This is a genomic window from Alloprevotella sp. Lung230, from assembly GCF_014385435.1.
Classification (GTDB): domain Bacteria; phylum Bacteroidota; class Bacteroidia; order Bacteroidales; family Bacteroidaceae; genus Alloprevotella.
This window is the reverse complement of sequence record NZ_JACSUD010000006.1, coordinates 1-115,343: the sequence shown is the minus strand read 5'-3', so window position 1 is coordinate 115,343 and position 115,343 is coordinate 1. Positions and strand designations below refer to the sequence as shown.

The window sequence follows — 115,343 nt, the reverse complement described above, 5'->3', positions numbered from 1 at the left end:
ACGTGGTGCATCTGCATTGGATCAACCAAGGATTTCTCTCGCTGCGCGACCTCCGCAAAATCCTCCTTTCGGGCAAGCGCGTGGTGTGGACGCTCCACGATATGTGGCCCGCCACTGCCATCTGCCACCACGCCTATGCCTGCGAAGCCTATCATGTGGCGTGTCACGACTGCCCCTTCCTCGCCGCCCCCGGACGCAACGACCTTTCGGCCCGCGTGTTTCGGCAGAAACAGCGCACCTATGGTGGTCTACACCCCAACCTGAGTGTGGTGGCCGTGAGCCGCTGGTTGGCCGAACGAATGAAAGAGAGTGCACTGCTCGGAGAGAAGCCCCGCGACATCATCCCCAACACCCTCTCGCTCGACAATTTCGACCTACTCGATCGCACCGAAAGCCGGCGCGAACTGGGCCTGGCCGACCGGCGCTATATCCTCCTATTCGGCGCTGCCCGCATCGACGACCCCATCAAGGGATTTGAATTTCTGCGGGCCGCCATCGAATGTCTGCTCCAACGTGGCGAATATCGCCGCGAAGAGTTGCACCTCCTTTTGTTCGGCCAAATCAAAGACGAACATTTGCTCGATGATTTCCCCATTTCCCATACCGAAATGGGCGTTGTGCGCGACACCCACCTCATCTCGCGCCTCTATTCGGCCGCCAATGTCACTGTGTCTACCTCACACTACGAAACATTTGGGCAGACGATGGTCGAAGCTCAAGCCTGCGGTTGCCTGCCCCTCTCGTTTGACGGCAGCGGACAGGCCGACATCATCGACCACAAGGAAAATGGCTATCTCGCTGCCCGGCTGGACATCGAAAACCTCACCGACGGACTGGAGTGGTGCTTGGGCGATGGGCAGTGCATCGACCGCCGCGACCTGCGCGAAGGGGTGTTGCAGCGCTATGCCCCATCGGCGATTGCCCGAAAATACATCGAAGTCTATACCCGCCAGCAATGATTAAAATCACGATTGCCACGGTGTGCTACAACGCTGCCCACCTACTGCCTGCCACCCTTTCGAGTGTGGCCGAGCAAGACTATCCCGCCGTGGAGCACCTCATTGTCGATGGGGCATCGACCGACGGCACAGCGACCTTGCTGGCCGACTATCAAGCCCAAACGGCTTCAACCGCCGCTCAACATCATGAGCGGGTGGTGCTGTCGGAACCGGACAAGGGGATTTACGATGCGATGAACAAAGCCCTGGGGCTTGCCACGGGGCAGTACATCCTCTTTCTCAATGCCGGTGACCGCTTGCACAGCGCCACCACCCTGCGACGCATCGTGGAGTCATTGCCGACCGAGGGGGAAACTTCCCTGCCGGCTGTGCTGTACGGCGATACGCATTTGGTCGATGAGGAAGGACATTTTTTGCGTCGCCGCCGCCTCTCTCCTCCCGAGAGGCTGCATTGGGAGTCGTTTTCCCAAGGTATGCTGGTATGTCATCAAGCCTTCTTTGCCCGCACCGATTTGGCGCAGCAGCACCGCTACGATCTCCGTTATCGCTTTTCGGCCGATTTTGATTGGTGCATCCGCATTCTGCGCGCTGCCGACGAAGCGTCCTTACCTCTGCACAACACCCATTTGGTCGTGGCCGATTACCTTTCGGAGGGCACGACCACCCGCCACCATAAGGCTTCGCTCCGCGAGCGGTTTACCATTATGTGCCGCCACTACGGCTTCTTTTCCACCCTGATGCTCCACGCTTGGTTTGTGGTGCGCGCCCTTGTACTCCGATGAAAATTACCGATAAAACTTCAGCGCTCAACTGGGCGACCACACGTTGCGCCCAGCGGGAATGCTGCCGCTACGATTTGGAGAAGAAACTCCGTGAAACCCCGCTCTCCCGCGAGGAGGTGGATGAGGTGCTCGACACCCTCGAAGACGAGCATTTCATCGATGCCGGCCGCTATGCGCGGGCGTTTGCACACGACAAACTGGAATATGACGGTTGGGGACGCCTCAAAATCAGTCAGGCGCTGCGACAGAAGAAGTTTTCTGCCGGTGTTGTAGAAGCCGCTTTGGCCGAGGTGATTGAAGAAGATCATTATTTGGAGGTTTTGCAACGCATCTTGTCGAGCAAACTCCGCACCCTCTCTTTCGATGCCGACGACCGCCGGGAAGCGCTCAAAGCCACTCAGAAACTGGTACGGTTTGCTGCCTCTCGCGGTTTCGAACCACACCTCATTTTCGACACGCTCCACCAGCTCCAAAGCCTATGAAATCCCTCCTCTTTCTGTTTCTGCTCTTCGGCAGTGTGCTGACGGGTGGTGCTCAGACGGTCATCGACCTCAACAAAGGCACCGTGGAGAGTGCCAAAGTGAGCCCTTCTCTCCATCCGAACCCTTTCAACAAAGCGCGCATCATGGAACGCGACAAAGCGATGGCGCAGGAAGACGCCCGCATCTACCGCGAATGTCTGCAAAGCGCTTTCCACTATCTTGCGCTGGACTCGCTGGGGAAAGCACAACGACAATTTGAAGAAGCGCTGCGCCTCCAACCCAAAGCCGCCGGCAACTACCTCATCCACGACCAACTGGGGCGCATCTTCTTCACGCGCAACCAGCCGAAAGATGCCGTGCGGGCTTTCTCCGAAGCGCTCCGCCTTCATCCCGAAGCCACCGAAACGCGCCGGTTGCGCGCCAACGCTTATAGTGCGATGAACCACTGGGAGCAGGTGGTGGAGGATTGCAGTACGGTGTTGGCACAAACTGCCCCAGCCGACACCGCACAGCGACATGAAATGCTCCTCTTGCGCACCGATGCCTACAAGCACCTGCAAGCCTACGACAAGGCAGAGGCTGACCTGCGCGCCATCCTCGCCTTTGCGCCCTACGATGTGCAAGCCCACCTGCTCACGGCCATCATGGAAGAGGAACAAGGGCGCATGGATGAAGCGATGTTGCGCCTCAGTATGCTCAAAGAGCGCCATCCTCGCCTCGTGCTCGCCCGCCTCCTGCACGCCCAAATGGCCATGGCCCAAAAAGACTACGATGTGGCGCTCAACGACTACAATGAAGCCTTGGAGATTACCCCCGACGATGGTACGCTCTATGTGCAGCGGGCAGCCCTCTACTTCGCCCTCGACCGCCCACATGCCGCCACAGCCGATCTCAACAAAGCCCGACAGCTCGGTTGCTCGGAAAGCGTCATCGCCTCGGCACGCCCTCACAAGAAGTAACCTGTTCGGTTCCTCCCCTCTCCCTCCCTCCCAACACAACACTATGATTCTTCGACTGCTCTACGCCCTGCTTCTGCTGTTCCCCCTCTGTGCGCCTGCACAATCGTTGCCCGAATCGTGGCCGCTGCAACCTGCTCAACGCGAATATCGCGCGGTGTGGTTCTGCACCTTTGGGGGGATGGACTGGCCGGGACGACGCTATGCCCAAACGGAATATAAGGCCGAAGTGCAACGCCAGGAACTCATCCGCACTTTCGACCGCTTGCAAGCCGCCGGCATCAACACCATTCTTTTCCAGACGCGCATCCGCTCCACCGTGGCCTATCCCTCGCAATACGAACCTTGGGATGGCGCTTTCTCCGGCACTCCCGGTGTTGCCCCTCCCTACGATGTGTTGCAGTTTGCCGTGGAGCAAGCCCATCTGCGCGGTATGGAACTCCATGCCTATATCGTGGCCTACCCCATTTGCAGCGTACCTCTTGCCAAGCAGTTGGGACGTCAAGCACTGCCGGTGCGCCGCCCCGACCTCTGCCAGAAGTGCGGCGACAAGTGGATGATGGACCCCGGCATCCCCGGTACCGCCCATTACATCGCAGGGTTGTGCCGAGAGATAGTGGAACGCTATGATGTCGATGGTATCCACCTCGACTACATCCGCTATCCCGAAAAGGAAATCGCCTTCAACGATGCCCGTACCTATGCCCGCTATGGAGGCGGCAAGCCCAAGTCCGAATGGCGACGTGACAACGTGACCCGCACGGTGCGCCTTATCCACGACACCATCAAGGCCGTGCGTCCCTGGGTGCGATTGACCTGCTCCCCCATCGGAAAGTATGCCGACCTGCCGCGTCAGACGTCCCGCGGATGGAATGCGCGCGATGCGGTGTCGCAAGATGCACAGTTGTGGTTGCGTGAGGGATGGATGGACGCCCTTTTCCCGATGATGTATTTCGATGGGGAGCACTTCTATCCTTTTGCACAGGATTGGCAGCAGAATGCCTCCGGCCGCCCCATCGTTCCCGGGCTGGGCATCTATTTCCTTTCGCCCAAAGAAGGCAACTGGAAACTGCCGAAGGTGGTGCGCCAACTCAATGTGTTGCGGCAGCAAGGCATCGGTGGACAGGCCTACTTCCGCAGTCGCTTTCTGCTTGACAACTGCGACGGCGTGTTGGACTTCGTGACCGACTTCTATCGCCAACCGGCACTCACTCCGCCGATGACGTGGCAGGACAGTATTCCGCCCGCTGCGCCGGTCTTCGCCACCCGAATTTACGGCAACACACTGCGCATCTGGTGGGATGCCGTGAAGGACGAAACGCCGGTGGTCTACAACATCTACCGCCTCGCCCCTCAGGGGCCGCAGCTCATCGCCCACCACCTGCGCACCACGCTCTACGACTATTCACCCTCGCTGCCGGCCCTGCTCCACGACCGATACGTCGTGGTGGCAATGGATGCTTATGGCAACGAGTCGCCCTTACCTCCCCTCACCGATGAAATCCGTCCTACTTACCCTCGCTTTGTGCCTCTGCCCGCTGCTTACGCTGCGAAGCCAAACCGCCACGCCCGAAGATAGCGTCGATGCCCCCCGCATCTCATGGCAGGGATTGAGCCACGATGCGACACGCACCACCCTCTTTGTCGGGATGGGGCGCAACCACCTTTACGATAGTTACCTCTCGCCGCTGGACTATTCGGGGCTGACCCTCGGAATCGGCAGCCTGAGCGAGCGCCAAAAACGTTGGGCGAAAGGGCGCATCACCTCCTTCTTCCGCTGGAACCTGAATGGCACACGAGCCAAGAAAGCGACCGGAGAGGGGCTGTTGTGGGATGCCGAGGGCGAACTGACCTACGGCCTCCACTACAACCGCCTGCCGGCGCCTGGTCTGAGGGTGGGCGTGGGTGGAGCGCTCGGGCTGCATGTGGGCGGCACCTACTCCACCCGCAACGGCAACAATCCTGCACAAGGGCGTGCCGCTCTCGAAGGAGCTATCACCGGTGTGGCCGACTATCACTTCCGTGCGCTGAAACAACGTTGGCAGTGGCGCACTCAGGTGGATGTGCCGGTGGCGGGGCTGATGTTCTCGCCGCAATACGGGCAGTCGTACTATGAAATCTTCGGACTCGGGCACTACGACCACAATCTCCGCTTGGCCCATCCTTTCAATGCGCCCTCTGTGCGCATCTTTTCCACCTTGTCGTTGCCCTTTGCCCATCGCCGCTTTGCCATCGGCTTGGACGCCAACATCCGCCAAAGCCACATCAACGGACTGAAACGACACGCCTGGAGCACGATGCTGGTGATTAGTTATACCCGAACGCTCAAATTCCTTGACCGATGAAACGCTTCTCCTCCTTTCTCTTGTGGATCTTCCTGCCTTGGGTGTCACTCACGTCCTGCATCACCTCTGAGGACTACAGCGCCACGCGTCGCGGCGATTTTGAGGCACTTTGGCACATCATCGACGAGCATTATTGCTTCTTCGACTACAAACAAAAAGAATATGGGCTGGACTGGAACGAGGTCTACAATCGCTATTCCGCCCAAATCAACGATACCCTCTCGCGCCGCGCCCTCTTCCAAATTTTGGGCAACATGTGCAACGAACTGCGCGATGGACACGTCAACCTTTGGAGCGCGGCCGACATCGTGCGCTATGCCGACTGGTACGAAGCCTATCCGACCAACTACAGTGACTCTTTGGAACGTATCACCCTCGGCCGCAGCCAGGACCATCGCCTCACCGGCACGATGAAGTACCGCATGCTGCGCAACAACATCGGCTACCTCCGTTGCCCCACCTTCGACACTACCATCGGCGAAGGCAACCTCCACGAAATCGTGGGCTACTTCGCCACGGCCGATGGGCTCATCATTGACATCCGAAGCAATGGCGGCGGCAAACTCACCACCGCGGCCGACCTCGCTTCGATATTTGTCAATAGCCCCACGATGGTGGGCTACATGACCCACAAGACGGGCAAAGGGCACAACGCGTTTGCTACTCCGCAAGCCATCACCCTCCGGCCTTCCAATAGTCTGCGCTGGCAGAAGCCCGTGGTCGTGCTCACCAATCGCCGGACTTACAGCGCTGCCAATACCTTTGCGCTCTACTTGAAAAGCCTGCCCAACGTCACTCTCATCGGCGACCGCACAGGCGGCGGCTCGGGGATGCCGTTCAGCAGCGAACTGCCCGGCGGTTGGGGTGTGCGCTTCTCGGCTGCCCCTCTCCTCGGCCGCAACATGGAGCACACCGAATTTGGCATCGACCCCGATGTGAAAGTCAGTATCACCTCGGCCGACTACCGGCGCGGCGTCGACACCATCCTTGAGCGCGCCATCGACCACTTGGCCGCCAAGGCCGGTCGTCCATAAAGTCACTTCCCCCACGAAATCCTCTTTTTCATCACTCCTTATTTTTACCCTCATCAGCTCATGAGAACGCTCAAATTGCTCTTTCTCTGCGCCCTGATTGCCGTGTTGGCCCTGCCGCTCAGTGCCAACACCCGTCAGCGCGTGGGGATACTCTATCACATCGTGGTCGATGGCAAAGCCTTAGACCACCAAGACAACACCGTCCGGCTTTCGGCCCTCGACCCCGAACGTCGCGAACAGTATTGGCAGTTGGAAAACCTCTCCGGCTCCTACCGCCTCATCAACCCTTTCACCCAAAAAGCCTTGCGCCACAACGGCAACGCAGTGGAAATGGGTGAAATCAATGGTTCGGACGAAAATCAGCTTTGGCGATTGGAAAACGCTCCCTCCGGAACATCCTTCCTCATCCCTGCCAACCGCACCACAATGGCGCTCAATGCTGTGGGCGGCACCCTTGTTGTGGCCGAAAAGGGAAAGGTGGAAAAGAATAAGACCGCTCACTTTGACAAGCAATATGCCGAGCGGCAGGGCTTCAACGAAGCCCAAATCTTCCGCATCCACACGTTTGGCGATAACGACCGCGTGCTGGGCAATGCCAACTCCTTTGAGAACGGTGCCCAAATCGTGGCTGAAAAGACCGATGTCAACAGCCGTGGGCAGTATTGGAACATTCGTATGCTCGACCTCCGTCGGCGCATGGTGAGTAACGCCTTTTTCAACCAATTTTTCGATGATGGCGGCAACAATGCTTCCATCACGCACCTCATCCAGTGGCAGGCCAACTTGCGCAACCCCGGCAATGCACAGTTTGAGGTGCTCACCGTGCCCAGACAAGAAGACGTGTTCGTTTTTGTTTCCCATCAGAAGAAGAACACGATGTTCGTCCTCGATGGCGATCGTCTGAAATTGGTGCCTCTGAACCTTGCCGACAAGCGGGCTTGGATGTGGCTGGAACCTGTCGAAAAACCGCAAATCAAATCTGATTGGTGGGAGGATGAAACCGTCTTTGCCATCAACAAAGAGCCGGGACACGCCACCTACACCCCCTATGCCACCGAGCGTGAGATGCTCGCCGACCGCGACTTCTACGCCACCCCCTGGACCGAACCGAAGAGTTCGTGCGTGCTTTCGCTCAACGGAGAATGGCGCTTCAAATTGGTGAGCGAACCCTCGCAGCGCCCCCTCGACTTCTTCCAAAACGGATACGACGACACCGCCTGGGATCGCATCCCCGTCCCCTCCAACTGGGAGATGCTAGGCTACGACAAACCCATCTACTGCAATGTCGAATACCCCCACGGCAACACACCGCCCTTCATTACCGCCCGACCCGGATTTAACGACAACGGCGCCAACTACGGCATCAATCCCGTCGGTTCCTACACCCGTACTTTCTCCGTTCCTGCCGATTGGCTTGCTCGCCGCACCATCCTCCACTTCGGGGGCATCTATTCTGCCGCCATCGTCTGGGTCAACGGTCAACAAGTGGGCTATACTCAGGGCGCCAACAACGACCACGAGTTCGACATCAGCAAATATCTCCGCCCTGGTGAAAACCGCCTCGCGGTGCAGGTGTTCCGCTGGAGCGACGGTTCCTACCTCGAATGCCAAGACATGTTCCGCATGAGTGGCATCTATCGCGACGTCGTCCTCTACAACGTCCCCAAGGTGGGCGTCCGTGACCACGTCCTCACCAACGAGATGCGCAACCACTATAAGGATGCTGTGCTGAAGGTGCAACTGGCTTTCAGCAACCCCACCCTCCATGCCGAAAAGAAGGAAATCAGCGTTGCGCTCTACAATCCTGCCGGCAAACTCGTGGGTGAAGATAAAATTCAAGCCGTGGCTGTGGCCAATGCTCAAACGGAAGCCGGTCTTTCCTTGGCCGTACCCGCTGCGCTGCCTTGGACGGCCGAAACGCCCAACCTCTACACCGTCCGTTTCATCCAGCGCGACGAACAGGGCCGCGAGGAGATGGCGTGGAGTACTAAGTGGGGCTTCCGCGACATCCAAATCAAGAACTCCCTCGTCTACATCAACGGCCAAAAGGTGCTCTTCAAGGGCGTCAACCGCCACGACACCGACCCCGAGCGCGGACGCGCCGTTACCAACGAAACGATGCTCCGCGATGTCCTCTTGATGAAGCAAAATAACATCAACACCATCCGCACCGCCCACTATCCCAACGCCGCACGGATGTATGCCATGTTCGACCACTACGGCCTCTACACCGTTGATGAGGCCGACCTCGAAGACCACGCCAACCAGTCTATCTCCGATATGCCGTCGTGGATTCCGGCTTTTGTTGATCGCATCAACCGTCAGATTACCCGCGACCGCAACCACCCCTCCGTTATCATTTGGAGTTTGGGCAACGAGGCCGGAAACGGCGAAAACTTCCGCCAGTGCTACGACGAGGCTGCACGTCTCGACCCCACGCGCCCCATCCACTACGAGGGCACCCGCATCAACCACAGTTACGGCGGCGAGCGATTCTCCGACTTCTACTCCAAGATGTACCCCGACATGAATTGGATGAACGCCCACACCTCCAACCTCGACAAACCGATGTTTGTGTGTGAATACGCCCACGCTATGGGCAACGCCATCGGCAACCTCAAGCAGTATTGGGAGGTCATCGAAAACTCTAACTCCTGCATCGGCGGCTGCATCTGGGACTGGGTAGACCAAGCCATCTACGACCCGCAGGAACTCAAGCAGGGCATCCGACGCCTTCACACCGGCTACGACTATCCCGGCCCGCACCAAGGCAACTTCTGCTCCAACGGCATCCTCCCCGCCACCCGCCACGAGAGTGCCAAGCTCGCCGAAGTCAAAGCCGCCCACGCCTTTGTCAAGCTCTCCTACTACGGCCATACCGATGAGGGAAAGGCCGGCATCACCGCCCTCGTCCGCGTCAAAAACGGATTTGCCTTCACTTCCCTCGGCGGTTTCGACCTCCGCTGGGAGCTCCTCCGCAACGGCAAAGTCGTCCTCTCCAAGCGCCTGGCCCTGCCCAATCTCCTGCCCGGGCAGGACGACATGCTCCGCCTCCGCATCGCTCGGAAGGAGCTGGACAAGGCCGAAAAGACGGGCGAAGAACTTCTCCTCAACCTCTATGCCGAGCGCCGCGCCGCCACCGTGTGGAGCGCGCCCCACCACGTAGAGAGCATGGCGCAGAAGGTGCTGGTGGAACGCGCCCCCCTCGCCCCCCTCGCCGCCCAAGGTGAAACCCTCGCCGAGCAGCGTACCGACAGCCTCCTCACTCTCACCTCGCCCCACCTCACCGCCCGCTTCGACACCCGTACCGCCCGCCTCACCGCCCTCACCCTCGACGGCCGCGAAGTGCTGGGCAAAGGGCTCGACCTCGACTTCACCAACTTCCGCTTCATCGAAAACGATCGCAACGTCAAGCGCACCAACGGCATGGAAGCCACCGGAACGATTAGCGTGAGCCGCTCGGCCGGCGCAGCCATCGTCACCACCGAGCGCAAAGGCGCCCTCTGCGACCTGCGCCTCACCTACACCCTCTATCCCCAGGGCGTGGTTGACATCGCGGCCGAGTTCACCCCCAAGAGTGCCGGCCTGCGCCGCACCGGTCTGCAAGTGGGCCTCAACGCCGACCTCGACCACATCGACTACTATGCCCACGGCCCGCTCGAAAACCACAACGACCGCCTCGACGGCGAACTCTTAGGCCGCTACTCCATGACGCCCGAGTCTTCTATGGAGCGCTACATCAAGCCGCAGAGTACCGGCAATCGCGAAGGACTGCGCGAAGTTACCTTCACCGACACCAAGGGCCGCGGCCTGCGCGTGATCACGGAAGGCACGGTAAGCTTCACCGCCATCCCCTACCTCGATGAAGACCTCGCTGACGCCCAACACACGTGGGAACTCCACCGCCGTCCCTACACCGTGCTCCACTTCGATGCCGCCCACCGCGGCGTGGGCAATGCCTCCTGCGGCGGTGTGGACACCCTCCCTGAGTTTGGTGTCCCCGCGGCTCCGCAACACTTCAAGCTCCGCCTCTCTGCCGTCCGGTAAGGCGCGGTGCTCTCCTCCAGGGGTCTTCCCACCTCATATCGTCGGTGCAGAATGTTTCTGCACCGACTTTTTTGTCCTCATCCGTGAGTGCTCCCGTTTTCATTCGGTGAAAATCCGATTTTCAGCCGTATGGAACTCTGGTTTATGACGTCATAAACTCATCGACCGCAGGGCAGCACACCCTGTCATCGGGGGCGGTGTGCTCGAGTGCAGGGGCAATTTCAGGGGGAATAGATTGTCCATTTGCGCTTTTTGTGCTACCTTTGCAAGGCTAATAAAGCATATAACCCTTAAATCCATGCAAACCATGGCTTCAATCAAAGAAAAAATCGGATATGGTCTGGGAGATATGTCCTCGTCCATGTTTTGGAAAGTCTTTTCAGCCTACCTCCCCTTCTTTTATACCAACGTCTTCGGCCTCAGTTTGACGGCCACTTCCACCCTTGTGCTGGTGGCGCGCATTTGGGACGCCGTGAGCGACCCGATGATGGGCGTACTGGCCGACCGCACGCAAACCCGCTGGGGTAAGTATCGCCCCTATCTGCTTTGGATGGCTGCTCCTTTTGCCATCGCCGGTGTATTGCTCTTCACCACCCCCGATGCGAGCGAAACGGTCAAAACCATTTGGGCTTACGTGACCTATCTGCTCATGATGACCGTCTACACGGCCATCAACGTGCCTTATGGTTCGATGCTCGGTGTGATGACGGCCGACTCCGACGAGAAAACCATCTTTTCCTCCTATCGTATGTTCTTTGCCTACGGTGGTTCGTTCATCGTATTGGCCGGCTGGGAACCGCTTTGCCGCTACTTCAACGCCCGACAGGGATTGGCGCTTGAAGCGAGCAACTCCAACAGTTGGCAGTGGGCAATGATGGTGGTGGGTGCTGCCTGCTTCGCCCTTTTCCTCCTCACTTTCGCCTTGACGCGCGAACGGTTGCGTACCGTGCCCAACGTGTCGATTGGCAGCGACTTCCGCGCCCTGCTTCGCAACCGCCCTTGGTGGATTTTGTTGGGCGGCGTCATCTCTTTCAACTTCCTCAATGCCATCCGCTACACCGTCATTCCCTTCTTCTTCGCTTCGGTGGTGAGCCGTGAAGCGCATCTCTCCCTCTTCTCGTGGGAAGTGCTTTTCTATGCCGGCCTCTTCCTCTCCGTAGGCGAAGTGGCCAATATGGTGGGTGTAGCCCTCGCCTCACCTCTCTCCATGGCCGTGGGCAAGAAGCCTACTTTCCTCTTCGCCCTCGTGGGTGTGATGTTGTCGAGCGCTGCTTTCTATTTCCTTTCGGCCGAAGCCTATCTGCCGATGCTCCTCCTGCAAATCGTCTTCTGCATACTCACCGGTGTCATCTCGCCGCTGATGTGGAGCATGTATGCCGACATTTCCGACTATGCAGAACTGCGTTTCCGTACGGCCTCCACAGGACTGATTTTCTCCTCCTCCTCGATGGCGCAGAAGTTTGGCGCTGCCTTTGGTACGGCCGGTGTGACGGCTATGCTGGCTTGGGTGGGCTACAACACGCAGGCTGATGCCGTGCAAACCACAGCCGCCATCGACGGCATCCGTTGGCTCATGAGTTTCGCTCCTGCCTTCATTGCCGTGGTGAGCTTTGTCTTCATTGCCTGCTACCCGCTCGGCAAGAAGCGTATGGCCGAAATCAATCGTGAACTCAACGAACTCCGCGCCCAAGCCGGTGTGATTGAAAACTAACCCTTTCTCTTCGTCTATCTCATTAACTTCATAAACCCCTCTTTTCGGCCTATGCAACCCATTCCTTGGCAAGAACGCCCCGCAGGCTGCACCGACGTGGTGTGGCGCTACAGCGAAAATCCCATCATCGACCGCTATGCCATCCCTTCGAGCAACTCCATCTTCAACTCCGCTGTGGTGCGCTACGGCGAGGGATTTGCCGGCGTGTTCCGCTGTGACAACCGCAGTGTGCAGATGAACATTTTTGCCGGTTTCTCTCCTGATGGCATCCACTGGAGCATCAACCACGAGCCCATTCACTTCCAAGCCGCTCCCGGCACTGACCCCGCCGTGGCCGAACATCTCTACAAGTACGACCCACGCGTGGTGTGGATTGACGACCGCTATTGGATTACTTGGTGCAACGGCTTCGGCGGTAGTCCCACCATCGGTGTCGGCTACACGTTCGACTTTAAGGAGTTCTTCCAATGCGAAAACGCCTTCCTGCCCTTCAATCGCAACGGCGTGCTCTTCCCCGAAAAAATCAAGGGACGTTATGCCATGCTCTCCCGCCCCTCCGACAGCGGCCACACACCCTTCGGCGATATTTGGTTGAGCTATTCGCCCGACATGGATTTTTGGGGACACCATCGCCTTGTGATGCGTCCCACTCCTTTCCCCGACAGCGCCTGGCAGTGCACCAAGACAGGAGCTGGCCCTGTGCCCATTCGCACGGAAGAGGGTTGGTTGCTCTTCTATCATGGTGTCATCACCACGTGCAACGGTTTCCGCTACTCGATGGGAGCGGCACTCCTCGACCTTAACGACCCCTCTAAGGTGCTCCGCCGCTCGATGGATTACCTCTTGGCTCCTGCTGCTCCCTACGAACTTATGGGAGACGTACCCAACGTGGTTTTCCCCTGCGCCACTCTGGTGGAGGGCGACCGCTGCGCCATCTACTACGGCGCGGCCGACACCGTCACCGCCCTTGCGTTCTGCCACATCTCGGAAGTCCTCGCTTTCTTGAAGACACAGCCTTGACATCTTCTTGTGGGTGGCCCGCTCCTCTTTATATAGCCCGAGCTGCTTATACAACTGGACCACTGATATAGGACTGAGCCGCACTCTCTATCTTGCGATAGGGAGTGCGGCTTGTGTTGACTCACCAACCATAGACATTGCGGACCATCCACCAGGCGAGGGTGAGCAGGCCGTAAAGCACGAGGGCCGAACGCGAGGTGAGCCGCTGATGGAGGGGACGAAGACGGGGCACACGTGCGGCCAGTAGCAGGAAGAGCCAGTAGGGGAGCGCAACGGCGAGGAAAGGGTTGTGCCCGACGGCTTCGACGAAGCGGCCGTTGAGCAGCGCGTGCAGTCCGCGTTGCGCCCCACAACTCGGGCAGGCATAGCCCGTGAGGCGATGAAACGGACATTGAATCAGCCAAAATTTTGAGCGGGGATCGACGGCGTAATACAAAATTCCCGCCGCCACAAGGGCAGCGGGAAATAGGAGGGAACGCAACGAAGGTTTGCGCATTAGTACATCTTTTGATAGTCGAAGGAGGAAGGAGTACCTTCGTTCCGATCGTGGAAGAAAATGTAGAGGCTGGTGATGGCAAACTTGGCAATAATCGCCGTAAAGCAGACGCCGATGCAGCAAATCAGCAAACCGGCCAATACGATGACCGCCAACACGATGAAGAGACCAAACAAAGAAAGCACTTGTCCCTTGGTGACGCGCCAAGAAAAACTAATGGCTTCGGAAAGACCGGATTCGGGGTGGTCGATAATATAAGTGGACGCCTGAGAAAGGCGTGCACCGAAGAAGATGCCGGGAATGATGAAAAAAATCATGCCAACCCCGACAATGAGGCTGTAGAGGATTTGCCAAACGATATATTTCAAATAGACGGAAAGCGGCAGGTTGAAATCGGAGAATGCGATGTTTTCGTTAGCGCCACGGGTCATACGCAACAGGGCGTGTACCAGACCTACTGAGAAAACAGACATAACAAGGAAGTTCAAGGAAGAACCGAAGTAGTAGGTGGGGGTTAAGACGAGGGGTTGAGAGTGGCCGCTCATGGCAGCTTCCCAATAGCCCGAAGGGTAGAAGGGAAGTACAAACAAGTTGCTGACAATGTAGGCTACGAACAGATAGACTGCAAGGAGGATTCCGTGACGTTTGGCCAACTGCCAAGCATTGTCCAGAAGATCGCCGATAGAAAAGTTCATAGGTCAAAAGGATTTAGTGAGGAAAGCCCTCAGTTAGAAAAATAAGAATTTCAGGAGGTGGAAGAAGGCATAATCCCTGCTTAACCTTTAATACGTGCAATGACTTCGTCAAGGGTGCAGGTGGATTGTTCGCCCGTTGTCATATTTTTCAAGGCAATGGTGCCGGCCGCCATTTCGCTTTCGCCGACGAGCGCGACAAAGGGGATGTTGCGGGTGTTGGCATAGTTCATTTGCTTCTTCATCTTGGCGGCATCGGGGAAGACTTCGGTTGAGATGCCGGCAGCACGTGTCTGTCGCGCCATACGGAGGCAGCACGCGGCTTCGGCTTCACCAAAGTTGATGAAGAGCAGATCGACGCCGGAAGCGGTGTCGGCAGGATAGAGTTCGAGTTGATTGAGCACGTCGTAGATGCGGTCGGCACCGAAAGAGATACCTACACCCGAAAGTCCCGGCAGCCCGAAGATGCCGGTGAGGTTGTCGTAGCGGCCACCGCCGGTGATGCTGCCGATTTCGACATCCAGCGCTTTGACTTCAAAGATGCAGCCGGTGTAGTAGTTCAAACCGCGCGCCAGTGTCAGGTCGAGTTCGATGACGTTCGTGAGGTCGTCGCCCAAGCAATTGAGCACAAACTCCACTTCCTCGCAGCCTTTCAATCCCACTTCGCTGGAAGCGAGCACTTGGCGCATGGTGTTGAGTTTGTCGGCATTGGAGCCCGAGAGGGCAATGATGGGCTGGAGCGTTTGGATTTGTTCGGGAGAGAGTCCGCCGGCCGCCAATTCTTCATTCACCTTGTCAAGGCCGATTTTGTCGAGTTTATCAATGGCTACGGTGATGTCGACAATTTTGTCGGCGGCACCGATGACCTCAGCAATCCCGGTGAGAATTTTGCGATTATTGATTTTGATGGCCACACGGATGCCGAATCGGGTGAACACCTCATCGACAATCTGCATCAGTTCCACTTCGTTGAGCAACGAATCGCTACCCACGACATCGGCATCACATTGATAGAACTCGCGATAGCGGCCTTTCTGTGGGCGGTCGGCACGCCAAACGGGTTGAATCTGATAGCGTTTGAAAGGCATCTGCAATTCCTCGCGGTGCTGCACGACATAGCGGGCAAACGGAACGGTGAGGTCGTAGCGCAGTCCTTTCTCGCAAAACTTGGCCGCAAGGGCCGCCGCAGAGGCTTCTTCATAATCTGCCGTGCTGACGGAACGGGTAAAGTCGCCGCTGTTGAGGATTTTGAAAAGGAGTTTGTCGCCCTCCTCTCCATATTTTCCCATCAGGGTGGAGAGGTTTTCCATTGCGGGGGTTTCAATCTGGCTGAAACCATAGAGGCGGTAGACACTTCGGATGGTGTCGAAAATATAGTTGCGGCGCGCCATTTCGAGCGAACCGAAATCGCGTGTGCCTTTGGGTATGCTGGGCTTTTGTGCCATGGGTTTGAAAGAGAGAGTAGGAGTTAGAGAGAGTAGGGCAGGGCAACTGACCCGAAATTACTTGGCCTCTTTGATGAGGAAGAGTTGCGTGGGCAGGTGGTCGGAGTAGCCGTTGAGCCAAGTTCCGCCGGCTGTGGTGCGCTTGGGAGCGCCCTTGTAGCGTCCTTCGGTTTGGAAGAGATAGTCGCGTGTGAAGACAGCGTGGGTGTAGTAGTGCAGGCGGTCTTTGGGCGTGTGGAAAAGGTTGCCCGTGAAGATGATTTGGTCGAAGAGGTTCCACTTGCCATTGTAGTAGAGCGTGCCGGTGCCCTTGTTGTAGAGCATGTCATACCAAGGGTCGAAGAAGTCGGTGGGCGCGCAGTCTTTGGCTTCCGTTTTGGCGGCGAGCGCCTCGGGGGCGGTGACGGAGGCGTCACCGGGGTCGTCGTTGAGGTCGCCCATCATGATGATTTTGGCATCGGGGTCTTGGCGTTGGAGCGACTCTTTGAGACGGCGCACCTGATAGCCGGCACGCTCACGCGTTGCACTTTGTGCGCCACGCGAAGGCCAGTGATTGACGATGAAGTGGAACTTCTCGCCGCCCAAGCGTCCCGAAACGGTGAGGAAACCGCGGGTGATGTAGGTGGTGTCGCCCACGAGTTTGCCGCGTTCGTAGGGGTAGGGCTGTACCTGTCCTTGTGCATCGGTGTAGAACCCAAGGTCCACATTGGGCTGGTTGGTGTCGCGGTAGATGTAGGGGACGAGCATCGTACGCTCCAATTTGAACGCCTTCGGGTTGTAGAGCAGGGCGCAGTCCACGCCGCGGCGGTCGGGCCCGTCGATGTGCACAATCTCGTAGCCGCGAGCGCTGAGAGAGGGTTGCCGAAGGAGGTCATCGAGGACGTGGCGGTTTTCAACCTCTGAAAGACCGATGACGGCTGCACCGGCCGGATTTTTAGCTTTGCCCACTTCTGTGCAAAGCTCGCTGAGCACCTGCGAGATGTTTTGGAGTTTGGCTTGATACTTCTGTTCTGTCCACTTATAGGAACCAGTGGGCAGGAACTCGTAGTCGTTTCGTCCGGCGTCGTGGGTGGTGTCGAAGAGATTTTCCACGTTGTAGAAGGCGATGCCGTAGAGCACTTTTTTCTGAGCACCCACTCCTCCGAAGATAGTCAGAAAGAGGAGGAGGGTGAGGGTTAGGTGTCGTTTCATAAGATAATTGAGGTGATAAATTTCGGGCAAAAGTACTCAAGAAAATCGAAATAGCCGACTTTTTAGGGGGTTATCTTTCTAAAATGCCAATGAATAATTAAAAAAATGAGGAGGAAAAGCGAAAAAAGCTGAGAAAGAGGGGCGGAATGTTATTTTATTTCCTATTTTTGCGGTCGTAAAAACGTTGTAGAAATAAGTAGGTGTTCGAAATTAATTGATACTCTATTTGTTTCCATTTTTCGTCAACTTATCTTTGCGAAGAAGGAAGGAGTGTAGCGAGCTACACGACTGATGAACAAAGGCGAGATGGCGGAAAAGGGAGACAAAGGGAGGCAAAGAGGGTATCAAAGTTGAGAACATCCTACGGTTAAGTGACTACGATTAATTTTGAAGACCTACTTATGATGTCTATGTCCTTCGGTAGTCGCGCTTGCAGAGCAAACGTGCGCTTCGGCATAGGCTTCAATCCTAACATTCCTCGATATACATTTATGAAAAAAGGAGTATCTGTGTTGGCCACCCTGTGGTGCTTGGCGGGTGCCACCGCTTTGGCGCAAGTGCATACGGCCGACACCTTAAAACTTCAAGACGACAACGCCGACTTTACCTTCTCGGAGTCGCAACTCGATGAGGACCTCGACGCTTCGCAAGCCGTGGCATCGGTGCAGGCGAAAAACGATCCCTTCCTCAACAGCGTCGGATTTCGCTTTAGCCCGATGCGCTTCCGCGTGCGTGCGTTGGACAACATGTACAACCAAACCTACATGAACGGACTGCGCCTCAACGACTTGGAACTGGGACGCTTCAACTACTCTTCTTTGGGAGGACTGAACGATGCCACGCGCAACAAAGAAGGGGTGGACGCCTACGACTACAACCGTTTCGGACTCGTGGGCATGGGCGGAGGCCAAAGCCTGAACACTCGCGCTTCGCAATTTGCCATGGGCAACAAACTCACGCTCTCCGGTACCAACCGCAACTACTATCTTCGCGGCATGTACACCTTTGCCACGGGGCTGCTCTCCAACGGATGGGCATTTGCCGGAAGTGTGGGCTATCGTGGCGCCACAGAAGGCGTGATTGAAGGCACGTTCTACAACTCTGCCGCTTATTTCCTCGCTGCCGAAAAGCGCTTCGGCATGAACCATGCGCTTTCGCTCGTAACCTACGGCGCTCCCACCGAGCGTGCTCAACAAGGGGCATCGACCGAGGAAGTCTATTGGCTCGCCAATTCCCACTACTACAATCCCAACTGGGGCTATCAAAACGGCAAGAAACGCAATTCGCGCGTCGTGGAGAGCTTTTCACCCACGACCATCTTGACTTGGGATTGGGAGAACGACAAGCACACGTCAAAACTGACCACCAACCTGGGCTTTGTCTACAATCGCTACAGCGGTACGGCTTTGGGCTGGAACGGCAATGCCTATGACCCTCGTCCGGACTACTACAAAAATCTACCATCGGGTGTGGGTGACGTCTGGGATTCTCGGTCGGACCACTACGTGGGCAAAGAAGGTTTCCTCCGCGACCAGTGGAACAGCCTCTATGACTATTGGACGGCCGACAAAGCCCATCGGCAAATCAACTGGGATCGGATGTACTTCATCAACCGCCAAAATGAAGCCAATGGCGGCGATGCCCTCTACTACCAAGAACGCCGCCACAACGACCAAACGGTGTGGATGTTCTCCACCACCTGGAACCAGACGTTCAATCAGCATCACAAAATCGCCATCGGTGCTTATGCCAACCACACGCATGGCATGCACTACAAGACGATGGCCGACCTGCTGGGCGGCACTCGCTACATCGACATCGACAAGTTTGCCATCAAGGACTATGGTCCCAACAGCGTGGAGGCACAAAACGACTTGCGCCATCCCAACCGGAAAATCAACAAGGGCGATCGTTTCGGCTACGACTACAACATCGATGTGAACAAAGCCGAAATGTGGAGCAACTACCAGTACACCGGTGCTTACGCTCAGTTGGTGCTGGCCGGACATGTCGATGGCACGACTATGGAGCGCAACGGCTTGATGGAAAACGGCCGCTACCAAAACAACAGCTATGGCAAGAGCGGGGCAGCGAAGTTCTTGGGGGGCGGCGGAAAGGCCACGGTCGCTTTCACCCCCACTCGCAACCACCGCTTGGCGCTCAGCCTCGGCCTCTCCTCGCAGGCACCCTTGTCGCGCAACGCCTTCGTGGCCGCACGGGCACAAAATAATTTTGTCGACAACCTTACCAACGAAGACATCTTCTCCGCCGACTTGAACTATGCTTTCCGCATAGGTCCTGTGGTGGGTAAGGTGAGCGGCTACTATCTGGCCTTCTACAACCAGGTGGAGCAAACGGCCTTCTACAACGACCAGCAGTCTACCTTCACCTACCTCACGATGAGCGGTATCGACAAGGTGCACTATGGGCTCGAAGCTGCGATCGACTGGCAGTTGACCACCAACTTCTCACTCAACGCCATCGCCTCGATAGGCAATGCCGAGTACGACAACAACCCCTATGCACAGGTGAGCTACGAGGGAATGAATGCCGCCGAACTGGCGAAACTCAACACCGTGGCCAACCCGGTAACGAAAGCCCCGATGCCGATGCGCGTCATCGCCAAAGGTATGAAAGAAGATTCTACTCCTCTTACCGCCCTCTCTTTCGGGGCGAAATACAGCATCAAGGGGTGGTTCTTTGAAGCCTCGGCCAACTACTATGACCGGGTTTATGTCGGTTTCTCTCCCTATCGCCGCCTCAACAGCACCTACGCCACCGATGGGCACTTCTATCTGCCCACCTCTGTGAACGCGCAGGGACAGGCCGTCTACGATGTCAAGGAGTCCGAACTGAAAACCAATGGCGGTGTGCTCTTCGCAGCCGACGGACGTGAAGTCAAAAGTTATGCAGCTCAGCAAGAGAAGTTCAAGGGCGGTGTGATGATCGATGCTTCGATAGGCCGCTACATCCGCTTGCGCAGAGGCAAGAGTCTGAGCATCAACTTCTCTGTGCAGAACCTGACGAACAACCGTAATCTGCGCACGGGAGGGTACGAACAAAACCGCTCCGACTTCTACTACAAAGAGAGCGGCGGCACCTACTCCCGCAGCGAAGGAAAGGCTTACAAGTTTTCGAAAAACTCGAAGTACTACTATGCCAACGCCCTCAACTTCTTCCTCAACCTCGGTTTCAAGTTTTAATCTCGTCCACTCATGAACAAACTATATTCTCTCCTCATGGGCGGTGTGATGGCCTTCTCCTTGACCGCCTGCATGGACAGCCACGACGAGCCCGACACCGGCCGCCTCACCATCACTGCGACCCATCTTGCAGCGCCCAACACAACGATTCTTGATGTGAAAAACAAGTTCAAGAACGCCATCACGGGCAACAATACCTTTGAGCAAGTCAAAGAAGACTTGATTTTTGAAGGCGTTGTGGTAGCCAACGACGTTTCGGGCAACCTCTACCAAACACTGATCTTGCGACACATCGGCTCTACGGCCGGTGCTGCCGACGACCAGTGCATCCAGGTGGGCATCAAGCACACCATCCTCTATCCCTACTTTGCCCTCGGCCAGCGTGTGCGCATCAACCTCCGCGGCCTCTACATCGGCAATTATAGCCGCACGCCCAAGGTGGGCGAACCCTACTATACCTCTTCCGGCAATCTCCGTCTCGGCCCGATGCTGATGGAACGCGTGGCGCACAATGTGCAACTGGTCGGCAAGCCCAACACCACGCTCCCCGAACTCACACCCCTCGACCTGACCACCACCCAGGGCGCCACGTGGCTGGTCGACAAGAACCACCAAAACTATCTCAACTCGCCCATCCTGGCCAGCGTGATAGGCTCATTTCGTGAGATGCAGGGCACGGCTCGCAACAAGGCTGAGGTTGGGGCGCTCTCCGGCAAAAAAGAACCCCTTCCCAAAATCTTTGCCCCCGAAGCGCTTTATGATGCGGGCTATGCCGTCAACCGCAACCTCGTCACCCCTGCCGGCACGACCATTACGTTGCGCACTTCCACTCAAAACGACCTCTCCTTTCTGCCCCTCCCGGCCGATGTGCGCCACTACACCGGCGTGATGAGCTATTACAGCGGATGGCAACTCCAACTGCGAAGCCCTCACGACATCATTCCGAACCTTTCAAAGTAACCTCAACTTCACAGGCGTCCACTGCGCCCATCAAACCATAATGATATGAACAAATTTGCCTCTCTTCTGGCGGCTTGCACCCTCGCTCTCGGCTTTACGGCCTGCGAAGACGTGCCTTCGCCCTATCAAATTCCTACTGAAACCCCGGACACCCCCAAGCCCGGTGCCTCGACCTTCATCGAAGAGTCCTTCTCCTCCGAACTTGGGGTCTTCACCAACTTCACCACCTCGGGTCAGGGCGGATGGAAAATTGACTTCAAAACGGCCAAAGCTGCCGGCTATGACAACTCGACCAAAAAGACAACGGCCGGCACTTACTACTTGGTGAGCAAGGAGGTCGACCTCAAAGGCGTTGAGGCCGCCCACATCGCTTTCGACTACATCTTGCGCTATAGCAAAGCCGACGAAAACCAACAACTCCTCATCACGGAAAGTTTTGACGAGAAGAAAGCCGACCAGGGCTGGACGGTGATTTCGCAAACTTGGACCGAAGGCCGCGACTGGACCACCTTCTCACACGCCGACTTGGCCGTTCCTGCACAGTTCTTGGGCAAGAAGGTGCGCATCGCCTTGCGCTACAACACCGACAACGTGAGTGGTTCGACGTGGGAGGTGAAGAACTTCATTTTCCAAAAGGGTGCGCCCGAAAGCGTAACGCCCACTCCTACGCCAACTCCGACCCCGACCCCCACTCCTACGCCTGGCACGCCCATCTACTCGAAGGCGCTCACCGACAATGCCGACGGCTGGACGCTGGAGCAAGGCACACTCCCCACAGGTATCACCCGCGTCTGGGCACAAGATGCCAAGTTCGGTCTCAAAGCCTCCGCCTATGTGGGCGGCACGCGCTATGCCACCAAGGCATGGGCTATCTCGCCCGCCATCACCCTCACCACGGGCAACGTGCTCACTTTTGACCACGCACAAAAGTATGCCGCTGATGCCAAAACCGAAAACACCCTCTGGGTGCGCGAGGGCACTACCGGTACTTGGCAGCAACTCACCATTCCGACCTATCCCACAGGAGCCGACTGGAATTTCATCTCGTCCGGAAAGGTCGATTTGAGTAGTTTCGCCGGAAAGACGGTGCAGTTTGGCTTCTGCTACACCAGCACCACCAGCGTGGCCTCTACTTGGGAAGTGAAGAACTTTGTGGTCAAATAAGTCTCTTTCAAGACGCGATTGTTTTACTCCTCACGCACCCACTCTCCGCTATTGTTGTGGAGACGAGGTGCGTGAGTTGCTTTCTCTTTATGCTGAAATCTCTTGCCATCCCCCTTTTCATACTGGCGTCTCTCCTTTTGACAGCTTGCGACGGCCACAATCCCAACATACAGTTTGGCGGTGACGACAAACCGAGTCACGTTGTTTTGCCCAAAAACGACCTTGCCCGCTTGGAAATGCCGGCGCTCAAAAAGGATGCCCACGAAATCTTTGTGGTCCACCGCACGGCGCCTGTCCGGACCGGCGGTGACTCTGTGCTCAACTATGCCTATGCCTACGACACCTCGCTCTACCACACGCGATGGGTGGCCTTCCGTTTCGATGGCGACACGCGTCCCCGCAACGTGACGCGCAAGGCACACACCATCCGCCCTCAGTATCCTCGCGACCCTAAACTCCCTGTGCAGTACGCCCTCGCCGACGACTTGAGCTTCAAAGGCTACGACCATGGCCACCTTTGCGCCTCGGCCGACCGCCTCTATTCGCGCGAAGCCAACGACCAAACGTTCTACATCTCCAACATGAGTCCGCAGGACCCGCAGTTCAACCAGGATTATTGGAGCGCGCTGGAAAACCATGTGCAGACCCTCGGGCGCGACCCCGACTTTGCCGACACCCTCTATGTGGTGAAGGGAGGCACCATCTATGAGCCCAACGTGCTTCGCCGCATCACTTCCCAGCGCCTGCCCGTGCCCAAATACTACTTCATGGCTTTGCTCAAAGTCAAGAATGGCACGTATTCCGCCATCGGTTTTCGGCTCGAACACAAGGACTATGGGCACAAAGGTTCTAAGCAACGAATGCTGCAACACGTCGTTTCGGTGGCCGAACTGCAAACGCTCACCGGCATCGACTTCTTCCACAACCTCCCCGATGCGGTCGAAGTTGCCGTTGAGCGCATCGCTACTCCATCGGCTTGGAAATTTTAGTGTTCCTCCTTCTGTACGTTTATGAAAAAGGCGTGCCAAAATTTGGTCGCCTTTTTCTTTTTCATTACCTTTGCAGAAAGAAAGAATAGCGTCTTTCTACGGACTTGTAGCTCAGTTGGTTAGAGCAACAGACTCATAATCTGGAGGTCCTAGGTTCAAGCCCTAGCTGGTCCACATTCTCCCAATGAAGCACTTGCGAACCCCTCGCAGGTGCTTTTTGCGTTTTTAGGTCGGTTCGTTTTTCGAAAGGGAGAAGCCAAGGTCAATCACTGACGAAATGTGCACCGTACAGCGGCATTTCTCCACACACGGCCTTCTGTTATTCGGCTTTTCTTCGTAAGTTTCCAAGGAATAAGTAGGTGCTCAGAATAAATTGATACAAAGATAGTACCATAGTAGAGAGCATCCTACGACTAAGATAACTACGATTGATTTTGGACACCTGGTTATTTAGATATAGACATCTCGGCCTCAAAATCAGCCACTCCAACCCTACTTTAACTTGGATTTAACATTTCGGGGAAGGAGGAACAGCTACCTCAGAGATAGTTTTTTCTACCTCTGAGGTAGTTGGATTTAGCTGGGAGGTAGAAAAGGCGGGCTTCCTGAGTCGGGTGGAGTGGGGCATGTGGGCGCGTGTTGCCTCCTTTTGTTTGTTCTCGCGCGCGTATATACTACACAATAGGTCGTGTCTTTTTGCCTTCACTGCCTTCACCGAAGTGAGGTGTTGGTGAAGGCAGGTGAAGGGAGAATGTTTCTTTGCCTTCACCTGTAAGTGCTTTATAGTCAAAAGGTTGTTTTGGTGGTGAAGGCGTGAAGGATAAAAACAAGAACTATTGTAGGGACGCGCGCGCGAGGAAATCGGGGAGTATGGTGGTTCACCAATGGCTGATGGCTTACCGATGAGCGTCCCCATCGGGGACGTTCCCTTCGGTATTGGACCTCCCGTAGGTTCGTCGGGCAAGCTCTCCTCCGGATATTAAAAGAAGCCCCCTTCGGGGCCGTCCTGCTGCGTTGGACTTGCTGTGGTATTTCCTCTTCGAGGCGCTCTGCGGTGTAGGTTTGCCTGTGCCACTGCACCTGCGTCCCCGCGCTGTATCGCCTCAACGGCTGTCGCTGAAGGCGACATTGTACATCACAGCATTGTCTTGTCGCGATAGATCAATACGCCTCTCTTCTTGTAAGGCTGTATTTTGCAAGAAGATCCGAAAGATTGGCACCGGCTTTTCTACGTAAGAAATTGGTCGTTTCGAAAAAAAGTTGTATCTTTGCCCCATTATTAACCCCATAAGAATGGAAGAAATACAGAACCAAACGGCCGGCTATTCTGCCTCCAATATCCAGGTGCTCGAAGGCCTGGAGGCAGTGCGCAAGCGTCCGGCCATGTATATCGGTGATATCAGCGAAAAAGGACTTCACCACCTCGTCTATGAGACGGTGGACAACTCTATCGACGAAGCCTTGGCAGGATATTGCACCCATATTGAAGTCACGATTTGTCCGGACAACTCCATCGTGGTGCAGGACAACGGCCGTGGCATCCCTGTGGACATTCATGAGAAAGAAGGTGTGAGCGCGCTCCAAGTCGTGATGACGGTGCTCCATGCCGGCGGTAAGTTCGACAAAGGTTCCTATAAGGTGTCGGGCGGTCTGCACGGTGTGGGCGTGTCGTGTGTCAATGCGCTCTCCACGCGCATGAAGTCGCAGGTGTTCCGTGATGGGAAAATCTATCAGCAGGAATACGAAACCGGAAAACCGCTCTACGAAGTGAAGGTGGTGGGCGAAACCGACCGCCGAGGCACGCGCCAGCAGTTTTGGCCCGATGCCGACATTTTCACCACGACCGAATATAAGTATGACATTTTGGCCAACCGTATGCGCGAATTGGCTTTCCTCAACGCCGGGCTGACCATCGTCCTTACCGATGAGCGCGACTTGGACGAGGAGGGCAAACCGCGCAGCGAGACGTTCTACAGCGAGCAGGGCTTGCGCGAGTTCGTGCGCTACCAGGACTCCACGCGCGTGCCCCTCATTCAGGATGTCATCTACATCAACACCGAAAAGGAAGGAATCCCTGTAGAAGTGGCTATCGTCTACAACACGTCGTACAGCGAAAATCTCCACTCCTACGTCAACAACATCAACACCATCGAGGGTGGTACGCACTTGGCCGGTTTCCGCGCTGCGGTGACCCGTGTGCTTAAGAAATATGCCGAGGAAACCGCTGCCAAGCAAATCGAAAAGGCCAAAATCGAAATCACCGGTGAAGACTTCCGTGAAGGGCTCACCGCCGTGATCAGCGTGAAGGTGAGCGAACCGCAGTTTGAAGGCCAAACCAAAACCAAGTTGGGCAACAGCGAGGTGATGGGTGCGGTCAATCAGGCGGTGGGTGAAGCCCTCACCAATTACCTCGAAGAGCATCCGAAGGAGGCGAAGGTGATTGTGGATAAGGTCATTCTCGCCGCCACAGCTCGCATCGCGGCCCGCAAAGCACGCGAAACCGTGCAGCGCAAGAACCCCATGAGCGGAGGCGGACTGCCCGGCAAACTGGCCGACTGCTCCAGCAAAGTGCCCGAAGAGTGTGAACTCTTCCTCGTCGAGGGAGACTCGGCCGGCGGCTCTGCCAAACAAGGACGCAGCCGTGCCACACAAGCCATTCTGCCTCTGCGTGGTAAAATCCTCAATGTCGAGAAAGCCATGTGGCACAAGGCTTTTGAGAGTGACGAGGTGAACAACATCATTCAAGCCCTCGGCATCCGCTTCGGCATTCAGAAAGAGGGCGAAACCGGTGAGGTAGACTCCAAGGAGGCCAATATCGACAAGCTCCGCTATCATAAAATCGTGATTATGGCCGATGCCGACGTCGATGGTCAGCACATCGCCACGCTCATCATGACGCTCTTCTATCGCTACTTCCCCCAAATCATTCGCGAGGGCCACTTGTACATCGCCATGCCGCCCCTTTACCGCTGCAAGAAAGGCAAGGTGGAGGAGTATTGCTACAACGACCGCGAAAAGGACAACTTCATCGCTACCTATGGCGACCCCACCAAGGGCGAAAACTCCATCACGTTGCAGCGCTACAAAGGTTTGGGTGAAATGAACCCCACCCAACTTTGGGACACGACGATGAATCCCGAATCGCGTATGCTTAAACTCGTGACCATCGAAAATGCTGCTGAGGCCGACCACATCTTCTCCATGCTCATGGGAGACGATGTTGAGCCTCGTCGCGATTTCATCGAACGGAATGCCAAATACGCCACCATCGACGCATAGTGCTGATACGGCTAAGGGCGTCATCTTGTGCGGTCCTCCGGACGGCCTTTTTCTCACCACTGCTCTCTCCGACCTCACGCCGAGTCGAAGAGGGCAGTTGTCTTTTTTGATTGCACCTGTTTATGTGTTTACGTCTTTTGTTTCTTCTGTTTTTTGTCGGTAGTCCGATGAGTTGGGCACAAAAAACGCCCCTCGAACGGCGCATCGAACAGCAAGGTTTGGTCGATGTGCACAGCGTGGACAGTACGATTTTTGTCAGTCTGATGTATGCGCGAGCCGACAATTTCACCGGCCGAATCTTGTATCATGATTTGCACACCGCCTATTTGCTCCCCGAAACGGCACGTGCCCTTCGCAAGGCACAGACCGAATTGCAACGGCGGCATCCCGACCTGAGTCTGAAGGTCTACGATGCCACCCGGCCCATGTCGGTGCAGCAACACATGTGGGATGTGGTGAAGGGGACGAACCGAAGCATCTACGTGAGCAATCCGGCGCGTGGAGGCGGACTGCACAACTATGGACTGGCGGTCGATATCACCCTGTGCTGGCGTCGGAATGTCTACGACCGCAGCGGACGTTTGCTCCACGCCGCCGGCGATACCACCGGCCTGTCGATGGGCACACCGATAGACTACCTCGGAAAGTTGGCTCATGTGCGCGATGAAACCGCGCATTTTCGCAAAGAGAGCCTCACCCGACAGCACTTGACACGCCGTCGTCTCCTCCGCGAAGTGATGGCAGTGGGAGGTTTCAAAGTGCTTCCCACGGAATGGTGGCACTTCAATTTCAAAACGCGTGCCGAAGCTCGGGCGCACTATCACCTCATACGATAAATGGAAATTTTGCTCAAAAACCGCGATTTCATCGAGAAAAACCAGTATCGACAAGTGGAAGACGTGGCCCTTGAACTGGCCAACGCCCATCATCCCGATGCCGCTTTTATCCTCCGCCAAATCGAAGGACGGCAGCGACTCCGCGAGAAAGTGCCCACTTGGTCGGCTGTGGACGAACTGCTCTATCCTGTGCGCCTCTCGTTGGAACAGTGCAGCGGTGAACCGGCGGCACGCTACAAGGCGCAGGTCGTGGAGCGGCTCTTTGCCGAAGACATTGCTGCCCATCGTTCACTCTCAATGGCCGATTTGACCGGTGGTTTTGGGGTAGATTTCTCTTTTCTCGCCCCTCTCTTTTCTCGCGCGGTCTATGTGGAACGGCAGGCAGAATTGGTGGCGCTGGCACGGCACAATTTTCCATTGCTTGGGCTGGCACAGGTGGAGTGTGTGGAGAGCGATGGAATCGACTATTTTCGTGCGATGGCACCGGTCGATTTGCTCTTCCTTGATCCTGCCCGCCGTGATGGCGCCGGGCGGAAGACGGTGCTGATCGAAGATTGTCAGCCCGACGTCAAGGTGCTGCTTCCCGAACTCTTGGCGAAGTGTCGCGTGCTGATGCTCAAACTCTCCACGATGCTTGATTTGCGACAGGCCATAGACGCGCTCGGTGGTGTGGCAGAAGCCCACGTGTTTGCGGCCCAAGGAGAGTGCAAGGATTTATTGCTGGTTTGTCGTTCCGATTTTTCCGATGAAACCGCTATTTTTTGCGCCAATGAGCGTGCGAACTTCTTCTTCCGTGCCTCCGATGAAATCGCACTTCCTGTTTCCTTTGCCGATAGTGTCCGCGGCTTTCTCTACGAACCGGACGCCGCGGTGATGAAAGCCGGTGCTTACAAAACCATCGCGGTGCGTTATGACTTGCAAAAACTGCATCCGAACACTCATTTATATGTGAGCGAGGTGGAACACACGGATTTTCCGGGCCGTGTCTTCAAAATAGAAAACGTGGTCGGCTTTTCTAAAAAGGAGCAGCGAGAACTCTCCGCCCTCAAACGTGCCAATCTCTCCGTGCGCAACTTTCCGGCAACGGTGGCTGAACTGCGCAAACGGCTCAAACTTCAAGAGGGGGGAGATGCTTACCTGTTTGCATGTACGCTCCACGACGAAACAAAGGCCATCATCATAGCGCGAAAGAACGTCTCTCGAAGGTAATGGCCTGCGAATAGAAATCTCCCTCATCAGAACAAATCGAACAAGATTTCAAAAAAAACAGCGGCAATCTGTAACTTTTCAGCGTCTTGTCCGTCTTACCATTAGAGGCATGAAAGAAATTGACTTCCAAAACGACCTGCTCCCCCTTAAAAACAAATTGTTTCGGGTGGCACTACGCATCACGCTCGACCGCCTTGAAGCGGAAGACGTTGTGGAGGACACCCTTGTCAGAACATGGGAGCGACGAGCCACCTTGGATGAAGTCAATAATCTCGAAACCTACTGTCTCACCATCTGCCGCAATCTGGCTCTCGATAGGGCGCAAAAGAAGGATGCCCAGCATCTTTCGCTTGACCACGAAACCATAGAAGCCCCGGACCATACACCGCTGCCGGACGAGCAGATGGAGCGCGAAGAGCGCTTGGCGCTGGTGCACCAACTCTTCAACCGGTTGCCCGAGAAGCAACGCACCGCCTTGCAACTCCGCGACATCGATGGGTACTCCTACGCACAAGTGGCCGAAGTGATGAACATTTCCGAAGCCGATGTGAAAGTGACGCTCTACCGAGCACGACAAGCCTTGAAAGCACAATTGGAGGCGCATCGTCATCACATTTAAGTTTTTAGTCAACGCACCCTTATGAACTACCAATATATCGAACAACTCATTGAGCGCTATTTTCTGGCGGAGACCACGGTGGCGGAGGAAAACATCCTCCACACGTTCTTCAGCCAGAGCGATGTGCCCGAGCATTTGCAGCAGTATGCCGACCTCTTCGGCTATGCGCTGCAACAGCAGGACAGCGATGTCTTGGGAGGCGACTTTGATGAGCGCGTGTTGGCGCGTCTTGCCGCTCAGGGCGATGCTCCCGAAGTGCGCGTCAAGGTGAAGCGGATGACCTTTGGCGAGCGCATCAAGCCCTTGTGGCGTGCTGCTGCAGCCGTGGCTATTGTCATCGTCTTGGTTGGTGGTGCAGGCCAGTCGGTCATCCATCATCCCACCTCAATTATTCTCAACAATGGTGATGCGGCTGCCAAGTCTATCACGCCCGATGAAACGCAACCCGGCACCACTCCCTATCGCCAAGTGGAGGAGGGGATGAAAATGGCCGTTACCGGCGACAGCCTTTCTCCCGCGAAAGCGCAATAGCCCCTTTCTTCGTCCGATGGGCGAACCTCAACCGAAAGTACAACAACTTTGCTCCATATTAAAACACCCCCGCTGAACCCTATGGTTTCAGTTCTCTCTTCCCAGTAGTCGTCCAACGGGACGCACCGACGCACCAGAAAGTGGCCTTGCTGCTTTCTGGTGTGTCGCTTTTTTAAGGTAAGTCGGTGTGGTCGCGGATGAACTTCCCTCATCCTCTTATTCTCGCCCAAAATGCGCAAAAATCACTAAAAGAGCGCCTATCTCAAAGAAAATCACTACTTTTGCACGAAATACGCAATAAAAGAACAATAATGGCACAAGAAGACGTTTTCAAGAAAATCGTATCACATTGCAAAGAATACGGTTTTGTGTTTCCCTCCAGTGAAATCTATGATGGTCTCGGCGCGGTCTACGACTACGGACAGCTCGGCGTCGAACTGAAAAACAATATCAAGCAATATTGGTGGCAATCGATGACGCGCCTGCACGAAAACATCGTGGGCATCGACTCTGCCATCTTCATGCACCCCACCATCTGGAAGGCTTCCGGCCACGTGGATGCGTTCAACGATCCGCTCATCGACAACCGCGACTCCAAAAAGCGCTATCGTGCCGATGTTCTGATTGAAGACCAAATCGCGAAGTACGAAGAGAAAATTGAAAAAGAAGTGGCCAAAGGCCGCAAGCGCTTCAAGGAAAGTTTTGATGAAGAACAATTCCGCGCCACCAACGGCCGCGTTTTGGAAATTGCTGCCAAGCGCAACGCTCTTCACGAACGTTTTGCCGAAGCCATGAACGCCAACGATCTCGAAGGTTTGAAGCAAATCATCCTCGATGAAGAAATCGTTTGTCCCATCAGCGGCACGCGCAACTGGACGGACGTGCGTCAGTTCAACCTGATGTTCAAAACCGAAATGGGCTCAACGTCGGAAGGTGCCAGCACCATCTATCTCCGTCCCGAGACAGCACAAGGTATTTTTGTGAACTACCTCAACGTGCAGAAGACAGGCCGCATGAAAATCCCCTTCGGTATCGCTCAAATCGGTAAGGCATTCCGCAACGAAATCGTCGCGCGCCAGTTCATCTTCCGTATGCGCGAGTTTGAGCAGATGGAAATGCAGTTTTTCGTCAAGCCCGGCACCGAACTCGACTGGTTTGCGAAGTGGAAAGAAACGCGTATGGCTTGGCACCAAGCACTCGGTTTCGGCGCAGAAAACTATCGCTTCCACGACCACGAGAAGTTGGCCCACTATGCCAATGCAGCCAGCGACGTGGAATTCCGCATGCCGTTCGGTTTCAAAGAAGTCGAGGGTATTCACTCCCGTACCAATTTCGACCTCTCTCAGCACGCCAAGTTCTCCGGCAAGAAGATTGAATACTTCGACCCCGAGGCCAACGAAAGCTACACGCCTTACGTCATCGAGACCTCCATCGGTGTGGACCGTATGTTCCTGAGCGTCATGTGCCACGCCTATCAAGAGGAAACCCTCGAAGGCGGCGACAGCCGCATCGTGCTGCGTCTGCCTGCTGCTTTGGCGCCCATCAAGTTGGCCATCTTCCCTCTCGTCAAGAAAGACGGGCTGCCCGAAAAGGCACGTGAAATCATGCACGACCTGCAATACCACTTCAAGTGCGCTTATGAGGAAAAGGATTCCATCGGCAAGCGCTATCGTCGCCATGATGCCATCGGTACACCCTATTGCATCACCATCGACCACGACACCCTGAGCGATGGTTGCGTGACCATCCGTGAGCGTGACACCATGACCCAGCAGCGCGTCAAAATCGAAGATCTCCGCAACTTGATTGAAGACAAAGTGTCCATCACTTCACTGCTCAAAAAGTTGAAGTAACTCCTCCTTGTCCTATGAAGCAACTCCTCTTCCTTCTTTTGGCTGCGGTGGGCTTGCTGAGCGCTTGCTCTGAAGACGACAACACCGTTTCGGAATATGCCAACTGGCCGGCGCGCAACATCACCGCTTTCCGCGACACCTTGGCGCAGGCAAATGCTGCCATTGCTGCCGCCCGTGCCACCCATGGCGATGCGTGGACCGACCACTGCGAGTGGCGCACGTTGGGTAGTTATACCAACCTTCCCACAGCCAAAACCTCTTGGCGCGACTCGATCGCGGTGCGTGTGTTGAAAACCGGTACCGGTTCAGGCACGCCACTCTACACCGACAGCGTGCGTGTGATTTACGTGGGACGCTTACTCCCCACGCCTCAGACCCCCAAAGGTTACGTCTTCGATCAGTCGGGCTTGGCAGGCAATGTGGACGAAGCTTTTCGCCCCGAATACGGTCAAACGGCACGCTTTGCCGTGAGCAACTTGGTCGAAGGTTTCACCACCGCCCTGCAACAGATGCACATCGGCGACCGATGGCGGCTCTTCCTGCCTGCCGACATGGCCTACGGCAGCGCTTCCCGCACCGGTATTCCGGGCGGTTCGATGCTCATCTTCGATGTGGAGCTTCGCAACTATTGGCGCAGCGGTACCACTGCACCCTGATATTCTGACTTATTACAACACAGTCCACCTCTACCGCGGTGGACTGTGTTGTTTTTTTGATGATGAAAAACACCTTATTTTCGTCTCTTGACAAAAAAAGTAACATTTTCTCACCCCATATCGCGCTTTTCGATTGTTTATAGAGTATGAACGCCACCCAATTCAGCCTCTTCACTCGGCAACATCGCGAAGCCTTGACACGCGTTGCGCTCAACTTCTTCCACGATACGGAGGCGGCAGCCGACATTGTGCAGGAAACGCTGCTGCGCTTATGGGTGGTGCGGGCACGGCTGAGGACTGAGGCCGACTTTCTGGCGTTGGGCATCCGTATTGCTAAAAACCTTTGCGTCAACGAGTGGAAGCGCCGACAACTACATGCGGTGGCGGGAGAACCGATGCCCGAAACTCCCTCGTCCACCGACACGGCCGCCCCACTCGAAGAACAAGAAAATCAGCACCGCCTGCACGCTGCCCTCGCTACCCTCACCTCCACCGAACGCCGCATCTTCACCCTTTGGCGTGATGAACAACTGGAAGTGGCACAAATTGCCGAAATCATGGGCTGTCTGCCCACTACGGTGAGCAACACCCTTTATCGGACGAAACGCAAACTATTCACGCTCATACAATCCACATTATGAACACCCAACTTCTCATCACTTCCTACCTCGAAGGAAAGCTCTCCCACCGCGAAGAGGAGCAACTGCGCACGATGCTCGAGGAAAAGAGTGTGCTCAGCCTCGAGGAGCAGACGGTGCTCGCAATGCTCACTCCCGAACCGCCCATGCAGCCGGACGAAGCGTGGTGGAGCGAAGAAGGATGTGCGGCCTACGATGCCCGGGTAGACAATCTTTCCTCTACGGATGTGGAACCGTCTGCACCGAAACCTGCACGCCTCCGGAGTCCGCGTCCCCTCTGGTGGGGCGTTGCTGCCGCCTGCGTGGGTATGCTCATAGCACAATGGTGGGCGAGGGTGGAAAAAGGCGTCCATGAAACGGAAATGCCCCCGATGGCACAACTTTCATCGTCTGCCCCCGTGGCATCCCCTGCACCTCCTTTGGTTTCGGCCACGATGGCCAATCAGCTAGTTCCTCTACCACAATGTAATCGTTCCACATCTCCTTCCTCTACGGCACCCGACTCTGCCACAACATTGTGGGCTTCTGCCGAACCAATGCTCACCGATTCGCTCAGCAACATTGCGGCGTTGGCAGATTCTTCACCCCAACTGTTTCAACAATGTTGGGATGCGTGGGTAGAACCGGCTATGGCCGCCATGCAAGTCAATCTTGACTACCAAATGTTTCTCTTTTCACACCCCGATACAATCAGCAAACCATTATACGTAGACCTCTAAAAAACTTTCCATTATGAAATCCCTGTTCACTTCTCTCCTACTCCTTATCTTCACACTGCCGCTCTCCGCACAGTACGCCCTGCGCACAGCCGTTGAGGATTTTGCCAACGCCGGCAAATACGTAAAAGGCGTGCGCTCCATTTCACAAACCGTTGACACTCCCAACGAGCCCTATTTCTCCCTCTATTCCTACCACTTTGAAATGCCTCGCAAAGCCGCTCGCAAGCAGATAGACACCTTCCTTCGCGCCTACAATGCCGATGCCCATTCACCTGAAGTAACCATGAGCATCCTCCACGTAGGCGACAGCGACGACAATCGTCCCTGCCGCATCGACTATGCTTACGGTCAAGCCCCTATTCAGGTGGGAGGCGATGAGTACGACAATCTCGCCCTTATCCGTATCCCTTCTCCTCGCGGAGGCGACTACCGCATCGTTGTGTGTGTCGAGTGGGAAGACTTGGACGATAGAAAAGTGGACGGACGTGTCCACATCATCGAAGGACAACACCAAACAGCGCCTACTCAACAGCGCTCGCCCCAAGGGAGTAAATATCGTTCTCAACGGAATATCAACATTGATACGCCCGACTCGCACTTTCAGTTTGAATTCACTCCTTCCCTGCGCGACAGCATCTTCAAAAAAGCCTTCAAGGACATCAACAGCTGCGACATTTCCTCTATGGTAGTCAATAAGCGAGACGGCCAATCTATCACTATTCTCAAGAAAGATGGTTCGAAGATGACGCTCAAGATAGGCGACGACGGCAGTTACACCACCATTGACACCGACCCATCGGGACGCAACGATACCACCGTCGTGCGCCTGCCGCAGGTGCAGCATTCCGACGACAAGGCCGTGAGAGAATATGTTCGCGGACTCCCATTTTACGAGAAGAACCTCATCAACAAAAACAATGCCTATAACCGCCAACTACTCGAGAAAATGGTGGGCGAAGGCGAACTCCTGCTCGACAAAATGGCGATCGACGACCTCTGGCAGGTCATCCTCACCGGTCGCCGCCTGCTGTGGGGGAGGTTCACCAACGAAGGCAGCGAGGAGATGCGCCAGCGCCTCGAGGGCTTCATCATGCGCTGCGAAGAGCGACTGAACACCCTCACTTTCGAAAGCCGCCTCACCGACTAACTTTTCTTTTTCTACCTTTTTTCATCCCGCCGTCCTTGCAGAAGAGTCTGCAAGGGCGCTTTTTTATAATGCTGAGATAATGTTGGGATGATTTTACTCTCGTTTTCCGCTTTTTAGCCGCGATAGGCACGTTGAAGTGTTAAAACCCTATCCTTTGTGCCACTCAATCCTTCAAAATACTTTATATTTGCAGCCGAAAACACTTATAAACCTATTATCATGCAAACATTTTCTTTCAAACCGTGGGCCGCAACCCTCCTCCTCGCCTTAGCGACCGGGGGCATCGGTCTACAAGCGCAAAGTGTGATTTTCCCACAAGCGCAGCAGCCCGGCGTGGCCGTGCTCACCGGCCAAGATGGGCACTACATCCTCAGCAACGACCTCTTTCGCGCCACCTTCCTCCACCAGGGCAGCAGTTTGACCTTCGGCGGCTGTCCAGAATTGGACCTCGAAGCCGGCACCGAACTCTTTGCTGTGCGTCTGGGCGATGGCAGTAAGACGGTCAAAGCCTCCGAAATGAAACTCGTGGGCGAAGTGCGCCAACTGACCTACGCTGCAGACGCCGCTGCCGTGAAGGGGGCAAAGCGCTTTGCCGGACGTGCCCTCGAAGCCGACTTCACCTACGGCGACCTCGCCCTCACCTGGCGTGCCGTGCTACGCGATGGCAGCCACTATCTGCGCACCGAACTTGTCCTCACCGCCAAGAAAGATGTGAAGATGCACTCCATCCTCCCCATGACCTACCGTGTCAATGTGCAGCAGGCCGGCAGTGCACCCCGCATCGTGGGCAACACCCGCGGTGCCGTCTTGGCGAGCGACAAAATCTTTGCCGGACTCGAAACTCCCACCGGCATCAACACCGCCGGCGAAGGCGACGACATGAGTGCTTTTGTGCACAACGCCTGGACGATGGAGAGCTTCGCCTGGCACCCGGCCGAAGAGACGCCGCAGGCCATTCGTAAACTCGGCTACACCACCGACCAGATTGTCGGCACACGCGGCTATCTTTCTTTTAAGAAGGGGAAACAGACCGTCACTTTCCAATACCAAAGCGGCAACCACCGCCTCAACATCGTGGGCGTCGACGTCTGCCGCCTCGATGGCACGGTCGCTGCCTCCGACTATCACTACGGCTACACCGGATCGGCAAAATCACGCAATGTCTACACCCTCGACATTCCCGAACAGGGCATCTATCTGGTGCGCTACTTCATGGAGGTGAAGACCGAAACCATCCACTCCTCCGGCACCATCACCTATTCCGGCAAGGTGGGTGTGCCCGTTGTCGTGCGCGACCTCGCGCCCGGCAGTGCCCCCAAAGCCGGAGCACCGGCACACGTTGTGCTGCCGCACTCACCCTCGACACAACGCAGCCTGAGCACCCACACTTTGGACGAAGGCGACGTAGCTACCGACACATGGACACCGAGCACGTGGAAACTCGCCGCAGCAGTGCCTTCGCGCATCAACGAACTGGGGTGGACATCGGCCCACGTCTACAACTACGAACAGCCCCTCACTCTCAACTCACGCGGTGCGCTCCATGTTGAGTTCACCTACAAGAGCGGCAACAACCGCCTCGACCTTTGCGGCGTCGACCTCATCGACGAGGCCGGCAATGCCGTCACCTACGACTACCACAACGGATACACCGGCCACGCCAAGGATAAAAACCTCTACACGCTGGCCGTGCCCTATGCCGGTGCCTACACCTTGCGCTGTTTCGTGACCAATGCCCACGAAGCCCTCACCTCAAGCGGCGACATCCGCCTCAACCTCGTGCTCCGCGACACCCTCCATCTGCCCGCTGCCACCACCACGCCCATCCTCGGCACCTGGAGCCGCAACACCACGCTCGCCGCCGGCCGCTCGTGGGAGGTGAGTGCCGTGGTCGGCCTCATTGCCCCCGGTCAGGCGCGCCGTTCCTTTCTGGCCTACAATGAACGTGAGCGTGCCGTGCCTTGGCGCGCCATGCCGGCTTACATCTCTTGGTACGAGCTCAACATCGACCGCAACAACGACCCCAACTACACCGGCAACATGCACGACACCCAGTGTAACGAGGTGGTGCGCCAGTGGAAGAAACAACTCTTCGACCGCTACGGTGAACACATCAATTCCTTCGTCTGGGACGACGGTTGGGACCACTACGGCACGTGGACGTTCAACCCCAACTTCCCCAACGGCTTCAAGGAGAGCGACCGTCTGGCGCGGGAGATGGGCTCCGGCATCGGGGCTTGGCTCGGCCCTGTCGGGGGCTACGGACAGAGCGGCAACTACCGCCGCCAGTATTGGGCCGGCAAGGGGGGCATGCAACTCTCCAACCCCGCCTACTACAAGGTGTTCACCGACGCCATCGTCGACCTCTGCAAAAACCGCGGCTATGACTTCCGCTTCTTCAAGTTCGACGGCATCAGTGCCCAGTTCAGTGCCGTAGGGCCCGACCCCGGCACCGTGGGCGAAGAGAATGCCGAGGGTATCATCAGCGCCGAACGCATGGTGCGCCGCGACGTCAAGGAAGACATCTTCTTCAACACCACCGTCGGCACGTGGGCATCCCCCTTCTGGTTCAACGTGACCGATGCCGTGTGGCGCCAAGAGGGCGACTTCGGAAAAATCGGGGTGGGCGACGACCGCGAACAGTGGATTACCTATCGCGACCGCCTCGTCTATCAGAACTTTGTGCAAAACTCCCCCCTCTGTCCCATCAACACCCTCATGACCCACGGCTTCATCCTCTCCAAGCACGGACAGGTGTCGAAGACGATGAACTATCCCGGCATCCTGCGGGAACTCCGTTGCGCCTTTGCCTGCGGTTCGGGCATGGTGGAACTCTACAATGACTACGAACTGATGAACAGCATCAACGGCGGACGCCTCTGGGCCGACCTTGCCGAATGCCTCCGCTGGCAGCGCGCCAATGCCGAGGTGCTCCCCGACATCCACTGGGTGGGCGGCAGTCCGTGGGACGGCTCGAAGGCCAACGTCTACGGCTGGGCTTCGTGGAACGGCAAGAAAGCTACCTTCACCCTCCGCAATCCCGCCAACTCGCCCCAGACCTACAAGACCACCCTGCGCGCTGCGCTCGAAATCCCGACCTATCTCCGTGGCGCCGTGACGCTCAACAAGGCCTTTGCCAACCAGCCTGCCCTCAAAGGGCTGAATGAGGGCACGCCCATCGACATCGATGCCGAACTCACCCTCACGCTCCCGGCCCACACCGTCTACATCTACGACGGCACCGATGCCACGAGCCCCACAGGCATCGCCGACACTCCGGCTGCCGGCACACCGCGCAATGCCTATCACGACCTCGCAGGTCGCCGCCTGGCGGCTCCTCCCGCTTCGGGTGTCTACCTCCACAACGGGCAGAAGCAGGTGCGCTGATGCCACTTTCCCCAATCCTTATCCCCCACCAATCGCCTTTGGTGGGGGATTTTTTGTTTGTCTCCTCTTGTGCCCTTCTACATATCCCCCGTGTCGCTCCCCCGAAAGGCTTTTTAAGGGGTGGTGTAACCTATGTTACGCTCCGCTCTCGTGAGAAGCCGTACTTTTGCCCTCGAAAAGCCGTGCACAATGCAGTGTGGCTTTGCTGTTGGGCTTTTACTCAACCCCCGAAGAGGAAATGGGCGGACCCCCAAAAGAAAAACTACTCACGACAAAAAGTTGTTTTCATCAAGCGCAAACTATAAACCAAAGCTTGAATTATATAAACCAAGGTTTGAATTACATAAACCAAAGTTTGAATTAAAGATTACTTCTGAGCTTTTCAACTTTTCTCGTTAGATAATCGACAATGTTTCTTGTTGGTCGAAGTTCATTGCCTCCCTCAGAAAAAAACAATTTATCAATAACAATATCTTACTCTTATGGACGCTCAAATGTTTTGTTTCCAATGTCAGGAAACCGCTAAAAACCAAGGTTGCCTCATCAAAGGCGTTTGCGGCAAACTGCCCTCCACTGCCCGCCTGCAAGACCTTCTGCTCTTTGTGGTGCGCGGCATCTCCGTGGCTGAACGCTTGCTCCGCCAAAACGGCATCAACGTGGAACGCGAGATTTACGTGTTCAACACCGATGCTCTCTTCTGCACCATCACCAACGCCAACTTCGACGACGACAGCATCGCCGCCCGTGTCGAAAAGGGACTGCAACTGCGCGACCGACTCAAAGCGCTGCTCATTCAGCACGACATCAACGTGCCACAGGTCGATGCATTGACCTGGAGCGATGTACGCGAAAACTTCGATGCCAAAGCCGGAGAAGTAGGTGTGCTTGCCGAAAAGGACGAGGACAAACGCTCCCTCACAGAACTGATCATTTATGGATTGAAAGGACTTGCCGCTTACGTGGAGCACGCCGAACGTCTGGGCTACGAAGATTTGGACATCAACCGCTTTATGTGCGATGCCTTGGCCGCTCTCACCGTAGACCATCTTGATGTAGAAGCTCTCATTGCACTGACCCTCCGCACAGGAGAATTTGGTGTGAAAGGTATGGAAATCCTCGACCGAGCCAACACCGGCAGTTATGGTCATCCCGAAATCACAGAGGTGAGCATCGATGTGCGTTCCAATCCCGGCATCCTCATCTCCGGCCACGATCTGAAAGACCTGGAGATGCTGCTTGAACAAACCGAAGGTACGGGCGTAGACATCTATACTCATGGCGAAATGCTCCCCGCCCACTACTATCCTGCCTTCAAAAAGTATAAGCACTTCGTCGGCAACTACGGCAACGCCTGGTGGCAGCAACGTGCAGAGTTCACCTCTTTCAACGGCCCCATCCTCTTCACCACCAACTGTATCGTACCGCCCCTTTCCAACGCCTCCTATAAGGACAAGGTGTTCACCACCAACGCCACGGGCTATCCCGGCTGGAAGCACGTAACCACAGGTGCGGATGGAAAGAAGGATTTCTCCGAAATCATCGCCTTGGCCAAGACCTGCCCCGCTCCCACCAGCATCGAGAAAGGCAGCATTGTGGGTGGCTTTGCCCACAACCAAGTATTTGCCCTCGCCGACAAAGTAGTTGATGCCGTCAAAAGCGGTGCTATCAAAAAGTTTGTCGTGATGAGTGGCTGCGACGGACGGCAGGCCGGTCGCGACTATTACGCCGACTTTGCCAAAGCCTTACCCCAAGACACGGTTATCCTCACCTCGGGTTGCGCAAAATATCGTTACAACAAACTCGCCTTGGGCGACATCAATGGTATCCCCCGTGTGCTCGACGCCGGCCAGTGCAACGACAGCTACTCGCTCGCCCTTATCGCGCTCAAACTGAAAGAGGTGTTCGGATTAGACAACGTGAACGACCTACCCATTGTCTACAACATCGCGTGGTACGAACAGAAAGCCATCATCGTCCTGCTCGGGTTGCTCTACCTCGGTGTGAAAAACATCCATGTCGGCCCCACGCTTCCCGGCTTCCTCTCGCCCAACGTGACGAAGGTGCTTGTCGACAACTTCGGTATTGCAGGCATTACCGATGTAGAAAACGACATGAAGCTCTTCGGCATCGCATAATACATAATAAGCAAAAGCAAACCTCAGAACTCCACCGGCAGCGGCGGACTTCTGAGGTTTGCTTTTGCTTAGATTTCTTGATGCCTATTTCGCCCTGTGGGCAATCTCGTAGCCTTCGGTCGTACGCTCCACGACTCCCTCTGCAGCCAAGTCGGAGAGCATGCGCGAGAGCGACGGCCGCTGCACGCCCATGGCTTGTGCCGCACTTTGTACGCTGTCGATGCGACCTTTCTTCACCAGATATTCCAGCGTGCGTGCCCGCAGCGTTTTCAAAGCAAAAGTGCGCACCTTGTTGCTCAAGAAAGCGCAGCGGTTGGAGATGTCGGCCATGAAGTGCCGCATCATGTCAGGGTGAGCCACCATGAAGTCGAAAAAGGCGTCTTTGTTGATGACCCATACCTCGCAGTCGCTCTCGGCCACGACCGTCACCGGAAAACGATTGGTTTCGCCATAAATAAAAGCCGATGCCAAAATCTCGGGAGCCTCGAGGTGGTCGATGGTCAGGTCGCGTTCGCCCTCACCCATAGCGGTGATGATGTTTCCTCGTGAGAGGATGTAGACCGAGCGGCAAGGGTCGCCCTGTTGCACAATCTGTTCGCCGCGGCCGAAACATTCCTTCCGGCAGGGGGCGTGTGCCAGCCATTGTGTGAACTCCTCGAAAGATACGTGGGCAAAAAGGGGAAGTTGAAACAGGTGGTGCATAAGATGGAAAGAATAGGAAAGATGTAGATGCAAAGGTAAGCATTTTGCCGTAGCGGCGCAAGGATATCCTCCTCACGGAGGGATTTTTTCAGAAGGAGAGTAAGAAAAAACGCCTTCTATTTGGTAGGTGGCAGAGAATTGCTTAATTTTGCAATGTAGCCTCTCGAAAGATGCGAGCACAGCACCGCCTATCAATAGCACGCACAGCCCACTTTCGGGGAGGCTCTTATTTCAAAGCAGGCTGCGGACTTTTCTACAACGCCCGGACAAGAGCTTCCCGACGACCGCAAAACGACCGGGCAAGCTTTGATTTTTTTTAGCGGGGTCGTTGCAAAATCACTACATTAGGTGATTGTGTGTACCGAGAAAATTGCGTACTTTTGCAGCCTACATAAACCCCAATAAAATATTATTCTTATGATCGGAATTTTTTACGGTAGCACCACAGGCAACACCGAAGCGGCTGCCAACGACATCGCAGCTGCACTCGGCGTAGATGCAGCCAACGTACACAACGTAGGTGAAACTTCGGCCGACACCGTGGCTCAGTACGACACCCTCCTCCTCGGTTCCTCCACCTGGGGCAGCGGCGACCTGCAAGACGATTGGTACGACTTCCTCGATGCCTTCAAAGCACAAGACTTGGCCGGCAAGAAGATTGCCCTCTTTGGCTGCGGCGACAGCGACGGCTATCCCGACACTTTCGTAGGCGCTTTGGCACAAATCTACGATGCCCTTGCCGACAGCGGCGCCACTTTCGTGGGTCAGGTAGACGGCGATGGCTACGGCTCCACCGACACCGAATCCTTCCGCGATGGTAAGTTTGTGGGTCTTCCCCTCGATGATGCCGACACCGACTCCCACGCTTCCCGCATTGCCGACTGGGTAGCCACGCTCTAAGTTTGAACTTTCCAACCTAAACTTATCATATTTAAATTCTGCGTAACAATGAGAATTGAAAAAATCGTAGCTCGCGAGATTCTGGACTCTCGTGGCAATCCCACTGTGGAAGTTGACGTAACCCTGGAATGCGGCGTTGTCGGCCGTGCTTCTGTGCCCTCTGGTGCTTCCACCGGCGAACACGAAGCCCTCGAACTCCGCGACGGCGACAAGAAGCGCTACCTCGGCAAGGGTACGCTCAAGGCCGTTGAAAACGTGAACACGAAGATTGCTCCTGCCCTCATCGGCATGTCGGCTCTCCAGCAGCGCGCCATCGACCACAAGATGCTCGCCCTCGACGGTACGAAGACCAAGAGCAACCTCGGTGCCAACGCCATCCTCGGTGTTTCGCTTGCTGTGGCCAAGGCAGCTGCCGAATACCTCGAAATCCCCCTCTATCGCTACATCGGCGGCACGAACACCTACACCCTCCCCGTGCCCATGATGAACATCATCAATGGTGGTTCGCACTCCGACGCTCCCATCGCTTTCCAAGAGTTCATGATTCGCCCCGTAGGTGCTCCCACCTTCCGCGAAGGTCTCCGCATGGGTGCTGAAGTGTTCCACGCTCTCAAGAAGGTGCTCCACGACAAGGGTCTTTCTACCGCTGTCGGCGACGAAGGTGGTTTCGCTCCCAACCTCGCCGGTGGTACTGAAGAAGCTCTCGAAAGCATCCTCACCGCCATCAAGAACGCCGGCTACGAACCCGGTAAGGACGTGAAGATCGGCCTCGACTGCGCTTCTTCCGAATTCTACGCCGACGGTGTGTACGACTATACCAAGTTTGAAGGCAACAAGGGCGCTAAGCGCACTGCCGACGAACAAGTGGCTTACCTCACCGAACTCATCACCAAGTACCCCATCGACTCTATCGAAGACGGTATGGCTGAAAACGACTGGGACGGCTGGCAGAAGCTCACCGCCGCCATCGGCGACCGTTGCCAACTCGTGGGCGACGACCTCTTCGTGACCAACGTGGACTTCCTCCGCAAGGGTATCGAGCTCGGTTGCGCTAACTCCATCCTCATCAAGGTCAACCAAATCGGTTCGCTCACCGAAACGCTCGACGCCATCGAAATGGCTCACCGTCACGGCTACACTTCCGTGACTTCTCACCGTTCCGGCGAAACCGAAGATGCTACTATCGCTGACATCGCTGTGGCTACCAACTCCGGCCAAATCAAGACCGGTTCGCTCAGCCGCTCCGACCGTATGGCTAAGTACAACCAACTCCTCCGCATCGAAGAGGAACTTGGCGATCTCGCTGTTTACGGTTACAAGCGCATCAAGTAAGCGAGCCCCTTCTCGCATCAACTCTTAGGACATTCGTCCTGGCCACAGCCGACTTCTTTGCAAAAAGAGGTCGGCTTTTTTATTTCCGCTCCGCATCGTGCTCTGCTTGACTATCCCATTCCCTCCTTCTTGGCTCCGTAGGCAAAAAAAGCCGGCATTCGCTTCCTTTGTTCGTACAAACAAGGAAGCGAATGCCGGTTTTATTCTATGCGCTAATCTGGAAGGGATGATTCCACTCCATTTTAGAGAGAAGTAGATTTACTTGGCCCCTTTCTTCAAATGGACGGTGATAATGGGCGTTGTGGCGTAGCGACCAAAGCGTCCATCGGGATAAGTATAGCCCTCTGTCACCGGCACTTCTTTCCCATCCACTTCGCAACGATAGCAGTCGTGGTAGTTGCCCTTGCGCTCCACGTACCATTTGGCCGTGTGCTTCTCGCCGGCCTCCAACCAGCGGTCGCTGCTGATTTCCATCGTGTAGGTTTCTTTGCCTTGCGGAGAAGTGGTCGTCGAACGGTTGAAGGGGAAGCATAAATAATATCCATTTTCATCACGAAGCCAAGGTCTATCAGGCACCCCGAGATACTTCCCGCGCCCTGTGGTCACCGTGGCATAGAAGTCATAGGTGTAGTGGAAAATGGTATTCTTTTCTACATTCGCTTCAGTCAGCTTACCCAGCCAATTTACTCCATTTTCATCTACAAAGCGGATGCGGAAAGCACCAGAAAGTTCACCATCTTCCAAACGAGGAGGGTGTGAGTCCAAATTAAGCTCATTATCACAAGCTGAAAGCCCCATCAATATGACAGCAAAAAGACTCGCAACTGTAGTTACTATACTTTTCATAAGTTTGGTTTTGAAATGGTTGAAGTTCGAATTTTATATTGATAAAGCCCTTTTTGATTACTTCTTGTAGGTTTCTGATTATCTTCTTTTCTTGAGTCTAACACCCAAGGGCTATAATACCCATTGTAATCTCTGATTAGGGTGTTTTTTATTATTGTAGAGACTTTACACAAAGTGTAATTCGATGTCGCAAAAGTAGGAAATAAGAATCAAACAAGCAATAAAATTACTTTTTTTTTAAATAGTTTACAATCGATTAATTTTTCATCAGCGCTCTATTATAGTATTATAGACAGATGACTATGGAGTTTTTGCCATCGGTCATCAATCATTGAACCGAAACCTACCCTCCCATTTATATATAGACATCTCGATGTCCATTTCAGCCACAAGCTCCCGAGTTTAACACGACTTTAACATTTCGGCGAGGCCGACAGAGAGGGAGGGACGGAGTGTGGAAAACGGATTTTCTACCTCAGAGGGAATTGCATTTACCTCTGATGTAGTTTCATTTTCCTCAGAGATAGTTTTGTTTACCTCTGAGGGAAATTCCGCGACTTCCCCTCTGTTGCTTGCCGGCATCGACCGGACAGTCTGCTTCCCTCGCGCGCGTATATACTACACAATATGTCGTGTTTTTTGCCTTCACTGCCTTCACCTACGTGGGTAGTCGGTGAAGGCAAACTTGGGTTTTGCCTTCACCTACAATTCCCTTGCAATCAATGGGTTGCGTAGGGCGGTGAAGGTGTGAAGGCAAAAAACAGTAACTATTGTAGAGATACGCGTGCGTGCGCGAGGATTGTTTGCCGCAAAAAATAAAAAAACACGTGAGTTCAGGACGAACCCGAAACTCACGTGGGCGAGGACATCCGAAATCCTCTTCACATTCACTGATCAAAACACAGTGTATCTTATCGGCCGCGTTCCAAGAGGTCTTGGGGGAGGCGGGGCATCGCTCCATTTTGCGTGCAGACGTAGGCGCTCACCTCCACTGCCAAACGATGGGCTTCGCAGATGGGCTTTTCGTGAAGGAGGGCGGCGGTAAAGGTGGCCGTGAAGGAATCGCCGGCACCGACCGTGTCGGCCACTTCAACACGAGGCGTTTCTTGGAAGAACATAGCGCCGGGGGTGAAAACATAACTGCCATTGACTCCACAGGTGAGCACCAGCATCTTGAGGTTGTACTTACCGAGGATGAGCCAACATTTGTTTTCGATGTCCAAACCGGGGTAGCCGAAAAGACGACCGAGAGTGACCAGCTCTTCATCGTTTATCTTCAAAATGTTGCAGGATTTAATCGACTCTTGAAGGGTCTCCTTGGTGTAAAAGTTTTGGCGGAGGTTGATGTCGAAAATTTTCAGGCAGTCCGTGGGTGTGGCATCGAGAAAGCGACGGATGGTGTCGCGCGAGACGCTGCTGCGTTGTGCCAGCGAACCGAAGCAGACGGCACGGGTGTGGCGTGCCACTTCCTCCAATTCGGGTGTGAAGGGAATGTTGTCCCACGCCACTCCCTCGCGAATGTCGTAGGTGGGCACTCCCTCTGCGTCGAGCGTCACTTGCACGGTGCCGGTGGGGTAGTCGATGCGGGGAATGAGGTAGTGAAGTCCGCGCTCATCGAACTTTGAGAGGAGTTCGTCGCCCAAAGCATCCTCACCTACAGCGCTGATGGCGAGAGAGTCGTAGCCGAATTGTGAGACATGGTAGGCGAAGTTGGCGGGGGCGCCTCCTATTTTTTTGCCTTCGGGAAGCACGTCCCAGAGTGCTTCACCAAGACCGACGATGTATTGTTTCATAAGAGAAAGATTAGACTTGTTGTGATTTCATTTTGGTGAGATAAAGAAAAAGATAGAGTACGCCTACGGCCATCACGGCCACGGCACCTGTTTGCCCGACGGCATCGGAGGCCACGCCCATCAGGAGCGGGAAGATGGTGCCGCCGAAAAGCCCCATAATCATCAATCCCGACACTTCGTTTTGCTGTTCGGGTTCGGAGAGGAGCGCTTGCGAGAAGACGAGGGAGAAGATGTTGGAGTTGCCGTAGCCCACGAGAGCAATGGCAGCGTAGAGCATCCAAGGCGTGTGCCCCCACCAAAGGCCGAGCATGGAGAGCGCCATCATCACGACAGAGATTCCGAAGAAAAGACGATGGGGCAGGACGCGGAGGAAGTAGGAACCGGTGAGGCACCCGATGGTGCGGAAGATGAAGTAAAGACTTGTGGCAAAAGCCGCCTCGTTGAGGTTCATGCTCAGACGCTCCATGAGAATTTTAGGCGCGGTGGTGTTGGTACCCACGTCAATGCCCACATGACACATGATACCTACGAAAGAGAGCAGCACCACAGGGCGTTGCAGCAACCGAACGCAGGCACCGAAGCCGCTGGCGCGAGAGGCGGGTTGCTCCTCAATGGCAGTGGCACCGAGCAGAAAGACGGCGGCGATGCCGATGACCATGTAGATGGGGAAGAGGACGCGCCATCCCAGTCCGAAGGTGGGCATGGTGGCGGCGGCTCCCCACATGGCGATGTAGGGCGCCATGAAGGAGGCGATGGCTTTGATGAACTGTCCGAAGGTGAGGGTGGAGGCCAGTCGGTCGCCTTGAATCATTCCCGCGATGAGCGGATTGAGGGAAGTTTGCATCAGGGCGTTGCCGATGCCGAGGAGCGAGAAGGAAACGAGCATCAGACCGTAACTGTCGCCGAAGATGGGTAGGGCGAGCGAAACGACGGTGACGACGAGGGAGAGGAGGACGGTGCGCTTACGCCCGATTTTGTTCATCAGCAGGCCGGTGGGTACGGCGAAGATGAGGAACCAAAAGAAGACGAGCGAGGGGAAGACATTGGCTTCGGCGTTGGTGAGGTGGAGCGCTTCCTTGACATAGTTGGAAGCGATGCCCACGAGGTCTACAAATCCCATGGCAAAGAAAGCGAGCATCACGGGAATGAGGGCGAGACGAGATGTTTTAGACATGGTGGTGGTTGATGGTGGGGAAGGGAAATCGGTGGGAAGCCGCCCATTATGCAGCGGCTTTCCGTCCGTAAAAGTAAAAAAGAGGTTTTCTCCGTTGGAGGCGTCGGCTTAAAGGCCGAGGGTGTAGACCTTGACATTGTCCACCTTACCTTTTCCGGTGGAGTAGGCGCGAAGCCGATCATAGGGTTTCGTAGGGAAGACGAGGTTGGTCATGGCGATGCGCCCGCCGTCGATAAAAATTTCAACGGAACTCTTGTCGACAAAAATATCGACTTGATAGGTCTTTCCGGCACAGAGGTTGAGCGGCGCCCAAGTGCCCAGCGCAAAGTCGTTTTGGTAATTGACGGCAAAAGCCTTTCGGGTCGTTTCGCTGATTTCCTTGTGGGTGTGAGGATCTTCCACGTATTCGCGTTCGTGTACCGAGGAGCGGTGGCCGAAATCGGTGATGCCGCTTTGGGTGCGGTCCATGACGAGGCGGCCGTTTTTGCAATCGAGATAAATGTTCACTTGTTCGCCGCGCTCGTTGGAGAGAACCAAGCCTGTGGTTTCGGCATCGGCAGGGTCGAAGCGGGCAGTAATCTCATAAGCCCCTTCGGCAGCATTGAAGTGGCGCACCTGCTCCGGTTTGAGGGCGCCCAGTTTTTGCTCCCCTTTGCGCAGCGAGAGGGTCTCGTTGACGGGCTGCGAAGCCACATAGAGTTGCCCATCGTTGCCGGTGAAAAGTTTCAATTCGCGAGGGAGGGCATTCTGTCCGCGGAATTGGCGGGTGGGGGTGAGGTTGGCATACTGCCAGTTGCTCATCCAAGGCACTGCGATGTTGCGTTCTCCGGTGTTGGAGAAGCAGACGGTGGCGTAGTGATCCTTACCATAGTCCATCCATTTGGTGACTTCGGGAGCGGTGTCGCAAATGAAGCGGCGGCCGTCGAAGCTGCCCACAAAGTATTCCGTGGCAGAACCGCCGAAGAGGCAGCCGGGATTGATATTGACAATGAGCACCCACTTCATGTTGTCCTTATTGCCATCGACAGGAAGTTGCACCATTTCGGGGCATTCAAACTGGTTGGGCTGGCGGCCGTAGCCTTCTCCAAAAGCACTCAGATAAGTCCAGTCGCGGAGGTTGCGGCTCTCGAAAAATCGCATCTCCTTATCGGCCGAAACAATCATCACCCATTTCTTTTCGGGCGCATACCAAAAGACTTTGGGGTCGCGGAAGTCGCGGCGGCCGTCGGCAGGTTTGAGAATGGGATTTTCAGAAATTTTGGTGTAGGTGTTGCCCCCATCGGTGCTGTAAGCCGAAGCCTGCCACTGCACTTGTTCGCCGGTGTGCGTCCAGTGGTGGGAGGTGTAGAAAGCCACGATGGCATCTTTGCCGTAGCCGGCGGTATTGTCGGCATCCACCACGCAACTGCCGGAGAAGATGTGCCCCATCGCATCGCGGTCGATGATGGGTGCTTCGTGCTTCCAGTGGATGAGGTCGGTGGAGGTGGAGTGCCCCCAGTGCATATTGCCCCAAACGGCAGCATAGGGGTTGTACTGATAAGCAAGGTGGTAGGTGCCGTTTTGGTAGACCAGTCCGTTGGCGTCGTTCATCCAGCCGTAGGCAGGGGTGTGGTGGTAGATCGGGCGATAGTAGTCGCGGTTGGTGGTGTCGAAGGTATCGGAAAGTTTCATTTCTTTCCAGCAGCGAGCAGCGGCAGGTACCCCTTGTATGATGACTTCGGCTTTGTCTACACCTTGAGGAAGAGCGACGGGTACGAAATAGTCGGTGGAGTCGACAGCGAGCCGTACGTCCATGTCGGCTCCGTAAGCCAAACGGAGATAGCCCTCTGCGGCGCTTTCCTGAATGGGAATGAGGAGGTAGCGCGTGGGGCGGTCGATGCGTACGATGGTCAGGTCGCCGTCGCGGCGGTCGAATTGCAGACTTTGTGCAGGGGCTGCGGTGTGGCCGATGAGGGCAAGCAGACCGGCAGTTAATAAGGTGTTGAGTTTCATAAGGTAAGGCTTTTGAAAGGTAAAGATGGGGGAGAGGTTAAGCCTATGGAAGCATTGCGCTCTCCCCACAGGTTGATGGGATTGAAATGACAGCGTCTAAATTTTGAGCGTAGCGGTAAACTCCACCGTAAAGGGACGCAGGTAGCTGCCCGTCATCAGCACGTTCTTGATGCCCGCCGCTTCTTGTTTGGTGATGAGTTCTGCACCGGCAATGCTGCCTTTTGCACCGGTTTGGTTGAGGAAGTTCACCACGGTGCAACCAAGACTGAGGCGCTTGTTGGCTTGCCAGTTCACCCCGCCGAAAGTTTCCCAACGGCCGTTGAAGTAGTAAGCCTCGTTAATGTTAGCATAAGTTTTGCCGAAATAGCGGAAGGACGTCCAGACTTTGATGTCTTTGGTAATCATGTAGCTGGGGTCGAACTCGATGATGTATTGCGGCACTTCGGCCACGATATTGCCGGTAGCGTTGATCTTGCCGACATAGCCGTCGGAGAATTTGATGGAGGTTTCGTACTTCTTGTAGGTCGGCTTCTGATAGGTGAAGAGGAAGTGGATGTCGAGACCCTTGACGGGATGTGTCATCACGTCCGTCGTCCAACCCCAAGTTTGGATGTCGTAGGTGAGCGGCGCGGCCATGATTTCGGCGCCGTGCTGGAGATTGAGCGTTGAGTTGTTGTTGGTTTTCGAAATGTAGGAAAATAGCGAGGTAAGGCTCATCCAATCGTTGTTGTAATAGATTCCTCCACGACCGAGCGGCACACTGATTTTATTGGTATTGGGAAGAGTGGCCGGTGAGAAATTTTCAAAGCGCGGACGTTGCACGATGTAAGTAAAATCGCCTGTGAAACCGAAGCGTGGATTGAGTTTATAAGTCAGAGCGGCGGAGAAATCGTAGTTGAGCCAACTGTAATCGAGCGTTGTCGGTGTAATCTTCGTTACGCCGTCGGGGGCAGTGGCACCGAGATGATAATCGGCAAAACGTCCCACGTAGTTGCCCGCGGCATTTTTCACGGCAGCATTTTCTCCTTTCAGTGTCTGCCATTCCAACCGCGCGCCATAGTAGAGGTTCACCTTGGGCGAAATGTCCCAATCGTGGGTGAAGTAGAGTGCCAGTTTGTTTTCGTGTCCTTTGTAGTATTCCGAAGCATTCTTGTTGAAGTCGTAGAAATAATTGCTACGTTGGCTGAAATCAATCAGCCGTGTGGCGTAACTGCCGTCGGTCGGCACACTTTGGTCGTACATTGTGGTGTTGGAAGTGTAATCTACGTTGTAGTGCCATTCATTAAGACCGAGACGGAGGGTGGAGTTGGAAAAGCGCTTCGACAATTCGGAAGTCGCCAAAAACTCATCGATATCGCCGGAGTTCAAGCAAGACATACGGGTTTGCACATATTGTCCGGTGTAGGGCGCCCAAGCACCGGTGAGCGTTTGCTGCTGATAGTTGTGCGTGTGGGGTTGTTTCAAATCGATGAGCGACATGGGTGTTTGATAAACCATCGCCCCCCGAGCATGGTCATAACGCATCAGCATTTTCCACGAAAGACCGTTGTCCCAGTTGTAGTGGTTCATCAGCGAGATTTCGCTGGAATGGTTTTCGGCAGCATCGTAGAGAGAAGTTTCTTTCAGTTCGCCGGTACGCATATCGCGATAAGTCATGTTCGGATCGGTCGGGAGGTAGGAAGTCGTACCGAGGGCAAACTTGCCATATTCCTTCACGCTGCCGTCGCCTACATAAATGAAAGGTGCAGACTGAGTGGCAAAAGTGTAGACGGGATGTGAGTTGGAGTAGCGGTACATGGCCGTAAATCGACCGCGTCCTTCGTTGTACTGCTTCGTCAAAGCCGCTTTGTAGATTTGTGTTCGATCTTGGTAGATGGACGACTTGATATTGAACGTGCCGGGGTCGAAATCTTGGTACATATTGGCCGAATAGTACCAATCTTTACCCAAGTCGCCGTTCAGGTTGAGTGAAAACTCGTTCAGTCCAAAATGGTTGGCTTTGTAGTTGAGCGTACCGTGAAATCCCTTTTGCCCAAGTTGGGTGAAAGAATTGACGGCATAACCGATGTTGCCTGTCGTGATGGCCGTTTCTGAAATTTTGAGCAAACCCACGTGCGAAAGACTCGCGTCGGAGCGCCAGTTGCTGTTGACGCTGTGGGGATTGGTGGCATAAGTCACAGGCAGACCATTTTCAAGGACATTGACATCGGCCGAGGGCAGACCGATTTGGATTTCGCGCGGGCCGTTGGCACTGGCCGCATTGAGCATCACGTTGCGGTTGCCTTCTTCTTTGTTGGATTTAGAATTCTCCGATTGCGCATGGGCGACCGAAGCACTCAACATCGCGGTAAACAAGATAGCGCCGAGGCGCAGGGCGGGAAGAGCAGTCTTTTTCATAACTCTGGAGGTTAGGGGGATTGTAGTTGTGGTTTTGATGCAGCAAAAGTACGCAAACGTAGATACTATCGCCGTTACAAACGTATCAAGATATACCAAAAATCGTTCATGTAACATTTTTGCTATCTTTTGAACGAAAAGTGCTATTTACGGCATCACAAAAGGCACTTTTTAGCCTAAAATCACAGATGTAGATGCCAAAAACGTGCTGAAACTGGTGTGTGTTTCTCCGTGGGATATATCTGGATTCATGTGATAGCTATGCCGCAGGACACCTCCGAAGAGGACACATCAGCGTAAGCCCGATGCCGTAGGGACGGCCCATCGGATTCCCTACTCTTGATTTCCTCGCGCACGCGTGCGCGTCCCTACAATAGTTCTTGTTTTTATCCTTCACGCCTTCACTGCTTATTGCAGCCCGCTGACTATGAGATGATTAAAGGTGAAGGCAAAGAAACATTCTCCCTTCACCTCCCTTCACCAATACTCCACATCGGTGAAGGCAGTGAAGGCAAAAAACACAGCCTATCGTGTAGTATATACGCGCGCGAGCACAAAAAGGAGGAAACGCACCCTCACAATCGCGTCATCCAACTTTCGAGGGAAGCCCATTTTTCTACTTCCCAGCTAAATTCAACTACCTCAGAGCTGGAAAAAACTACCTCTGAGGTAGACGCACCCCTCTCTCCCAGAAATGTTAAATCCAAGTTAAAGTGGAGAGATGGTGGCTGATTTCGCGGTTGAGAAGGCTATATATGAAAAGATAAGGCCTTTTTCCTGCCATCTGTTCCTTCAAAAAGAGACCTTCTTCTTCGGAGATGTTGCGGAACAGGATGGGCGCTGATGCAGCGAGGGGAGGGGAGCTTGAGGCAGTGGAAGGATGTACCGATGCGAGAAATCTGCTTTTTTGGACAAACTGCGGTATTTCCCACAAAAATTCACTAACTTTGCAGCATCAACTATGTTTGTTAAGCCCGAAAGCAAAGGCTGGTATCAAGAGGCTTTCGATGGAAATGTGCAATTATGAATTTAGGAAATCTGACCGCGGATCTCTGCGCCGATCATAAGGCTGAGTTTTGCCAACTGCTTCGCTCCACCGAACGCGAGGGCGTGGAATATGTCATTGAAGACCTCGAAAACTTGGGGTTTTTCGAAGCGCCGGCCTCTACGCGCTTTCACCTCTGCACGCCCGGTGGACTGGTGCAACATTCGCTCAACGTGTGCCACACCGCCCTCGAATTGATGGAAATGATGCACCGCCGGCGGCCGGACTTGAAGAGCGTACTGCGCAAAGACAGTGTCATCCTCTGTGCCTTACTCCACGATGTGAACAAGGCCGAAATCTACAAACCTGTGGTGAAGCGCCGCCGCAATGCTGCCAACACGGCGTGGGAAGAATACGATTCTTACGACGTCGATTTCAGCGGTTTCCCGATGGGACACGGCGAAAAATCCGTCATCATGCTCCTGCTCTCCGGTTTGCAACTCCGTGATGAGGAGATGCTCGCTATCCGTTGGCACATGGGCGCTTGGGACTTGGCGTTCCAAAGTCCCGAAGCGAAGTCGAACATCAACGAGGCGCGCAAAAATCATCCCCTTTGCGGCCTTATCCAGTGTGCCGACGGACTTGCTGCAAGTATCATTGAGCACACTGCACCCGGATTGGAGCCTTAAAGCTTTCTCCTTTCTCCGCCTAACACAATCGGGTGTCTCCCTTTTTGTAAGAAACCATAAACGATTATGCAACAACTTCAAGTGCGCGCCGGCGCATGGTCTTTCCCCTTGGCTTTTCTCGTCAATCTTGTGTGGGTGTATCTTCTCTACGCCCTCTGCCGCGTGGTGTTCCTGTGGGAAAATTGGGGCGCCTATGCTCCTCACTTTGCGCAGTTGGACAAGGTAGAGGCTTGGACGGGCACACTTTTTTTCGACACTTCCGCCATCCTCTACACCAATGCGCTCTATGCCCTCCTCATGCTCCTGCCACTCCCCTGGAAGCGGCAGGCGGTATGGCAAGGAACGGCCAAAGGACTTTTCCTCCTCGTCAATGCCCTCGCGGTGGTGGTGAACCTCGGTGATGCCGTCTATTTCAAGTATACCGGTCGGCGCACGACGATGTCGGTGTTCAGCGAGTTCAGCCATGAAGGCAACATCGCAAGCATCGTGGGTAAGGAAGTGCTGAGCCACTGGTATCTCGTCCTGCTGGGCGTGGCGCTGATTGCGTTGCTGGTGCGCCTCTACGTCCATCCCCACAGCGACAATCGGCGACCGACCTGGCGCTACTATGCTGTGCAAACGCTCGCACTCGGCCTCTTTGCACCGCTTTGTGTGGCGGGCATGCGTGGCGGTTTCACCACGGCTGTGCGCCCCATCACGTTGAGCAACGCCAACCAATATGTGAACCAGCCTTCGGAAGCGGCCTTGATTTTGAACACGCCCTTTTCGCTCATTCGCACCGTCAATAAGACGGCCTTTGTCGACCCGAAATATATGACAGCGCAGGAGATGAACACCCTCTATTCGCCTGTGCATCACCCCACGGCAGGCGAGGCGTTTCGGTCGAAAAATGTTGTGGTGTTCATCCTCGAAAGTTTCGGAAAGGAAAACAGCGGTTGGCTCAACCCCCACCTCGACGGAGGTCGCTACAAAGGCTATACCCCTTTCCTCGACTCACTGATGCAGGAAAGCCTCACGTTTGAATACTCGTTTAGCAACGGACGCAAAAGCATTGACGGCATGCCCTCGGTGCTGTCGTCCATCCCGATGTTTGTCGAACCCTTTTTCCTCACGCCCGCTTCGCTCAACCATCTGAGCGGATTGGCCGGCGAACTGCGTACGAAGGGCTATCACACCGCCTTCTTCCATGGGGCGGCCAATGGCTCAATGGGTTTTCAAGCCTTTGCCAAAGCCACCGGTTTCGGGGAGTACTATGGCCGCACAGAGTTCAATGCCGACAAGCGTTTCCGCGGCGATGCTGATTTCGACGGTACTTGGGCGATTTGGGACGAGCCTTTCTTTCAATTTTACGCCCAAAAGATGAGCGACTTTCGCCAACCTTTCATGACGGCGCTGTTCTCCGCCTCTTCCCACGCCCCCTACAAAGTGCCCGAAGGTCAGGAGGAGCGGTATCCGCAGGAAGGCAAAAATCCGCTCAATCGCTGTGTGCGCTACAGCGACAACGCCTTGCGCGCCTTCTTTGCCACTGCCCGCCGCCAACCTTGGTATAAGAACACGCTGTTTGTGCTCACCGCCGACCACACCAGCCTTTCCGACCATCCGGAATACCAAACACCGCTCGGCGTCTTCTCCGTGCCCATCGTTTTCTTCGATCCCTCGGGAGAACTGCCCAAAGAGCACCGTGCAGGCATTGCCAAGCAAATCGACATCATGCCCACCGTGTTGGGCTACCTTGGCTACGACAAGCCCTACATCGCTTTCGGCACCGACCTCATCCACACTCCGGCCAAAGACAACTACGAAGTGGCCTACTACAACGGCATTTACCTTTTTGCCCAGGGAGATTACGTTTTGGCCTTCGACGGTACGAAGACGAAGAGCATCTACAATTTCCGCAACGACTGGATGGGGCAGCACAACCTCGTGGGCCGCGTCCCCGAACAGGCCGCGATGGAGCGCCGGCTCAAAGCCATCATCCAAAGCTACATGCAGCGTATGACCACCGACCAAATGGTATGGAAACGCTCCTCACATCCTTCACATTAGATTACAGCACATGAAACGCAAAAACAAGATTTCTCTCTCCATTCTGTCCCTGCTCGTGGCGGGATTGGGCATTCTGTGCTACGTGCGCTGGGGTGTTTGGTTCGGCAATCCGCCCGAAGCCCCCTATACCACAGCCCCCACACCGCATCGCGTCCTCCTCACCTTTGGCAACGACGGCCCGCTGTCGCGCATGGTGAGTTGGCAGGCCGACAGTGTGCTGCACACCTCCTATCTTGAACTGATGGATGCTTCCGGTCATGACGAGGCCGTTTGTCTGCCGGCCGAAGGCGAAGTTTTTGCCTCGCGCAGTGGGAAAACGGCTTTCTATCACGTGGCGATAGAAAAACTGCAACCGGGACACCAATACCGCTATCGTGCCGTCACGAACGAACAGTCCTCGCCTTGGTATCATTTCTCCATGCCCTCCGGGGATGTCGACAAGCCGGGTCGCTTTTCGTTCCTCTATTTCGGTGATGTGCAGGACAGCATTGGCGGCATCTCCAACCGCTTGGTGCGTGAGGCTTGGAAGGCACATCCCGAAACGGAATTTGTTGTTTTTGGCGGCGACCTCTGTGAGCGCCCCACCGATGCGTTTTGGGCAGAAACCTTCCACAGTATTGACTCTATTGCTCAAACCCTCCCCACCTTGGTGTGTACCGGCAACCACGAGTATCTCAAATATCCGATTCGCAAACTCGAACGCCGTTTTTCCCTCACCTTCCCCTATTTCCTGCGCTCGATGGTGGGCGAAAATCAGGTGTACAACCTCCCTTACCACGACGCACAACTCTATCTGCTCGACTCCAACCGCGAACTACCGTTCCTCTACACCCAACGCAACTGGTTGGAACAAAAGATGAAGGAGAAGCCGGCTCGTTGGAACATCGTGGTGCTCCATCATCCCATCTATTCCGCCAAGTCGGGCAGCAACAACCTCATGCAGCGTTTGGCCTTTGGCGATGTCCTCAACGACAATGCCGACTTGGTGCTGCAAGGACACGAACACGCTTATGCTCGCATGACGCAACACGGCCCCAAAGGCGAAGCGCGTCCGCCCATCTTCACCGTGAGCCACTGTTCGCCCAAGCACTACCGCATTGAGTTCAGCGACCGCTTCGACCGCTTCGGTACCGGCACGCAATACTATCAGCAAATCACCATCCATGGCGACACACTCTCCATGCGCACTTACGACGCCCAGACCCAGCAACTTTACGATGCGGTGGATTTGGTGAAAGGCGAACACGACCATCCCACTCTCATCGACCGCGCTCGCCACATTCCCGAACGATTGGAATTTACGCCTCGCCCCGGCAATAAAAAAGATGCTCAGTTTGCAGCGCGCATTGCCGACTACAAACGAAAAAAGGGCCTTCAATAATATCGACCTCATGGACTCCCTCCACATCATCACGCCCGTCAAAGACAGCATCGACAGCACCATCGAAACGATGGAAGCCGTGGTGGCATCGCAACTGGACGTGCCTTACACCTACACCCTCTACAACGATTTCTCCACGCCCGAAAACACGGAGCGCCTCCACCGCGAAGCCGCACGATTGGGCGTTGAAGTCATCGATTTGGCGACACTCACCGACCACCCTTCTCCCAACTATCTGCTCGTACTGCAACGCTGTCAGCGCTTGGCACTCGAAGCCGATGCGGGTTTGCTCATCGTGGAAAGCGACGTGACGGTAAAACCGCACACCCTACAATCCCTCTATGATGCTGCACAGCGTCATGCCGACAGCGGTATCGTGGCAGCCGTGACCGTAGATGAGCAAGAGGCCATCAATTACCCTTACCTCTACGCCCGAGGTTGGGAAGGCCGTGAGGTGGACATCAAAAAGCACTGCTCGTTCTGCTGCTCTCTGCTCACTCCCCAACTGCTCCGCGCCTTTGACTTCAACAACTTAGATGCGGGCAAAAACTGGTTTGACGTCACCATTTCGCACGCCTCGTTGGCGGCCGGCCTGCACAACTATTTGTTGTGCCAACAGACCGTACTTCATCGCCCTCACGGCAGTAGACCGTGGAAGCAACTCAAATACACCAATCCACTGAAATACTATTGGAGAAAGTGGACGAAAGGGTTTGATAAAATCTGAGGGAGTAGACTGGTAGATTAGTAAATTGGTAGGTTCGTAGATTCGTAATTATGCCCCCCCTCGTATCCGTTATCATCCCTATATATAATATGGAGTCGTTTCTTGCCGAAACGCTCCAATCCGTGTTGGCCTCCACCTATCCCCACTTTGAGGTGATATTGGTGGACGATGGATCGACGGACAAGTCGGTAGACATCGCACAATCCTTTGTGGACAACGACCAGCGCGTACACCTCTTCCGTCAAGAGAATGCCGGCCCTTGCCGAGCGCGCAATCGGGCGGTGAAGGAATCGAAGGGAAAGTACATCTTCCCCCACGACGCCGACGACTTGCTGGCACCTCACTTCTTGAGCGATGCCGTGGCTGTACTCGAAGCGCAGCCCGAAGTGAAGTTGGTGTGCCCTACCATTGAGTTTATCGGTGCCCGCAAGGGCATTTGGCAACTTCCTACTTTCGACCGCCACCTCTTGGCGCGCCGCAACCACATCGCCGCCTGTGCCCTCTACCGCCGTACGGACTTCGACCGCGTGGGCGGCTACTGTGAAGAGATGGTAGCCCGCGAGGATTGGGATTTTTGGATAGCAATGCTCAAAGACGGCGGCGAGGTGGTGCGACTTCCCGAAGTGGGCTATTGGTATCGGGTGCGGAGCGGCTCCAAGCGTTTTCGCGATCGTAAGCGCAATGCTCATGTCATTCAGATGCTCAACCGCCGCCACGCGGCCTTTTTCGAACGCGAACTGGGTGGCCCGTTGCGGCGTATGCGCTCGTGGTCGCGCTGCATCAACTTCTTTACCCGCCCTTTCCGCTACCGCAAAACAAAAGTTGCCGAAGACTATCCACAACTTTTTTCCTTTGTCGACCAACTGCCGTTTAACTTTGAGCAACTCGGCGAGCAGATTTTCAAAAACCGCAATGCCATCCGCCGCATCGTGGTCGAAGGCGAAGCCTTTGTCGTCAAAGAGTTCTGCCTTCCCCATCGTTTCAATCGCTTTGTCTATCGATGGTTCCGTGCGACGAAAGCCGCTCGCTCCTTTCGCAATGCCGAGTGGTTTTGTGCCGCAGGTGTAGGGAGTCCTGAGCCTATTGGCTTTTGTGATACAGGAAGTACACTCTTCATCGGGCACTGCTATTACGTTTGCCGGCAGTCGATGCTGCGCTATAATTTCCGTGATCTCAATGATGATACACCGCAACTTCTGGAGGTGCTTCATGCTGTGGGTGAGACCGCAGCACGAATGAACGACCACGGATGGTGGCACAAAGATTTTTCGGGAGGAAATGTGCTGTGGGACATCACTTCGGGAGGTGTCGCCGTAGAACTCATTGATCTCAATCGTTTACGCATAGGAACGCTTTCTCCTGAACGAGGAGTACTCAATCTTGCGGCTTTGCGTCCTCCCAAAAGCTGGCGGCTTCCCTTGGTGGAGGGCTATGCTGCGGTGCGAAATGCCGATGTTGATGTTTGCCTGCAAGTGCTCAATGATTATTTAGACCAGTTGCCCGACAACGAAACGGCTGTTACCCCTTAATCCTCTTCATTGCACGAAGCCATCCTTAAGAAGGCTTGCACAATGATTTCTTCTCTCTTCGCCAACATTTACCCCTCTTTTTATGTGTGTCTCTTCCTCTCCTCTCATTTCTGTCATCACCGTATGTCGTAATGCAGCGGTAGACCTCTGTAATACTGCGGCTTCTGTGTTGGCGCAGAATTATGCACCAATAGAATATATCATCATTGATGGAGCCTCGACCGATGATACTGCTCAACAAATCGAGCGGATTCGAGAGCAATGTGCTCAACGTGGGTTTGCACTACACGCACTTTCTGAGCCGGATCAAGGCATTTACGATGCGATGAATAAAGGAGTGGGTTTGGCCAAGGGAGAATGGATTTGTTTTATGAATGCCGGCGATTGTTTCTCACAACCCGACATCGTGCATCAGGCTTTTGCCGAAAATGCATTTTCCGATGATTGTGCGGTCATCTATGGCAATGTATGGCTGCACAAAAGTTTTGGTAGAGTGGAAATGAAACCTAAACCCATTGATTATCTACAACAGAGAATGGCCTTTTGCCACCAGGCTTGCTTCGTACGCCGTCTTCAAGCCCTTTCTCACCCTTTCGATCTGCACTACCGAGTTGCTGCCGACTATGCTTTTTTCTATCAGCTTTATCATGAGGGAGCACACTTTGTCTATCTCGACCTGCCCATCGCCATCTTTGAGAGCGAAAGCGGCATCTCGAGCCGACAGAAGAATGCCGTACGCTGCGAGTGTGCGCGCATCAACGGAGCCGATCAAACCATACGTTGGCAACTGCAGCACCTGGGCATGAAGGTGAGCGACTTTCTGAAATCCCTACTCAACAATATCATTCCCAACGGCTTGCGTGAACGAGTGCGCCAAGCCAACTATGAACGTTTGGCTCGTCGTCGTCTTTCTCAATCGTAAGTGTATGCTTTGCAATCTCTTCAATGCCCTTCTGCATCTCCCTTCTGCTTTTCGCCCCATACCTCATCCACGCGTCATTATGACACTCTTGGTCAAGGACGAAGAAACATTGCTCGAACACAACCTTCGCTTTCATCACGCCATGGGAGTGGATGGGTTTATTATCACCGACAACAACTCCACCGATGCTACACCCGCCATCATTGAACGCTATCGACAAATGGGCTGGGTGCTTGCCGTCATTCACGAAACAGGCACCGACTATCGACAGAAACAATGGGTGGACCGTATGATTGATGTGGCTCGTCGCGAGTTTGCAGCCGATTGGATTATCAATGCCGACGGCGATGAATTTTGGTATCCGCCAACGGGCGACTTCCACACTCAACTTGCCCACCTCCGTGCCAATGTGCTGCGCTGTGAAGTCATTGGTATGCGACCAGAGGAAGACATTCCTTTCACCGAATGGCGCGAGACTGCCCACGAAACAGCCGAACGCGAAGCTTTGGGCCTATCTCCCTATGGTATCTTTGGCCCACATCCGCACAAAGTGATGCATCGCGCCAAAGGGTATTTGCAGATTTCGATGGGCAACCATAAGGTGAAGATGCTGCCCCGATGGTGCAAAGACAGCGACATCCGCATCTACCACTACAACCATCTCGGCCGCGAAGCTTTTGTATGCAAGGTGGTGAATGGTGGGGAACAGCTCGAACGCAATCCCTCTCGCCATGGTGGCAAACATTGGCGCTATTTCCTCGAGTTGTATCGCCAAGGTCGGCTCCATGAGGAGTACGACCGCGTGGTCGGAACCCACCTTGTGGAACAGCTTCGTACGTTGAGGGCTTTGCGCACCGATACCACCATGTCTGATTGGTTTGCTGCCCATCCCGAAACCTAATCCTCTCGTCCAACTCATGAAACACGCTTTTCTCATCTACGCTCACGAAGAACCGCTGGTGCTCCACACCCTCCTGCGATTGCTCGACCATGAGCGCAACGAAATCTTCCTCCACCTCGACCCACGCAATTCAGTCCTTCCATCGGTACTTTCCCCCTCTCCTTTGTCGCGTGCCAAGTTGCACTTGCTCACTCCGGCTCAGAGGGTAAGTTGGGGGGATTATTCACAGATTGAAGTCGAATTGCGCCTCTTTGCACAAGCACTTCAAGTCGGACCCTTTGCCCACTATCATCTGATTTCGGGCGTGGATTTACCCATCAAGCCCATGGCTGAAATTTACGCATTTTTTGATGCTCATCCCACTACAGAATTTCTTGGTTTCTGGAACGATGAAGTTCACCAACGCGATCTCGAACGCCGCACTCATCGCTACTACCTCTTCACGCAATATCTCAAACGCGCTCCTCATAAATGGCGTCATCGTTTCACCGTACCCTTGCGCAACGTATCGCTGGCTGCGCAAAAGATCATCAATTATCGTCGCCACCGACAGCAGCAGTTCTACAAAGGATTTAATTGGTGCAGCCTCACCCACGATTGCGTAACATGGTTGCTGGAGCAACAGACGTGGATTCAGCATACGTTTCGTCACATGCTGGCTCCCGACGAAATCTACAAGCAGACGCTCATTGCCGCCTCACCCTTCGCCAAAAATATCTACGACCGAAACGATCCTGAACGAGGCACGGTGCGACGCATTGACTGGACACGTGGTCGTCCTTACGTATGGCAGACTGCCGATATCGACGAACTAATGGCGATACCGCATCTTTTTGCTCGGAAGTTTGACGCCCCCACTGCCATTGCTTTGGCACAACGATTGGAATTGGCTTAAACCACGAAACGATGAAAAAGCCCTCGCCACCTACTGATAGGGTGGCGAGGGCTTGTTGTTACAGTTACAAGTCATCGACTCGATTAGATGTTGGGGTTGATTTTGCTCCATTCTTCTACGGGAGGAACGATGTTGAGCGTAACCAATTCATCGCGCATCTTGCAGAGGTGAGCGTAAGAAGCATCCAACTTAGCCACTTCTTCGGCCGTGCCCACGGGCATACGGAACGTGCAACCGTTCTTGTCGAGTGTGGTGTCCATCGCCATCATGATGTGGTTGTACTTGTCGGTCTTCACGTAAGTTCCGGCGGGATAGTTGAAAGGAGCACCGCCCATCACCGAGCGAATCATTTCTACCGAGAGGTAAGAGGGGCTTTGGAACGAAGAGCGACCACGGAGCTTGATGATGGCAGCACCACCCTGCGTTACAGCCGTCTTCATGGCTTCCCATTCTTCAGCGGGGAATTCGGGAGTACCGATGATGTCGGTGAGCTTGCGGCCGGCAATTTCTACAGCGCTGCCGAACACAGCCATTTGTTCGCCGTGACCACCATAAGTAGCGCAACCCTTCACCTCGTTTTGCATCACGCCAAACTTCTTAGCGAGGGCGCTTTGCAGACGGGTAGAGTCGAGACCGGCGAGGGTCGTTACCTGACCAGGCTTCAAGCCGGAGTAAAGGAGGGTCACCAAACCTGTGAGGTCGGCAGGGTTGAAGATGATGACTACGTGCTTCACATCGGGGCAGTAGGTCTTGATGTTCTTACCGAGTTCTTCGGCAATTTTGCAGTTACCGGCGAGGAGATCTTCACGTGTCATGCCTTCCTTACGAGGAGCACCGCCCGAAGAGATGATGTACTTGGCATCTTTGAACGCCTCCGCCACATCAGTGGTAGCGGTGATGTTGGCATCGTTGAAGCCACATTGACGCATTTCCTCAGCAACGCCTTCGGGAGAGAACACGTCGAAAAGACAGATATTGGAGGTGAGACCCATCATAAGGGCACTCTGCACCATGTTCGAGCCGATCATACCGGCTGCACCTACGATAACGAGTTTTTCGTCAGTTAAAAAAGCCATTTGGTGTATTGTTTTGAGATTAGTAATTGAAATTCATACTATTGCTCTGCCGCGTTCCGGTGATCGGTCGGGCAAGCGCTTGTCTGGGTACAAAGTTACACATTTCATTTTACACGTCGACAAAGCAAAAGCGCTTTTTTTGACCCCTTTCAGAAAAAAACAACGTGAACTTTCCACTTTTGCGCAACGAGAATTTGCGCCTGTCCACAAAATCTCTTACTTTCGCAAACAAAGGAAAGATAAAAGTCTGCTTTTATTGCAAATGGAAAGGATATTGCAAGAAATCTCTGCATCCTCACCCCTTCATCCTTCTTAAAATCCCCCACATCCTATGAACGCTACCCACCTTTTGGAAGAACTCAAACAGCGATTTCCCAACGAACCGGAGTATCACCAAGCCGTCGAAGAGGTACTCACCACCATCGAAGAGGAATACAACAAGCATCCCGAATTTGAGCGCATCAACCTCATCGAGCGCCTTTGCATTCCGGAACGTATCTACACTTTCCGCGTCACATGGACGGACGACAAAGGCAACGTCCGCACCAACATGGGCTATCGCGTGCAACACAACAACGCCATCGGTCCCTACAAAGGCGGATTGCGCTTTCACAGTTCGGTCAATCTCGGCATTCTCAAGTTTCTCGCTTTCGAGCAGACCTTCAAAAACGCCCTCACCACGCTGCCGATGGGCGGTGCAAAGGGTGGGTCGGATTTCTCGCCGCGCGGCAAGAGTTCGGCCGAGGTGATGCGTTTCTGTCAAGCCTTTATGCTCGAACTCTATCGCAACATCGGTGCCGATTGCGACGTACCTGCCGGCGACATCGGCGTAGGTGGTCGCGAAGTGGGCTACATGTTTGGCGCTTACAAGAAATATACCCACCAGTTTGAAGGCGTCCTCACCGGCAAAGGGCTTGAGTTTGGCGGCAGCCTCATTCGCCCCGAAGCCACGGGCTACGGCAACGTCTACTTCCTGATGGAAATGCTCAAAACGCGCGGTGAAAATCTCCAAGGGAAGACCATCTTGGTGTCGGGTTCGGGCAATGTGGCGCAATACACCGTCGAAAAAGCCCTCCAACTGGGCGGCAAGGTGCTCACCCTCTCCGACTCTGATGGGTTCATCTACGATCCCGACGGCATCGACCGTGAAAAGCTCGACTACGTGATGGAACTGAAAAACGAATATCGCGGCCGTATCCGAGAGTATGTGGAGCAATATCCCACGGCGCAATACTTTGAAGGAAAACGCCCTTGGCACATCCCTGCCGACATTGCTCTCCCCTCGGCCACGCAAAACGAGATTGACGGCGACGATGCCCGCGCCCTTGTGGCCAATGGCGTGATGGCCGTGAGCGAAGGTGCCAATATGCCCTCCACTCCCGAAGCCGTCCGCGTTTTCCAAGAGGCACGTATCCTCTACGCTCCCGGAAAAGCCGCCAACGCCGGCGGGGTGTCGGTGTCGGGACTCGAAATGAGTCAAAACTCTGCCCGTCTTTCTTGGACGGCCGAGGAAGTGGATCAGCGCCTGCATGGCATCATGGAAAACATCCACCGCTCCTGCTTGCAATATGGCACCCAGTCCGATGGCTACGTCAACTATGTGAAGGGCGCCAACATCGCCGGCTTTATGAAAGTGGCCAAAGCCATGCTGGCCGAGGGCGTCATCTAATGCTGACTTTCCTCCTTTCAATAACAAAAACGTGCCCATTGTCCTACAAGACAATGGGCACGTTTTTGTTATTGGTAGAAGAGGGATGATCGGAGGGAAATGCCTTTATGGAGTCTCCCCTGACGTCAGCGCACTAAGCTTTGACGCAGGATGAGGCGGCTTTCGGGGCCCATATTAAAGAGGAGGTCGACGATGGAGAGATTGGGGAGAAATCCGTGGCGCGCAGCAAACACCTGGTAGTAAGGCCTGGGGCGGAATTCTGCATCGAAGGCGGCATCGACTTTGGGGCGGATGCGTTCGCGCAAGTCGACAATGGGAGGTGAGAGGGCAACGGGAGAGGGAAGTGCAGCGAGCGATGAACCCGGCGGCAGATTGCCGGCAGGGACATCAAGGTAGTGGTCGACATTGATGCGGAGGTTGGGGCGGAGATTGAGCAGGTCGAGTACCAACTGCTGAAGCGCTGCGTTGAAATCGACCAAGAAGGTGCAGGGCTTGCGGTAAATCTCCTCGAAGTCGTCGGCGTAGAATTCGAAATAGGGACTATTCTCATAGGCCGAAACGAGCGCATGCCAGTGGAGGGCGCGCCAGCGGCCGTGGTTGGAGATGCGGATGTCGCGCATCGGTGTTTTGGACGTGCCACCTTCGCTTTTGGGGCGTCCCTCGACGGGGATGGTGAGGGTGAGCGGGCCGTCGCTCGCTGCGATGATGCAGCGGTTGCGGTAGGTCTGCTTGATGTAGTGGTCGCAATGTTCCTCGACGATGGGGAAACCACTGTACAGTTTGGTGTAGTAGTGGACGGGCGCAAGATAGGCCGATGAGAGCAGGTAAGTCATGCATGCAAAAGTAAGCACTTTTCCCCGTCCGGCCAAGGTGGTGCCCGCATTTCGAAGCGCGGAATGTAAGTAATACCGGAAATCCTGTAAGTGCCCTATTCTCGGAAAGGCGTACCTTTGCCCTCGAAAACTAAAGCTATTGCTATCATGAACCAACGACAAAGACTCATCCTCCTCGCAACGCTCATCGCCGTGACAATCGGTGCAGCAGCCCAGCAAGAACACCTGCCGGCGACGGCTGCACCGACCGACTCCCTTGCCCCCAACGTGATGGAGCAAAACGTCCTTCTGAAAGAGACCACCGTGCGGGCAAAACGCCGCGGACTCTATCGCTCCTTCGACAATGTGGAGAACACGCAGGTGCTCTCCATGCACGAACTCACCAAGGCCGCGTGCTGCAATCTGGGCGAGAGCTTTGTGACCAATCCCTCTGTCGATGTCAATTACAGCGACGCCGCTACCGGTGCACGACAAATCCGCCTGCTCGGGCTGGCCGGCACCTACGTCCAGATGCTCACGGAAAACATGCCCAACTTCCGCATCGCCGCGCAACCCTATGGCCTGAGCTACATTCCCGGACAGTGGATGGAAAGCATCCAGGTGAGCAAAGGCGCATCGAGCGTGAAAAACGGCTACGAGGCGGTGACGGGACAAATCAACGTGGAGTACAAGAAACCCCACCAGAAATACCCCAACTGGCTCGCGGTGAACGGATATGCCGATATGCGCGGACGCATCGAGGGCAACGCCGAGACCACCCTCCGCCCCAACCACCGATGGGGCACAACGGTGCTGGCCCACTACGACAAACATCTCACCGCCCACGACGACAACGGCGACGGATTTGCCGACATGCCCAAGCAGGAACAGTTCAACCTCCTTAACCGCTGGACCTACAGCGGCGGGCACATCTTCTCGCAGTTCGGCATCAAAGGACTGACCGAGAAGCGCGAAAGCGGACAAATCGTCGACCATCACGGCGTGCGCCCTCTCAACCCCTACCTCATCCACATCGATACCAAGCGAGTGGAGGCGTTCGGCAAAACCGCCTACATGCTGGGCGACACCCACCAATCCAACCTCGCCCTCATCCTCTCCGGCTCCATCCACGACCAAGACGCCGCCTTCGGACGTCGCAACTACGATGTGACGCAGCACAACGGCTACGCTTCGCTCATGTTCGAAACCCAATGGACCGCCGCCCATTCCCTCTCCGTCGGAGCGAGCCTCAACTACGATCACTACGAGCGCACTCTCCCCACCACCGGCATCGTCTGGCTCAACGGCGGAGCACGCCGCACCCACGAGACCGTCCCCGGCGCCTACGTCCAGTACACCTACCAGCTCGGCCGCGTCTTCACCCTCATGGGCGGCCTGCGCATCGACCACAGCAACCTCTACGGCACCTTCCTCACGCCTCGTGCTCACCTCAAGTGGATGCCCTCGCGCCATCTTGCCCTCCGCCTCACCGCCGGCAAAGGCTACCGCACCACCCACGTGCTGGAGGAGAACAACTTCTACCTCTCCGGCTCCCGACGCCTGGAGATAGCCGACGACCACTTGCGCGAAGAAGCCTGGAACTACGGGGCAAGCCTGACGCTCAAATATCCCCTCTTCGACCACGTGCTCAACCTCACCGGCGAATACTACTACACCGACTTCCTCCGTCAGGCTGTCACCGACTTCGACTCCTCCCCCCAGCTCCTCCGCTTCTATTCCCTCAACGGGCGTAGCTACTCCTCGGTGTTCCAGATTGAAGCCTCCTATCCTTTCTTTGACGGGCTTACCCTCACCGCTGCCTTCCGACACACCGATGTCCGCACTACCTACGACCTCCCCAGCGGACCGCAACGGCTCGAAAAGCCCCTCCAAAGCCGCTACAAAGGCATCTTCACTGCCTCCTACGCCACACCCCTCGAACGCTGGCAACTGGATGCCACCCTCCAGCTCAACGGCGGAGGGCGCATGCCCACCCCCTACCTCCTGCCCGATGGAAGCCCCTCCTGGGCACCACGCTTCAAAGCCTACCCCCAACTCTCGGCACAAATCACCCGCAACTTCCGCCGATGGGCTGTCTACCTCGGAGGTGAAAACCTCACCGCCTATAAGCAACCCGCCGCCATCATCGACGCCCACAACCCCTGGGGCAACCGATTCGACCCCACCATGGTCTACGGACCTCTCGATGGTGCCATGCTCTACGTGGGCTTCCGCTACACCATTGACCGATAAATCACAACATCACTAACCCTCTCATTTTTCCAGACAATGAAACGAATCTCCCTCCTCTTTGCCGCCCTCCTTATCGCCGGCGTGGCTTCGGCCAAAGACCTGAAAACCGTCATCTTCAAGGTCGAACAAATGGTATGCATCAACTGCGAAGGCAAAGTGAAACGCAACATCGCCTACGAAAAGGGCGTCACTCGAATGAAGACCAACCTCGAAGACAAGACCGTCACCGTCACCTTCGACGCCGACAAGACCGATGTCGAACGCCTTCAAGCAGGCTTCAAGAAGTTCGGCTACAAGGCTGAAGTTGTCAAAGTCGAAGCTGACAGCGACAAGAAAGTCCTCAAGAAGTAGACTCGCTGCTCCCTGCCGTCCGGCATCCCCCTCCTCCTTTTCCCCCTGGCCTTTCCCTCGGCCTGCCTCTCTCGGCATCTGCATCCCCTCTCGGCGATGCAGATGCCGCTTTTGTTGGGGGCGGTGTAGTGAGGCGATATCAGACGTGGCGCTTCGTTTCAGACAATGATTTTTTCAAGCGTTGAAAATTTGATTTTCATCCGTTGAAGAAATGTTGTAGACGTCTGAGAAGATGCTGCTGGACTTTCGGCCGCTCGAAGAGTCATAAAAAAAGGCCGCCCCAAATGGGACGGCTGTGCCGAAACGAGGAGCACCGGCGGGCGATTAGGCGTTGCCTTCGCCCATGCCGAAAGGCGTGGCGGTGCGGCCGATGCCATCGGCCTTGGGAGCAGGCGCACCGGGCATCTCGATGGTGCCGAACTGCTGTTCGTACTTCACCACGTTGTCCTGGAGGGCGAAGAGCAGGCGCTTGGCACTCTCGGGGGTGAGAATCATGCGGTCGCTCACGCGGGCTTTGGGCAGGCCGGGGAGGGCGGCGATGAAGTCGATGACGAACTCCTGGTTGCTGTGGTTGATGATGGCCAGGTTGGTGTAGGTGCCGCCGGCCACTTCGGGGGTGAGCTCGATTTGCAGTTGTTGAGGGGCGTTTTGATCTTGTTCCATGGGGATGTTTTTTATGTTTTTGAAGTGAATAATGGTCGTTGTTGCCGCCTCCGAGGGAGTGAAGTGGTGGGGCGGGATAGCGTAGCAAATGTAGGGCTAAATCTCGACACAGCCAAGGAAAACGGCCCAAATCTGACAATTTATTTGGTTTTTAGGGCGACAAAATGTAATTTTGCAGTGCCGCTGCCTATCCGGTTGGGTGGGGTGGTGCGGCTTGGAGGGCAAGGCACGAAGTGTGGCCAATGCTCTTTTTCTCACGACAAAACAAATGATTATGAAACTACGATTTGCCCTTCTCACCCTGTGCTTCGCCCTGCTGAGGCCGGCCCTTGCCCAGCAAGGCACCTACGCCCCCAAGCTGTGGGAAAACTGGTCGGTCACGCTCAGCGGCGGGATCTACCATCCTGCGGTTTATTCTTTCACTGGAGAGCTGGTCAAACCTTCCTTTTCGCTCAAGATGAAGAAGCAGTTCACGCCCGTGCTCGGCTTCCTCGTGGAGGGCGACGGCTACCAGGGCAACCGGCGACTGGAGCACACGTTCTACGACCGGGTGATGGTGCTGATGGGTGGAGAGTTCAACCTGATGAACCTCTTTGGTGGCTATCGGGGGCAGCCGCGGATGTTTGAGTTTGAGACGAAGTTCGGCATCGGTTGGGGACACACCTTCCGCAACCGGAAGCGGCTCACCGATGAGAACTATCTGGTGTCGAAGGTGGGCGGCAACTTTATCCTCAATCTTGGGGCGAAACGCGCTTGGAGTCTGGTGCTTCAGCCCGCCCTCCTCTACGACCTGCGCTCCACCGATGCTCAGCACCACGAGGCTTACAACATCAACCAGGCTGACATCCAGGTGCTGCTCGGGCTGACCTACCACTTCGGCAACGGCCACGGCGGCCGGCATCCGGCACTGATTGTGACACCGCCCGCACCGATAGGGCCCGATGCACTGCCGCAAGTGCCCGACCGCCGGTCGGCCTCGACCGACAAGACGCTGCAAGACACGCTCACCACCCTCAAGAGCGCTCTCGAACAGCAGGAGCAGCGCATCAGCGAGTTGCAAACGCAGTTGCAGAATGTCGGAGCCGAAATCGACAGTCTTACGCAAGGTCGAGAGGGGGTGGCGCTTCGTCCGCAAGAGAAGAAGGTGCTGGAAAGCATCATCACTTTCCGCGCCGGCCGTACCACGGTCGATGCGGTACAGTTTCCCAACGTGGAGCGCCTGGCCACTTATCTCAACCGCCATCCCCGCGCCCGCCTCACCATCCGCGGCTACGCTTCGCCCGATGGCGATGCGGAACTCAACGCCAAGATGGCGCAGCAGCGGGCGGAGATTGTCAAGACGCTCCTCATTGCTCAGTATGGCATTCAGCCCGAACGCATCACCGCTCGTGGTGCCGGCGTCGGGAAGGAGTTCACCAAAACGGAGTGGAACCGCGTTGCGGTGTGCACTATCGTCGAGTGATTCGCCTTTTTCTTTCGAGGAAGCCTTTGCCTCGTTCCCCACACACGACATCGCCCTCAACAGATCAGTGTTGAGGGCGATGTCGTGTTTCGGTGGTGGACTAAGGCGCTTGTTCGTCCCATTGCCCACGCTCATCGAGCGAGAGGATGCGGCCGTCGGACTGCGTGACACGAAGCACGAAGCGTGAGGCGGTGGCTTCGAGCGAAAGTCGAGCATCCGGCGTGAGCGTGCCGCGGTCGGCCGCCGTGCACCCCAACTCGGCGAGCGAAGCAGCAAAAGCCCCAGTGCGGGCGCGGTGTGCCTCCTGAGCGTAGTAGAGCGCCCAGAGCAGGCGGCGTTCCGCATGGTGGGCCGGCAGTGTCGGCGCTTCGCCCTCGTTGAGGAAGCAAAGGTAGCCCCAGCGCTCGGGCATGTGCATCGCAATCTCTCCGCAGGGCGACCACACCCAGTTTTCCTCCGGGCCTTCGGGATGCAACCACTCCACCCGCGAGAAGTTGAGCCGCCACACTTCGCCCGCCTTCACCCCTTCGGTGTTGCGGAAGTTTTTGCGCAGCGAACGGATGGGGATGGCCATTTCCACCGTCCATCCGCGGTCGATGTCGCGGCTGTCGTTGAGCGTGCCGTCCACCTGCACCGCGTGGCGCAGCCCCGTGCAGTTCCACGAGAGGAGAAACTCACCGCCGGCTCGGTAGGGGTGCGTGAGCAGGAGGTCCATCATCGTGTTGCGGGCGTTGACTTCCCACTCGTAGTAGTCGATGCCGCGCCCCTCGGGGTCGAGGAACACCTCAAAGTCGTTTTCCTTCCAGATGATGGTGTCGCGCTGCCGGAGCCGGGCTGTGACGTTGGGCTCTTCGAGCGTGGCAGCGATATAGAGGTGGTCGGCGTCCCACAGCAGCCGGGCCGTGGTGGCATATTTCGGCCGCGGATGCCCTTCGCCCTGAATGTCTACAAACAGGTCGGTGCGGTCTGCCCGCTGCCAGTCTGGTTCATCGAGCCGACCGTCGATGGTGATGGGGCCGTGGGTCGGTCGGCAGGCATAGACTTTCGGCTCGGTGAGCTTGTGGGCGAAGCGTGCCAGCAGGCCGTCTTCTGCCGCGAGCCTAAAAGAGAAAAAAGGGGAGAGTGCGAGGAGCAGCAAGGTGTGTCGTATCATGCGGAGAAAGCTTAGGGGGAGGGGCAGTATGTCCCGTGTTCAACATCGTTTGGTCAATTCGAGGTAATCACCTTTCCTTCACCGCGATAGAGGCGGCAAGGGCCGTCAAGGAGCACCGCCAGCACGGTGATGTTCTCGTCGAGCACCGTGTCGGGCACGTCGATGTAGAGGTTACCGGGGAGATCGTTCCAATAGTTTTTGTTGTACACCTTATAAGGAAGCATCGCCCCATTGCCCACCACCCAAACGCGGTGCACGCGGTTCATCAGACCTTTCACCTCAATCGGGCCGTTCGGGCGGTAGGGGAGATAGAGGTAGAGGATGTCGCCGGCAGCGTTGAGCGTTGAGTAGCCTTGGAAGTGCTCTGCCGGGATACCGGCTCGTGTGGCGTAGACCGCTTCGGCGTGCTTCCTGTTCCATCGGCCGAAGACTTTGAGGATGTCCACCTGCTCCTCCGGCAGGGTTCCGTCGGCGCGCGGTGCGATGTCGAGCAGGAGATTGCCTCCGTTGGAGAGGCAGTCCACGTAGGTGCGCAGGAGCATTTGTGGTGTTTTGTAGTTGCGGTCGGTGGGCTGGTAGCCCCACGAGTCGTTCATCGTCATGCAGAGTTCCCAGTATTTCGCTTCGGGACGCACCACCGGTACGCCCTGCTCCGGCGTGGCATAGTTGCCATAGCCTTGGATGCGGCTGTTGATGATGCAGTCGGGAGCATAGCGGCGCAGCAGATGTACGATGTCGGCACTGCGCCAGGTGGCAGCATCCTGTTCCCAATCGCCGTCAAACCACCACAGGTCGGGGCGATAGGCACGAGAGAGTTCTTCGAGTTGCGCAAAATTAAAGCGGCAGAAGCGTCCCCATCGTGCCGAGTCATCCTTGACGGCATAGCGCGTGGTGGTGCGGGTGAAGTTGGGATAGTCCGGATGCGACCAGTCGAGTAGGGAGTAGTAAAGTCCGAGGTGCAACTGCGGATGTCGCCGCACCTCTTCCACAAAGGGCGTGAGCACATCGCGCCGTGCCGGAGTAGCTTTCGGCACAGAGAGGGCCGATGCTTTCGTGTCCCACAGCGCCACACCATCGTGGTGTTTGGTGGTGATGACGGTGTAGCGCGCTCCGCTTTCAGCAATCAAATCCACCCACTCCTTGGGGCGATAGTGAGCCGCGGTGAAGCCTTTGCACTGCCGCATATAGGCTTCGTAGGGCAGATAGTTGTTGTGGAACGACCAACTTTCGCTCACGCCGTCCACAGCATAAATCCCCCAATGGATGAAGATACCCAGTTTCGCCTCGGCAAACCACGCCATACGTTTTGCCAACTGTTCGGGCGTTTCGGAAGTGGTAGGACCGAGGGTGTTCTGTGCCCACACTGCCCCAGGGAGACCAAGCAGGAGCAGCAGACAGAAGTTTTTCCAAAAAGAATGAATGTGCGTCATATTCGATGAGATAAAACAACATATGCAAATATAGACAATAATGTTGAGAAAACTGCATTTATCCGTCCCAAAAGCCCACTTGCTTCTAACAAAATACAGAAAAAGGGCAAAAGGGCATTCGGAAAAATCCACAAAAGCGCGCACAAACAGAAAATAAGTCGTAACTTTGCAATTCCATTTTGCGGTAGTCTGTCCGCCTCAAAGCCTCTTTTTCTCATGCAACTCAAAGAACTTCAAGCCGTCAAGCAGCGATATGGCGTCGTGGGCAACTGCGATGCGCTCAATCGCGCGGTGGAGATTGCGCTCAAAGTGGCCAAGGTAGACCTCTCCGTGCTCATTCAAGGCGAAAACGGTGTCGGTAAGGAAATCATCCCGCGCATCATCCACGATGCCGGCAGCCGCAAGGGCAAAAAATATCTGGCCCTCAACTGCGGGGCCATCCCCGACGGTACCATCGATTCCGAACTCTTCGGCCACGTCAAGGGTGCTTTCACGGGCAGTGTCGACAGCCGCGAAGGCTACTTCTCCGCCGCTGATGGCGGGACGCTTTTCCTCGACGAGGTGGGCGAACTGCCTCTCCAAACGCAAGTGCGCTTGTTGCGTGTCCTCGAAACGGGCGAATACATCCCCGTCGGCTCCAGTGAGGTGAAACGCACCAATGTGCGCATCATCGCTGCCACCAATGTCGACATGGCGCGTGCCATTGCCGAAGGGCGCTTTCGCGAAGACCTCTACTATCGTCTGGCGGCCATCAGTATCAGTATGCCGCCTTTGCGCGAGCGCGGCAGCGACATCGACATCCTCTTTCGTAAGTTTGCCCTTGAGATGAGCGAACGCTACGGCATTCCGCCCGTGCGCCTCAACGAGGCCGCCAAGCAACTGCTGCTTTCCTACTCCTGGCCGGGCAATGTGCGCCAGCTCAAGAATGTGGCCGAAAGTATGTCGGTGACCGTTGATGAGCGCGAAATCACGCCCGACATCCTGGCGCGCTTCATCCCCACCGACACGAGTCACACGCAGATGGTGGTGGGCACTCCCCTCCATCCACCGGTCGTGACCAACGGCGAGACTTACAATGCCGACCGCGAACTCATCTTCCAGATGATCAGCAAACTCAGCCATGAGGTGGAAAAGCTTCGCACGGAGGTGGTGCAACTCAAACAACAGCGCCACCACGCTCCTACCTCCGACCCCACAACGCCGGCTTTTCTCTCCTATCATGCCTCGGATTCTGCAGCTATGCCGCTTGATGAGGCCGAAGAAATCATCGACGATTTCCACGGCACTGCCGTCGACGACTTGCGCACCAAGGACGATGTGGAGAAAGAACTCATCCGCAAAGCCCTCCTGCGCCACAACGGACACCGCAAACAAGCCGCAGAGCAAATCGGCATCTCCGAGCGCACCCTCTATCGAAAGATCAAAGAATATGGTCTCGACGACCTCTAACCTTCCCCACCGCATGTCTGCCTTCCGCCTTCCCTCTTTCTTCCCCACACTCCGGCGCTTCGCCCTCATCTTCGGTGTACTCTTGGCTGCCGTCGGCTTGTGGACCGCGTGCAGCATCAGCTATAAGTTTACGGGGACAAACCTCAACTACGACCTCATCAAGACCATCCAGATTGACCACCTCCCCAATCGCGCCCCCTACGGATGGGCACCCATGGAGGCGATGTTCAACAACCAACTGCAAGACCTCTATGCCAACCAGACGCGGCTGCGACTCGTCAAGCGCGGTGGCGACCTCCACCTTGCCGGCGAGATTGTCAGCTACGATCAGTTCAATAAGTCTGTCTCGGCCGATGGCTTCTCCTCCCAAGTGCAACTGCGCGTGACGGTCAACATCCGCTTCGAAAACCGCAAAGCCAATCAGCGCTGGGAACGGCAGTTTTCTGCCACAGCCCCTTACGACGCCCGCTTGCAACTCGCGCAAGTGCAGGAACAACTCGTTCGCGAACTCCTGCGCGACATCTCCGACCAAATTTTCAACGCCACCGTTGCCGACTGGTGACTTCCCTCCATCTCACAACCCCTCTGCACCGCCCATCCGCATGGACATCGCCCACCTGATTCACCATCCCGAACAACTCAACGAAGAGACCCTCTACGAGCTCCGCAAACTCGTGGCGGTGTCTCCATGCTTTCAGGCGGCGAGGTTGCTCTTTCTTAAAAATCTCTTTCTGCTCCACGACTCCTCGTTCGACCAAGAACTTCGCCGTGCCGCCCTCTATCTCCCCAACCGCCGTCTCCTCTTCAATATGGTGCACGCCGGCGACTACGAGATACAGCCTGCCACCCATACCATCACTCCGCGCCCGACTGCCACAACTGTTGAGGCCGATCGCACCTCCTCGCTCATCGACTCCTTCCTCAACCAGACACCGGCGCAATCACCACAACACCGCGTGAGGGTCGACCCTTCGGCCGACTACATGACCTACCTCCTTCAGGCCCGCGAGGGAACGCCTACCCCCACAGCGCCGACTGTCGGCCACAGTCGAACCACCGCTCTCATCGACACTTTCATTGGCCAGAAACAAGAGCGCATCGTCCTCGACAACAATGCTCAAGGCCCTGAAAGCCTGCTCCCTCCCGATGCCGACAGTGTGCAGCCCGAAGAGAGTTGCTTCACCGAGACTTTGGCACGTATCTACATCAAACAGGGGCGTTATGAGCGCGCGCTTGAAATTATCACCAAGTTAAACTTGAATAATCCAAAAAAAAGCATTTACTTTGCAGATCAAATCCGCTTTCTGCACAAACTCATTGTCAATAATAAACACAAATCATAAATCAATGTACACGCTTTTCGTTATCCTCGCCGTCATTACGGCCATCCTTCTCGCCATCGTGGTCCTCGTTCAGGAGTCAAAAGGTGGTGGTCTCGCCTCCAATGTCTCCGGTGCCAACTCCGTGCTCGGTGTCCGCAAAACCACCGACTTCATCGAGAAGGCTACTTGGATTCTTGCTGCTGCACTCGTGGTGTTCAGTGTCGCTTGCAGTTTCTTCGACCATCAGGAAGTGAGTGATCCCTCCGAAATCGTCACCAATATGGGTACGCCCACGGCTCCGGCCAAGACGCCTGTTCAAGCCCCTGCAGCTCCCGCGGCTCCGGCACAGCCTGCAAAATAACCATACATTGCTGCCCATCTGCGGTCATCAACCAAGAGGACAACTTCATCGCGTGGAGTTGTCCTCTTTGTCGTAAGGTAACATCACGGGATTTTCCGAAGAGGGCTACATCGCCGCAAGCACAATGCCGCAGGACGGTCCCGAAGGGGTTTTCTCTCAATAGCCGTAGGCGAGGAAGGCGAAGTCCGACGAACCTACGGAACGTCCAATACCGAAGGGAACGCCCATCGGGAAACCATCCCCCATCGGTAAGCCGGCAAGTGAGGGCTGTTGTGGGAGGGCTCTTGTACGCGCGCACGCGCGTATACCCTATATAGTTTGTGTTCTTTGCCTTCAATCCTTCACCTCTTGGCTTATTGTGTTGTCATTCAGTGGATTGCGGGTGAAGGCAAAGGCGCTGCTGCCTTCACCGAAGAAGGGGAAACTTGTGCTCGCGCGTCTTCCGACTTAGCGCTGATGATGAGGGAAATCCCCCTAGGGTGAAGGCAGTGAAAGCAAAATGCACGCTGCATAGTTGTAGTGCGTACGCGCGCGAGGCGCAGTGGAAACTACCTCTGAGGTAGTTGCTGCTACCTCTGAGAAAAATAAAACTACCTCTGAGGTAGAATTTTCCGGAAGGGGAGGGCGAATTTTGGGAAGGGAAGGAGGCAGCGCAAACTTAAAAGATGGCCTTTGGGAAGAGGGAGAACTTTTGCCCCACTGGCTTCCGGCGGAGAAAACCGAAGCCGGACGAACGAGGGGAGGGCAGGATGCCTTGTTTTCCTTTCTGTGTTTTTTCTCATTGTGGTTGAAGAAAAACGGAAAATTATTTGCGTGTCTCGAAATAAATCTCTATTTTCGCCTTGTCAATCCTTGAGAGTGTATTCCTCGGGAAGACAATACCTAATTTCAAAACCTTTATTTAAGAAAAGGAGGACATTATGGATTTCAAACTTCAAACCATTCGTTTCAATGCCACTGAAAAACTCGTGGCTTATATCGACAAGAAAATGGCCAAGTTCGAAAAGCACGCGGAGATTCAAACGTGCGAACTGACCCTTAAAGTCGTGAAACCTGAAACCGCACACAATAAAGAAGCCAGTTTGCACCTCACCCTGCCCGGGAAGACCATTCACGCTGAGAAAGTGGCCGATACTTTTGAAGAGGCAGTAGACCTTTGTGTTGATATCGCCCGCCGCGAGCTCAGCGAAAATAAGGAAAATCGAGGGTAGCGCGAAAAAAAGAGTTGAAAAAATTTGTGGGTTTGAATTTTATGCTTACCTTTGCAGCCGAATTGAGGACGCTTCTACTGCTCGCAGCTGAAAAGTTGAGCATAGAATGCCCACAATGACGGGCAGTTACCAGAGTGGCCAAATGGGGCAGACTGTAAATCTGCTGGCTTACGCCTTCGGTGGTTCGAATCCATCACTGCCCACATTCCTCCTCATGGGGATTTGCGGAAGTAGCTCAGTTGATAGAGCACTAGCCTTCCAAGCTGGGGGTCGCGGGTTTGAGCCCCGTCTTCCGCTCACAAGATTTTCTTGCTGTTATAGCTCAGCGGTAGAGCACTTCCTTGGTAAGGAAGAGGTCGTGAGTTCAAGTCTCACTAACAGCTCTCTTTAAGGAGATTGGAGAGATGTGAAAAACAGATTTCCGGTCTTTTTTATTCTCAATAGAATTTTATAATCAAATAAACACCAATACAATGGCAAAAGAACAATTTCAGCGTACCAAGCCGCACGTGAACATTGGTACCATCGGTCACGTTGACCACGGTAAGACTACTCTTACTGCCGCTATTACTCATGTACTCGCGAAGAATGGTTTCTGCGAAGTGAAGTCTTTCGACCAGATTGACAATGCTCCTGAAGAAAAGGAACGTGGTATCACGATCAACTCTTCGCACGTTGAATATGAAACTGCCAATCGTCACTATGCTCACGTTGACTGCCCGGGTCACGCCGACTATGTGAAGAACATGGTAACGGGTGCTGCCCAGATGGACGGTGCTATCATCGTAGTTGCTGCTACGGATGGTCCTATGCCCCAAACTCGTGAGCACATCCTTCTCGCTCGTCAGGTGAACGTGCCCCGTCTCGTTGTGTTCCTCAACAAGTGCGACATGGTTGAAGACGAAGAAATGCTCGAACTCGTAGAAATGGATATGCAAGATCTCCTTTCTCAGTACGACTTCGAAGAAGATACTCCCATCATCCGTGGTTCTGCCCTCGGTGGCTTGAATGGTGTTCCCCAGTGGGAAGAAAGCATCCTCAAGCTCATGGATGCTGTTGACACTTGGATTCAAGAACCCGAACGTGACCGCGATAAGCCCTTCTTGATGCCTGTTGAAGACGTGTTCTCTATCACTGGCCGTGGTACTGTTGCTACTGGCCGTGTAGAAACCGGTGTCGTTAAGGTTGGTGATGAAGTTCAGATTCTCGGTCTCGGTGAAGACAAGAAGTCGGTGGTTACCGGCGTTGAAATGTTCCGCAAGCTCCTTGATCAGGGTGAAGCTGGTGACAACGTAGGTCTCCTCCTCCGTGGTATCGATAAGACTGAAATCAAGCGCGGTATGGTGATTACTCACCCCGGCGTTATCAAGCCTCACAAGAAGTTCAAGGCTTCCATCTATGTCCTCAAGAAGGAAGAAGGTGGTCGTCACACTCCCTTCGGTAACAAGTATCGTCCTCAGTTCTATCTCCGCACGATGGACTGCACGGGTGAAATTCACCTCCCCGAAGGCGTAGAAATGGTAATGCCCGGTGACAACGTAGAAATCACTGTTGAACTTATCTACGCTGTAGCCCTCAACGTGGGTCTCCGCTTTGCTATCCGCGAAGGTGGCCGCACGGTAGGTTCTGGTCAGATCACTGAAATCCTCGACTAAGATCCGCTACTCGGAAATGTGATTCTCGCCTTGAGAATCTCTCCATAACAAGAAAGGTTCCGGACTCTCCGGAGTTCGGAACCTTCTCTACGGGAATAGCTCAGTTGGTAGAGCACTGGTCTCCAAAACCAGGTGTCGGGAGTTCGAGCCTCTCTTCCCGTGCTCAAACGAATAGTGAACATGAATCGTATCATTAAATACTGTAAGGATTCATACTCAGAATTAGCGCATAACACCACTTGGCCCACTCGTCAGGAGTTGACGCATAGTGCAATTGTTGTACTCTTTGCTTCCATACTCATTGCAGCTGTGGTCTTCGCGGAAGATACGTTTTTTGAGTGGATCATGGGTTTTATATACCACTAATTAACACCTTAACAAAATGGCTGAAATCGAAATGAATTGGTACGTCCTGCGTGCCGTGAGTGGAAAGGAAGCCAAGGTAAAGGAGTACATCGATGCTGAAATCAAGAATGGTCGGCTCGGTGGTTTTGTAGCACAAGTGCTCATCCCGACAGAGAAAGTTTACCAAGTACAAGGCAATAAACGCGTTGTCAAGGAACGTAACTATCTGCCGGGTTATGTTCTTGTAGAAGCAAAGTTAGTGGGCGAGATTGCTCATGAACTCAGAAGTACTCCCAACTGCCTTGGATTTTTAGGAGGTATGGACAATCCCACCCCTCTGCGTCCGAGCGAAGTCAATCGTATCTTAGGTAAGGCCGATGAACTCGAATCTGAGCCCATCGATGTGCCCATTCCTTTCACCGTTGGCGAGAGTGTCAAAGTCAAAGACGGACCGTTTAGCGGATTTTCCGGCGTGGTTGATGAAATCAACGACGAAAAGAAGACGGTTACGGTCTCTGTCAAAGTGTTCGGCCGCGCTCAGCCGCTGACACTTGGGTTTATGCAAATCGAGAAGGAGTAAGGCCGCGCAGTTACGTGCGCAGGCACTACAAGAACCTTTCTCAACAAATCAATCAAAACAATAGAACAAAATGGCAAAAGAAGTTGCTGGATTAATCAAATTACAGATTAAAGGTGGCGCTGCAAATCCTAGCCCTCCCGTAGGTCCCGCCCTCGGTTCTAAGGGTATCAATATCATGGATTTCTGCAAGCAGTTCAACGCCAGAACTCAGGAGAAAGCCGGTAAGGTACTTCCCGTAGTTATCACTTACTACAACGATAAGTCCTTTACCTTTGAGGTTAAGACTCCCCCCGTTGCAATTCAGTTGCTCGAAGCTACGAAGAAGAAGAGTGGCTCTGCACAGCCCAACCGTACGAAGATTGCCGAGGTAACTTGGGAACAAGTACGTGCGATTGCTGAAGACAAGATGCCCGACCTCAACTGCTTCACTGTGGAGAGCGCAATGCGCTTGGTCGCTGGTACTGCACGCAGCATGGGTATCACCGTCAAAGGAGACTTCCCCGCTTAATGTATAACACTTCAATTTTTGAACAATGAGTAAACTTACTAAGAATCAAAAGTTGGTAGCCGGTAAGATTGAAGCAGGAAAGGCTTATTCTCTTGCAGAAGCTTGCAGCTTGGTGAAAGAAATTACCACCACCAAGTTTGACGCTTCCTTCGATATCGATGTGCGTTTGGGTGTAGACCCCCGTAAGGCCAACCAAATGGTTCGTGGCGTTGTTTCGCTTCCCAATGGTACTGGTAAGACGGTGCGTGTGCTCTGCCTCTGCACTCCCGATCAGGAAGCTGCCGCTAAGGAAGCTGGCGCTGACTATGTAGGTCTCGACGAATATATCGAGAAAATCAAAGGTGGCTGGACCGATATTGATGTGATCATCACGATGCCTGCCATCATGGGTAAAATCGGTGCCCTCGGTCGTGTGCTCGGTCCTCGTGGCCTGATGCCTAACCCCAAGAGCGGTACTGTGACAATGGATGTTGCCAAGGCTGTCCGCGAGGTGAAGCAAGGTAAGATTGACTTCAAGGTCGACAAGGCCGGTATTGTGCATGCTTCCATCGGTAAGGTGTCGTTCGACACCGACAAGATGATTGGCAATGCCAAGGAGTTCATCAACACCATCATCAAGCTCAAACCCACTGCCGCCAAGGGCACTTACATCAAGAGTATTTATCTTTCTTCTACCATGAGCAAGGGTGTCAAGGTTGATCCCAAGGCCATTGAAGAAGCTTAATTTTTTAATAGAAAATCATGAGAAAGGAAGATAAAGCCGTTATCATCGAGAAGCTCGGTGAACAACTCAACGAATACGCACACTTCTACCTCGTCAACGTGGCCGGCCTCAACGCTGCGCAAACGAGCGACCTCCGCCGCAAGTGCTTTGCACAAGGCGTGAAGATGGTAGTCGTGAAGAATACTCTCCTCGAAAAGGCATTTGAAGCTGCTGAAATCGATTATTCTCCCCTGTATCCCGTCCTCAAGGGCAGCACGGCAGTCATGTTCTGTGACGTGGCCAACGTACCTGCTAAGTTGATTAAGGAAGCTGGTAAGGATAGCGGTGTTCCCGCACTGAAAGCTGCTTATGCTGAAGAAGGCTTCTACGTGGGTGCAGACCAACTCGATGCCCTCTGCGCCATCAAAAGCAAAAACGAGGTTATCGCCGAAGTGGTATCTCTCCTCCAAAGCCCCGCAAAGAACGTTATTTCTGCGCTCTCCGGTGCCGGACAGACTATCCACGGCGTGCTGAAGACTTTGGGCGAACGTCCCGAGTAATCTCAATTCAAACCGCCCTTGCCAGAGGGCAATTTACCCAGACAAATTATAAACAAATAAATAATTACTACAATGGCAGATATCAAAGCAATTGCAGAAGAACTTGTAAATCTTACTGTAAAAGAAGTAAACGAACTCGCAACCATCCTCAAGGAAGAATACGGTATTGAACCCGCTGCTGCAGCTGTTGCTGTTGCTGGTCCCGCTGCTGCTGGTGCAGCTGCTGCTGAAGAAAAGTCTTCTTTCGACGTTGTTCTTAAGAGCGCCGGTGCTGCAAAGCTCCAAGTTGTTAAGGCTGTGAAGGAATCTTGCGGTCTCGGCCTCAAGGAAGCTAAGGACCTCGTTGACGCTGTTCCCAGCAAGCTGAAGGAAGGCGTAGGCAAGGAAGAAGCTGAAGCTCTCAAAAAGGCTCTCGAAGAAGCTGGTGCTGAAGTAGAACTCGCTTAATTCGACGTCATAATTCCCTGAAAAGGGTCGGTTAAGAATCCTCTGGTAGAGGGTTCTTAACCTTTTTGCGTCTATTTCCCTGCTCTCTAAAAAGAAGGCTTATGAACACTGAATTTGAACAGAAAAAACAGCGGCCGAGCTTCGTTTTGCTCATCTTATCGCTGCTTTTTCCCCTGTTGGGTTTCATTCTTTATTTTTCAAAGCGTAACAAACAGCCCGGTGCGGCTCAGTATGGATGGGCAGGCGTGATAGGCATGTTGCTTACCTTTACCGGAAAACATATCTTTCCAGGTATGTTTGGTCGCGTTTTCAGTTTTGTCACCCACGAAATGATTCCCCTATTGTTCGGAGTGCTTAACTGCTAACCCACTTGGCCAATGGCGGCTGATACCTGCCTTTGGTCGCACTTGAATAAAACGTAATAAGAAATAAACGACAATCGAATGTCCCAAGTAATCAACAACCGAGTCAATTTTGCATCGGTGCACAATCCGATGCCTTATCCCGATTTTCTCGATGTCCAATTGAAGTCGTTCCGCGAGTTCCTGCAACTCGACACGCCTTACAATTTGCGTAAGAATGACGGACTCTACAAGGTGTTTGCCGAGAACTTCCCCATCACGGACTCTCGCAATAGCTACACACTTGAGTTTTTGGACTACTATATCGACGCCCCGCGTTACAGCATCGAAGAGTGCCTGGAGCGTGGATTGACGTATAGTGTACCTCTCAGAGCGAAACTGAAACTTTCTTGTAGTGACTCCGACCACGAGGATTTTGAGACGGTGGAACAAAGTGTGTTCTTGGGTCCGATCCCTTACATGACGGACAACGGTACGTTCATCATCAATGGTGCTGAACGTGTTGTCGTGTCGCAGTTGCACCGCTCGCCCGGTGTCTTCTTCGGATCGAGCGTACACGCCAACGGCACGCAACTGTATAGCGCGCGCATCATTCCTTTCAAGGGAAGCTGGATTGAGTTTGCCACGGACATCAACAACGTGATGTATGCCTACATCGACCGTAAGAAGAAGTTGCCCGTGACCACGTTGCTTCGTGCCATTGGTTTTGAGGAAGATAAGGATATCCTTTCTCTCTTCAACTTGGCGGAAGAAGTCAAGGTGAACAAGAGCAACTTGAAAAAGGCCATCGGTCGTAAGTTGGCCGGTAATGTGGTGAAAACCTGGACGGAAGACTTTGTCGATGAAGACACCGGCGAAGTGTTCTCCATCGAACGTGTGGAGGTCGTACTGGAACGCGAAACCGTCCTCGATGAAGACAATATCCAGAGTATCTTGGAGAGTGGGGTAGAGCTGGTGCTCCTCCACCATGCCGAGACTTCGGGCAGCGACTATTCCATCATCTTCAACACGCTGCAGAAAGACACCTCCAAGTCGGAGCGTGAAGCCGTCCTCTACATCTATCGCTTGCTGCGTAATGCCGACCCGGCGGACGATGCCGGTGCTCGCGAAGTCATCAACAACCTCTTCTTCTCTGAGAAGCGCTATGACTTGGGCGAAGTGGGTCGCTATCGTATCAACAAGAAGTTGGGTCTGGACACAGAAGCCGATGTGCGGGTGCTGACGCGTGAAGATATTATTGAGATTATCAAATATCTGGTGGAGCTGATCAACTCAAAGGCCACCGTGGACGACATCGACCACTTGTCCAACCGCCGTGTGCGTACGGTGGGCGAGCAGCTTTCCAACCAGTTCTCCATCGGTTTGGCACGTATGAGCCGCACCATCCGCGAACGCATGAATGTGCGTGACAACGAAGTGTTCACTCCTACTGATTTGATCAACGCCAAAACCATTTCGAGCGTCATCAACTCTTTCTTCGGTACGAACGCGTTGTCGCAGTTTATGGACCAGACGAACCCGCTGGCCGAAGTGACCCACAAGCGCCGCCTTTCGGCACTGGGTCCCGGCGGTCTGTCGCGCGAACGTGCCGGCTTTGAGGTGCGTGACGTACACTACACCCACTATGGTCGTCTCTGCCCGATTGAAAGCCCGGAAGGTCCGAACATTGGTCTGATTTCTTCGCTCTGCGTTTATGCCAAAATCAACGACCTCGGCTTCATCGAAACGCCCTACCGCGTCATTCAGAACAGCGGTGAGAAGGATGCCAATGGCAATGACATTTACAAGGCCGACCTGAACAACGACAATGTGGTCTACCTCAGTGCTGAGGAAGAAGAAGACAAAATCATCGGTCAGGGTAATGCACCGCTGAATCCCGATGGCTCCTTTATCCGTACGACCGTGAAAAGCCGTCAGGAAGCCGACTATCCTGTTGTACCTCCCTCGGAAGTGGCTTTGATGGACGTAGCTCCCCAGCAGATTGCGTCGATTGCAGCTGCTCTCATTCCCTTCCTTGAACACGACGATGCCCACCGTGCGTTGATGGGATCGAACATGATGCGCCAGGCTGTGCCTCTCATCCGCTCCGAAGCCCCCATCGTGGGTACGGGCATTGAAAAGCAGGTCTGCGAAGACAGCCGCACGATGATTACGGCCGAACGCGATGGCGTGATCGACTACGTTGATGCCACGAAGATTGTCATCACTTACGACCGCACGGAGGATGAAGAATTTGTGTCGTTTGATTCTGCTACGGTAGAATATAATATCCCCAAATTCCGTCGTACCAATCAAAACATGACCATCGACCTGCGCCCCATCTGCGACAAGGGTCAGCGTGTCAAGGCCGGTGATATTCTTACCGAAGGTTATGCCACTGAAAACGGTGAATTGGCTCTGGGTCGCAACCTCCTCGTGGCCTACATGCCTTGGAAGGGTTACAACTACGAAGATGCTATCGTGCTCAACGAACGTATGGTGCGTGACGACATCCTCACTTCGGTGCACGTGGATGAGTATTCACTCGAAGTGCGCGAAACGAAGCGCGGAATGGAAGTACTCACCAACGACATTCCCAACGTTTCGGAAGAAGCTACTCGCGATTTGGATGAAAACGGTATCGTGCGCATCGGTGCACGCGTTGTGCCGGGCGACATCCTCATCGGTAAAATTACTCCGAAGGGCGAAAGCGACCCCACTCCCGAAGAAAAACTGCTCCGCGCTATCTTCGGCGAGAAGGCGGGCGATGTCAAGGACGCTTCGCTCAAAGCCAATCCTTCGCTCTCGGGTGTGGTGATTGATAAGCACCTCTTCAGCCGTGTGCACAAAATCTCACGTGCAGAAAAGAACGCCGACAAACTGAAACTCCAGAAGTTGGACGATGAGTTTGAAAAGGAAGCCGAAGCACTCAAAGATATGATGCTCGATAAGTTGGTAGCACTCACCAAAGACTTTACTTCGATGGGTGTGAAAGACAACATCGGTGCTGAAGTGATTGCCAAGGGAGCGAAATTCTCGAAATCTCTCTTCCAAACACTCGACTTCACCGCACTCGAACTTTGCAACTGGACGGGCGACGAGCGCATCGACGACTTGGTACGCGACCTCGTTATCAACTACTTGCGCAAGCACAACGAGATGGATGCCGTCTTGAAGCGCAAAAAGTTTGCCATCACCATCGGGGACGAACTGCCCAGCGGCATCATCCAGATGGCGAAAGTCTACATTGCCAAGAAACGTAAGATTGGCGTGGGTGATAAGATGGCCGGTCGTCACGGTAACAAAGGTATCGTGTCGAAGATTGTGCGCCAGGAAGATATGCCTTTCTTGGCCGACGGTACGCCGGTCGACATCGTGCTCAACCCCCTCGGTGTGCCTTCGCGTATGAACATCGGTCAGGTGTTTGAAGCCGTTCTCGGTTATGCCGGTCAGAAGCTCGGAGTGAAGTTTGCCACCCCCATCTTCGACGGTGCACACCTCGAAGACTTGTGTGAGTGGACGGACAAGGCCGGTCTGCCGCGCTACTGCGCAACGCAGCTCTACGATGGCGCTACGGGCGAACAGTTCGACCAAAAGGCCACCGTCGGTGTGACCTACATGCTCAAACTCGGCCACATGGTGGAAGACAAGATGCACGCACGCTCCATCGGTCCTTACTCTCTCATCACGCAGCAACCTCTCGGTGGTAAGGCACAGTTTGGTGGTCAGCGTTTCGGAGAAATGGAAGTCTGGGCCATCGAAGCCTTCGGTGCCAGCCACGTGCTTCAAGAAATCCTCACTATCAAGTCCGACGACGTTACGGGCCGTTCCAAAGCCTACGAGGCCATTGTCAAGGGCGACCCCATGCCTACGCCCGGTATCCCCGAGTCACTCAACGTGCTTCTGCACGAGTTGCGCGGATTGGGACTCAGCATCACGCTCGACTAACACGCTTTGCCCTGTCGCAAAGGGCGCTTGACCGCTCAAGCGCACCTTTGCGCAGCAAGCTATACAAGAATCTTTCTTACACACAATATACAAGTAAGTTATGGCTTTCAAAACAGACAGAAAGATAAAAACCAATTTCACAAAAATCACCATCGGTCTGGCATCTCCCGAAGAAATTCAGGCCAACTCCTATGGTGAAGTGTTGAAGCCCGAGACGATCAACTATCGTACCTACAAGCCCGAGCGTGACGGTCTCTTCTGCGAGCGCATTTTTGGTCCGACCAAGGACTATGAGTGCCACTGCGGAAAATACAAGCGTATCCGCTACAAAGGCATCGTCTGCGATCGTTGCGGTGTGGAAGTGACCGAAAAGAAGGTGCGTCGCGAACGTGCCGGACACATCTCCTTGGTGGTGCCGGTGGCGCACATTTGGTACTTCCGTTCGCTGCCCAACAAGATGGGCTACCTGCTGGGCATTCCCACCAAGAAGCTCGACATGATTATCTACTACGAGCGTTATGTCGTGATTCAGCCTGGTGTGCTCGGTGATGAACTGGCCGTAAACGACCTGCTCACCGAAGACGAATACTACGAGCAACTCAAGAAACTCCCCAAAGAAAACCAATATCTCGAGGATACCGACCCCAACAAGTTTATCGCTAAGATGGGCGCCGAAGCCATCCTCGATCTCCTCCAACGCATCGATCTCGACAGCCTCTCCTATGAGCTCCGCGACCGTGCTAACACCGATGGGTCGGTGGCACGTAAGAGCGAAGCCCTCAAGCGCTTGCAGGTGGTAGAGTCGTTCCGTGCTTCGAAAGAACGCAACAAGCCCGAGTGGATGATTATGAAAATCATTCCCGTCACTCCGCCTGAGTTGCGTCCGCTCGTGCCGCTCGATGGTGGTCGCTTCGCCACCTCCGACCTTAATGACCTCTATCGTCGTGTCCTCATTCGCAACAACCGCCTCAAGCGTCTGCTTGAAATCAAAGCTCCCGAGGTCATCCTCCGCAACGAGAAGCGTATGCTTCAAGAAGCCGTGGACAGCCTCTTCGACAACAGCCGTAAGTCGAGCGCGGTGAAGAGCGAAAGCAACCGTCCCCTCAAGTCGCTCTCCGACTCGCTGAAGGGTAAGCAGGGACGCTTCCGTCAGAACCTCCTCGGTAAGCGTGTTGACTATTCCGGACGTTCGGTCATCGTTGTCGGCCCTGAACTGAAGATGGGCGAGTGTGGTTTGCCCAAATTCATGGCTGCCGAACTCTACAAGCCTTTCGTCATCCGCAAACTCATCGAACGCGGCATCGTGAAAACGGTGAAGAGCGCCAAGAAAATCGTGGATCGCCGCGAACCCGTGGTTTGGGACATCCTCGAACTCGTCATGAAGGGACACCCCGTCTTCCTCAACCGTGCTCCGTCGCTCCACCGTCTCTCCATCCAGGCCTTCCAGCCCAAAATGATTGAAGGTAAAGCCATTCAGCTCCACCCCCTCGCTTGTACGGCCTTCAACGCCGACTTCGATGGCGACCAGATGGCCGTCCACCTTCCCCTCTCCAACGAAGCCATCCTCGAGTCGCAGATGCTCATGTTGCAGAGCCACAACATCCTCAATCCTGCCAATGGTGCACCGATCACCGTACCTTCGCAGGACATGGTGCTCGGCCTCTACTACATCACCAAGCTTCGTCCCGGGGCAAAGGGTTCCGGACTGACGTTCTACGGCCCCGAAGAAGCCATCATCGCTTTCAACGAAAAGCGTGTGGCACTCCATGCTCCGGTCAAGGTGCTGGTCGATGACATCAATGACAACGGTCTCCCCATTCGTCATCTCGTCGAAACTTCGGTGGGACGTGTCATCGTCAACGAAGTTATCCCCCCCGAAGTGGGCTTCATCAACACCGTTGTGTCCAAGAAGTCCTTGCGCGACATCATCACCCAGGTGATTAAGACGGTCGGAATGGCGCGTGCCTGCGAGTTCCTCGATGGCATCAAAAACTTAGGTTATCGCAAAGCCTACGAAGGTGGTCTTTCCTTCAACCTCGACGATATCATCATTCCCGAAGAGAAGAAGGCCATCGTGCAAGCCGGCCACGACCGCATCGACCAAATCATGGGCGACTACGGTATGGGCTTCATCACCGACAACGAACGCTACAACCAAGTTATCGACACTTGGACGAAGGTGAACAGTGACATCAAGAGCACCCTCATGAAGCAGATGACCGAAGCCGACCAAGGCTTCAACGCCGTGTTCATGATGCTCGATTCCGGAGCGCGTGGTAGCGCCGACCAGATTGCCCAGCTCGCCGGTATGCGTGGTCTGATGGCCAAGCCCCAGAAGGCCGGTGCCGACACCCGTTCCACCATCGAAAACCCCATCCTCTCCAACTTTAAGGAAGGCATGTCGGTGCTCGAATACTTCATTTCCACTCACGGTGCCCGTAAAGGTCTGGCCGACACCGCCTTGAAAACCGCCGACGCCGGATACCTCACCCGCCGTCTTGTCGATGTTTCGCACGATGTCATCATCAACGAAGAGGACTGCGGAACGCTCCGCGGCCTTGTCTGCACCGCACTCAAGAACGGTGATGAAATCGTCTCTCCCCTTTCTGAACGCATCTTGGGCCGTGTTTCCGTCCACGACATTGCACATCCCGAAGATGGACATCTCCTCGTGCATGCCGGCGAAGAAATCACCGAAACCATAGCTGTCTCCATCGAAAAGGCAGGTATTGAAGAGGTGGAAATCCGCTCCGTCCTCACCTGTGAGTCGAAGCACGGCGTCTGCATGAAGTGCTACGGCCGCAACCTCGCCACCTCAAAGATGGTGCAGAAGGGCGAAGCCGTGGGCGTTATCGCTGCTCAGTCCATTGGTGAACCCGGTACGCAGCTGACACTCCGTACCTTCCACGCCGGTGGTATCGCCGGTGGTGCAGCAGCCAATGCTTCTATTGTGGCGAAGAACGAATGCAAGGTAGAGTTCGACGAACTTCGCACCGTTGATGTCGTCGGCGATGATGGCACTCCCGGCAAGGTCGTGGTGTCACGTCTGGCCGAAGTGCGCTTCGTCAACGACCACACCGGCATCGTCCTCTCCACGCAAAATGTTCCTTACGGTTCGCAACTCTTCGTCAACGAGGGCGAGAACGTCGAAAAGGGAACGCTCATTGCCAAATGGGATCCCTTCAATGCTGTCATCGTCACCGAGGCAGCCGGTCGCATCGTCTTTGAAAATGTCAAGGAAGGTGTCACCTACCGCGTAGAGGAAGACGAAGCCACCGGTCTGCGTGAACGCATCGTCATCGAATCGAAGGAGCGCGGCCTCGTGCCCACTGCCCACATCGTTGATGAAAACGGACAGACCCTCCGCACCTACAACTTCCCCATCAACGGCCACATCACCGTCGAGGACGGACAGAGCCTCAAAGCGGGCGATATCATCACCAAGATTCCTCGCGTAGTGGGTTCGGCAGGCGACATCACCGGTGGTCTGCCGCGTGTCACCGAACTCTTCGAGGCGCGCAACCCGTCCAACCCCGCTGTTGTTTCCGAAATCGATGGCGAAATCACGATGGGCACTGTCAAGCGCGGCAACCGCGAAATCGTGGTCACCTCCAAGCTCGGCGAAATCAAGAAGTATCTTGTGCCCCTCTCCAAGCAAATCCTTGTGCAGGAGAACGACTTCGTTCGTGCCGGAACGCCGCTTTCCGATGGTTCCATCACCCCCAGCGACATCCTCGCCATCCAAGGTCCCACCGCCGTTCAGGAATATATCGTCAATGAGGTTCAGGACGTCTATCGCCTCCAAGGTGTGAAGATCAACGACAAGCATTTCGAAGTCATCGTTCGCCAGATGATGCGCAAGGTGCAGATCAACGAACCCGGCGACACCCGCTTCCTCGAGCAGCAAATCGTCGACAAGCACGACTTTGCCGAAGAAAACGACCGTATCTGGGGCAAGAAAGTCGTGGTCGATGCCGGCGACTCCGAAACGATGAAGAAGGGTATGATTGTCACTGCGCGCAAGCTCCGCGATGAAATCTCTCAGCTCAAGCGCCGCGACCTCAAGCCTGTTGTCGTTCGCGATGCCGTTCCCGCCACCTCTACCCAAATCCTGCAAGGTATCACGCGTGCTGCCCTCCAGACCAAGTCGTTCATGTCGGCAGCCTCCTTCCAAGAGACCACCAAGGTGCTCAACGAAGCTGCCATCTCCGGCAAGACCGACTACCTCGAAGGTATGAAGGAAAACGTGATTTGTGGTCACCTCATCCCTGCCGGTACGGGGTTGCGCGAGTTCAACCGCATCGTCGTTGGCGATATGGACGAATACAGCAATCGCAACCGCGATGAAGCTGCCACCGAAGAATAATCTCTCTTTTTAGCGCCACACAACAAGAGGCCGTAGCATCATTCACCTGATGCTGCGGCCTCTTTTTTGTAATGCCAACCATAGATTTTCTCGCTGATTTCTGCTTCTATCTGGAACGTGTGCACTTGGATGGACATGGCCCATTACCGAAAGAAGTTCGTTGCTTCAGCAAGAAAAGTTGAAAAGTTCAGGAGTAATCTATAAACCAAACCTTGGTTGATGTAATTCAAACCTTGGTTTATAGTTTCTCTTTGGTGAGCGTAACTTTTTTCTAGGGGCGGACTTGTTTTTGTTGGGATACTGATGGTCTACTGAATGTCTACTTAATTCCGACTTTTCTTGCCGATAGAGAACTCTACGAGAGGATTTGAAGGGAGGGAAGCATTTGTTTTTTCTTCCCTTCGCTTTTTCTCCTTTTGTTGTTTTTCGCCTCCATCACCCTTTCCTTCAAGAATCGCTGCAAGTCCTCCTCCTTTTGCACACCCAGTTTGTTGCGGATGTGTGTGCGCACCACATCAATGTTGTTGCCCGTCTTGCCGAGCAACAGTGCCATTTCGCTGCGCTTCTTGCCTTCCAGGATGAGTTTAGCCACTTGGATTTCCGATTTTGTGAGGCAGGGGAAGATCTCTTCCAAGTCGCAGTCGTCCATCAAGTGCTGTTTCAGGTGGATGCGCACCGCATTGATCAAGTTCTGTTGGGACACCGGGGTGAGCATCTCAAACAGCCGGTCCACATCCTCCTCCGTAGGGTCAGAAGTACGGCTCATCCGCAGGTAGCCCTCCACCTCGGCAGGGTTGAGCCGGATGGCGCGCATCAGCGTCGACTCACGATGTTGCAGTGCGCTGTTCTCCGTCTGTACATTCCTCACGTTGCGCCGCAGCAATTCGCCCAGTAGGCAGAGCAAGCCCTCTACGAGGATAAAGAATATAAAGACGTTCCAGAGTGAAGGCTCGCCAAGATACTTGGCCACACTCCCATAAGTTGTGAGGCTGATGGCGGCAACGACAAAAGGAGTGTATTTGACGAAGCTCATCACCAGAAAGACTATTGCCAAAATCGAGGTAACCTGATTGAGCAGTATGAGCTGCAGAAAGTGGTCAGGGCGTGTCTCAGCGAAATAGGCAAAGCGGCACGCGATGGTGGCTTGTGCTACGAGCGTCACGATCGAGAAAGCCACCGGCAGCGCAATTCGGCGCTTGAGATAGAGCAAGAGGGCAATGAGGCAGGCTCCCAGATGGATGCCGCTCATCACCCGAGGCAACACCTCTTGCGAGCCTCCTCCGCCCAAGAGTTGAGCGGTGATGACCGTAAACACGAGTGCGGAGTGCAAGAGATAGACGATGATTTGGTGGCGCCCCAGAGCATTCTCGGAGCGTGACCATAGGAAGGATTTAAACTTTTCAGGGAGTGTGTGAAGGAAGGTCATGTTTCTTTTTGGGTTGAAATTAAGATGGGATCAATACAGGTTCAACATGACTGCAAAGTTAAGCATTTGTTTTCGCTTTTTCAAGGCTTCTTTTGGGTGTTTTAGGGAATGTTTTAGGGGTTTTAGGGTGCGAATTTGCTGAAAACGAGGAGATTTTCCTAAGATTTTTGACGACCTTATTGCTTTCTTCGTATTTTTGTCTCACGTTTTTCCCACTCCTACGAGATATGAATAAAGGGAAGGGCTGGCGACACCTTTCGATACGCACGAGAATACGCACGAAATGAAACGAAGGATTTCAGAGGTGCAAAAAGAACAATACCCCTAATTTTTAATCCCAATCAAAATGAAAACCAAATGAAAAGATTAGTTACTTTTTTCATGGCACTGATAGCGGTCAGCATCAGTGTCATGGGCCAAGTCACTTTCACCGCTATCGAAGGTTCAGACTGGACCGACGCAGAGGGCTCGGCGAAAGCCTTCGATAGAAATCTCAACACCAAATGGTGCAAGGGAGCCAACAAAGAGGTGGATAAGTGCTATCTGATGCTGGAAGCCAGCGAAGCCACTTACATCCAAGGCTTTAAGATGACTACGGCCAATGACAACTCTGACGACCGTGGCCGCGTTCCCGGGGAGTATACCATCTTCGGCAGTAATGACAAGACCCAGTGGGACGTTATTTACCACCAGAAGGAAGATCACCTCATTGAAGACAAGAACTTCACCGAATACACGGTGTATTGCAACAGCAAGCAGAAGTACAAGTACTTTAAGCTCTGGATTAAGAGGAACTCAACACGGTCTTACGATCGGAAAAATCGTCTTTTTCAGCTTTCCGAATTTGCGCTGCTGCCGGCTGCTTTCGGCATGACTTTGGAGTCGGGCAGTGCCAAGGCAATGGATGGTGACACCGGAGAGAAATGGGAGGGAAAGACTCCCCAGACAGTAGTAGTGAAAGCCACGTCGGCCTGCCAGCTCACAGGCTACCAATTCACCACAGGTAATGACAACCGCTTATTTCCTGAGCGCAATCCCAAGGACTGGACGGTGGAAGGTTCCAACGACCAGCAGACGTGGACGACTATCGACAGTAAGACGGACGACAAGGTGATGCAGGACAAGAACTACTATCCCTATTTCTTCCCCGTAACCCCTCCGGAAACGGCTTACCAGTACTATCGCTTCACCGTTACCGAAAGCGTAGATGGCGTGTATTTCCAGATGAGCGAACTGGCACTGAAGATCATGGAGAAGCACAACCACAAATGGAAAACCACCAACACGGTAGCTGCTACATGTGTGGCAGAAGGATATGAGGTGCAAACCTGCTCCATCTGCGAGGCAACCCGAAAAGCAAATGTCGTACCTGCCACCGGAGCACACACCTATGTGGATGGCATCTGCACCGTCTGCGGTCAGATCGATCCCTCCAGCATGACCCTCAATGCCGAGGGAATTTATGAGCTGAGCACAGCCCGACAGCTGAAACTATGGGGCAAGATGATTGAGAACGGTCAGCATGCCGTCAAAGCCAAACTGATGGCCGACATTGACCTGAAAGGGACGGATTTCAACGGCATCAACATTCCCCAAGGCACTTCCTCCTTCAGTGGAGAAATTAATGGCAACGGGCACTGGATTCTGAATATGAAACTCCATGGCTCTCGCGACAACATGGCTTTCCTCAGTCGCACGGAGAACGCAAAAATCTACGACCTCGGTTTCCGTGATGCCCGGGTAGAGCTCAGCGGAGCAGCCTATAATACGAGTGTCATCGTGGGCACTGCCGTCAGCACCGAGATCAGCCGGTGTGCCGTGATGGAATCTTCCGTAAGAGGCCATGACCATGTGGCTGCTTTCGTCGGCGAATCGAAAGCAACTACTGTCATTTCCGATTGTCTGGCCAAGGCCAAAATCGTATCGGACGAACATCAGGCTGGTGGACTGGTGGGCACCAGTACCGGACTGACTCTCACACGCTGCCTCTTCAGAGGTACGGTGGACAACGAGGAGCTCCACGCTTCCGGTATCTTGGGGTTGATAGATGCAACCGCTGTCCCCACCCAACTGTCTCATAATATGGTGGCAGCCGATCATATCTTTAGCGTACAAAAATGGACTCATCCATTACTTCAAACTTCCGGAAGAGGTTGCTCCTTGAAGTCTAACTACACGCTGGCGACTACCCTCTACGGTTCTCCCGGCTCCCCCTACACCAATCGCTACACCAATCCGAATGACGAGAACGGCCAGCAGGTAACCGAAGCCACGGCCAAGTCCTACGCACACTATGCCACTACGCTCGGATGGGATATGGAGAACGTTTGGGTACAGGTCAACAACGACTATCCCACCCTGCGTTGGATGCAGCCCAAAGATGAATGTCTTCTCATCAAGGATGCGAGCGATTGGAAGCGTTTCTGCAATCGTGTGAAAGGCGGAGAAAGCAAACTGAAGGCCAAACTGAAGGCCGACATCGACCTCGACACGGACATCGCAATGGTGGGAGACATGGATCATCCCTACATGGGCACCTTCGATGGCGAGGGGCATACACTCTCTATCCGTTGGGAAAGCGATGCCAAGATCTTGGCTCCATTCGTATCGGTGGGCAATGCCACCATCAAGAATCTGCATGTCATCGGAGAGCTCACCTCCGATAAATCCATTTTGTCCGGACTGATTGCCGGTGCATTAGGCGAAACCACCCTCTCAGGCTGCTCCACCGATGTGATGATCACGAATCGTAACAATGTGAAAGAAAGCGCTGCGGCAGGTATGGTTTTGTTTAATGACCGAGATACCCGGCTCACAATCACCGATTGCATCGTCAAAGGCAGCATCACCGCCATGACGGATGCTGCCAAGAAAGCAATGGGCGGCTTTGTATGTGACCAAACCGGCACCTGCACCTTGAACAACTGTCTTTACGTCGGTACGAACAACGCCGGCAACGAAGGCTGCTACACCTTTGCTGCCAATGCCACGCTCAAAAACTGCTACTATCTCAACCCCTGCGGCCAACCACAGGAGGGTACGAAACTCACGGAGAAACAGATCAAGAACGGTGAAGCGGCCAAACTCTTGCAAGCCAACCGTACAGACCGATGCTACTGGACACAGCAGCTCGGCGAAAGTCCGCTCCTGTACAGAGAAAGCGATACGAACCGAGGGAATAATATCTATTATGACACGAAAAAGGCCAAGTGGGTATGCAATAAGTTCTACTTCTCAGAACAATCGTATTTACCCATCGGCATCGACTTTACAGCTGTCAAAATGGAGGACGATCGCACATTCCCCAATATTTCCGACCACGGCTTCACCATGTGTCTGCCTTTCGAGTATCCCATCCAGGGATTCAAAGCCTACACCCTCTCGGGCGGCGATGAAACCACTGTCCGATTCAAGGAAGTGACGGGTAAGTTGGAGGCATATCATCCCTATTACATCCTTCTCGAGGAACTGGGAACCCGTTCGGGCAATGACATTCAGGTAAAAGCCTTTGATGCCACGGCTTTGAAGACTACCATAGGCCGTTATACCTTTGTGGGCACGGTAGACAGTTTGGAAAATGCCGCTGCTGCCGCTGCCAACGCCTACATCCTCCAATCCGACAATATCTGGCACAAGGTGACGGCCGGCAATGCCGACGTGGCGATTCCTGCTTATCGAGCCTACATCACGACCTCAACCTCCGGATCCACTCAGGCCTTATCCATTCGCTTCGGCGATGGCAGTGTGACCGGTCTGCGCACCATTGAAACCACCGACCGCGACGGCACCGTGCGCTACTACGACCTCAACGGCCGCTACATCGGCACTTCGCTCGAAGGTCAGCCTCGAGGCGTCTACCTTGGTAATGGAAAGAAAGTCATAAATAAATAATAAACAAATAATAACAAACTCTATGAAAATGTACATCAAACCCACCGTTCAAGTCATTCGCATGAACATGGAAGGCAGCATTCTGGCCGGCTCCGTCAGTGTCGGTATCAGCGAAGATCCCGCTACCGGTCCTGCCTGTTCTAATGGAAAGGACGAACCCGGCGGCAGCTCTCTCTGGAGCGATTTTAATGACTGATGAACCTCTGCCTACGGCCTCTTCCGGGGGTGTCTGCATCGAGTGGACATCGGAATAAGTAGGTGTTCGAAATTAAAAGTAGAGAACATCTTACGATGAAGATAACTACGATTGATTTTTGAGTACCTACTTAATAGTCCGTAGGTTTGGCTGCCTCCCTCTTTTTGTGTAATTTTGTTTGCGTGAATCACGACCTGTGGTTCACGCTTTCTGTTTTTTCATTTCTTCTTGACAACACGCTTCTGTTATGTAGGTGTTCGAAATTAAAAGTAGAGAACATCCTACGAGTAAGATGGCTACAATTCATTTTGAAGACCTACTTAAGATAACTACGATCCATTTTGAAAACCTGCTTATGATACTCTCCCCTCAACACGACCCCATGGGGCAGGCCGTTCTGGACTATCTCCGGACGGGGCGGGCCACCTCCATCAAGGTGCATTCTTCCCTTTTTGAAGATGACGAAATCCCCGTGCCCCACCTCTTTCGCTCACCGACCGAGATGCCGCTGCCGGAGCGGGCCGCACTGACCTATGCCCGAGGGCGCGTGCTGGATGTCGGAGCGGGCGCCGGCTGCCACGCACTTCCGCTTCAGGTGCAAGGCCATGACGTCACCGCCATCGACGTAAGCCCCGGCTGTGTCGCCGCCATGCGCCAACGTGGCGTGCGCAATGTTCAATTGGCCGATTTCTTTACGGACGACTTCGGGACGGGCTTCGACACCATCCTACTGCTGATGAACGGCCTCGGCATCTGCGGTGGGCTCAACGAACTCCCGGCTTTCTTCTCGCGCCTCGATGCCCTGCTCGCTCCCGGTGGCTGTGTCCTCACCGATGCCTGCGACTTGGCCTATCTCTATGAAGACGAGGACGGCCGGCTCGACCTCACCGATGTGGAGGGCTACTATGGCGAGGTGGACTATCGCATGAGCTACGGGGCGGTGGAAGGCCGTCCTTTCAACTGGCTGTACATCGACTTCGACACGCTCGCAGAGGAGGCACACCGTTGCGGCTACACTGCCGAACTGCTTCGCCGAGATCCCGATTCCACTGCCTATCTGGCACGGCTGGTGCACGCGGAATAGTGCTCGCGCGCGTATACACTCTATATAGTACGTGTTTTTTGCCTTCACTCCTTCACCTTGTGCTTCATCTGTCTGTCAGTCAGCGTATTACGGGTGAAGGCAAAGGCGTTTTTGCCTTCACCGAAGAGGGAAGGGATGCCTGTTTTTGTGGTTCACTCGTAGTGGGCTGATTTTGAGGCTGCTACATGCGTGGGTGAAGGCAGTGAAGGCAAAAAACACACATTCACAGTAGAGTATACGCGCGCGAGATGGCGTTTTGACCACTCAAAGAGCGGGACGAAAAAAGCTCAGAGGTAGTTGGAACTATCTCTGAGCTAAATCAAACTACCTCTGAGGTTGTGAAAAAACGATCTGCGAGACAAAAGTTGCCCACGAGAAGGACTTATTGCTGCTGGAATGCAGCGTAGATTTGCTCGGCCAAAGCCTGCATCTCCTCGGCTGGAAGTTGGAGTTTGGGTTTGCGGAAATCCATGTCGCCTTCCTCACGGATGGGGATAAGGTGGATGTGAGCATGGGGCACTTCGAGTCCGATGACCGCCATTCCGACCTTGGTGCAGGGCACAACACTGCGGAGCGCTGTGGCCACGTGCTTGGCGAAAACGTGCATCTCGGCCAGTGTGGCGTCGTCGAGGTCGAAGATGTAGTCCACTTCCTCGCGGGGGATGACAAGGGTGTGTCCTTTGGCGAGAGGATTGATGTCGAGGAAGGCATAGAACTTTTCGCTTTCGGCGCACTTGTAGGAAGGGATTTCTCCTGCAGCGATTTTACTAAAAATAGACATAAAATAAGGTTTTAGGGGTTGATGTAGCAAAATTAGAGAAAAATACGGGAGTGGACAAACAATAGGAAGCATTTCCTTTCCTTTGTGTTGTGTAGGTCGAAAGAAAATAGTAATTTTGCTGCGCAGAAATTGCACACTCTCTGTCAGTGTGCGCCATTTGATCTAAAACACATCAACAATATGAGTGAACAACTGAAAAAAATCAAGCAGCTCGTTGAGCTTCGTGAGAAAGCACGCCTCGGCGGTGGCGAAGTGGCCATCGACAAGCAGCACGCCAAAGGTAAGGCCACGGCTCGTGAGCGTATCGCTCTGCTCGTGGACGAAGGCAGTTTTGAAGAAATGGACATGTTCAAGCTCCATCGCTGCCACGACTTCGGCATGGAGAAGAAGCAATTCTTCGGCGACGGCGTGGTGTGCGGCAGCGCCACCATCAACGGCCGTCTGGTCTATGTCTATGCCCAAGACTTCACCGTCAACGGCGGTTCGCTGTCGGAGACAATGGCCGAAAAGATTTGCAAGGTGATGGACCAATCGATGAAGATGGGCGCACCTTGCATCGGCCTGAACGACTCGGGCGGTGCACGCATCCAAGAGGGTGTGAATGCTTTGGCAGGATTTGCCAACATCTTCCAACGCAACATCGAAGCCTCGGGTGTTGTTCCCCAGATTTCGGGTATCTGCGGTCCTTGTGCCGGTGGTGCCGTCTACTCTCCCGCCCTCACCGACTTCATCGTGATGCTCGAAGGCATCTCCTACATGTTCCTCACCGGCCCGAAAGTGGTGAAAACCGTGACGGGTGAAGACGTGAGCCAGGAAGACCTCGGTGGTGCCAGCGTTCACTCAAAGAAAAGCGGTGTGGCTCACTTCACCGCCAAGAGTGAAGAAGAGTTTGCCGCCCTCATCCGCCGCCTGCTCTCCTATATGCCCCAAAACAACCACGAGCGTGCGCCTCGTGTGGAATGCACCGACCCCATCACCCGTAAGGAAGACCGTCTCAACGAGATTATTCCTGACAATCCCAACATGGCCTACGACATGTATGAAGTGATTGGCGCCGTGGTCGACAATGGAGAATTCCTCGAAGTACAACGCGATTTTGCCCAAAACATCATCGTGGGTTTCGCCCGATTCAATGGTGCAAGCGTTGGTATCGTGGCCAACCAACCCAAAGTCTATGCCGGTGTGCTTGACGTCAATGCCAGCCGCAAAGCTGCTCGCTTCGTACGCTTCTGCGACTCGTTCAACATCCCCATCGTTTCGCTCGTCGATGTCCCCGGCTTCCTCCCCGGTACGGGTCAGGAGTACAACGCGGTCATCTCTCATGGTGCAAAACTCCTTTATGCCTATGGTGAAGCCACCGTGCCCAAGGTGACGGTAACGCTCCGCAAGAGTTACGGCGGCAGCCACATCGTGATGGGCAGCAAGCAGCTCAAAACCGACCTCAACTATGCTTGGCCTTCGGCCGAAATTGCAGTGATGGGTGCCAGCGGTGCCGTGGCTATTCTTAGTGCCAAAGCCGCCAAAAACGAAGCCGATCCCAAAGCCTTCCTCGCTCAAAAGGAGAAAGAGTACAACGACCTCTTCACCAACCCTTACAAAGCGGCCGAATATGGCTACATCGACGACGTTATCGAGCCTCGCAACACACGTTTCCGCATTTGCCGCGCCTTGGCTCAACTCGAAACCAAGCTCGAAGTGCGTCCGGCCAAGAAGCACGGCAACGTACCCCTCTAAACGCCTCGCACAATGAAGACATTTGAATACAACTTTGGCGGCCGTGCCGTGCGCATCACGTTCAACGAGCGCCGCGGCACCATCGCTGCCGTCGAGGAAGAAGGTGCTCCCTTCGTGCCGGCGCCCGAGCGTATGCCCATCTATGCTGGCCTCATCAGCCTCGCCCTCGCACAATACGACATCGAGGAGGTGCACGACGAAGAAACCGAAGTCATCACCCTCGACCACAAGCGCACCTCGTGGAACAACCCCACGCGCCAGTTTAACAACGATTCCTACTTAAACCGATAGAACTCCACAATGAGAACCTATAGCTACAATGTCAATGGCGCACAATACGACGTGACCATTGAATCCATCCAAGGACAAGTGGCCAAGATGAACGTCAACGGCGTGCTCTTCGATGTCGAAATCCTCGGTACTCCCCTCACCGAAGGCGACCTGCCCGAAGCCGCTGCTGCTGTAGCACCTGCCGCTGCTGCACCTGCTCCCACTCCCACCGCTGCTGCACCCGCTCCCGCGGCCAAGGGGGCTGCCGGTGCCGGAACGCCCATCAATGCACCGCTGCCCGGTGTGGTCACCAAAGTGCTGGTGGCTGCCGGTCAGGCCGTGAAGAAAGGCGAAACTGTGGTGGTGCTCGAAGCCATGAAGATGGAAAACAACATCACGGCCGAATGCGACGGCAGCGTCACCGGCGTCTGCGTGGCTGCCGGCGACAGCGTGATGGAAGGCACAACGCTCGTCACCATCGGCTGATGCGCTTTTGCTCCCCAAGTGGGAGCGTACACGGATTTACCCCACGAGGAGGTGTTGCTCAGGGCAGCACCTCCTCGTTTTTTTCCTTCTTCGCATACAGATAAGAGTTTTACCTGTGGGGAGGAACGTAGGGAAATGGTACGCAAAAGAGGCCGCGGCAAAACGAATGGTTTTGACACGGCCTCTTGGGAAATAAAGAGAGGTACTGATCCCCTTATTCGTTGACGAAGGTGAGGGCATCGCCTTCCTTCTTGACGAGGATGGGGTGTTGGTGCGTCACTTGGCCGCCGAGGATGGCGCGCGAAAGGTCGTTGAGCAGGAGACGCTGGAGGGCACGCTTCACAGGACGAGCACCATAGTCGGGGTCGTAGCCCTCGGCAGCGATGAAGCTCACGGCATCGTCGGAGACGTGGAGCGTGATGCCTTGTTCTTCGAGGCGATGAGCGATGCTACGGATTTGGAGGCGTACGATTTGCTCAATTTCGCTGCGCTTCAAGGCTGTGAACATGAGAATGTCGTCGATGCGGTTGACAAACTCCGGGCGCAGGCCGGCGATGGGAGTGCCCGAAGGCGAGAGGCGCGGCTGGGTGAGCGCGGCCACCAGACGTTCGCGCGTGGCTTCGCTTCCATCGCTCATGGCTTCAGCATCTTTGCCGGTGAGGAGGTTGGACGTCATGATGATGATGGTGTTCTTGAAGTTGACCGTCCGTCCCTTGTTGTCGGTGAGGCGGCCGTCGTCCAGCACTTGAAGGAGGATGTTGAACACATCGGGGTGCGCCTTTTCGATTTCGTCGAACAGCACCACGGAGTAGGGTTTGCGGCGTACTGCCTCTGTGAGTTGTCCACCTTCGTCATAGCCCACATATCCCGGAGGTGCTCCGATGAGGCGTGTGGCCGAGAACTTCTCTTGGTATTCGCTCATGTCGATGCGCGTCATCAGGTTTTCGTCGTCGAAGAGGCATTCGGCTAGCGCTTTGGCCAGTTCCGTCTTACCCACACCTGTGGAACCGAGGAAGATGAACGAGCCGATGGGGCGCTTGGGGTCTTGCAGTCCGGCGCGTGAACGGCGCACAGCATCGGCCACGGCGGCAATGGCTTCGTCCTGCCCGATGACACGACGGTGGAGTTCGTCTTCGAGGGTGAGGAGTTTTTCGCGTTCGCTCTGCAACATGCGCGTCACGGGGATGCCCGTCCAGCGACTCACCACATCGGCAATATCGTCGGCCGTCACTTCTTCCTTGACCATCGCCTCTGCTCCCTGTCGCTCGTGGAGCTGCTGTTGAAGGTCGGCAATGGCTTGTTCGAGTTGCTGCACCTTGCCGTAGCGGATTTCGGCCACACGACCGTAGTCACCTTCGCGTTCGGCACGATCGGCCTCAAAGTTGAGTTGTTCGATTTCCTGTTTGTGGCTCTGGATTTGGGTGAGGATTTCGCGCTCGCCCTCCCATTTGGCTTTCAGGCTCATTTCCTCTTCCTCAAGCGATTGAATTTCTTGATTGAGGGCGGTGAGTTTGGCATCGTGAGTGCCATCTGCGGCAGCATCTGCCTCGTGGCGAATGGCTTCGCGCTCAATCTCCAGTTGTCGACGTCGGCGCGAAATTTCATCAAGCTGTTCGGGTTGCGAGTCGCGTTCCATACGGAGTTTTGCCGCCGCTTCGTCCATCAGGTCGATGGCCTTGTCGGGGAGAAAACGATCGGAGATGTAGCGATGGGAAAGGGTCACGGCCGCAATCAAGGCATCGTCTTGGATGCGCACGCGGTGGTGATTTTCGTAGCGCTCTTTCAGTCCGCGGAGGATGGAAATGGCATCTTCCGGTGTCGGTTCGTCGACCAATACAGTCTGGAAACGACGTTCGAGAGCCTTGTCCTTTTCGAAATACTTTTGATATTCCTCCAAAGTCGTCGCACCGATGCTGCGGAGTTCGCCACGTGCCAAGGCAGGCTTGAGAATGTTGGCAGCGTCCATTGCGCCTTCGCTCTTTCCGGCTCCAACGAGGGTGTGAATTTCGTCAATGAAGAGGATGATGCCCCCTTCGGCAGCGGTGACTTCGTTGACCACACTCTTCAGGCGCTCTTCAAATTCGCCTTTGTACTTTGCTCCGGCCACGAGTGCGCCCATGTCGAGCGAGAAGAGACGCTTGTCGCGCAGATTGTCGGGCACGTCACCGCGCACAATGCGCTGAGCGAGCCCCTCGACGATGGCCGTTTTTCCGGTGCCGGGTTCGCCGATGAGGATGGGGTTGTTTTTCGTACGGCGCGAAAGGATTTGCAGCACGCGCCGAATTTCGTCGTCGCGTCCAATCACCGGATCGAGTTTGCCATCTTGAGCTTCGGCTACGAGGTCGCGGGCATATTTTGCCAAGGCTTGGTAGGTTTCTTCGCTCGAGGCCGAGGTCGCTTTGCGTCCACCGCGGAGTTCGGCGATGGCGCTGGTGAGCGCTTGTGCTGTCACTCCTGCATCTTTGAGCATCTGTGCGGCCGTACTTGGTGTCTCCAGCAAGGCTTGCAGGAGCGGTTCGAGTGCGGTGAATTGGTCGCCATTTTTGCGCGCCAACTCCTGCGCCTGGGTCAGCACTGCATTGGCTGCGCGGTCCAGGTAGGGCTCGCCTCCCTCCACGCGAGCAAGCGATTGGAGTTCGTGGTCCACAGCGGTGCGCAACGTCTTTTCGTTGACGCCCACCTTCCCGAAGATAAATTGTGTTACATTTTCGCCCACGTCCAGCACACCATATAATATATGCGTGGGTGTGATGACCTGGTGGTGCAATTCGGCAGCACGTTGAAGAGCGTGCTGCACGGCTTCTTGTGCTTTTAGGGTGAATTTGTCAAAATTCATATCGTTATGCTTTTAGGGTGAATACTGATTTGTTGTACAGACGTTCGTTCGTCACGGCAGTGCTCGAAGCTCCTGCCTTGTGGGGTGCAGCTCGTTCGGCTGACCGTAAACGCCGATTTGTCCCCAATAGAGCAACGTCTTTGCCAAAGGTATAAAAATGCCGTTTTGTCGTTTTTCGCTGACGAAAAGGCAGTGGAAAGAGGCTTGCCGATGCATTTTTGTCGTAAAAAAGTAGAAGAAAGTTTGGGAGCTTGACATTCTTTTGCTATCTTTGCACTACAAATCAGTATTTACTAACCACTCAAAAACCAATCTGACTATGGCTTTTTGCGACACCCTTTTCGAATACCTTAAAAAAGAAGGTTTCTGCCCTGAGAGCACCGAATTTGGTCTCCAGTTCAAGTTTGAGTCACTCGATTTCCTCCACCTTCGCGATGAAAACGATGAGTTGTTCTACAATCTCTTCTTCCCCCAAATCTTCAAAGCTGAAGAAAATACACAGCAAGACGTGCTGACCGCCCTCAATATGGCCAATCTCCAAACCAAGGCCGCCAAGGGAGCGCTTCATCCCGACAATTTCGTCTGGGTGGGTGTGGAATGCGTGTTGTCGGAAAACTATGATTTGGAAGACATCGTGCCCAAGTCTCTCAAGATGATGCAATTCTATCGTGAAGCTTTCTATCACGCCTATGCACAAACTCCTTCGGGTAAGGCTGCCCTCGAAGCCGCTCAGAAAGGACAGTAAATGCAGTCGAACTGCAATAAAATGCAAAAGCGCAGCAGAACCTCGTGGTCTGTTGCGCTTTTTTAGGGAAAAGGCGTGTTTTCTCTGAAAAAACGTAAGTGTTGAGCGGCATATATGAGCGGAAAATCGTAACTTTGTTGCGAATTAACGCCTCCTATGGCTGTATTATACAGAAAATTTGCAAAAATAAAGTGATATGACCTTAATCAAATCAATCTCTGGATTTCGCGGCACCATCGGTGGCCGCCTTGGCGATACGCTCAACCCAGTGGACATCGCAAAATCGGTAGCCGCCTTTGCCAGTTTGCGCGAACGTGTGGTGAGCAGAAAGTACCGTCGTAAAATTGTTGTGGGCTACGATGCTCGTATCTCCGGCGAAATGGTGGCACGTGTCACCTGCGGTACCTTGATGGGCATGGGCTTCGATGTGGTAAATATCGGTTTGGCCACAACGCCCACCACCGAACTTGCCGTGACTATGGAAAGCGCCTGTGGTGGTATCATCCTGACTGCCAGTCACAACCCTCGCCAGTGGAATGCTTTGAAGTTCTTGAACGAACGCGGCGAATTTCTTCCCCCCGAGGAAGCCGGCGAAGTGGTGCGTTGTGCCAACAATGACGACTACGAGTTTGCCGATGTCGACAGTCTGGGATGCCATGTGCGCAACCGTACCTACGACCAGCGCCACATCGAAGTGGTGAAAGATTTGGAACTGGTCGATGTCGAAGCCATCCGCCGTGCCCACTTCACCGTTGCTGTCGATGCGGTCAATTCGGTAGGCGGTATCATCATCCCCAAACTCTTGGGGCAGTTGGGTGTTACACAGGTGACGATGCTCAATGGCGAACCGACTGGCGATTTTGCCCACAATCCCGAACCGCTCAAAGAAAACCTGAGCGAAATCCGCAATGTCATGCGCCGTGGCCGTCATGACATCGGTTTTGTGGTCGATCCCGATGTCGATCGTCTGGCATTGGTGTGTGAAGACGGCACCATGTTTGGCGAAGAAAACACCCTCGTTGCCGTTGCCGACTATGTGCTCCAGCACACGCCCGGCAACACCGTGAGCAACCTCTCTTCCACTCGCGGTTTGCGCGATGTGACCGAAAAGTATGGCTGCAATTACACCCCCGCTGCTGTAGGCGAAGTCAATGTGGTGAGCAAGATGAAGGAAACCGGTGCTGTGATTGGCGGTGAAGGCAATGGCGGAGTCATCTATCCCGCTGCCCATTCCGGTCGCGACGCTTTGGTCGGAATTGCCCTCATCTTGACCCACTTAGCCAAGTTGGGATGCAAGACGTCCGAACTCCGTGACAGTCTGCCGCAATACTACATTTCCAAAAATCGCATCGACCTCGAACCCAAAACCGACATCTTCTCTCTGCTGCAAAAGATTAAAGACATCTATAAAGAGCAGCAGGTCACGGACATTGATGGCGTGAAAATCGACTTCCCCGACAAATGGGTACACCTCCGCAAGTCCAACACCGAACCGATTATTCGCGTTTATGCCGAAGCGCACACGCGAGAAGAGGCCGATGCTTTGGCACAGCAACTGGTCGATTTGGCCTACTCCATGATTTAATCCACCTCATCTCGACTTCCCCTCCTCTTTCTTGAAAGGAGGAGGGGAATTTGTTTTTCCTTCTATCGATGAAAACAAAACTTCTTCCTCTTGTAGCTGGTTTGATGCCGATGATTTCTGCAGCACAACAGCGCTACAATGTCGTCTACATCATGACCGACGACCACACCGCCCAAATGCTTTCGGCCTACGACACGCGCAATATCCACACTCCCAACCTCGACCGAGTGGCGCAGGATGGGGTGCGCTTCACCCGCTCTTATGTGGCCAACTCTCTGAGCGGGCCCTCGCGTGCTTGCATGCTCACAGGAAAGCATTCGCACAAAAACGGATTTACCAACAACGAACATGGCATCTTTGACGGTTCGCAGCAAACAATGCCCAAATTGCTGCAAGCCGCAGGCTATCAAACCGCCATCATCGGAAAGTGGCACCTGCACAGCACCCCGACGGGTTTTGACCACTGGGACATCCTCCCCGGACAAGGCGACTACTACAATCCTCGCTTCATCAATGCCAAAGGACAATATCAGGAGAAGGGCTACCTCACCAATATCATCACCGACAAGGCCATCTCTTGGTTGGATCACGATCGCGACAAGACGCGTCCTTTCGCGCTTTTCGTCCATCACAAAGCCTGCCACCGCAACTGGTTGCCCGAAATCAAATATCTGCACGAGTATGAGGATGTAACGTTCAAACTTCCCGACAATTTCTATGACGACTATGCCGGCCGTACCGCTGCCGGTGCCACAGAAATGGAGATTGGTAAAGACATGACGCTCGACTACGATTGCAAAATCTATCGTCCCGATCATAAGACCATGTACACCGATGGCTATTTGGACATCCTCAGCCGGATGAACACAAAGGAGCGTGCGGCCTACGACTACTTCTACGATTCGCTCGCCGTCGATTTCAACCGCCGCCATCTCACCGGACGAGCTTTGGCCGAATACAAATTCCAGCGCTACATGCGCGACTATGCGAAGGTGGTGAAAACCCTCGACGTCAATGTCGGTCGCCTGCTCGACCACCTCAAAGCCCAAGGCCTACTCGACAACACCCTCGTCGTCTACACCTCCGATCAAGGCTTCTATATGGGCGAACACGGATGGTTCGACAAGCGCTTCATGTACGAGGAGAGCCTTTCCACCCCGCTGCTTATGCACCTGCCCAAGGGGTTGAAAGCGCGCGGCGACATCAAGGAAATGGTGCAGAACATTGACTACACCCCCACTTTCCTCGACCTTGCCGGCGCTCCCATTCCCGCCGACATTCAAGGTGTCTCGCTTCTCCCGCTCCTCCGTGGCGAACACCCCAAGAATTGGCGCAAGAGCCTCTACTACCACTTCTACGAGTATCCCGCCGAACATGCCGTGAAGCGCCATTACGGTGTGCGCACAGAGCGCTACAAACTCATTCACTTCTACAACGATATCGACGTTTGGGAACTCTACGATTTGCAGAACGACCCCACCGAGATGCACAACTTGTACGGAAAGCCCGGTATGGAGCGCATCACACGCCAACTTCGCAAGGAATTGCTCCGCTTGCAAAAGCAATATGACGACCCCATTCAAGCGAAAAATTAAAATCGCTGGAGAGGAAGACTGAAAGACAGTTGAAATCTAAAAATGACATCTGCATAACCCCCGAAAGTGTCGTTTCTGGAAATTTCTGTCTTTCAGTCTTTGTCGTTTTGTGGGAAAATCGTAAATTTGCGCTGAATCTTGTTTTTCTAACCTCGAAAATCCCCTTCGCTTGTGAGAACAAAACATATCATCGCCATTGCCGTTGTTGCGGTGGCCGGCTGGATGGCCGCCTCCCACGTCAATGGACTTCAGGCCAAATACGAGCAGGACGTGGCCGACTACACCGCGGTGCTGGAAGGTGACACTCTCCCTGTGCAGGCGCGTGTCGAAGCCGCGCGACCCTCGCTGGAAGTCATCAACTTGGCCAAGGCCATCACCTCTTTCCGCATCGATCCCGCCAATCAAGCCGATTTGGCCGAAGCGGCTGCCACTTCCGAACTCCGCAGAGGCAATATGGCCGACCAGCTCATCAACACCGCCATGCGCTTCCTCGGCGTCCCCTATCGCAGCGGACAGAGCAGTCCCTCGGGCTTCGATTGCAGCGGTTTCACCAACTATGTTTTCAAACAGCAAAATATAGCCCTGACGCGCAGCTCGCGCAGTCAATACACCGAAGGTAATCCCGTGGCCGATGTCGCCGATTTGAAGAAAGGCGACCTCGTCTTCTTCGGAGGCTCACGCGGTGGCTCAAGCAGCATCGGCCATGTGGGCATCGTTACTGAAGTCAATCCCGACAGCCGTAGTTTCAAGTTCATCCACGCCAGTCGTTCGAGCGGCATCAAAGTCGACGACTCCAAACAAGCTTACTATAGCCGCCGCTACGTGGGAGCGCGTCGCATTCTGCAATAGTCTTGCACCCATGCTTTCACCACTCCCCATCTTTTCAATAGACGTTCAATAGAAAGGAGGTTTCTCCCACCCGGACATTTCTTAACCCTACACCCATCATTCACGAAGCCATCCCGCAGATGGCAAAAATGACGTTTTCGACGTCAAAACTTCATTTTTTATTTCTCAAACGCCCTGCAAATGAGAAATAATGCTTACTTTTGCACCCTGATTACGTGCGAAATATCTATTAAAACAATAAAATCAAACCATTACAATGATTGTAGTACCCGTTAAGGAAGGCGAAAACATTGAACGCGCCCTCAAAAAGTTCAAGAGAAAGTTCGAAAAGACCGGTGTGAACAAGGAGCTCCGTCGTCGTCAGCAGTTCGACAAGCCCAGCGTACGCAAGCGCCTTGCCATGGAACACGCCATCTATGTTCAGGCACTCCATCGCAACCAAGACTAATTCATCGTCTTTTTGCTCAGCCATAGCGTCGTCTTCTTCTGCAGGAGGCGACGCTTTCTTTTCAACACTCATTCGCCCATGTCTCCTCTCCAGCCCTGGATTGACGATTTCCTCTTGTACATGCAAGATCAGCGTGGTTGCTCTCCCCGCACCCGCGACACCTATCGCATCTCTCTCACCGACTGTGCCGATGTGCTCACGGCCTTTCGCCCCGGCCTCACGTGGGAACAGGTCGACACGCCCCTCGTGCGCCGATGGGTGGCGTGGATGAGTGAGCGCGGCTATGCCCCCAACACCATCAATCGCTCCCTCGCTTCGCTGCGTTCCTTCTTTAAGTTCCTCCTGCGAGAGGGGCGGGTGTTGGTCGACCCTGCACGCCTTGTGCGCAACCCCAAAGCCCCCAAGCGCCTCCCCACCTTCGTGCAGGAAAATGAGATGGACCGTCTCTTCGACCACTACCCATTCTCCGACGACTACGTCGGACTGCGCGACCGCACCATCCTTCTCCTCCTCTATCACACCGGAGTGCGGGCAGCCGAACTCTTGGGACTGAACACAGGCGATGTGGAACTGACGCGCGGGGCAGCACATCTTCGTGTGACGGGAAAAGGCAACAAGCAACGCATCGTTCCTTTTGGGGAAGAACTTCGACAGGCACTGTTGACCTACTTGGACTATCGGGCAGAAACCTTTGCCGATGCCGTGCTTGACGAACCGCACGCACTCTTCCTGACACCGCGCTGTCGCCGCCTCGCCTACAGCGCCCTCTTGAAGATGGTGCGCACCACCCTCGGAGCAGTCACCACGCAGAAGAAGCGCTCGCCCCACGTTCTGCGCCATAGTTTTGCCACCGCGATGCTCGCCCATGGCGCCAATCTGGAGAGTATTCAGCAGCTTTTGGGGCATGAGCGAGTGGACACCACCGCCATCTACACCCACATTCCCGACCTCGAACTGAAAGAAATCTATGCCAAAGCGCATCCACACAGTGAGGGATAAATCGGTACGCTTCTGCAGTCTGTCGGAATATAACCGACCTGGCCTAATGACGTGTTTATTCCCAACAATACCACCGCAATCAAAGGAGCTAAACTCTCTTGATTGCGGTGTCTCTTTGATGAGCGAGTTTATGGGAAGTAGAGGGGAAAGATAACAATACTCCCTACTCACTTTCCTTACACTCCACCACGCGATAGCAGTTGCCATGCTTAGAGTGGGAGCAACGCAGCCCCAATCCGCGCAACTGTCGACCGAAGCCGCTGGGAGTCAATCCACGGAGCGCAGTCGGGAAAGCCCTCTGCAGCGTGATGAAAATCTCCGTTGCGGTCAGCGGTTCTACCGCTTCATCGGACTTAGCCCGGCGAAAGGCTTTCCAAAACACCTCCATCGCCGGCGTGCGCACCATGAACGACCGATTGTGTTGCTGAAGCCGCTCCTCCTCCGAATGGGTGAGGTAAGTGCGCTCGCCCGCCAGCACCTCCGCTTGCAGTTGAGCAAAGAGTTGGGCGTGCTCGATGGGGGAGCAATCCATCGGGGCGGTCACTTCGATGCAGAGGAAGCGGCGCGAACCCGTCAGGTCGGTGAGTAGTTCCCGCTCGTTGCTCGTTGCGATGAACGAGGCCAGTCGCGGCAGTGCCATCAACTGTTGCCGATAACTGCGACGGAGATTCACCTGCTTGAGTTGCAGAAGGTTTTTGAGGATGGCAGTCTGTCGGGGTGTGTAGCGGTCGAACTCGTCCAGACTGATGAGCCCCAGCCGCGCCATGCGCTGTTCGATGCCGGCCGAACTGCTGAGGTCGAACTTGTCGGTGAAGTAGGGCATCAACTCCGGTGGCATCAGGAGACGCACAAAGGTGCTCTTCCGCATCCCCTGTTCGCGACTCATCAGAAGCGGGACGAGGGCGTTTCCCGTGGCTTGCTCCTCTCCCATCCATTGAAGGGTGAGGGCACGCAACCAAATGCGCAGCCCCGATGTCCATACCTCTTTGTCGCTAACGCGCAGGGCCAGTTCACCGACGCGATCGCGTCCGTCCCAAGTCGGGAGATGCGCTAAATACTCACGGATGGGATGCACACTCGGGATGAGCGAAGAGTGGAGCAGACGCCCCACATCAATGCTCCAAGCACCGATGCCTTCGTCAATCACCCCGATGGTGAGGGTGTTGAACGCCGGCGGGTCGATGGTGCGGAAGGATTCGTTGCTGTCTCGTGGACGAAACTCCGCCTCTTCAGTCAGCACGTTGAAACGCAGGTCGTAGTGTTGTTGCAGGTGGGCGAGCAGACGCTGGTGCAGGCCGATGAGATGGGAGGTCGGCTTCCTTTCTTGTTGCTCCTGGGGCAAAGGAGGTGTCGGACATTCCGCCTCTCCCTCTTCATCATCGCTGGTTTCCTCTTCCTCTTGAGTTTGGGAAGCATCTGCACTACGTTCGGAATTTTCGGTTTCGGTGGTATCCGCTTCTTCGTTTGGGGTGGCAAGGTGCGCCGCTTGTTCCTCGGCATACCGCTTAGGGTTGTTCCATTTCTTTTCCAACTGACCCAGCAGCCAACCCAGACTGATTTCTAACGCACGAAACAATAGATTTTTGAACATAAATAAAAGTGTTTAGAAGTTCTGTGAGAAATAGCTCTCGTTTATATATAGACATCTCGACTTCCAAAACAGCCACTCATCCCTGATTTTAACGTGGATTTAACATTTGCACTGCTTGGCCTCTCCGCTTGACCTCTCTCTAAATGGGTAGGTCTCCGTGCTTAAATATCCTCCTGCACTTCTACGCGCGTATACACTATTAGTGCTTGCAAATTGCCTTCACTCCTTCACCGATGGGTGAGAGGGGTTGAAAATCAGGGGAATAGGGGTGAAGGCAAAGGTGAAGGGAAAGAGTGAAGATATAGAGGTGAAAAGCAAAGGTCGTAAAGGCAAATCAGGTCGTTGTGAGGTGTTTTTCTGTGGGTGGTGAAGCAGTGAAGGCAAAAAACGTGGTATTATAGTGTAGTGCGCGCGTAATGCGCGCACGCGTGCGGGAGGAAGTGGGGTGGTGTAGGGTGACGACCTCTGAAGTAGTAGGATTTATCTCTGATGTAGTTTTTTCTACCTCAGAGATAGTAGGATTTATCTCTGATGTGGTTTTTTCGCACTCTGATGGAAAATGGTGCGGATGAGGGGCAGAAAGCGAAAGGGAGGGACAATGTGCCCATACCACACAGATGAACGATGCCGCCGAAACCAGCGTCCATACGCCGCACGGAGTCCCCGACGGGGGCTTCTCCCAATAGCCGTAGTGTGCGGAGGGCTTGCCCGACGAACCTACGGAACACAATCGTACACAGCCCTGCGTCCCCGACGGGGGCGAATATCAGACGACATCCATATTGCACCGGTAGGTGATTCGATGGTCTACCCATCTGCTGATCTACCAGTCTACCAGTCTACTTGTCTACCAGTCTACTTGTCTACCAGTCTACTTGTCTACCAGTCTACTTGTCTACCAATCTACCTGCATCCGATGTGCGTCCCCTTCGGGGGCGTTCTTTTCTATGTTGGACGTTCCGTAGGTTCGTCGGGCAAGCCCTCCTCGTCTACGGTTATTGAGAGATACCCCCTTCGGGGGCGCCCTGCGGCATGGGTGAGGTTGTGATTGTCCTTGGGGTAGTTTTTCTGTGCTACGTCTGCCCCCTCTCTCCGGGGATGCCGCAGCCCACACGCAGTTCAGGGACAACATACACCCTACGACACAGAGGAACGATGCCGCCGAAAGATAAACCCAATTCCGTCTAACGGCCGATTTGGATTTAGCTCAGATGCCGTTTTGTGGCTCTTGGATGTACATCGGGGCAAAAGGGGGCAGAAAGCGGGAGGGAGGAGCGAAGGACGGGAAATTGAGCTTATGAGTGATTTCTGTCAAATAGAAGCATCAAAATCGCGGTGTTGGAACTTTTTTGAAAACTTTTCTGCGGGATTGTTTGGAGGTAACGGAAGTTTGTTGTACTTTTGCACTCGCAATCGGGACGCAAGGTTATCTTGCTCACTTCGATACGCTCTGCCGCAAGGTGGGCGGTGTGGAAGGAAAGATTGCAATATGCTCTTTGAAAGAATTACATAACAGATTGTAGAGAAGTACAAGGAACAATCAACAATGAAACAACGAATGCAATGAGCAATCGAGGTTTCGGGTAAAATGAAATTGTACCGTTCAATTCTACTCATATAAGGATAGGTTCTGAGCAACGACAGAGAAACAAACAAATTATTATATTTACAATGAAGAGTTTGATCCTGGCTCAGGATGAACGCTAGCTACAGGCTTAACACATGCAAGTCGAGGGGCAGCGGGCAGAAAGCTTGCTTTCTGTGCCGGCGACCGGCGCACGGGTGCGTAACGCGTATCGAACCTACCACATACTCAGGGATAGCCTTGCGAAAGTAAGATTAATACCTGATGTTATTAAACAATCGCATGATGGTTTAATCAAAGATTTATTGGTATGTGATGGCGATGCGTCTGATTAGGTAGTAGGCGGGGTAACGGCCCACCTAGCCATCGATCAGTAGGGGTTCTGAGAGGAAGGTCCCCCACATTGGAACTGAGACACGGTCCAAACTCCTACGGGAGGCAGCAGTGAGGAATATTGGTCAATGGACGGAAGTCTGAACCAGCCAAGTAGCGTGCAGGATGACGGCCCTCCGGGTTGTAAACTGCTTTAGTTCGGGAATAACGACGGGGACGTGTCCCCGGAAAGAATGTACCGAAAGAATAAGGACCGGCTAATTCCGTGCCAGCAGCCGCGGTAATACGGAAGGTCCAGGCGTTATCCGGATTTATTGGGTTTAAAGGGAGCGTAGGCGGACTGTTAAGTCAGCGGTTAAAGAGTGTGGCTCAACCATACGATGCCGTTGAAACTGGTGGTCTTGAGTGCACACAGGGATGCTGGAACTCGTGGTGTAGCGGTGAAATGCTTAGATATCACGATGAACTCCGATCGCGAAGGCAGGTGTCCGGGGTGTAACTGACGCTGAGGCTCGAAAGTGTGGGTATCAAACAGGATTAGATACCCTGGTAGTCCACACAGTAAACGATGAATACTCGCAGTTTGCGATACAGTGTAAGCTGCCAAGCGAAAGCATTAAGTATTCCACCTGGGGAGTACGCCGGCAACGGTGAAACTCAAAGGAATTGACGGGGGCCCGCACAAGCGGAGGAACATGTGGTTTAATTCGATGATACGCGAGGAACCTTACCCGGGCTTGAACTAGCTTCGACGAGAGTAGAGATACTCTTTTCTTCGGACGGAGTTAGAGGTGCTGCATGGTTGTCGTCAGCTCGTGCCGTGAGGTGTCGGCTTAAGTGCCATAACGAGCGCAACCCTTTTCCTTGGTTGCCATCAGGTGATGCTGGGCACTCCATGGATACTGCCATCGTAAGATGTGAGGAAGGTGGGGATGACGTCAAATCAGCACGGCCCTTACGTCCGGGGCTACACACGTGTTACAATGGGAGGTACAGAAGGTCGCTACCTGGTGACAGGATGCTAATCTTAAAAACCTCTCTCAGTTCGGATTGGAGTCTGCAACCCGACTCCATGAAGCTGGATTCGCTAGTAATCGCGCATCAGCCATGGCGCGGTGAATACGTTCCCGGGCCTTGTACACACCGCCCGTCAAGCCATGAAAGCCGGGGGTGCCTGAAAGCCGTGACCGGAAGGGTCGGCCTAGGGTAAAACTGGTGATTGGGGCTAAGTCGTAACAAGGTAGCCGTACCGGAAGGTGCGGCTGGAACACCTCCTTTCTGGAAATGAAAGGTGGCGTGAAGGTTAAGCAGCTCGACCGTAGCGTAAGCGTAGGTCAAGGCTTAACAAAGAACACCTCCTTTCTGAAATGCGACGAACCTATTTTGGTAGATATAAGGTACAACGAATAATGGTTGTATCTGCGTACTTCTCGCAGACTGTTATGAAATATAAGAGAAAGATGAAGCCGAGCACTCCAGTTCGAGGGTCGCAAGGTTTGATTATTTCTGCCAGTCCTATAGCTCAGTTGGTTAGAGCGCCACACTGATAATGTGGAGGTCGGCAGTTCAAATCTGCCTGGGACTACTTCGTAACTGTATGGGGGATTAGCTCAGCTGGCTAGAGCACCTGCTTTGCAAGCAGGGGGTCAACGGTTCGAATCCGTTATTCTCCACTCTTACTGCTCAGACGAATCGTTAGAGCAAATGATCTTTGACATATTGAACACGCAACAAAGTTGATGAGTTGTTGGGTAGAACGGTGACGATAGAATCGTACTTGTTACGGATTTATTGGTTTACCCCTTTACTGAACAACTCGCAAATCATCTAAGTAACTTATAAAGGTAACACAAGTACAGCTTTAAGTATATTCGCCATGGTTGTTTTTTTAAACAACTGATCGGCAATGAAGTAAATAAGGGCGTACGGTGGATGCCTAGGCTCTTACAGGCGATGAAGGACGTGATAAGCTGCGATAAGCTTCGGGTAGGTGCAAATGACCTTTGATCCGAAGATTTCCGAATGAGACAACTCGGCAGGTTGAAGGCCTGTCATCCCGCGAATGCGGGAGGCTAACGCGGGGAACTGAAACATCTTAGTACCCGTAGGAAAAGAAAATAATAATGATTCCCTCAGTAGTGGCGAGCGAACGGGGAAGAGCCCAAACCAATGATGTTTCGGCATGATTGGGGTTGTAGGACTGCGTTGTTGCAAGCAATCAAGATAGAGGAACGTTTTGGAAAGAACGACCATAGAGAGTGACAGTCTCGTACTCGAAATTTTGATGAAGCATAGCAGTATCCTGAGTAGGGCGGGACACGTGAAATCCTGTCTGAATCCGGCGGGCCCATCCGCCAAGGCTAAATACTCGTAAGAGACCGATAGCGTACCAGTACCGTGAGGGAAAGGTGAAAAGCACCTCTGTCAGAGGAGTGAAAGAGTTCCTGAAACCGTACGCCTACAAGCGGTCGGAGCATCGTAAGATGTGACGGCGTGCCTTTTGCATAATGAACCTACGAGTTACCGTCATTGGCAAGGTTAAGAGTAA

At 54.4% G+C, this 115,343-nt stretch carries 86 protein-coding genes, 7 tRNA genes and 2 rRNA genes (1 of these 95 running past the window's edge); 76 read left to right on the top strand and 19 right to left on the bottom strand.

Annotated features, from left to right (window positions below; genetic code table 11):
* The 10 genes from H8527_RS05320 to H8527_RS05275 all read left to right on the top strand — a co-directional run.
* A protein-coding gene (locus H8527_RS05320) for a glycosyltransferase (RefSeq protein ID WP_187546246.1) crosses the window boundary here: on the top strand, positions 1-959 show its 3' portion. It extends 298 nt beyond the left edge of the window; only the last 959 of its 1,257 coding nucleotides appear in the window; its start codon lies off the left edge, out of view; it ends in the stop codon at positions 957-959.
* The gene (locus tag H8527_RS05315; protein ID WP_187546244.1) at positions 956-1,741 is read left to right on the top strand and encodes a glycosyltransferase family 2 protein; all 786 of its coding nucleotides are present in this window, start codon (positions 956-958) and stop codon (positions 1,739-1,741) included. The genes H8527_RS05320 and H8527_RS05315 overlap by 4 nt, the downstream gene beginning before the upstream one ends.
* Positions 1,738-2,223, top strand: a complete 486-nt coding sequence (locus H8527_RS05310; RefSeq protein WP_187546242.1) for a regulatory protein RecX — start codon at positions 1,738-1,740, stop codon at positions 2,221-2,223. The genes H8527_RS05315 and H8527_RS05310 overlap by 4 nt, the downstream gene beginning before the upstream one ends.
* Positions 2,220-3,182 (top strand): lipopolysaccharide assembly protein LapB, encoded by a 963-nt coding sequence (locus tag H8527_RS05305; RefSeq protein ID WP_187546240.1) that lies wholly within the window; start codon positions 2,220-2,222, stop codon positions 3,180-3,182. Before H8527_RS05310 ends, H8527_RS05305 begins: the two co-directional genes overlap by 4 nt.
* A 43-nt stretch (positions 3,183-3,225) precedes the next feature.
* Entirely contained in the window at positions 3,226-4,758 is a 1,533-nt protein-coding gene (locus tag H8527_RS05300; RefSeq protein ID WP_187546238.1) for a glycoside hydrolase family 10 protein, read from the top strand.
* Positions 4,676-5,524, top strand: a complete 849-nt coding sequence (locus tag H8527_RS05295; RefSeq protein ID WP_187546236.1) for a DUF3316 domain-containing protein — start codon at positions 4,676-4,678, stop codon at positions 5,522-5,524. The genes H8527_RS05300 and H8527_RS05295 overlap by 83 nt, the downstream gene beginning before the upstream one ends.
* On the top strand, positions 5,521-6,558 hold the full coding sequence (locus H8527_RS05290) for a S41 family peptidase (RefSeq protein ID WP_187546234.1): 1,038 nt from the start codon (positions 5,521-5,523) through the stop codon (positions 6,556-6,558). The genes H8527_RS05295 and H8527_RS05290 overlap by 4 nt, the downstream gene beginning before the upstream one ends.
* Positions 6,559-6,618: 60 nt before the next feature.
* Entirely contained in the window at positions 6,619-10,605 is a 3,987-nt protein-coding gene (locus H8527_RS05285; protein WP_187546232.1) for a glycoside hydrolase family 2 TIM barrel-domain containing protein, read from the top strand.
* 307 nt (positions 10,606-10,912) lie between these two features.
* Positions 10,913-12,316: an MFS transporter gene (locus H8527_RS05280; RefSeq protein WP_187546230.1), complete on the top strand. Its 1,404-nt coding sequence runs from the start codon at positions 10,913-10,915 to the stop codon at positions 12,314-12,316.
* A 51-nt stretch (positions 12,317-12,367) separates the two neighbouring features.
* Positions 12,368-13,336 (top strand): glycoside hydrolase family 130 protein, encoded by a 969-nt coding sequence (locus H8527_RS05275; RefSeq protein ID WP_187546228.1) that lies wholly within the window; start codon positions 12,368-12,370, stop codon positions 13,334-13,336.
* Between the two features lie 121 nt (positions 13,337-13,457).
* Here the strand turns inward: H8527_RS05275 and H8527_RS05270 are convergent, their stop codons facing one another.
* The 4 genes from H8527_RS05270 to H8527_RS05255 all read right to left on the bottom strand — a co-directional run bounded on the left by H8527_RS05270 (position 13,458) and on the right by H8527_RS05255 (position 17,160).
* Complete coding sequence (locus tag H8527_RS05270) at positions 13,458-13,817, bottom strand: DUF2752 domain-containing protein (RefSeq protein WP_187546226.1); 360 nt, start codon at positions 13,815-13,817, stop codon at positions 13,458-13,460.
* 14 nt (positions 13,818-13,831) lie between these two features.
* A complete protein-coding gene (locus tag H8527_RS05265; RefSeq protein ID WP_187546224.1) occupies positions 13,832-14,527 on the bottom strand; it encodes a hypothetical protein in 696 nt (231 codons plus the stop codon).
* 80 nt (positions 14,528-14,607) lie between these two features.
* On the bottom strand, positions 14,608-15,969 hold the full coding sequence (gene hisS / locus H8527_RS05260) for a histidine--tRNA ligase (protein ID WP_187546222.1): 1,362 nt from the start codon (positions 15,967-15,969) through the stop codon (positions 14,608-14,610).
* 57 nt (positions 15,970-16,026) lie between these two features.
* Positions 16,027-17,160 carry an endonuclease/exonuclease/phosphatase family protein gene (locus H8527_RS05255; RefSeq protein ID WP_187546221.1) on the bottom strand — a complete coding sequence of 378 codons (1,134 nt, stop codon included), beginning with the start codon at positions 17,158-17,160 and terminating at the stop codon, positions 16,027-16,029.
* 491 nt (positions 17,161-17,651) lie between these two features.
* On the opposite strand from H8527_RS05255, the gene H8527_RS05250 reads away from it, so the two are divergent.
* The 17 genes from H8527_RS05250 to hcp all read left to right on the top strand — a co-directional run bounded on the left by H8527_RS05250 (position 17,652) and on the right by hcp (position 40,485).
* Positions 17,652-20,363 (top strand): TonB-dependent receptor, encoded by a 2,712-nt coding sequence (locus H8527_RS05250; RefSeq protein WP_187546219.1) that lies wholly within the window; start codon positions 17,652-17,654, stop codon positions 20,361-20,363.
* 12 nt (positions 20,364-20,375) lie between these two features.
* On the top strand, positions 20,376-21,323 hold the full coding sequence (locus H8527_RS05245; RefSeq protein ID WP_187546217.1) for a DUF5689 domain-containing protein: 948 nt from the start codon (positions 20,376-20,378) through the stop codon (positions 21,321-21,323).
* A gap of 45 nt (positions 21,324-21,368) precedes the next feature.
* Positions 21,369-22,487: a choice-of-anchor J domain-containing protein gene (locus tag H8527_RS05240; RefSeq protein WP_187546215.1), complete on the top strand. Its 1,119-nt coding sequence runs from the start codon at positions 21,369-21,371 to the stop codon at positions 22,485-22,487.
* A gap of 89 nt (positions 22,488-22,576) precedes the next feature.
* A complete protein-coding gene (locus H8527_RS05235) occupies positions 22,577-23,476 on the top strand; it encodes a DNA/RNA non-specific endonuclease (RefSeq protein ID WP_187546214.1) in 900 nt (299 codons plus the stop codon).
* Between the two features lie 100 nt (positions 23,477-23,576).
* Positions 23,577-23,650, top strand: a tRNA-Ile gene (locus H8527_RS05230).
* A 1,119-nt stretch (positions 23,651-24,769) separates the two neighbouring features.
* Positions 24,770-26,755: a DNA topoisomerase (ATP-hydrolyzing) subunit B gene (gyrB, locus tag H8527_RS05225; protein WP_187546212.1), complete on the top strand. Its 1,986-nt coding sequence runs from the start codon at positions 24,770-24,772 to the stop codon at positions 26,753-26,755.
* A gap of 167 nt (positions 26,756-26,922) precedes the next feature.
* The gene (locus tag H8527_RS05220) at positions 26,923-27,591 is read left to right on the top strand and encodes a M15 family metallopeptidase (protein ID WP_255498523.1); all 669 of its coding nucleotides are present in this window, start codon (positions 26,923-26,925) and stop codon (positions 27,589-27,591) included.
* The gene (locus tag H8527_RS05215; protein ID WP_187546208.1) at positions 27,592-28,800 is read left to right on the top strand and encodes an SAM-dependent methyltransferase; all 1,209 of its coding nucleotides are present in this window, start codon (positions 27,592-27,594) and stop codon (positions 28,798-28,800) included.
* Between the two features lie 109 nt (positions 28,801-28,909).
* Complete coding sequence (locus H8527_RS05210) at positions 28,910-29,419, top strand: RNA polymerase sigma factor (RefSeq protein ID WP_187546207.1); 510 nt, start codon at positions 28,910-28,912, stop codon at positions 29,417-29,419.
* Positions 29,420-29,440: 21 nt separating this feature from the next.
* Entirely contained in the window at positions 29,441-29,950 is a 510-nt protein-coding gene (locus H8527_RS05205) for a pyruvate ferredoxin oxidoreductase (RefSeq protein ID WP_187546205.1), read from the top strand.
* 311 nt (positions 29,951-30,261) lie between these two features.
* Entirely contained in the window at positions 30,262-31,803 is a 1,542-nt protein-coding gene (locus tag H8527_RS05200; protein WP_187546203.1) for a glycine--tRNA ligase, read from the top strand.
* 14 nt (positions 31,804-31,817) lie between these two features.
* Positions 31,818-32,459: an FKBP-type peptidyl-prolyl cis-trans isomerase gene (locus tag H8527_RS05195; RefSeq protein ID WP_187546201.1), complete on the top strand. Its 642-nt coding sequence runs from the start codon at positions 31,818-31,820 to the stop codon at positions 32,457-32,459.
* A 146-nt stretch (positions 32,460-32,605) separates the two neighbouring features.
* Positions 32,606-33,100 (top strand): RNA polymerase sigma factor, encoded by a 495-nt coding sequence (locus H8527_RS05190; RefSeq protein ID WP_187546199.1) that lies wholly within the window; start codon positions 32,606-32,608, stop codon positions 33,098-33,100.
* A complete protein-coding gene (locus tag H8527_RS05185; RefSeq protein WP_187546197.1) occupies positions 33,097-33,816 on the top strand; it encodes a hypothetical protein in 720 nt (239 codons plus the stop codon). Before H8527_RS05190 ends, H8527_RS05185 begins: the two co-directional genes overlap by 4 nt.
* Positions 33,817-33,829: 13 nt before the next feature.
* Entirely contained in the window at positions 33,830-34,963 is a 1,134-nt protein-coding gene (locus H8527_RS05180) for a hypothetical protein (RefSeq protein WP_187546195.1), read from the top strand.
* A 219-nt stretch (positions 34,964-35,182) separates the two neighbouring features.
* A complete protein-coding gene (locus tag H8527_RS05175) occupies positions 35,183-38,350 on the top strand; it encodes a hypothetical protein (RefSeq protein WP_187546193.1) in 3,168 nt (1,055 codons plus the stop codon).
* Between the two features lie 482 nt (positions 38,351-38,832).
* Complete coding sequence (gene hcp, locus H8527_RS05170; protein ID WP_187546191.1) at positions 38,833-40,485, top strand: hydroxylamine reductase; 1,653 nt, start codon at positions 38,833-38,835, stop codon at positions 40,483-40,485.
* A gap of 84 nt (positions 40,486-40,569) precedes the next feature.
* Here hcp and H8527_RS05165 read toward each other — a convergent pair whose 3' ends face one another.
* Positions 40,570-41,187 (bottom strand): Crp/Fnr family transcriptional regulator, encoded by a 618-nt coding sequence (locus tag H8527_RS05165; protein WP_187546190.1) that lies wholly within the window; start codon positions 41,185-41,187, stop codon positions 40,570-40,572.
* Positions 41,188-41,604: 417 nt separating this feature from the next.
* Between H8527_RS05165 and H8527_RS05160 the strand changes: the two genes are divergently transcribed.
* On the top strand, positions 41,605-42,087 hold the full coding sequence (locus H8527_RS05160; protein WP_187546188.1) for a flavodoxin: 483 nt from the start codon (positions 41,605-41,607) through the stop codon (positions 42,085-42,087).
* Positions 42,088-42,135: 48 nt separating this feature from the next.
* A complete protein-coding gene (eno, locus tag H8527_RS05155) occupies positions 42,136-43,419 on the top strand; it encodes a phosphopyruvate hydratase (RefSeq protein WP_187546186.1) in 1,284 nt (427 codons plus the stop codon).
* A gap of 258 nt (positions 43,420-43,677) precedes the next feature.
* On the opposite strand, the gene H8527_RS05150 is transcribed toward eno, so the two are convergent.
* From H8527_RS05150 to H8527_RS05130, 5 genes are all read right to left on the bottom strand, one after another.
* The gene (locus H8527_RS05150; protein ID WP_187546184.1) at positions 43,678-44,184 is read right to left on the bottom strand and encodes a hypothetical protein; all 507 of its coding nucleotides are present in this window, start codon (positions 44,182-44,184) and stop codon (positions 43,678-43,680) included.
* Positions 44,185-45,176: 992 nt separating this feature from the next.
* Positions 45,177-46,058, bottom strand: coding sequence for a carbohydrate kinase (locus tag H8527_RS05145; protein ID WP_187546182.1), 882 nt, complete (start codon positions 46,056-46,058; stop codon positions 45,177-45,179).
* Between the two features lie 10 nt (positions 46,059-46,068).
* Positions 46,069-47,232 (bottom strand): MFS transporter, encoded by a 1,164-nt coding sequence (locus H8527_RS05140; protein ID WP_187546180.1) that lies wholly within the window; start codon positions 47,230-47,232, stop codon positions 46,069-46,071.
* Between the two features lie 108 nt (positions 47,233-47,340).
* Positions 47,341-49,224: a GH32 C-terminal domain-containing protein gene (locus H8527_RS05135; protein ID WP_187546178.1), complete on the bottom strand. Its 1,884-nt coding sequence runs from the start codon at positions 49,222-49,224 to the stop codon at positions 47,341-47,343.
* Positions 49,225-49,320: 96 nt separating this feature from the next.
* Positions 49,321-51,567: a TonB-dependent receptor gene (locus H8527_RS05130; RefSeq protein WP_255498526.1), complete on the bottom strand. Its 2,247-nt coding sequence runs from the start codon at positions 51,565-51,567 to the stop codon at positions 49,321-49,323.
* A 1,077-nt stretch (positions 51,568-52,644) separates the two neighbouring features.
* Between H8527_RS05130 and H8527_RS05125 the strand changes: the two genes are divergently transcribed.
* The 8 genes from H8527_RS05125 (at position 52,645) to H8527_RS05090 (ending at position 61,696) form a co-directional block, all read left to right on the top strand.
* A complete protein-coding gene (locus H8527_RS05125; protein WP_187546174.1) occupies positions 52,645-53,295 on the top strand; it encodes an HD domain-containing protein in 651 nt (216 codons plus the stop codon).
* A 66-nt stretch (positions 53,296-53,361) separates the two neighbouring features.
* Positions 53,362-55,341 (top strand): LTA synthase family protein, encoded by a 1,980-nt coding sequence (locus H8527_RS05120; protein ID WP_187546172.1) that lies wholly within the window; start codon positions 53,362-53,364, stop codon positions 55,339-55,341.
* A 10-nt stretch (positions 55,342-55,351) separates the two neighbouring features.
* The gene (locus H8527_RS05115) at positions 55,352-56,722 is read left to right on the top strand and encodes a metallophosphoesterase family protein (RefSeq protein WP_187546171.1); all 1,371 of its coding nucleotides are present in this window, start codon (positions 55,352-55,354) and stop codon (positions 56,720-56,722) included.
* Between the two features lie 10 nt (positions 56,723-56,732).
* On the top strand, positions 56,733-57,449 hold the full coding sequence (locus H8527_RS05110; protein WP_187546169.1) for a glycosyltransferase family 2 protein: 717 nt from the start codon (positions 56,733-56,735) through the stop codon (positions 57,447-57,449).
* 50 nt (positions 57,450-57,499) lie between these two features.
* The gene (locus tag H8527_RS05105; RefSeq protein ID WP_187546167.1) at positions 57,500-58,978 is read left to right on the top strand and encodes a glycosyltransferase; all 1,479 of its coding nucleotides are present in this window, start codon (positions 57,500-57,502) and stop codon (positions 58,976-58,978) included.
* Between the two features lie 82 nt (positions 58,979-59,060).
* A complete protein-coding gene (locus H8527_RS05100) occupies positions 59,061-59,900 on the top strand; it encodes a glycosyltransferase family 2 protein (protein WP_187546166.1) in 840 nt (279 codons plus the stop codon).
* Between the two features lie 4 nt (positions 59,901-59,904).
* Entirely contained in the window at positions 59,905-60,801 is an 897-nt protein-coding gene (locus H8527_RS05095; protein WP_255498522.1) for a glycosyltransferase family 2 protein, read from the top strand.
* Positions 60,802-60,817: 16 nt separating this feature from the next.
* Complete coding sequence (locus H8527_RS05090) at positions 60,818-61,696, top strand: beta-1,6-N-acetylglucosaminyltransferase (protein ID WP_187546164.1); 879 nt, start codon at positions 60,818-60,820, stop codon at positions 61,694-61,696.
* Positions 61,697-61,779: 83 nt separating this feature from the next.
* Here the strand turns inward: H8527_RS05090 and H8527_RS05085 are convergent, their stop codons facing one another.
* Positions 61,780-62,772 carry a malate dehydrogenase gene (locus H8527_RS05085; RefSeq protein ID WP_187546162.1) on the bottom strand — a complete coding sequence of 331 codons (993 nt, stop codon included), beginning with the start codon at positions 62,770-62,772 and terminating at the stop codon, positions 61,780-61,782.
* Positions 62,773-63,103: 331 nt separating this feature from the next.
* Between H8527_RS05085 and H8527_RS05080 the strand changes: the two genes are divergently transcribed.
* Positions 63,104-64,441, top strand: a complete 1,338-nt coding sequence (locus H8527_RS05080) for an NADP-specific glutamate dehydrogenase (protein ID WP_187546161.1) — start codon at positions 63,104-63,106, stop codon at positions 64,439-64,441.
* Between the two features lie 125 nt (positions 64,442-64,566).
* Here H8527_RS05080 and H8527_RS05075 read toward each other — a convergent pair whose 3' ends face one another.
* Entirely contained in the window at positions 64,567-65,274 is a 708-nt protein-coding gene (locus H8527_RS05075) for a WbqC family protein (RefSeq protein ID WP_187546159.1), read from the bottom strand.
* Positions 65,275-65,421: 147 nt separating this feature from the next.
* Here H8527_RS05075 and H8527_RS05070 point away from each other — a divergent pair, with 147 nt between their 5' ends.
* Both H8527_RS05070 and H8527_RS05065 read left to right on the top strand, forming a co-directional pair.
* Complete coding sequence (locus tag H8527_RS05070; protein WP_187546157.1) at positions 65,422-67,506, top strand: TonB-dependent siderophore receptor; 2,085 nt, start codon at positions 65,422-65,424, stop codon at positions 67,504-67,506.
* Positions 67,507-67,542: 36 nt separating this feature from the next.
* Positions 67,543-67,857 (top strand): heavy-metal-associated domain-containing protein, encoded by a 315-nt coding sequence (locus H8527_RS05065; RefSeq protein WP_187546155.1) that lies wholly within the window; start codon positions 67,543-67,545, stop codon positions 67,855-67,857.
* 324 nt (positions 67,858-68,181) lie between these two features.
* Here the strand turns inward: H8527_RS05065 and H8527_RS05060 are convergent, their stop codons facing one another.
* Positions 68,182-68,520, bottom strand: a complete 339-nt coding sequence (locus tag H8527_RS05060) for a DUF3467 domain-containing protein (protein WP_187546154.1) — start codon at positions 68,518-68,520, stop codon at positions 68,182-68,184.
* A 274-nt stretch (positions 68,521-68,794) separates the two neighbouring features.
* On the opposite strand from H8527_RS05060, the gene H8527_RS05055 reads away from it, so the two are divergent.
* Positions 68,795-69,982, top strand: coding sequence for an OmpA family protein (locus H8527_RS05055; RefSeq protein ID WP_187546152.1), 1,188 nt, complete (start codon positions 68,795-68,797; stop codon positions 69,980-69,982).
* A gap of 100 nt (positions 69,983-70,082) precedes the next feature.
* Here H8527_RS05055 and H8527_RS05050 read toward each other — a convergent pair whose 3' ends face one another.
* Both H8527_RS05050 and H8527_RS05045 read right to left on the bottom strand, forming a co-directional pair.
* On the bottom strand, positions 70,083-71,135 hold the full coding sequence (locus H8527_RS05050; protein ID WP_187546150.1) for a carbohydrate-binding family 9-like protein: 1,053 nt from the start codon (positions 71,133-71,135) through the stop codon (positions 70,083-70,085).
* 53 nt (positions 71,136-71,188) lie between these two features.
* The gene (locus H8527_RS05045; protein ID WP_187546148.1) at positions 71,189-72,565 is read right to left on the bottom strand and encodes an alpha-L-fucosidase; all 1,377 of its coding nucleotides are present in this window, start codon (positions 72,563-72,565) and stop codon (positions 71,189-71,191) included.
* Between the two features lie 216 nt (positions 72,566-72,781).
* On the opposite strand from H8527_RS05045, the gene H8527_RS05040 reads away from it, so the two are divergent.
* From H8527_RS05040 to rpoC, 19 genes are all read left to right on the top strand, one after another.
* The gene (locus tag H8527_RS05040; protein ID WP_187546146.1) at positions 72,782-74,014 is read left to right on the top strand and encodes a sigma-54-dependent Fis family transcriptional regulator; all 1,233 of its coding nucleotides are present in this window, start codon (positions 72,782-72,784) and stop codon (positions 74,012-74,014) included.
* Positions 74,015-74,027: 13 nt separating this feature from the next.
* Positions 74,028-74,576 (top strand): LptE family protein, encoded by a 549-nt coding sequence (lptE, locus tag H8527_RS05035; RefSeq protein ID WP_187546144.1) that lies wholly within the window; start codon positions 74,028-74,030, stop codon positions 74,574-74,576.
* Between the two features lie 40 nt (positions 74,577-74,616).
* On the top strand, positions 74,617-75,357 hold the full coding sequence (locus tag H8527_RS05030; RefSeq protein WP_187546143.1) for a hypothetical protein: 741 nt from the start codon (positions 74,617-74,619) through the stop codon (positions 75,355-75,357).
* A gap of 4 nt (positions 75,358-75,361) precedes the next feature.
* A complete protein-coding gene (gene secG / locus H8527_RS05025) occupies positions 75,362-75,697 on the top strand; it encodes a preprotein translocase subunit SecG (RefSeq protein ID WP_187546141.1) in 336 nt (111 codons plus the stop codon).
* 920 nt (positions 75,698-76,617) lie between these two features.
* The gene (locus tag H8527_RS05020) at positions 76,618-76,908 is read left to right on the top strand and encodes an HPF/RaiA family ribosome-associated protein (RefSeq protein WP_187546140.1); all 291 of its coding nucleotides are present in this window, start codon (positions 76,618-76,620) and stop codon (positions 76,906-76,908) included.
* A gap of 120 nt (positions 76,909-77,028) precedes the next feature.
* Positions 77,029-77,111: transfer RNA gene (locus H8527_RS05015), tRNA-Tyr, on the top strand.
* A 21-nt stretch (positions 77,112-77,132) separates the two neighbouring features.
* Positions 77,133-77,205 (top strand) — tRNA-Gly (locus H8527_RS05010).
* A gap of 14 nt (positions 77,206-77,219) precedes the next feature.
* A tRNA-Thr gene (locus tag H8527_RS05005) sits at positions 77,220-77,291 on the top strand.
* A 90-nt stretch (positions 77,292-77,381) separates the two neighbouring features.
* Positions 77,382-78,563: an elongation factor Tu gene (gene tuf / locus H8527_RS05000; protein WP_187546138.1), complete on the top strand. Its 1,182-nt coding sequence runs from the start codon at positions 77,382-77,384 to the stop codon at positions 78,561-78,563.
* Positions 78,564-78,652: 89 nt separating this feature from the next.
* Positions 78,653-78,725: transfer RNA gene (locus H8527_RS04995), tRNA-Trp, on the top strand.
* A gap of 18 nt (positions 78,726-78,743) precedes the next feature.
* Entirely contained in the window at positions 78,744-78,929 is a 186-nt protein-coding gene (secE, locus tag H8527_RS04990) for a preprotein translocase subunit SecE (protein ID WP_187546136.1), read from the top strand.
* Positions 78,930-78,945: 16 nt separating this feature from the next.
* The gene (gene nusG / locus H8527_RS04985) at positions 78,946-79,488 is read left to right on the top strand and encodes a transcription termination/antitermination protein NusG (RefSeq protein WP_187546135.1); all 543 of its coding nucleotides are present in this window, start codon (positions 78,946-78,948) and stop codon (positions 79,486-79,488) included.
* Positions 79,489-79,558: 70 nt separating this feature from the next.
* Entirely contained in the window at positions 79,559-79,996 is a 438-nt protein-coding gene (rplK, locus tag H8527_RS04980; protein ID WP_187546133.1) for a 50S ribosomal protein L11, read from the top strand.
* A gap of 25 nt (positions 79,997-80,021) precedes the next feature.
* Positions 80,022-80,720: a 50S ribosomal protein L1 gene (gene rplA, locus H8527_RS04975; protein ID WP_187546132.1), complete on the top strand. Its 699-nt coding sequence runs from the start codon at positions 80,022-80,024 to the stop codon at positions 80,718-80,720.
* A 17-nt stretch (positions 80,721-80,737) separates the two neighbouring features.
* Positions 80,738-81,259: a 50S ribosomal protein L10 gene (gene rplJ, locus H8527_RS04970; RefSeq protein WP_187546130.1), complete on the top strand. Its 522-nt coding sequence runs from the start codon at positions 80,738-80,740 to the stop codon at positions 81,257-81,259.
* Positions 81,260-81,331: 72 nt separating this feature from the next.
* Complete coding sequence (gene rplL / locus H8527_RS04965) at positions 81,332-81,706, top strand: 50S ribosomal protein L7/L12 (RefSeq protein ID WP_187546128.1); 375 nt, start codon at positions 81,332-81,334, stop codon at positions 81,704-81,706.
* A 101-nt stretch (positions 81,707-81,807) separates the two neighbouring features.
* Positions 81,808-82,071 (top strand): hypothetical protein, encoded by a 264-nt coding sequence (locus H8527_RS04960; protein ID WP_187546127.1) that lies wholly within the window; start codon positions 81,808-81,810, stop codon positions 82,069-82,071.
* A 78-nt stretch (positions 82,072-82,149) separates the two neighbouring features.
* Positions 82,150-85,995, top strand: a complete 3,846-nt coding sequence (gene rpoB / locus H8527_RS04955; protein WP_187546125.1) for a DNA-directed RNA polymerase subunit beta — start codon at positions 82,150-82,152, stop codon at positions 85,993-85,995.
* A gap of 100 nt (positions 85,996-86,095) precedes the next feature.
* A complete protein-coding gene (gene rpoC, locus H8527_RS04950; RefSeq protein ID WP_187546123.1) occupies positions 86,096-90,361 on the top strand; it encodes a DNA-directed RNA polymerase subunit beta' in 4,266 nt (1,421 codons plus the stop codon).
* Positions 90,362-90,716: 355 nt separating this feature from the next.
* Here rpoC and H8527_RS04945 read toward each other — a convergent pair whose 3' ends face one another.
* Positions 90,717-91,787, bottom strand: coding sequence for a LuxR family transcriptional regulator (locus tag H8527_RS04945; protein ID WP_187546122.1), 1,071 nt, complete (start codon positions 91,785-91,787; stop codon positions 90,717-90,719).
* A 357-nt stretch (positions 91,788-92,144) separates the two neighbouring features.
* Between H8527_RS04945 and H8527_RS09875 the strand changes: the two genes are divergently transcribed.
* From H8527_RS09875 to H8527_RS04930, 3 genes are all read left to right on the top strand, one after another.
* Complete coding sequence (locus H8527_RS09875) at positions 92,145-95,678, top strand: discoidin domain-containing protein (RefSeq protein ID WP_255498521.1); 3,534 nt, start codon at positions 92,145-92,147, stop codon at positions 95,676-95,678.
* Between the two features lie 22 nt (positions 95,679-95,700).
* Positions 95,701-95,874: a toxin PIN gene (locus tag H8527_RS04935; RefSeq protein ID WP_187546120.1), complete on the top strand. Its 174-nt coding sequence runs from the start codon at positions 95,701-95,703 to the stop codon at positions 95,872-95,874.
* A 355-nt stretch (positions 95,875-96,229) separates the two neighbouring features.
* Positions 96,230-96,958 (top strand): bifunctional 2-polyprenyl-6-hydroxyphenol methylase/3-demethylubiquinol 3-O-methyltransferase UbiG, encoded by a 729-nt coding sequence (locus H8527_RS04930; protein ID WP_255498520.1) that lies wholly within the window; start codon positions 96,230-96,232, stop codon positions 96,956-96,958.
* Positions 96,959-97,340: 382 nt separating this feature from the next.
* Here the strand turns inward: H8527_RS04930 and H8527_RS04925 are convergent, their stop codons facing one another.
* On the bottom strand, positions 97,341-97,739 hold the full coding sequence (locus tag H8527_RS04925; RefSeq protein ID WP_187546118.1) for an HIT family protein: 399 nt from the start codon (positions 97,737-97,739) through the stop codon (positions 97,341-97,343).
* Between the two features lie 180 nt (positions 97,740-97,919).
* Between H8527_RS04925 and H8527_RS04920 the strand changes: the two genes are divergently transcribed.
* Genes H8527_RS04920 through H8527_RS04910 form a run of 3 tightly spaced genes read left to right on the top strand, consistent with a single transcriptional unit; the run spans position 97,920 to position 100,229 of the window.
* Positions 97,920-99,473, top strand: coding sequence for an acyl-CoA carboxylase subunit beta (locus H8527_RS04920; protein WP_187546117.1), 1,554 nt, complete (start codon positions 97,920-97,922; stop codon positions 99,471-99,473).
* A 12-nt stretch (positions 99,474-99,485) separates the two neighbouring features.
* Complete coding sequence (locus H8527_RS04915; protein ID WP_187546287.1) at positions 99,486-99,764, top strand: hypothetical protein; 279 nt, start codon at positions 99,486-99,488, stop codon at positions 99,762-99,764.
* 9 nt (positions 99,765-99,773) lie between these two features.
* Positions 99,774-100,229, top strand: a complete 456-nt coding sequence (locus tag H8527_RS04910) for a biotin/lipoyl-containing protein (RefSeq protein WP_187546115.1) — start codon at positions 99,774-99,776, stop codon at positions 100,227-100,229.
* Between the two features lie 214 nt (positions 100,230-100,443).
* Here the strand turns inward: H8527_RS04910 and clpB are convergent, their stop codons facing one another.
* Entirely contained in the window at positions 100,444-103,065 is a 2,622-nt protein-coding gene (gene clpB / locus H8527_RS04905; protein WP_187546114.1) for an ATP-dependent chaperone ClpB, read from the bottom strand.
* A gap of 319 nt (positions 103,066-103,384) precedes the next feature.
* Here clpB and H8527_RS04900 point away from each other — a divergent pair, with 319 nt between their 5' ends.
* The 6 genes from H8527_RS04900 to H8527_RS04875 all read left to right on the top strand — a co-directional run bounded on the left by H8527_RS04900 (position 103,385) and on the right by H8527_RS04875 (position 109,286).
* Positions 103,385-103,810 carry a hypothetical protein gene (locus H8527_RS04900; protein WP_187546112.1) on the top strand — a complete coding sequence of 142 codons (426 nt, stop codon included), beginning with the start codon at positions 103,385-103,387 and terminating at the stop codon, positions 103,808-103,810.
* 196 nt (positions 103,811-104,006) lie between these two features.
* Positions 104,007-105,395, top strand: a complete 1,389-nt coding sequence (glmM, locus tag H8527_RS04895; RefSeq protein ID WP_187546110.1) for a phosphoglucosamine mutase — start codon at positions 104,007-104,009, stop codon at positions 105,393-105,395.
* Positions 105,396-105,463: 68 nt separating this feature from the next.
* Positions 105,464-106,990 (top strand): sulfatase, encoded by a 1,527-nt coding sequence (locus tag H8527_RS04890; protein ID WP_187546109.1) that lies wholly within the window; start codon positions 105,464-105,466, stop codon positions 106,988-106,990.
* A 171-nt stretch (positions 106,991-107,161) separates the two neighbouring features.
* Entirely contained in the window at positions 107,162-107,839 is a 678-nt protein-coding gene (locus tag H8527_RS09870) for a C40 family peptidase (protein WP_370539228.1), read from the top strand.
* A 256-nt stretch (positions 107,840-108,095) separates the two neighbouring features.
* The gene (gene rpsU, locus H8527_RS04880) at positions 108,096-108,287 is read left to right on the top strand and encodes a 30S ribosomal protein S21 (protein ID WP_187546107.1); all 192 of its coding nucleotides are present in this window, start codon (positions 108,096-108,098) and stop codon (positions 108,285-108,287) included.
* A 78-nt stretch (positions 108,288-108,365) separates the two neighbouring features.
* Entirely contained in the window at positions 108,366-109,286 is a 921-nt protein-coding gene (locus H8527_RS04875; protein ID WP_187546105.1) for a tyrosine-type recombinase/integrase, read from the top strand.
* Positions 109,287-109,449: 163 nt separating this feature from the next.
* On the opposite strand, the gene H8527_RS04870 is transcribed toward H8527_RS04875, so the two are convergent.
* Entirely contained in the window at positions 109,450-110,877 is a 1,428-nt protein-coding gene (locus H8527_RS04870; RefSeq protein ID WP_187546104.1) for a VapE domain-containing protein, read from the bottom strand.
* Between the two features lie 1,668 nt (positions 110,878-112,545).
* Between H8527_RS04870 and H8527_RS04865 the strand changes: the two genes are divergently transcribed.
* From H8527_RS04865 to H8527_RS04850, 4 genes are all read left to right on the top strand, one after another.
* Positions 112,546-114,073: ribosomal RNA gene (locus H8527_RS04865) — 16S ribosomal RNA — on the top strand.
* Positions 114,074-114,306: 233 nt separating this feature from the next.
* Positions 114,307-114,380, top strand: a tRNA-Ile gene (locus tag H8527_RS04860).
* A 14-nt stretch (positions 114,381-114,394) separates the two neighbouring features.
* Positions 114,395-114,468: transfer RNA gene (locus tag H8527_RS04855), tRNA-Ala, on the top strand.
* Positions 114,469-114,700: 232 nt separating this feature from the next.
* A 23S ribosomal RNA gene (locus H8527_RS04850) occupies positions 114,701-115,343 on the top strand; the annotation flags it as partial.

Bases quoted from the DNA above. Each gene is read 5' to 3' on its own strand.
- secE (WP_187546136.1), top strand. From the start codon at position 78,744: ATGAATCGTATCATTAAATACTGTAAGGATTCATACTCAGAATTAGCG.
- H8527_RS05210 (WP_187546207.1), top strand. From the start codon at position 28,910: ATGAAAGAAATTGACTTCCAAAACGACCTGCTCCCCCTTAAAAACAAA.
- H8527_RS04875 (WP_187546105.1), top strand. From the start codon at position 108,366: ATGTCTCCTCTCCAGCCCTGGATTGACGATTTCCTCTTGTACATGCAA.
- H8527_RS04870 (WP_187546104.1), bottom strand. From the start codon at position 110,877: ATGTTCAAAAATCTATTGTTTCGTGCGTTAGAAATCAGTCTGGGTTGG.
- rpsU (WP_187546107.1), top strand. From the start codon at position 108,096: ATGATTGTAGTACCCGTTAAGGAAGGCGAAAACATTGAACGCGCCCTC.
- H8527_RS05105 (WP_187546167.1), top strand. From the start codon at position 57,500: ATGCCCCCCCTCGTATCCGTTATCATCCCTATATATAATATGGAGTCG.
- H8527_RS05120 (WP_187546172.1), top strand. From the start codon at position 53,362: ATGCAACAACTTCAAGTGCGCGCCGGCGCATGGTCTTTCCCCTTGGCT.
- H8527_RS05030 (WP_187546143.1), top strand. From the start codon at position 74,617: ATGGACATCGCCCACCTGATTCACCATCCCGAACAACTCAACGAAGAG.
- H8527_RS05060 (WP_187546154.1), bottom strand. From the start codon at position 68,520: ATGGAACAAGATCAAAACGCCCCTCAACAACTGCAAATCGAGCTCACC.
- H8527_RS05215 (WP_187546208.1), top strand. From the start codon at position 27,592: ATGGAAATTTTGCTCAAAAACCGCGATTTCATCGAGAAAAACCAGTAT.
- H8527_RS09875 (WP_255498521.1), top strand. From the start codon at position 92,145: ATGAAAAGATTAGTTACTTTTTTCATGGCACTGATAGCGGTCAGCATC.
- H8527_RS05290 (WP_187546234.1), top strand. From the start codon at position 5,521: ATGAAACGCTTCTCCTCCTTTCTCTTGTGGATCTTCCTGCCTTGGGTG.
- H8527_RS05250 (WP_187546219.1), top strand. From the start codon at position 17,652: ATGAAAAAAGGAGTATCTGTGTTGGCCACCCTGTGGTGCTTGGCGGGT.
- H8527_RS05065 (WP_187546155.1), top strand. From the start codon at position 67,543: ATGAAACGAATCTCCCTCCTCTTTGCCGCCCTCCTTATCGCCGGCGTG.
- nusG (WP_187546135.1), top strand. From the start codon at position 78,946: ATGGCTGAAATCGAAATGAATTGGTACGTCCTGCGTGCCGTGAGTGGA.
- clpB (WP_187546114.1), bottom strand. From the start codon at position 103,065: ATGAATTTTGACAAATTCACCCTAAAAGCACAAGAAGCCGTGCAGCAC.
- gyrB (WP_187546212.1), top strand. From the start codon at position 24,770: ATGGAAGAAATACAGAACCAAACGGCCGGCTATTCTGCCTCCAATATC.
- H8527_RS05310 (WP_187546242.1), top strand. From the start codon at position 1,738: ATGAAAATTACCGATAAAACTTCAGCGCTCAACTGGGCGACCACACGT.
- secG (WP_187546141.1), top strand. From the start codon at position 75,362: ATGTACACGCTTTTCGTTATCCTCGCCGTCATTACGGCCATCCTTCTC.
- H8527_RS05175 (WP_187546193.1), top strand. From the start codon at position 35,183: ATGCAAACATTTTCTTTCAAACCGTGGGCCGCAACCCTCCTCCTCGCC.
- H8527_RS05160 (WP_187546188.1), top strand. From the start codon at position 41,605: ATGATCGGAATTTTTTACGGTAGCACCACAGGCAACACCGAAGCGGCT.
- H8527_RS05265 (WP_187546224.1), bottom strand. From the start codon at position 14,527: ATGAACTTTTCTATCGGCGATCTTCTGGACAATGCTTGGCAGTTGGCC.
- H8527_RS04945 (WP_187546122.1), bottom strand. From the start codon at position 91,787: ATGACCTTCCTTCACACACTCCCTGAAAAGTTTAAATCCTTCCTATGG.
- H8527_RS05090 (WP_187546164.1), top strand. From the start codon at position 60,818: ATGAAACACGCTTTTCTCATCTACGCTCACGAAGAACCGCTGGTGCTC.
- H8527_RS05165 (WP_187546190.1), bottom strand. From the start codon at position 41,187: ATGCACCACCTGTTTCAACTTCCCCTTTTTGCCCACGTATCTTTCGAG.
- H8527_RS05220 (WP_255498523.1), top strand. From the start codon at position 26,923: ATGAGTTGGGCACAAAAAACGCCCCTCGAACGGCGCATCGAACAGCAA.
- H8527_RS05020 (WP_187546140.1), top strand. From the start codon at position 76,618: ATGGATTTCAAACTTCAAACCATTCGTTTCAATGCCACTGAAAAACTC.
- H8527_RS05110 (WP_187546169.1), top strand. From the start codon at position 56,733: ATGGACTCCCTCCACATCATCACGCCCGTCAAAGACAGCATCGACAGC.
- H8527_RS05180 (WP_187546195.1), top strand. From the start codon at position 33,830: ATGAAATCCCTGTTCACTTCTCTCCTACTCCTTATCTTCACACTGCCG.
- H8527_RS05255 (WP_187546221.1), bottom strand. From the start codon at position 17,160: ATGAAACGACACCTAACCCTCACCCTCCTCCTCTTTCTGACTATCTTC.
- rplK (WP_187546133.1), top strand. From the start codon at position 79,559: ATGGCAAAAGAAGTTGCTGGATTAATCAAATTACAGATTAAAGGTGGC.
- H8527_RS05070 (WP_187546157.1), top strand. From the start codon at position 65,422: ATGAACCAACGACAAAGACTCATCCTCCTCGCAACGCTCATCGCCGTG.
- H8527_RS04900 (WP_187546112.1), top strand. From the start codon at position 103,385: ATGGCTTTTTGCGACACCCTTTTCGAATACCTTAAAAAAGAAGGTTTC.
- H8527_RS05130 (WP_255498526.1), bottom strand. From the start codon at position 51,567: ATGTTGAGTGCTTCGGTCGCCCATGCGCAATCGGAGAATTCTAAATCC.
- lptE (WP_187546144.1), top strand. From the start codon at position 74,028: ATGTCTGCCTTCCGCCTTCCCTCTTTCTTCCCCACACTCCGGCGCTTC.
- H8527_RS04910 (WP_187546115.1), top strand. From the start codon at position 99,774: ATGAGAACCTATAGCTACAATGTCAATGGCGCACAATACGACGTGACC.
- H8527_RS05050 (WP_187546150.1), bottom strand. From the start codon at position 71,135: ATGATACGACACACCTTGCTGCTCCTCGCACTCTCCCCTTTTTTCTCT.
- H8527_RS05125 (WP_187546174.1), top strand. From the start codon at position 52,645: ATGAATTTAGGAAATCTGACCGCGGATCTCTGCGCCGATCATAAGGCT.
- H8527_RS05115 (WP_187546171.1), top strand. From the start codon at position 55,352: ATGAAACGCAAAAACAAGATTTCTCTCTCCATTCTGTCCCTGCTCGTG.
- H8527_RS05095 (WP_255498522.1), top strand. From the start codon at position 59,905: ATGCTTTGCAATCTCTTCAATGCCCTTCTGCATCTCCCTTCTGCTTTT.
- H8527_RS04915 (WP_187546287.1), top strand. From the start codon at position 99,486: ATGAAGACATTTGAATACAACTTTGGCGGCCGTGCCGTGCGCATCACG.
- H8527_RS04920 (WP_187546117.1), top strand. From the start codon at position 97,920: ATGAGTGAACAACTGAAAAAAATCAAGCAGCTCGTTGAGCTTCGTGAG.
- glmM (WP_187546110.1), top strand. From the start codon at position 104,007: ATGACCTTAATCAAATCAATCTCTGGATTTCGCGGCACCATCGGTGGC.
- H8527_RS05135 (WP_187546178.1), bottom strand. From the start codon at position 49,224: ATGAAACTCAACACCTTATTAACTGCCGGTCTGCTTGCCCTCATCGGC.
- rpoB (WP_187546125.1), top strand. From the start codon at position 82,150: ATGTCCCAAGTAATCAACAACCGAGTCAATTTTGCATCGGTGCACAAT.
- H8527_RS05085 (WP_187546162.1), bottom strand. From the start codon at position 62,772: ATGGCTTTTTTAACTGACGAAAAACTCGTTATCGTAGGTGCAGCCGGT.
- H8527_RS05240 (WP_187546215.1), top strand. From the start codon at position 21,369: ATGAACAAATTTGCCTCTCTTCTGGCGGCTTGCACCCTCGCTCTCGGC.
- H8527_RS05140 (WP_187546180.1), bottom strand. From the start codon at position 47,232: ATGTCTAAAACATCTCGTCTCGCCCTCATTCCCGTGATGCTCGCTTTC.
- H8527_RS04925 (WP_187546118.1), bottom strand. From the start codon at position 97,739: ATGTCTATTTTTAGTAAAATCGCTGCAGGAGAAATCCCTTCCTACAAG.
- rplJ (WP_187546130.1), top strand. From the start codon at position 80,738: ATGAGAAAGGAAGATAAAGCCGTTATCATCGAGAAGCTCGGTGAACAA.
- hisS (WP_187546222.1), bottom strand. From the start codon at position 15,969: ATGGCACAAAAGCCCAGCATACCCAAAGGCACACGCGATTTCGGTTCG.
- rplA (WP_187546132.1), top strand. From the start codon at position 80,022: ATGAGTAAACTTACTAAGAATCAAAAGTTGGTAGCCGGTAAGATTGAA.
- rplL (WP_187546128.1), top strand. From the start codon at position 81,332: ATGGCAGATATCAAAGCAATTGCAGAAGAACTTGTAAATCTTACTGTA.
- tuf (WP_187546138.1), top strand. From the start codon at position 77,382: ATGGCAAAAGAACAATTTCAGCGTACCAAGCCGCACGTGAACATTGGT.
- H8527_RS05080 (WP_187546161.1), top strand. From the start codon at position 63,104: ATGAACGCTACCCACCTTTTGGAAGAACTCAAACAGCGATTTCCCAAC.
- H8527_RS05075 (WP_187546159.1), bottom strand. From the start codon at position 65,274: ATGACTTACCTGCTCTCATCGGCCTATCTTGCGCCCGTCCACTACTAC.
- H8527_RS05300 (WP_187546238.1), top strand. From the start codon at position 3,226: ATGATTCTTCGACTGCTCTACGCCCTGCTTCTGCTGTTCCCCCTCTGT.
- H8527_RS05205 (WP_187546205.1), top strand. From the start codon at position 29,441: ATGAACTACCAATATATCGAACAACTCATTGAGCGCTATTTTCTGGCG.
- H8527_RS05305 (WP_187546240.1), top strand. From the start codon at position 2,220: ATGAAATCCCTCCTCTTTCTGTTTCTGCTCTTCGGCAGTGTGCTGACG.
- H8527_RS05275 (WP_187546228.1), top strand. From the start codon at position 12,368: ATGCAACCCATTCCTTGGCAAGAACGCCCCGCAGGCTGCACCGACGTG.
- H8527_RS05200 (WP_187546203.1), top strand. From the start codon at position 30,262: ATGGCACAAGAAGACGTTTTCAAGAAAATCGTATCACATTGCAAAGAA.
- H8527_RS05295 (WP_187546236.1), top strand. From the start codon at position 4,676: ATGAAATCCGTCCTACTTACCCTCGCTTTGTGCCTCTGCCCGCTGCTT.
- eno (WP_187546186.1), top strand. From the start codon at position 42,136: ATGAGAATTGAAAAAATCGTAGCTCGCGAGATTCTGGACTCTCGTGGC.
- H8527_RS05190 (WP_187546199.1), top strand. From the start codon at position 32,606: ATGAACGCCACCCAATTCAGCCTCTTCACTCGGCAACATCGCGAAGCC.
- H8527_RS04930 (WP_255498520.1), top strand. From the start codon at position 96,230: ATGATACTCTCCCCTCAACACGACCCCATGGGGCAGGCCGTTCTGGAC.
- H8527_RS05245 (WP_187546217.1), top strand. From the start codon at position 20,376: ATGAACAAACTATATTCTCTCCTCATGGGCGGTGTGATGGCCTTCTCC.
- H8527_RS04960 (WP_187546127.1), top strand. From the start codon at position 81,808: ATGAACACTGAATTTGAACAGAAAAAACAGCGGCCGAGCTTCGTTTTG.
- H8527_RS05195 (WP_187546201.1), top strand. From the start codon at position 31,818: ATGAAGCAACTCCTCTTCCTTCTTTTGGCTGCGGTGGGCTTGCTGAGC.
- H8527_RS05185 (WP_187546197.1), top strand. From the start codon at position 33,097: ATGAACACCCAACTTCTCATCACTTCCTACCTCGAAGGAAAGCTCTCC.
- H8527_RS05280 (WP_187546230.1), top strand. From the start codon at position 10,913: ATGGCTTCAATCAAAGAAAAAATCGGATATGGTCTGGGAGATATGTCC.
- H8527_RS05055 (WP_187546152.1), top strand. From the start codon at position 68,795: ATGAAACTACGATTTGCCCTTCTCACCCTGTGCTTCGCCCTGCTGAGG.
- H8527_RS05315 (WP_187546244.1), top strand. From the start codon at position 956: ATGATTAAAATCACGATTGCCACGGTGTGCTACAACGCTGCCCACCTA.
- H8527_RS05145 (WP_187546182.1), bottom strand. From the start codon at position 46,058: ATGAAACAATACATCGTCGGTCTTGGTGAAGCACTCTGGGACGTGCTT.
- hcp (WP_187546191.1), top strand. From the start codon at position 38,833: ATGGACGCTCAAATGTTTTGTTTCCAATGTCAGGAAACCGCTAAAAAC.
- H8527_RS05285 (WP_187546232.1), top strand. From the start codon at position 6,619: ATGAGAACGCTCAAATTGCTCTTTCTCTGCGCCCTGATTGCCGTGTTG.
- H8527_RS05040 (WP_187546146.1), top strand. From the start codon at position 72,782: ATGCAACTCAAAGAACTTCAAGCCGTCAAGCAGCGATATGGCGTCGTG.
- H8527_RS05235 (WP_187546214.1), top strand. From the start codon at position 22,577: ATGCTGAAATCTCTTGCCATCCCCCTTTTCATACTGGCGTCTCTCCTT.
- H8527_RS04890 (WP_187546109.1), top strand. From the start codon at position 105,464: ATGAAAACAAAACTTCTTCCTCTTGTAGCTGGTTTGATGCCGATGATT.
- rpoC (WP_187546123.1), top strand. From the start codon at position 86,096: ATGGCTTTCAAAACAGACAGAAAGATAAAAACCAATTTCACAAAAATC.
- H8527_RS05100 (WP_187546166.1), top strand. From the start codon at position 59,061: ATGTGTGTCTCTTCCTCTCCTCTCATTTCTGTCATCACCGTATGTCGT.
- H8527_RS04935 (WP_187546120.1), top strand. From the start codon at position 95,701: ATGAAAATGTACATCAAACCCACCGTTCAAGTCATTCGCATGAACATG.
- H8527_RS05045 (WP_187546148.1), bottom strand. From the start codon at position 72,565: ATGACGCACATTCATTCTTTTTGGAAAAACTTCTGTCTGCTGCTCCTG.